This window comes from Cupriavidus sp. TMH.W2 (assembly GCF_050847365.1).
Taxonomy (GTDB): domain Bacteria; phylum Pseudomonadota; class Gammaproteobacteria; order Burkholderiales; family Burkholderiaceae; genus Cupriavidus.
Genome location: NZ_CP193792.1, coordinates 277,768 through 389,462, shown reverse-complemented (window position 1 = coordinate 389,462; position 111,695 = coordinate 277,768). Strand labels below are relative to the sequence as shown.

The 111,695-nt window shown below is 66.2% G+C and carries 104 protein-coding genes, 1 tRNA gene and 1 pseudogene (2 of these 106 only partly in view); 28 read left to right on the top strand and 78 right to left on the bottom strand.

What is annotated here, in order from left to right:
• Positions 1–253 carry the 5' portion of an SURF1 family protein gene (locus tag ACREYQ_RS01840; protein ID WP_432259108.1) on the bottom strand. Its footprint begins 515 nt before the window's first position, so only the first 253 of its 768 coding nucleotides appear in the window; it begins with the start codon at positions 251–253; its stop codon lies off the left edge, out of view.
• Positions 254–331: 78 nt separating this feature from the next.
• Here ACREYQ_RS01840 and ACREYQ_RS01835 point away from each other — a divergent pair, with 78 nt between their 5' ends.
• On the top strand, positions 332–541 hold the full coding sequence (locus ACREYQ_RS01835; protein ID WP_432259107.1) for a twin transmembrane helix small protein: 210 nt from the start codon (positions 332–334) through the stop codon (positions 539–541).
• A gap of 132 nt (positions 542–673) precedes the next feature.
• Here the strand turns inward: ACREYQ_RS01835 and ACREYQ_RS01830 are convergent, their stop codons facing one another.
• The 8 genes from ACREYQ_RS01830 to ACREYQ_RS01795 form a co-directional block, all read right to left on the bottom strand.
• Positions 674–1,534 carry a cytochrome c oxidase subunit 3 gene (locus ACREYQ_RS01830; RefSeq protein ID WP_432259106.1) on the bottom strand — a complete coding sequence of 287 codons (861 nt, stop codon included), beginning with the start codon at positions 1,532–1,534 and terminating at the stop codon, positions 674–676.
• Positions 1,535–1,679: 145 nt separating this feature from the next.
• Positions 1,680–1,904, bottom strand: coding sequence for a DUF2970 domain-containing protein (locus ACREYQ_RS01825; RefSeq protein WP_432259105.1), 225 nt, complete (start codon positions 1,902–1,904; stop codon positions 1,680–1,682).
• Between the two features lie 40 nt (positions 1,905–1,944).
• Positions 1,945–2,565, bottom strand: coding sequence for a cytochrome c oxidase assembly protein (locus ACREYQ_RS01820; protein ID WP_432259104.1), 621 nt, complete (start codon positions 2,563–2,565; stop codon positions 1,945–1,947).
• Positions 2,566–2,582: 17 nt separating this feature from the next.
• Entirely contained in the window at positions 2,583–2,717 is a 135-nt protein-coding gene (locus tag ACREYQ_RS01815) for a cytochrome oxidase small assembly protein (RefSeq protein WP_432260341.1), read from the bottom strand.
• Positions 2,718–2,796: 79 nt separating this feature from the next.
• Positions 2,797–4,404, bottom strand: a complete 1,608-nt coding sequence (gene ctaD / locus ACREYQ_RS01810; protein WP_432259103.1) for a cytochrome c oxidase subunit I — start codon at positions 4,402–4,404, stop codon at positions 2,797–2,799.
• A 38-nt stretch (positions 4,405–4,442) separates the two neighbouring features.
• Positions 4,443–5,708: a cytochrome c oxidase subunit II gene (gene coxB, locus ACREYQ_RS01805; RefSeq protein ID WP_432259102.1), complete on the bottom strand. Its 1,266-nt coding sequence runs from the start codon at positions 5,706–5,708 to the stop codon at positions 4,443–4,445.
• Between the two features lie 58 nt (positions 5,709–5,766).
• Positions 5,767–6,276, bottom strand: a complete 510-nt coding sequence (locus ACREYQ_RS01800) for a DUF2244 domain-containing protein (RefSeq protein ID WP_432260340.1) — start codon at positions 6,274–6,276, stop codon at positions 5,767–5,769.
• A gap of 269 nt (positions 6,277–6,545) precedes the next feature.
• The gene (locus ACREYQ_RS01795) at positions 6,546–7,508 is read right to left on the bottom strand and encodes a methyltransferase domain-containing protein (RefSeq protein ID WP_432259101.1); all 963 of its coding nucleotides are present in this window, start codon (positions 7,506–7,508) and stop codon (positions 6,546–6,548) included.
• Between ACREYQ_RS01795 and ACREYQ_RS01790 the strand changes: the two genes are divergently transcribed.
• Complete coding sequence (locus ACREYQ_RS01790; RefSeq protein ID WP_432259100.1) at positions 7,497–8,354, top strand: ComF family protein; 858 nt, start codon at positions 7,497–7,499, stop codon at positions 8,352–8,354. The two genes, ACREYQ_RS01795 and ACREYQ_RS01790, sit on opposite strands and share 12 nt — an antisense overlap.
• Positions 8,355–8,439: 85 nt before the next feature.
• A complete protein-coding gene (gene trmL / locus ACREYQ_RS01785) occupies positions 8,440–8,910 on the top strand; it encodes a tRNA (uridine(34)/cytosine(34)/5-carboxymethylaminomethyluridine(34)-2'-O)-methyltransferase TrmL (RefSeq protein WP_432260339.1) in 471 nt (156 codons plus the stop codon).
• A 3-nt stretch (positions 8,911–8,913) separates the two neighbouring features.
• On the opposite strand, the gene ACREYQ_RS01780 is transcribed toward trmL, so the two are convergent.
• The 5 genes from ACREYQ_RS01780 to ACREYQ_RS01760 all read right to left on the bottom strand — a co-directional run bounded on the left by ACREYQ_RS01780 (position 8,914) and on the right by ACREYQ_RS01760 (position 12,512).
• Positions 8,914–9,891: a Bug family tripartite tricarboxylate transporter substrate binding protein gene (locus tag ACREYQ_RS01780; RefSeq protein ID WP_432259099.1), complete on the bottom strand. Its 978-nt coding sequence runs from the start codon at positions 9,889–9,891 to the stop codon at positions 8,914–8,916.
• A gap of 37 nt (positions 9,892–9,928) precedes the next feature.
• The gene (locus tag ACREYQ_RS01775; protein ID WP_432259098.1) at positions 9,929–10,945 is read right to left on the bottom strand and encodes an NAD(P)H-dependent glycerol-3-phosphate dehydrogenase; all 1,017 of its coding nucleotides are present in this window, start codon (positions 10,943–10,945) and stop codon (positions 9,929–9,931) included.
• 104 nt (positions 10,946–11,049) lie between these two features.
• Positions 11,050–11,568 carry a protein-export chaperone SecB gene (secB, locus tag ACREYQ_RS01770; protein WP_432259097.1) on the bottom strand — a complete coding sequence of 173 codons (519 nt, stop codon included), beginning with the start codon at positions 11,566–11,568 and terminating at the stop codon, positions 11,050–11,052.
• 191 nt (positions 11,569–11,759) lie between these two features.
• Positions 11,760–12,017 (bottom strand): glutaredoxin 3, encoded by a 258-nt coding sequence (gene grxC, locus ACREYQ_RS01765; RefSeq protein WP_432259096.1) that lies wholly within the window; start codon positions 12,015–12,017, stop codon positions 11,760–11,762.
• An 81-nt stretch (positions 12,018–12,098) separates the two neighbouring features.
• On the bottom strand, positions 12,099–12,512 hold the full coding sequence (locus ACREYQ_RS01760; RefSeq protein WP_078195149.1) for a rhodanese-like domain-containing protein: 414 nt from the start codon (positions 12,510–12,512) through the stop codon (positions 12,099–12,101).
• Positions 12,513–12,700: 188 nt separating this feature from the next.
• On the opposite strand from ACREYQ_RS01760, the gene gpmA reads away from it, so the two are divergent.
• The 3 genes from gpmA (at position 12,701) to ACREYQ_RS01745 (ending at position 16,271) form a co-directional block, all read left to right on the top strand.
• Entirely contained in the window at positions 12,701–13,447 is a 747-nt protein-coding gene (gene gpmA / locus ACREYQ_RS01755; RefSeq protein WP_432259095.1) for a 2,3-diphosphoglycerate-dependent phosphoglycerate mutase, read from the top strand.
• 194 nt (positions 13,448–13,641) lie between these two features.
• On the top strand, positions 13,642–15,243 hold the full coding sequence (locus ACREYQ_RS01750; RefSeq protein ID WP_432259094.1) for a S41 family peptidase: 1,602 nt from the start codon (positions 13,642–13,644) through the stop codon (positions 15,241–15,243).
• 263 nt (positions 15,244–15,506) lie between these two features.
• Complete coding sequence (locus tag ACREYQ_RS01745) at positions 15,507–16,271, top strand: HesA/MoeB/ThiF family protein (protein WP_432259093.1); 765 nt, start codon at positions 15,507–15,509, stop codon at positions 16,269–16,271.
• A 9-nt stretch (positions 16,272–16,280) separates the two neighbouring features.
• Here the strand turns inward: ACREYQ_RS01745 and mnmH are convergent, their stop codons facing one another.
• The 11 genes from mnmH to ACREYQ_RS01690 all read right to left on the bottom strand — a co-directional run bounded on the left by mnmH (position 16,281) and on the right by ACREYQ_RS01690 (position 26,979).
• On the bottom strand, positions 16,281–17,381 hold the full coding sequence (mnmH, locus tag ACREYQ_RS01740) for a tRNA 2-selenouridine(34) synthase MnmH (protein ID WP_432259092.1): 1,101 nt from the start codon (positions 17,379–17,381) through the stop codon (positions 16,281–16,283).
• Between the two features lie 288 nt (positions 17,382–17,669).
• Positions 17,670–18,149 carry a bacterioferritin gene (gene bfr / locus ACREYQ_RS01735; protein WP_115686677.1) on the bottom strand — a complete coding sequence of 160 codons (480 nt, stop codon included), beginning with the start codon at positions 18,147–18,149 and terminating at the stop codon, positions 17,670–17,672.
• Between the two features lie 126 nt (positions 18,150–18,275).
• On the bottom strand, positions 18,276–18,581 hold the full coding sequence (locus ACREYQ_RS01730; RefSeq protein ID WP_432259091.1) for a (2Fe-2S)-binding protein: 306 nt from the start codon (positions 18,579–18,581) through the stop codon (positions 18,276–18,278).
• A gap of 214 nt (positions 18,582–18,795) precedes the next feature.
• Positions 18,796–20,568 (bottom strand): phosphoenolpyruvate--protein phosphotransferase, encoded by a 1,773-nt coding sequence (gene ptsP, locus ACREYQ_RS01725; protein ID WP_432259090.1) that lies wholly within the window; start codon positions 20,566–20,568, stop codon positions 18,796–18,798.
• A gap of 50 nt (positions 20,569–20,618) precedes the next feature.
• On the bottom strand, positions 20,619–20,888 hold the full coding sequence (locus ACREYQ_RS01720) for an HPr family phosphocarrier protein (RefSeq protein WP_078195140.1): 270 nt from the start codon (positions 20,886–20,888) through the stop codon (positions 20,619–20,621).
• The gene (locus tag ACREYQ_RS01715; protein WP_432259089.1) at positions 20,857–21,312 is read right to left on the bottom strand and encodes a PTS sugar transporter subunit IIA; all 456 of its coding nucleotides are present in this window, start codon (positions 21,310–21,312) and stop codon (positions 20,857–20,859) included. Before ACREYQ_RS01715 ends, ACREYQ_RS01720 begins: the two co-directional genes overlap by 32 nt.
• A gap of 76 nt (positions 21,313–21,388) precedes the next feature.
• Positions 21,389–22,357, bottom strand: coding sequence for a glutathione synthase (gene gshB / locus ACREYQ_RS01710; protein ID WP_432259088.1), 969 nt, complete (start codon positions 22,355–22,357; stop codon positions 21,389–21,391).
• Positions 22,358–22,363: 6 nt separating this feature from the next.
• Positions 22,364–23,659, bottom strand: coding sequence for a glutamate--cysteine ligase (gshA, locus tag ACREYQ_RS01705; RefSeq protein ID WP_432259087.1), 1,296 nt, complete (start codon positions 23,657–23,659; stop codon positions 22,364–22,366).
• 558 nt (positions 23,660–24,217) lie between these two features.
• Entirely contained in the window at positions 24,218–25,753 is a 1,536-nt protein-coding gene (locus tag ACREYQ_RS01700; RefSeq protein WP_432259086.1) for an ammonium transporter, read from the bottom strand.
• Positions 25,754–25,785: 32 nt separating this feature from the next.
• Complete coding sequence (locus ACREYQ_RS01695) at positions 25,786–26,124, bottom strand: P-II family nitrogen regulator (protein WP_010814843.1); 339 nt, start codon at positions 26,122–26,124, stop codon at positions 25,786–25,788.
• Positions 26,125–26,175: 51 nt separating this feature from the next.
• Positions 26,176–26,979, bottom strand: a complete 804-nt coding sequence (locus tag ACREYQ_RS01690; protein ID WP_432259085.1) for a TorF family putative porin — start codon at positions 26,977–26,979, stop codon at positions 26,176–26,178.
• Positions 26,980–27,364: 385 nt separating this feature from the next.
• Here ACREYQ_RS01690 and ACREYQ_RS01685 point away from each other — a divergent pair, with 385 nt between their 5' ends.
• Positions 27,365–27,643: an accessory factor UbiK family protein gene (locus ACREYQ_RS01685; RefSeq protein ID WP_432259084.1), complete on the top strand. Its 279-nt coding sequence runs from the start codon at positions 27,365–27,367 to the stop codon at positions 27,641–27,643.
• An 81-nt stretch (positions 27,644–27,724) separates the two neighbouring features.
• Positions 27,725–29,269 carry a YifB family Mg chelatase-like AAA ATPase gene (locus tag ACREYQ_RS01680; RefSeq protein WP_432259083.1) on the top strand — a complete coding sequence of 515 codons (1,545 nt, stop codon included), beginning with the start codon at positions 27,725–27,727 and terminating at the stop codon, positions 29,267–29,269.
• Between the two features lie 10 nt (positions 29,270–29,279).
• On the opposite strand, the gene pgi is transcribed toward ACREYQ_RS01680, so the two are convergent.
• The 7 genes from pgi to ptsP (ACREYQ_RS01645) all read right to left on the bottom strand — a co-directional run bounded on the left by pgi (position 29,280) and on the right by ptsP (ACREYQ_RS01645) (position 40,135).
• Positions 29,280–30,914 (bottom strand): glucose-6-phosphate isomerase, encoded by a 1,635-nt coding sequence (gene pgi / locus ACREYQ_RS01675; protein ID WP_432259082.1) that lies wholly within the window; start codon positions 30,912–30,914, stop codon positions 29,280–29,282.
• On the bottom strand, positions 30,911–32,398 hold the full coding sequence (zwf, locus tag ACREYQ_RS01670; RefSeq protein WP_432259081.1) for a glucose-6-phosphate dehydrogenase: 1,488 nt from the start codon (positions 32,396–32,398) through the stop codon (positions 30,911–30,913). Before zwf ends, pgi begins: the two co-directional genes overlap by 4 nt.
• A gap of 60 nt (positions 32,399–32,458) precedes the next feature.
• On the bottom strand, positions 32,459–33,490 hold the full coding sequence (locus ACREYQ_RS01665; protein WP_432260338.1) for an SIS domain-containing protein: 1,032 nt from the start codon (positions 33,488–33,490) through the stop codon (positions 32,459–32,461).
• Positions 33,483–34,586 (bottom strand): N-acetylglucosamine-6-phosphate deacetylase, encoded by a 1,104-nt coding sequence (nagA, locus tag ACREYQ_RS01660; protein WP_432259080.1) that lies wholly within the window; start codon positions 34,584–34,586, stop codon positions 33,483–33,485. Before nagA ends, ACREYQ_RS01665 begins: the two co-directional genes overlap by 8 nt.
• A gap of 42 nt (positions 34,587–34,628) precedes the next feature.
• The gene (locus ACREYQ_RS01655) at positions 34,629–35,693 is read right to left on the bottom strand and encodes a porin (protein ID WP_432259079.1); all 1,065 of its coding nucleotides are present in this window, start codon (positions 35,691–35,693) and stop codon (positions 34,629–34,631) included.
• Between the two features lie 120 nt (positions 35,694–35,813).
• Positions 35,814–37,520, bottom strand: coding sequence for an N-acetylglucosamine-specific PTS transporter subunit IIBC (gene nagE / locus ACREYQ_RS01650; protein ID WP_432260337.1), 1,707 nt, complete (start codon positions 37,518–37,520; stop codon positions 35,814–35,816).
• 62 nt (positions 37,521–37,582) lie between these two features.
• On the bottom strand, positions 37,583–40,135 hold the full coding sequence (ptsP, locus tag ACREYQ_RS01645) for a phosphoenolpyruvate--protein phosphotransferase (RefSeq protein WP_432259078.1): 2,553 nt from the start codon (positions 40,133–40,135) through the stop codon (positions 37,583–37,585).
• A gap of 394 nt (positions 40,136–40,529) precedes the next feature.
• Between ptsP (ACREYQ_RS01645) and ACREYQ_RS01640 the strand changes: the two genes are divergently transcribed.
• Entirely contained in the window at positions 40,530–41,252 is a 723-nt protein-coding gene (locus ACREYQ_RS01640; RefSeq protein WP_432259077.1) for a GntR family transcriptional regulator, read from the top strand.
• Here the strand turns inward: ACREYQ_RS01640 and ACREYQ_RS01635 are convergent.
• From ACREYQ_RS01635 to ACREYQ_RS01625, 3 genes are all read right to left on the bottom strand, one after another.
• The gene (locus ACREYQ_RS01635; protein ID WP_432259076.1) at positions 41,234–41,422 is read right to left on the bottom strand and encodes a hypothetical protein; all 189 of its coding nucleotides are present in this window, start codon (positions 41,420–41,422) and stop codon (positions 41,234–41,236) included. The two genes, ACREYQ_RS01640 and ACREYQ_RS01635, sit on opposite strands and share 19 nt — an antisense overlap.
• A 77-nt stretch (positions 41,423–41,499) precedes the next feature.
• Positions 41,500–42,147, bottom strand: a complete 648-nt coding sequence (locus tag ACREYQ_RS01630) for a LysE family transporter (protein WP_432259075.1) — start codon at positions 42,145–42,147, stop codon at positions 41,500–41,502.
• Positions 42,148–42,235: 88 nt separating this feature from the next.
• Positions 42,236–42,838 carry a hypothetical protein gene (locus ACREYQ_RS01625; RefSeq protein ID WP_432259074.1) on the bottom strand — a complete coding sequence of 201 codons (603 nt, stop codon included), beginning with the start codon at positions 42,836–42,838 and terminating at the stop codon, positions 42,236–42,238.
• 134 nt (positions 42,839–42,972) lie between these two features.
• On the opposite strand from ACREYQ_RS01625, the gene ACREYQ_RS01620 reads away from it, so the two are divergent.
• The 3 genes from ACREYQ_RS01620 to ACREYQ_RS01610 all read left to right on the top strand — a co-directional run bounded on the left by ACREYQ_RS01620 (position 42,973) and on the right by ACREYQ_RS01610 (position 46,363).
• A complete protein-coding gene (locus ACREYQ_RS01620; protein WP_432259073.1) occupies positions 42,973–43,473 on the top strand; it encodes a SoxW family protein in 501 nt (166 codons plus the stop codon).
• 111 nt (positions 43,474–43,584) lie between these two features.
• On the top strand, positions 43,585–44,121 hold the full coding sequence (locus tag ACREYQ_RS01615; protein WP_432259072.1) for a TlpA disulfide reductase family protein: 537 nt from the start codon (positions 43,585–43,587) through the stop codon (positions 44,119–44,121).
• Positions 44,122–44,263: 142 nt separating this feature from the next.
• A complete protein-coding gene (locus ACREYQ_RS01610) occupies positions 44,264–46,363 on the top strand; it encodes an ATP-dependent helicase (RefSeq protein WP_432259071.1) in 2,100 nt (699 codons plus the stop codon).
• Positions 46,364–46,382: 19 nt separating this feature from the next.
• Here ACREYQ_RS01610 and ACREYQ_RS01605 read toward each other — a convergent pair whose 3' ends face one another.
• The 6 genes from ACREYQ_RS01605 to ACREYQ_RS01580 form a co-directional block, all read right to left on the bottom strand.
• Entirely contained in the window at positions 46,383–47,579 is a 1,197-nt protein-coding gene (locus tag ACREYQ_RS01605; protein ID WP_432259070.1) for a class I SAM-dependent rRNA methyltransferase, read from the bottom strand.
• Between the two features lie 202 nt (positions 47,580–47,781).
• The gene (locus tag ACREYQ_RS01600) at positions 47,782–49,170 is read right to left on the bottom strand and encodes an IS4 family transposase (protein WP_432257562.1); all 1,389 of its coding nucleotides are present in this window, start codon (positions 49,168–49,170) and stop codon (positions 47,782–47,784) included.
• Between the two features lie 138 nt (positions 49,171–49,308).
• Positions 49,309–49,617 (bottom strand): HP0495 family protein, encoded by a 309-nt coding sequence (locus ACREYQ_RS01595; protein WP_078195082.1) that lies wholly within the window; start codon positions 49,615–49,617, stop codon positions 49,309–49,311.
• 61 nt (positions 49,618–49,678) lie between these two features.
• Entirely contained in the window at positions 49,679–50,875 is a 1,197-nt protein-coding gene (locus tag ACREYQ_RS01590) for a D-alanyl-D-alanine carboxypeptidase family protein (protein ID WP_432259069.1), read from the bottom strand.
• Positions 50,876–50,938: 63 nt separating this feature from the next.
• Complete coding sequence (locus ACREYQ_RS01585; RefSeq protein ID WP_432259068.1) at positions 50,939–51,580, bottom strand: alpha/beta hydrolase; 642 nt, start codon at positions 51,578–51,580, stop codon at positions 50,939–50,941.
• A gap of 149 nt (positions 51,581–51,729) precedes the next feature.
• Positions 51,730–52,050 (bottom strand): (2Fe-2S) ferredoxin domain-containing protein, encoded by a 321-nt coding sequence (locus tag ACREYQ_RS01580; RefSeq protein WP_432259067.1) that lies wholly within the window; start codon positions 52,048–52,050, stop codon positions 51,730–51,732.
• 390 nt (positions 52,051–52,440) lie between these two features.
• On the opposite strand from ACREYQ_RS01580, the gene ACREYQ_RS01575 reads away from it, so the two are divergent.
• The 4 genes from ACREYQ_RS01575 (at position 52,441) to ACREYQ_RS01560 (ending at position 58,464) form a co-directional block, all read left to right on the top strand.
• Positions 52,441–53,736, top strand: a complete 1,296-nt coding sequence (locus ACREYQ_RS01575) for a dicarboxylate/amino acid:cation symporter (protein ID WP_432259066.1) — start codon at positions 52,441–52,443, stop codon at positions 53,734–53,736.
• Between the two features lie 70 nt (positions 53,737–53,806).
• The gene (locus ACREYQ_RS01570; protein ID WP_432259065.1) at positions 53,807–55,792 is read left to right on the top strand and encodes a sensor histidine kinase; all 1,986 of its coding nucleotides are present in this window, start codon (positions 53,807–53,809) and stop codon (positions 55,790–55,792) included.
• Positions 55,793–55,800: 8 nt separating this feature from the next.
• Positions 55,801–57,126 carry a sigma-54-dependent transcriptional regulator gene (locus ACREYQ_RS01565; RefSeq protein WP_432259064.1) on the top strand — a complete coding sequence of 442 codons (1,326 nt, stop codon included), beginning with the start codon at positions 55,801–55,803 and terminating at the stop codon, positions 57,124–57,126.
• 360 nt (positions 57,127–57,486) lie between these two features.
• Entirely contained in the window at positions 57,487–58,464 is a 978-nt protein-coding gene (locus ACREYQ_RS01560; protein ID WP_432259063.1) for an NAD(P)H-dependent flavin oxidoreductase, read from the top strand.
• Between the two features lie 141 nt (positions 58,465–58,605).
• Here ACREYQ_RS01560 and ACREYQ_RS01555 read toward each other — a convergent pair whose 3' ends face one another.
• From ACREYQ_RS01555 to ACREYQ_RS01525, 7 genes are all read right to left on the bottom strand, one after another.
• Positions 58,606–59,856, bottom strand: a complete 1,251-nt coding sequence (locus ACREYQ_RS01555) for a phenylacetate--CoA ligase family protein (protein WP_432259062.1) — start codon at positions 59,854–59,856, stop codon at positions 58,606–58,608.
• A gap of 85 nt (positions 59,857–59,941) precedes the next feature.
• A complete protein-coding gene (locus ACREYQ_RS01550; RefSeq protein WP_018003769.1) occupies positions 59,942–60,757 on the bottom strand; it encodes an ABC transporter ATP-binding protein in 816 nt (271 codons plus the stop codon).
• A 192-nt stretch (positions 60,758–60,949) separates the two neighbouring features.
• The gene (locus tag ACREYQ_RS01545; protein ID WP_432259061.1) at positions 60,950–62,287 is read right to left on the bottom strand and encodes an ABC transporter substrate-binding protein; all 1,338 of its coding nucleotides are present in this window, start codon (positions 62,285–62,287) and stop codon (positions 60,950–60,952) included.
• 92 nt (positions 62,288–62,379) lie between these two features.
• The gene (locus tag ACREYQ_RS01540) at positions 62,380–63,456 is read right to left on the bottom strand and encodes a branched-chain amino acid ABC transporter permease (protein WP_432259060.1); all 1,077 of its coding nucleotides are present in this window, start codon (positions 63,454–63,456) and stop codon (positions 62,380–62,382) included.
• A 166-nt stretch (positions 63,457–63,622) separates the two neighbouring features.
• Positions 63,623–64,537 (bottom strand): branched-chain amino acid ABC transporter permease, encoded by a 915-nt coding sequence (locus ACREYQ_RS01535; RefSeq protein WP_013955386.1) that lies wholly within the window; start codon positions 64,535–64,537, stop codon positions 63,623–63,625.
• A gap of 11 nt (positions 64,538–64,548) precedes the next feature.
• A complete protein-coding gene (locus ACREYQ_RS01530; protein WP_432259059.1) occupies positions 64,549–65,511 on the bottom strand; it encodes an ABC transporter ATP-binding protein in 963 nt (320 codons plus the stop codon).
• Between the two features lie 14 nt (positions 65,512–65,525).
• Positions 65,526–67,484, bottom strand: coding sequence for an AMP-dependent synthetase/ligase (locus ACREYQ_RS01525; RefSeq protein WP_432259058.1), 1,959 nt, complete (start codon positions 67,482–67,484; stop codon positions 65,526–65,528).
• Positions 67,485–67,762: 278 nt separating this feature from the next.
• On the opposite strand from ACREYQ_RS01525, the gene ACREYQ_RS01520 reads away from it, so the two are divergent.
• Positions 67,763–68,431, top strand: coding sequence for a Crp/Fnr family transcriptional regulator (locus ACREYQ_RS01520; protein ID WP_432259057.1), 669 nt, complete (start codon positions 67,763–67,765; stop codon positions 68,429–68,431).
• Between the two features lies 1 nt (position 68,432).
• On the top strand, positions 68,433–68,855 hold the full coding sequence (locus tag ACREYQ_RS01515) for a DUF3293 domain-containing protein (RefSeq protein ID WP_432259056.1): 423 nt from the start codon (positions 68,433–68,435) through the stop codon (positions 68,853–68,855).
• Positions 68,856–68,885: 30 nt separating this feature from the next.
• On the opposite strand, the gene ACREYQ_RS01510 is transcribed toward ACREYQ_RS01515, so the two are convergent.
• The 7 genes from ACREYQ_RS01510 to ACREYQ_RS01480 all read right to left on the bottom strand — a co-directional run bounded on the left by ACREYQ_RS01510 (position 68,886) and on the right by ACREYQ_RS01480 (position 77,737).
• On the bottom strand, positions 68,886–69,194 hold the full coding sequence (locus tag ACREYQ_RS01510; protein ID WP_432260336.1) for a hypothetical protein: 309 nt from the start codon (positions 69,192–69,194) through the stop codon (positions 68,886–68,888).
• Positions 69,195–69,330: 136 nt separating this feature from the next.
• The gene (locus tag ACREYQ_RS01505; protein WP_432259055.1) at positions 69,331–70,062 is read right to left on the bottom strand and encodes a M48 family metallopeptidase; all 732 of its coding nucleotides are present in this window, start codon (positions 70,060–70,062) and stop codon (positions 69,331–69,333) included.
• 14 nt (positions 70,063–70,076) lie between these two features.
• On the bottom strand, positions 70,077–73,283 hold the full coding sequence (locus ACREYQ_RS01500; protein ID WP_432259054.1) for a type I restriction endonuclease subunit R: 3,207 nt from the start codon (positions 73,281–73,283) through the stop codon (positions 70,077–70,079).
• A complete protein-coding gene (locus ACREYQ_RS01495) occupies positions 73,283–74,455 on the bottom strand; it encodes a restriction endonuclease subunit S (protein ID WP_432259053.1) in 1,173 nt (390 codons plus the stop codon). Before ACREYQ_RS01495 ends, ACREYQ_RS01500 begins: the two co-directional genes overlap by 1 nt.
• Positions 74,452–75,519 (bottom strand): virulence RhuM family protein, encoded by a 1,068-nt coding sequence (locus ACREYQ_RS01490; RefSeq protein ID WP_432259052.1) that lies wholly within the window; start codon positions 75,517–75,519, stop codon positions 74,452–74,454. The genes ACREYQ_RS01495 and ACREYQ_RS01490 overlap by 4 nt, the downstream gene beginning before the upstream one ends.
• On the bottom strand, positions 75,516–77,084 hold the full coding sequence (locus ACREYQ_RS01485; protein ID WP_432259051.1) for a type I restriction-modification system subunit M: 1,569 nt from the start codon (positions 77,082–77,084) through the stop codon (positions 75,516–75,518). Before ACREYQ_RS01485 ends, ACREYQ_RS01490 begins: the two co-directional genes overlap by 4 nt.
• Positions 77,085–77,137: 53 nt before the next feature.
• A complete protein-coding gene (locus ACREYQ_RS01480) occupies positions 77,138–77,737 on the bottom strand; it encodes a restriction endonuclease subunit S (protein WP_432259050.1) in 600 nt (199 codons plus the stop codon).
• Between the two features lie 152 nt (positions 77,738–77,889).
• Here ACREYQ_RS01480 and ACREYQ_RS01475 point away from each other — a divergent pair, with 152 nt between their 5' ends.
• On the top strand, positions 77,890–78,105 hold the full coding sequence (locus ACREYQ_RS01475; protein ID WP_432259049.1) for a DUF1484 family protein: 216 nt from the start codon (positions 77,890–77,892) through the stop codon (positions 78,103–78,105).
• Between the two features lie 99 nt (positions 78,106–78,204).
• Here the strand turns inward: ACREYQ_RS01475 and ACREYQ_RS01470 are convergent, their stop codons facing one another.
• The 4 genes from ACREYQ_RS01470 to ACREYQ_RS01455 form a co-directional block, all read right to left on the bottom strand.
• Positions 78,205–79,059 (bottom strand): 3-hydroxybutyryl-CoA dehydrogenase, encoded by an 855-nt coding sequence (locus ACREYQ_RS01470; protein ID WP_432259048.1) that lies wholly within the window; start codon positions 79,057–79,059, stop codon positions 78,205–78,207.
• Between the two features lie 62 nt (positions 79,060–79,121).
• On the bottom strand, positions 79,122–79,559 hold the full coding sequence (locus ACREYQ_RS01465) for an HIT family protein (RefSeq protein ID WP_432259047.1): 438 nt from the start codon (positions 79,557–79,559) through the stop codon (positions 79,122–79,124).
• 143 nt (positions 79,560–79,702) lie between these two features.
• Positions 79,703–82,993 carry a fused isobutyryl-CoA mutase/GTPase IcmF gene (icmF, locus tag ACREYQ_RS01460; RefSeq protein WP_432259046.1) on the bottom strand — a complete coding sequence of 1,097 codons (3,291 nt, stop codon included), beginning with the start codon at positions 82,991–82,993 and terminating at the stop codon, positions 79,703–79,705.
• Between the two features lie 387 nt (positions 82,994–83,380).
• On the bottom strand, positions 83,381–83,719 hold the full coding sequence (locus ACREYQ_RS01455) for a DUF2917 domain-containing protein (RefSeq protein ID WP_432259045.1): 339 nt from the start codon (positions 83,717–83,719) through the stop codon (positions 83,381–83,383).
• 211 nt (positions 83,720–83,930) lie between these two features.
• Between ACREYQ_RS01455 and ACREYQ_RS01450 the strand changes: the two genes are divergently transcribed.
• The gene (locus ACREYQ_RS01450; protein ID WP_432259044.1) at positions 83,931–85,337 is read left to right on the top strand and encodes a PLP-dependent aminotransferase family protein; all 1,407 of its coding nucleotides are present in this window, start codon (positions 83,931–83,933) and stop codon (positions 85,335–85,337) included.
• Positions 85,338–85,355: 18 nt separating this feature from the next.
• On the opposite strand, the pseudogene ACREYQ_RS01445 reads toward ACREYQ_RS01450, so the two are convergent.
• Positions 85,356–85,703 (bottom strand): annotated as a pseudogene (locus tag ACREYQ_RS01445) (amino acid permease C-terminal domain-containing protein); the annotation flags it as partial.
• Positions 85,704–86,003: 300 nt separating this feature from the next.
• Between ACREYQ_RS01445 and ACREYQ_RS01440 the strand changes: the two are divergent.
• Both ACREYQ_RS01440 and ACREYQ_RS01435 read left to right on the top strand, forming a co-directional pair.
• Positions 86,004–86,330 carry a hypothetical protein gene (locus ACREYQ_RS01440; RefSeq protein WP_432259043.1) on the top strand — a complete coding sequence of 109 codons (327 nt, stop codon included), beginning with the start codon at positions 86,004–86,006 and terminating at the stop codon, positions 86,328–86,330.
• A gap of 86 nt (positions 86,331–86,416) precedes the next feature.
• Entirely contained in the window at positions 86,417–88,528 is a 2,112-nt protein-coding gene (locus ACREYQ_RS01435) for a phosphocholine-specific phospholipase C (protein ID WP_432259042.1), read from the top strand.
• 208 nt (positions 88,529–88,736) lie between these two features.
• Here ACREYQ_RS01435 and ACREYQ_RS01430 read toward each other — a convergent pair whose 3' ends face one another.
• Together ACREYQ_RS01430 and ACREYQ_RS01425 are read right to left on the bottom strand one after the other, a co-directional pair.
• Positions 88,737–90,254, bottom strand: coding sequence for a CoA-acylating methylmalonate-semialdehyde dehydrogenase (locus ACREYQ_RS01430; RefSeq protein WP_432259041.1), 1,518 nt, complete (start codon positions 90,252–90,254; stop codon positions 88,737–88,739).
• Between the two features lie 107 nt (positions 90,255–90,361).
• Entirely contained in the window at positions 90,362–91,693 is a 1,332-nt protein-coding gene (locus tag ACREYQ_RS01425) for an aspartate aminotransferase family protein (protein WP_432259040.1), read from the bottom strand.
• A gap of 327 nt (positions 91,694–92,020) precedes the next feature.
• On the opposite strand from ACREYQ_RS01425, the gene ACREYQ_RS01420 reads away from it, so the two are divergent.
• Together ACREYQ_RS01420 and dmeF are read left to right on the top strand one after the other, a co-directional pair.
• Positions 92,021–93,469, top strand: coding sequence for a PLP-dependent aminotransferase family protein (locus tag ACREYQ_RS01420; RefSeq protein WP_432259039.1), 1,449 nt, complete (start codon positions 92,021–92,023; stop codon positions 93,467–93,469).
• Between the two features lie 418 nt (positions 93,470–93,887).
• Positions 93,888–94,850 (top strand): CDF family Co(II)/Ni(II) efflux transporter DmeF, encoded by a 963-nt coding sequence (gene dmeF / locus ACREYQ_RS01415; protein WP_432259038.1) that lies wholly within the window; start codon positions 93,888–93,890, stop codon positions 94,848–94,850.
• Between the two features lie 59 nt (positions 94,851–94,909).
• Here dmeF and ACREYQ_RS01410 read toward each other — a convergent pair whose 3' ends face one another.
• From ACREYQ_RS01410 to ACREYQ_RS01395, 4 genes are all read right to left on the bottom strand, one after another.
• Complete coding sequence (locus tag ACREYQ_RS01410; RefSeq protein ID WP_432259037.1) at positions 94,910–95,353, bottom strand: GNAT family N-acetyltransferase; 444 nt, start codon at positions 95,351–95,353, stop codon at positions 94,910–94,912.
• Positions 95,354–95,671: 318 nt separating this feature from the next.
• A tRNA-Cys gene (locus ACREYQ_RS01405) sits at positions 95,672–95,746 on the bottom strand.
• Between the two features lie 84 nt (positions 95,747–95,830).
• On the bottom strand, positions 95,831–96,307 hold the full coding sequence (gene bfr / locus ACREYQ_RS01400; protein WP_432259036.1) for a bacterioferritin: 477 nt from the start codon (positions 96,305–96,307) through the stop codon (positions 95,831–95,833).
• Between the two features lie 287 nt (positions 96,308–96,594).
• Complete coding sequence (locus ACREYQ_RS01395; RefSeq protein WP_432259035.1) at positions 96,595–97,905, bottom strand: MFS transporter; 1,311 nt, start codon at positions 97,903–97,905, stop codon at positions 96,595–96,597.
• A 186-nt stretch (positions 97,906–98,091) separates the two neighbouring features.
• On the opposite strand from ACREYQ_RS01395, the gene ACREYQ_RS01390 reads away from it, so the two are divergent.
• Positions 98,092–98,727: a TetR/AcrR family transcriptional regulator gene (locus ACREYQ_RS01390; RefSeq protein WP_432259034.1), complete on the top strand. Its 636-nt coding sequence runs from the start codon at positions 98,092–98,094 to the stop codon at positions 98,725–98,727.
• 48 nt (positions 98,728–98,775) lie between these two features.
• Here ACREYQ_RS01390 and ACREYQ_RS01385 read toward each other — a convergent pair whose 3' ends face one another.
• Entirely contained in the window at positions 98,776–99,186 is a 411-nt protein-coding gene (locus ACREYQ_RS01385) for a MerR family transcriptional regulator (RefSeq protein ID WP_432259033.1), read from the bottom strand.
• Between the two features lie 102 nt (positions 99,187–99,288).
• Between ACREYQ_RS01385 and ACREYQ_RS01380 the strand changes: the two genes are divergently transcribed.
• The gene (locus ACREYQ_RS01380; protein ID WP_432259032.1) at positions 99,289–99,525 is read left to right on the top strand and encodes a GDCCVxC domain-containing (seleno)protein; all 237 of its coding nucleotides are present in this window, start codon (positions 99,289–99,291) and stop codon (positions 99,523–99,525) included.
• Entirely contained in the window at positions 99,422–99,751 is a 330-nt protein-coding gene (locus tag ACREYQ_RS01375; protein ID WP_432259031.1) for a YgiT-type zinc finger protein, read from the top strand. Before ACREYQ_RS01380 ends, ACREYQ_RS01375 begins: the two co-directional genes overlap by 104 nt.
• A 126-nt stretch (positions 99,752–99,877) precedes the next feature.
• On the opposite strand, the gene ACREYQ_RS01370 is transcribed toward ACREYQ_RS01375, so the two are convergent.
• From ACREYQ_RS01370 to glmU, 9 genes are all read right to left on the bottom strand, one after another.
• Entirely contained in the window at positions 99,878–100,255 is a 378-nt protein-coding gene (locus ACREYQ_RS01370) for a hypothetical protein (RefSeq protein ID WP_432259030.1), read from the bottom strand.
• Positions 100,256–100,507: 252 nt separating this feature from the next.
• On the bottom strand, positions 100,508–100,780 hold the full coding sequence (locus ACREYQ_RS01365) for a pentapeptide MXKDX repeat protein (RefSeq protein WP_432259029.1): 273 nt from the start codon (positions 100,778–100,780) through the stop codon (positions 100,508–100,510).
• Between the two features lie 62 nt (positions 100,781–100,842).
• Entirely contained in the window at positions 100,843–101,616 is a 774-nt protein-coding gene (locus ACREYQ_RS01360) for a molybdopterin-dependent oxidoreductase (RefSeq protein ID WP_432259028.1), read from the bottom strand.
• Positions 101,617–101,637: 21 nt separating this feature from the next.
• On the bottom strand, positions 101,638–102,267 hold the full coding sequence (locus ACREYQ_RS01355; RefSeq protein ID WP_432260335.1) for a cytochrome b/b6 domain-containing protein: 630 nt from the start codon (positions 102,265–102,267) through the stop codon (positions 101,638–101,640).
• A 299-nt stretch (positions 102,268–102,566) separates the two neighbouring features.
• A complete protein-coding gene (locus ACREYQ_RS01350) occupies positions 102,567–103,028 on the bottom strand; it encodes a cupredoxin domain-containing protein (RefSeq protein ID WP_432260334.1) in 462 nt (153 codons plus the stop codon).
• Positions 103,029–103,049: 21 nt separating this feature from the next.
• Positions 103,050–103,793: an acetoacetyl-CoA reductase gene (gene phbB / locus ACREYQ_RS01345; protein WP_432259027.1), complete on the bottom strand. Its 744-nt coding sequence runs from the start codon at positions 103,791–103,793 to the stop codon at positions 103,050–103,052.
• Between the two features lie 132 nt (positions 103,794–103,925).
• The gene (locus ACREYQ_RS01340; protein WP_432259026.1) at positions 103,926–104,492 is read right to left on the bottom strand and encodes a phasin family protein; all 567 of its coding nucleotides are present in this window, start codon (positions 104,490–104,492) and stop codon (positions 103,926–103,928) included.
• Between the two features lie 1,211 nt (positions 104,493–105,703).
• A complete protein-coding gene (glmS, locus tag ACREYQ_RS01335; protein WP_432259025.1) occupies positions 105,704–107,542 on the bottom strand; it encodes a glutamine--fructose-6-phosphate transaminase (isomerizing) in 1,839 nt (612 codons plus the stop codon).
• 117 nt (positions 107,543–107,659) lie between these two features.
• Positions 107,660–109,024 (bottom strand): bifunctional UDP-N-acetylglucosamine diphosphorylase/glucosamine-1-phosphate N-acetyltransferase GlmU, encoded by a 1,365-nt coding sequence (gene glmU / locus ACREYQ_RS01330; protein ID WP_432259024.1) that lies wholly within the window; start codon positions 109,022–109,024, stop codon positions 107,660–107,662.
• Between the two features lie 290 nt (positions 109,025–109,314).
• Between glmU and ACREYQ_RS01325 the strand changes: the two genes are divergently transcribed.
• The gene (locus ACREYQ_RS01325) at positions 109,315–110,142 is read left to right on the top strand and encodes a DUF6279 family lipoprotein (RefSeq protein WP_432259023.1); all 828 of its coding nucleotides are present in this window, start codon (positions 109,315–109,317) and stop codon (positions 110,140–110,142) included.
• Positions 110,143–110,358: 216 nt separating this feature from the next.
• Here ACREYQ_RS01325 and ttcA read toward each other — a convergent pair whose 3' ends face one another.
• Entirely contained in the window at positions 110,359–111,303 is a 945-nt protein-coding gene (gene ttcA / locus ACREYQ_RS01320) for a tRNA 2-thiocytidine(32) synthetase TtcA (protein WP_432259022.1), read from the bottom strand.
• A 108-nt stretch (positions 111,304–111,411) separates the two neighbouring features.
• On the bottom strand, positions 111,412–111,695 hold the 3' portion of the coding sequence (locus ACREYQ_RS01315; RefSeq protein WP_011614433.1) for a dihydroneopterin aldolase. The gene runs 118 nt beyond the window's last position; the window shows 284 of its 402 coding nt (coding positions 119–402); its start codon lies beyond the right edge, outside the window; its stop codon occupies positions 111,412–111,414.

Sequence of the window (111,695 nt, the reverse complement as noted above, 5' to 3'; positions counted from 1 at the left end):
GATTATCCAGCAATACCGTGCGGGCCGTGTCGAAACGCCCGGTCACGCGGACGGTGCGGTCGGTCACAACTTGTGACAGCGGCGCCGTGCCCAGCACCACCGGCGGCAGCGCCGACAGCGCCTGCAGCCGCGCGGCCCGGGCTTCCTTCTCGTGCGCACGGTTGAGCTGCCAGTTGCCCAGCGCGCAGGTCACGGCGATCACCACCAGCGCGGCGGCCAGCGGCAGCGGGCTGAAGAAGCGGCGCAAGGTCATCGTCCCACCGGCACTGCGAATTTCGGCCCGGTGCGATAATGCCTTTTTCCGCCGCGCTTTCCGCCAACCCGCCCCGCCATGCGCATTGTCATCATCATTGCCTTCATCCTGATCATCGCCAGCCTGGCCTCGGCCTTGTTCTTCATGATGCGCGACCGCGGCAAGACGCCCAACATGATGCGCTCGCTGATGCTGCGCGTGGGCTTCTCGGTGGCGCTGTTCCTGTTCATCCTGTTCTCGAACTGGATGGGCTGGATCCACAGCACGGGTATCCGCGTGGCGCCCTGAGTTCCCGGCCGCGCCGGGCTCGCAAAAGACAAACGCCGCAGGCTGGACAACCTCTGCGGCGTTTCTCTTTTGCGCTGGCGCCGGCGGCCCGGGTCTGTCCCCTGGGCCCGCCGGCGGGTACGGCAGCCTGATTTACAGCCAGTACACCACGACGTAGAGGAACAGCCACACCACGTCAACGAAGTGCCAGTACCAGGCGGCGCCTTCGAACGCAAAGTGATGATCGGGCGTGAAGTGGCCCTTCAGCACGCGGATCAGCACCACCGTCAGCATGATCGCGCCCATGGTCACGTGGAAGCCGTGGAAGCCGGTCAGCAGGAAGAAGGTCGAACCATAAATGCCCGAGGTCAGCTTCAGGTTCAGTTCCGAATAGGCGTGCATGTACTCGTACGCCTGGAAGCACATGAAGATCGCGCCCAGCAGGATGGTCAGCACCAGGCCCTGGATCAGCTGGCTGCGCTTGCCGGCCAGCAGCGCGTGGTGCGCCCAGGTCAGCGTCAGGCCGGACATCAGCAGCAGCGCGGTGTTGATGGTCGGGATCGGCCACGGGCCCATGGTCTGGAAGGTTTCCACCACGCCGGCCGGGCCGTTGTTGGGCCACACGGCGGCAAAGTCGGGCCACAGGATCTTGTTGTTCAGGTCGCCCAGCCACGGCATGGCGATGGTGCGGGCATAGAACAGCGCGCCAAAGAAGGCCGCGAAGAACATCACTTCGGAAAAGATGAACCAGCCCATCGACCAGCGGAACGACAGGTCGATGTTCTTGCCGTACTGGCCCCCTTCCGATTCGCCAATGGCGTCGCCGAACCAGCTCTTGAGCACAAACAGGAACCACAGCAGGCCGAAGCCGCACAGGTACGGCGCCCAGCCTTGCCCGTTCACCCAGCCGGCTGCGCCGGCGCCGGTCATCAGCAGGCCGAAGGCTGCCGTGATCGGGTGACGCGACGGGCCCGGTACGAAGTAGTACGGAGCGTTTGCGCGGTTCGCACTCATTCTTTTATCTCCAGCTCAGAGTCTTTGATTCAGTAATCGTTGTCCCCGCCTTGGCACTGCAGGCCACCCGCCTCCTGTGGGCCGGCCCCGCCGCCGCGGTTGCTTTGTTCTGCGACTGCTTTTGTTGTCTACCCTTCCTGCCCTGCTACGCTGCCGCCTGGCTCACCACCACGCGCACGATCACCACCAGGATCGCGATGAAGACCGCCGCCGCGATCAGGCCGGCGATCACCACGTGCACCGGGTTCAGCCGCGCCATGTCGCGCTCGTGCTCCGCGCCCTTGCGCAGGCCGATGAACGACCACAGCACCGCGCGCATGGTCTGCGCAAACGACATCTTGCGCCTGACCGCGTCCTTCATCTCGTCCATCGCCCGTCCTCCGCATTGCCGGCCTGGCCGGCGGCCCGCTTCAGATGCCCTTGCCCGCCGGTGCCGGCTGCGGTGCCAGCTGGCCTTCGGGCGCCTGCGCCACCGGCGCGCCCACCTCGAAGAAGGTGTACGACAGCGTAATGCTCTTCACATCCTTGGGCAGCGCGGGATCGATCACGAACACCACCGGCATCTCGCGCGCCTCTTTCGCCTTGAGCGTCTGCTGCTTGAAGCAGAAGCACTCCAGCTTCTTGAAGTACTCGGTCGCCTGCTTGGGCGCGTAGCTCGGGATTGCCTGCGCGGAGATATCGCGCGACTGCCCGTTGGCCACCTCGTAGACGATCGTCGTCATCTCGCCCGGGTGCACTTCCATGCTGTTCTTCACCGGCCGGAAGGCAAAAGGCCCGCGCGCGTTCGAGTCGAACTCCACCGTAACGGTGCGGCTCTTGTCGACCTGCGTGTTCTTCAGCGAGCCGCCGTACAGGTCCCGCGTCGTCACCACGTTCAGGCCGGTAATGTCGCAGATCTTCTTGTACAGCGGCACCAGCGCGTAGCCGAAGCCGAACATCAGCGTCACGATCACGATCAGCCGCAGCATCATGCCGCGGTTGAAACGCTGCTCGGCTTCCCGGCTTGCCTGGTCCTGCTGGTCGACGCTCATCTCACTACCCTGCAGCTTCAGCCAAGGAACACCATCTTGGCGAAGAACCCCAAAAAGAAAACCACCACGATGGAAAACAGGATCAGGCCAAGGCGCCGGTTGGCGGCTTTCTGGTCCGGTCGGGATGGGTTTTTGTCTGGAGCCTGCGTCATTGCTGCTACTGCCTTCATCTGCCGGCTCGGGAGGCGGACCGGCGGTCCGCCTCCGAAACCTTGTTGCGTGGCGCGCCGTTTAACGGACTTGCGGCGGCACTTCAAAGGTATGGAACGGTGCCGGCGACGGCACGGTCCACTCCAGGCCCTCGGCGCCATCCCAGGGCTTGTCCGCGGCCTTCTCGCCACCGCGGTACGACGGCAGCACCACGAAGAAGAAGAAATACACTTGCATCAGGCCGAAGCCCAGCGCGCCGATCGACGCGATCGCGTTGAAGTCCGCGAACTGGGTCGGGTAGTCGGCATAGCGGCGCGGCATGCCGGCCAGGCCCAGGAAGTGCATCGGGAAGAAGGTCACGTTGAAGAAGATCAGCGAACCCCAGAAGTGGATCTGGCCGCGGGTTTCGTTGTACATGAAACCGCTCCACTTCGGACCCCAGTAGTAGAAGCCCGCGAACAGCGCAAACAGCGAGCCGGCCACCAGCACATAGTGGAAGTGCGCCACGATGAAGTAGGTGTCCTGCAGCTGGATGTCGATCGGGGCCACGGCCGGCATCAGGCCGGTGAAGCCGCCGATGGTGAACACGAAGATAAAGCCGATCGCGAACAGCATCGGGGTCTCGAAGGTCATCGAGCCGCGCCACATGGTGGCGATCCAGTTGAAGATCTTCACGGCGGTCGGCACCGCGATCAGCATGGTCGCGTACATGAAGAACAGCTGGCCGGTCACCGGCATGCCGGTCGTGAACATGTGGTGGGCCCACACGATGAACGACAGGATGGCGATCGAGGCGGTGGCGTACACCATCGAGCTGTAGCCGAACAGGCGCTTGCGGGCGAACGCCGGCACCACGTGCGAGATGATCCCGAACGCCGGCAAGATCATGATGTAGACCTCGGGGTGGCCGAAGAACCAGAAGATATGCTGGTACATGACCGGGTCGCCGCCGCCGGCAGCCGAGAAGAAGCTCGTGCCGAAGTGGCGGTCGGTCAGCACCATGGTGATGGCGCCGGCCAGCACGGGCATCACGGCGATCAGCAGGTAGGCGGTGATCAGCCAGGTCCAGCAGAACATCGGCATCTTCATCAGCGTCATGCCCGGGGCGCGCATGTTGAGGATGGTCACGATGATGTTGATCGAGCCCATGATCGACGACGCGCCCATGATGTGCATCGCGAAGATGGCCATGTCCATGCCCGGGCCCATCTGCACCGACAGCGGCGCGTACAGGGTCCAGCCGGCGGCGGTGGCGCCGCCCGGGGCGAAGAACGAACCGGCCAGCAGCAGCGCGGCCGGCGGCATCAGCCAGAAGCTGAAGTTGTTCATGCGCGCGAACGCCATGTCGGACGCGCCGATCTGCAGCGGGATCATCCAGTTGGCGAAGCCGACGAAGGCCGGCATGATCGCGCCGAACACCATCACCAGGCCGTGCATGGTGGTGAACTGGTTGAACAGCTCGGGGCGGAAGAACTGCAGGCCCGGCTCGAACAGCTCCAGGCGGATCAGCAGCGCCAGTACGCCGCCCGACAGCAGCATGGTGAACGAGAACAGCAGGTACAGCGTACCGATGTCCTTGTGGTTGGTGGCAAACAGCCAGCGGCGCCAGCCATGCGGATGATCGTGGGCGTGATCATCATGCGCGTGGTCGTGCGGATGGGCGATCGCGTCCGGGGTAGCAGTACTCATCGCAAATGCTCCTCTAATCCTGTTCTTTCTTCAGCGAGTCAGCCTGCGGCGCGGTTGCCCGCGAGGCTGGCCTGCTTGTCCGTTGCCTTGTCTGCGGGCTTGGCGTCTGCCTTCGGGGCAGCATCGCCGCCAGCGCCGCCGCCTTCCGGGAACTTGCCCGCGCGGGCATTGACGAAATCGCTAGGCTGGATCACTTCGCCGGTCTTGTTACCCCAGCTGTTGCGGGTGTAGGTCATGACCGATGCGAGTTCCGTGTCCGACAGATGCTTCCAGATCGGCATCGCGTTCTTGCCTTCCAGCAGGATGTGCATCTGGCCGGCCTTCGGGCCGTTCACGATCTTGGAGCCGTCCAGCGCCGGGAATGCGCCGCCGCCCTTGCCGTTCGGCTGGTGGCAGACCGCGCAGTTGGCGGCGTAGACCTTCTCGCCGCGGACCTTCATTTCGTCCAGGGTCCAGGTCTTGTTGGGATCGTCGGCCTTGGCCGCCAGCTCCTTCTTCTTGCCGTCGACCCACTTGGCGTAGTCGGCGTCGGAAACCACGCGCACCACGATCGGCATGAAGGCGTGTTCCTTGCCGCACAGCTCGGCGCACTGGCCGCGGTACACGCCGGTCTTCTCGGCCTTGAACCAGGTGTCGCGCACAAAGCCGGGGATCGCATCCTGCTTGACACCGAAGGCCGGGATCATCCAGGCGTGGATCACGTCGTTGGCGGTGGTGACGATGCGGATCTTCTTGTTGACGGGCACCACCAGTTCGTTGTCCACCTCCATCAGGTAGGTGTTCGACTTGGGCTGCTCGTTGTTGATCTGCTCGCGCGGCGTGGTCAGGGTCGACACGAAGGAAATGCCTTCGCCTTCGCCCTTCAGGTAGTCATACCCCCACTTCCACTGGTAGCCGGTGGCCTTGATGGTGATGTCGGAATTGGTGGTGTCCTTCATGGCCACCACGGTCTTGGTGGCCGGCAGGGCCATGGCGATCACGATGATGAACGGGACGATGGTCCAGATCACTTCGACCGTGATGCTTTCGTGGAAGGAAGCAGGCTTGGCACCCTTGGCCTTGCGGTGCTTGAAGATGGAATAGAACATCACGCCGAACACCGCGACGAAGATCACGGTGCACATGATCAGCATCATCCAGTTCAGCCAGTGAATCTGTTCGGCGATCTTGGTGACCGGCTCGGTCAGGTTGAGCTGGCGCACGGCGGGGCCGCCCGGCATGTCGCTGACCGCGGACGCCGCCTGGCTGGCAAGCAGGGACGCCCCGGCCAGACAAACTGCGGATGCCTTCTTCCACATTTTCATTTGTTATCTACCCAATTTACAGATTCAAATCTGTCCCCGCCGCCGCTCCCGCCGCCTCTCAGAGGCAGCGCAAGGCCGCTGCGAGCTCCTGCGCGAACTTGCGTCGCCGGTACGGGTCCACGTAACACCCCACCTGTACCGCACGCACGCCCGAGCGCAGCGTCACCAGCGCTCGGAACGATTCACCCAGTTCGATCCGCACCCAGCACGGATTGAATTCCTGGCGCGTCACCCGTCCGGCGCTGGCTGTCTCCACGACCAGCGTGCCGTCGGTGATGCTGACGCGCTCATAGTCTGTCGCATGGCGCGCATACACAAGCAGGGCGATCCCCAGTCCGATCAGCTCGATGCTGGCAAACGGCAGCACGAGCCACGACCCTTGCCACGCAAAAAACAACGCGATGGCAAGCGAAACCGTGAGGATCGAGAGGTAAAACCAGCCGACCTGGCGTGGACTCAGCGAGCAATTCCGCTTCATCAGCCAGTCGTGGGGCGAGGAGGGAGGTCCGTCGAGATTTCCGCCGGAGTCACCACCTGCCGTCTGGAATGCGATACCCAAGTCTTGCATCGCCAACCACTCTGCATCGGATGCACACCCGGGACGATGGCGTCCGGACCGCACAGTGCGTGCAAACCAGGACGTTCTTGTGCCAGGGGACCACTGCGACAAACTGGCGCATTATAGGGCGCTTCCCATACACGGACAAGGGCGCGCCTTGACCGCAAGGCTTGCGCGCCGCTCGATTCTGTGCATTGGCAAGAGCCCGACCATCGCCCTGCCCGCCGCGCCGGCGCTATGTTTGCGGCAATCCCGCTCCGGCGCAAGTTAACTCTGTTTTAACTCGCGCGGCGCGGTCTTGCACGCCCGATCTGGTCCAGCGGCACCACCGCGCGGCCCTGGTCGTCGACTGCCTGGCCGCCGCGCGGCGCCAGCTTCCATGCGTGGCCATAGACGATCTCGAAGGTCAGCGGGATCACGCCGTCGGGGTTGCGCCGCCGCTCCAGCGCCCGGCTCAGCGCCTGATACCAGCCGCGGCCGCGCAGGCCCTGCGGCAGCGCCCCGGCCGGCCCGCGCAGGCCGCCGAAGGCCTGCACCTCGCGCAGCAGCGTGGCAGGCGACTCGTAGGTCACGGTCACGGCCTCCATGTCCATCACCGGGGTGGACCAGCCGCTGTGCACCAGCATGTCGCCGATGTCGTGCATGTCGACAAAGCGCAACGTATGGGGCAGATCGTCGACCTCGGCAAAGGCCGCGCGCAGCTCCTTCAGGGTATCCGGGCCGAACAGCGAGAACAGCACCAGCCCTTCGTCGCGCGCCACGCGGTGCCACTCCGGGAACACGCGGTGCGGCTCCGGATGCCAGTGCAGCGCCAGGTTGGACCACAGCAGGTCGAAGCTCGCGGGCGCAAAAGGCAATGTGGCAAGATCGCCCTGGACCAGGTCGAACAGCGGCCGCTTGCCCAGCATGCGGCCGATCCAGCCGGGCCGGCGCTGCGGGTCGCGCTGGCCGGCCTCGGCCAGCATCGCGCCGGAGATGTCCAGGCCGGCAATCTGCGCATCCGGAAAGCGGGCGCGCAGCCCGGCCAGGCCCTGGCCGTGGCCGCAGCCGATATCCAGCGCGCGCTGCGGCGCCAGGCGGATCACTTCCATGCGCTCCTGCATGCGGCGGCCGATCTCGCCCAGCAGGAACTCCAGCTGGCCGAAGCCGCGGCTGCGCCGGTCGAAGGCGAGCCGGGTCAGGCGCGCGGGCGGCAGGAAGGCATCAGGGCCAGTGGAGGAATCGGCGGCATGCAGGGACACAGGCAGACAGGGCAGCAAGAAGACCAGGAAGCGGCGCGGGGACAGATACACGATCAGGCCCCGGCGCCGGACGAACGCGGCCGCCGCGCCCGATGGGCCGCGGCCGGACGGCAAGTATACGCGCGCGCCGCGCTGGCTGCCGGCGCCGCCGGCCGCGCGCTGGCCGGCGCCAGCGAACTGCTGCTGCCAAGTGCCTGCGCGCTGTGCGGGGCGGTGCAGCGGCAGGTGGTCTGCACAGCCTGCGCCGCCGACCTGCTGCGCCCGGTGCGGCGCTGCCCCGCCTGCGCGCTGGCGCTGGGGCGCCACTTCCACTGCCCGGCCTGCGCCGCGTCGCCGCCAGCCTTCGATCGCGCCTACACGCTGGGCGACTACGCTTCGCCGCAGGACCAGCTGGTGCTGGCGCTCAAGTTCGGCCACGCCCTGCCGCTGGCGGGCTGGCTCGCGGCCAGGCTGGCCGCCGGACTGCCAGGGGCCTGGGCCCGGGAAGGTGCGCCGGACCTGCTCGCGCCGATCCCGCTGTCGCCGCAGCGGCTGGCCGCGCGCGGCTTCAACCAGGCCTGGGAAATCGCGCGGCCGCTGGCGCGCCGCCTGGGCCTGCGCGCCGACCCGGTGCTGCTGCAGCGCCAGCGCGACACCGGCAGCCAGCGCGCGCTGGACCTGGCCGCCCGGCAGGTGAACCTGCGCGGCGCCTTCAGGCTGGCCCGCGCCGAGCGGCTGGACGGCCTGCACGTGGCGCTGGTCGACGATGTGATGACCTCCGGCGCAACCCTGCACGAGGCCGCCAGCGTGCTCAAGGCGCATGGCGCGGCACGGGTCAGCGTGATCGTCGCGCTGCGCACGCCGTAGTGCCCGGATGACAGGGGATGGTGCGCGCGGTAAGCTGCGCACCGTGTTGACGAAGGGCGCCATGCGCCCGCCATCCCCCTGCATCATGTTCAACGTCGTCCTGGTCGAACCGGAAATCCCGCCCAACACCGGCAATGTGATCCGCCTGTGCGCCAACACCGGCGCGCAGCTGCACCTGGTCAAACCCCTGGGTTTTCCGCTGGAAGACGCCCGCATGCGCCGCGCGGGACTGGATTACCACGAATACGCCACCATGCGCGTGCATGAAAGCTGGGACGCGCTGATGGCCAGCGAACAGCCCGACCCGACGCGCATGTTCGCGCTGACCACGCGCGGGTCGACGCCGTTCGGCCAGGTGGCGTTCCGGCCCGGCGACTGGTTCGTGTTCGGCTCCGAAACGCGCGGGCTGTCGCCGGAACGGCGCGAGTGGTTCCCGCCCGCGCAGCGCATCCGCCTGCCGATGCGCCCGGACAACCGCAGCCTGAACCTGTCGAACACCGTCGCCGTGGTGGTGTTCGAGGCGTGGCGCCAGAACGGGTTCGAGGGCGGCAACTGACGTCTACTCCGGCTGCACGCCGGCCGCGCGGATCACCTTGTCCCAGCGCGCTTTCTCGCTCACCATGGTCTGGCGCAGCGATGCCGGCGCGGTGCCGGCCGGCACAAAATATTGCGCGCGCATCTTGTCGCGCACGTCGGCGCTGCCGATGATCGCCACCAGTTCGCGGTAGAGCCGGTTGATCACCGCCTGCGGCGTACCAGCCGGCGCCAGCACCGCCTGCCAGGAAATCGCCTCGAAGCCCGGATAGCCGGACTCCGCCACTGTCGGCACCGACGGCAGCACGGCGGTGCGCCCCGTGGTGGTCACGGCCAGCATGCGCAGCTTGCCCGCGTTGACCTGCGGCATCGCGATCGCCGGCACCATGAAACCCGCCTGCACCTGCCCGCCCACCATCGCCGTGGTGATCTGCGGGAAGCCGGGATACGGCACGTGCTGCAGGTCGATGCCCGCCGCCGCCTTCAGTTGCTCCATCGCCAGGTGCGAGGCGCTGCCGTTGCCGGGGGAGCCATAGTTCAGTTCACCCGGCCTGGACCGTGCCAGCGCGACGAATTCGCGCAGGTTGTGCACCGGCAGCCGCGCATCCACCACCAGCACGTTGGGCGAAGTCGCGACCAGCGTAACCGGCGCCAGCTGGCGGAAGGGGTCGTAGTTCAGGTTGCGCGACAGCGTCGGCGCGGTCACCAGCGGGCCGTTGATGGTGAACAGCAGCGTATAGCCGTCGGGCGCGGCGCGCGCCACCATGCCGGTGCCGATATTGCCGCCGGCGCCCGGGCGATTCTCCACCAGCACCGGCTGGCCCAGCGCGGTGGCCAGCTTCTCGGTCACGATGCGCGCGATCAGGTCGGGCGAAGAGCCCGGCGGAAACGGCACCACCATGCGGATCGGCCGCGCGGGCCAGGGTTGGGCGAAGACACTGCCGGAAGTCCCGGCGGTGCAGGCGGCAGCCAGCGCGATCAGCGCTTGTCGTCGTGTGGGCATGCGGTGCGGAGGATCAGGTAGATAGGGGCGCGGGCGGTCATTCGTCGCGTGCGTCGCGCTGCAGCAGCTGCGCCACTGCATCGGCGGCGCTCAGCCCGTCGAACAGCACGGCGCAGACCGCGCGGGCGATCGGCATCTCGACGCCGTGGGTGGCGGCCAGCTCGGCCACCGCCTGGGCGCAGCGCACGCCCTCGGCGACATGCCCCAGACCGGCCAGGACCTGTTCCAGGCTCTGCCCCGCCGCCAGCTGCTGGCCGACCTTGCGGTTGCGCGACAGGTCGCCGGTGGCGGTCAGGATCAGGTCGCCCACGCCGGCCAGGCCCATGAAGGTCTCGACCCGGCCGCCCAGCGCCAGCCCCAGGCGCGTCATCTCGGCCAGCCCGCGGGTCACCAGCGCGGCGCGCGCGTTCAGGCCCAGGCCCAGCCCGTCGCTGGCGCCGGTGGCGATGGCCAGCACGTTCTTGACCGCCCCGCCGACCTCCACGCCGGTCAGGTCGTCGCTGCCGTAGATGCGCATCGCATGATGGTGGAATGCCGCCTGCACGCGATCGGCCAGCGACGGCTCATTGCCCGCCACGGTCAGCGCGCACGGCAGCCCCAGGGCCACCTCGCGCGCGAAGCTGGGGCCGGTCAGCACACCGTAGGCGAAGCCCTCGGTGCGCCCGGCGGCATCGAGCTCGGCCCGCACCATCTGGTGCGGCAGCAGGTGAGTGCCGGACTCGAAGCCCTTGCACAGCCACAGCATCGACACCGGCCTGCCGCCGCGCGTGGCCAGCCGGCGCGTCATCTCGCGCAGCCCCGCCACCGGCGTGGCCACCACCACGATGCCGTCCGGGTCGTCGGCGGCGTGCGCCACGGCCCGCTCGAAATCCGCCTGCACCGCCAGCCGTTCGGACAGCGTCACGCCGGGCAGGTAGGCGGCGTTCTCGCGCGTGGCCGCGATCGCGGCGAGCTGCGCGGGGTCGCGCCCCCACAGCACCACGTCGTTGGTGGCCGCCGCATGGCTGGCGAGGGCGGTGCCCCAGGCACCGGCGCCGAGGAAGGTCAGTTTCATGGCAGCTCGAACAGAAGATGGCGCAGAGGTTGACGCCACCCATGGTAGTCCAAAGTCAAAACGGGGCCGCAGCCCCGTTTCGATGATGGTTCAGTACGCCGGAATCAGTGGCGGGCCTGGCTGCCGTCGGGCATCACGATGCCGCTGTTGCCGCCTTGGGCACCCTGGGCTTCTTCCATGGCGGCCTGCAGGCGTTGCTCGTACAGCGCCTGGAAGTTGATTTCCGACAGGTGGATGGCCTGGAAGCCGGCGCGCGTGATCACGTCGGCGATATTGCCGCGCAGGTACGGGTACAGGATGGTCGGGCAGGCGATGCCCAGCAGCGGGTCCAGCTGCTCCGCCGGCACGTTGCGGATATCGAAGATGCCGGCCTGGTGCGCTTCCACCAGGAAGGCAACCTTGTCCTGCACCTTGGTCGTCACGGTGCCGGTCACCACCACTTCGAAGATCCCTTCCTGCAGCTGCGAAGCGCCGACGTTGACCTGTACTTCCACCGACGGGGCTTCCGATTCCAGGAAGATGCCGGGCGAGTTGGGCTGCTCCAGCGACATGTCTTTCAGGTAGACGCGCTGGATATTGAAGAACGGTTGATCGTCCTGCTGGGTGTTTTGCTGGTCGCTCATGAAAGGCTTCCGGGAGGATGGGCGTTGGGCGCTTCGGCTGCAGCCAGCAAGGCCGGCCGGTGCCCGGTTGGAAAACGCATATGGTACATGACGCGGGTGGTGAATTCACCCGAGCCGGGGGTGCGCCGGGGCCGGGCCGGCCCGGAATCAGACAATTCCCAGCAAAAGCCGGCGCAAGCGCAAGATCTGGCTCAGGCGGCCAGCAGCGGCACCAGGCCGCCCTGGCGGTCCAGCGCCGACAGGTCGTCGAAGCCGCCCACATGGGTCTCGTCGATGTAGATCTGCGGCACGGTGCGGCGCCCGGTACGGCTCATCATCTCCTCGCGCTTGCCGGGTTCGCGGTCGATCAGGACCTTCTCGATCGTTTCCACGCCCTTCGACTTGAGCAGGCGTTCAGCCATCTGGCAATACGGGCACACCACGGTGCTGTACATGACGACACGGGCCATGCGGGTTCTCCTTGAATGCAATGCGCGCGCCCCGCATGTGCGGGCCGCGCGCTGTGACGGATACGGCAGCGTTGCCGGTGCTTACTTCACCAGCGGCAGGCCTGCCTGCTGCCAGGCGGCGATGCCGCCCTCGAGCGCGTAGATCTCACTGTAACCGGCTTCTTTCAACGCTGCCTGGGCCTTGCCCGAGCGCTGGCCGTTCTGGCACACCACGATGATTGGGGCGGCCTTGTCCTTTGCAAGGCCGGCCGCGCGCGCGGGCAGGTCGGCAAGCGGCGCGCTCTTGGCTTGCGGCAGGTGACCCTTGGCATACTCGGCGGGCTCGCGGATGTCGACCACGACTGCGCCGCGCTTGTTGATCAGCTGGGTCGCGGCGGCCGTATTGACGGACTTGCCGCGGGTGCTGCGCGAGATCGCGGGCCAGGCCAGCAGGCCGCCCGAGACCACGGCAAGGGCGATCAGAGCGAGGTTGTTGTAGTCGGCGAAGAAATTCACGTTGGCATTCCGGTAGGTTGGGTCGGCGGCATTATAAAATACGCGGTTTGGCGTCCAGGCCCTGCCGTCGCATGGCCAGCCACCATTGTCGCCTGTCTGAGACATGAGATGTCCACAAAGGGCCCCTCGGCCCCCTCCAGGTGACGGCGCGGACGCATGCAGGTTACCTACTCTCTGGAAGCAGCAGCATGTACAAGCTTGTCCTCATCCGCCACGGCGAATCCACGTGGAACCTTGAAAACCGCTTTACCGGCTGGGTCGACGTCGACCTGACCGAGACCGGCGCCGGCCAGGCGCGCCAGGCCGGCAAGCTGCTCAAGGAGGCCGGCCTGGGCTTCGACGTGGCCTATACCTCGGTGCTCAAGCGCGCCATCCGCACGCTGTGGCACGTGCAGGATGAAATGGACCTGATGTGGATCCCGGTGCGCAACGAATGGCGCCTGAACGAGCGCCACTACGGCGCCCTCGCCGGCCTGAACAAGGCAGAAACGGCCGCCAGGTTTGGCGACGAGCAGGTGCTGGTGTGGCGCCGCAGCTATGACACGCCGCCGCCGGCGCTGGAGCCGGCCGATCCGCGTGCCTCGTACGACGATCCGCGCTACGCCAATGTGCCGCGCAACGAGATCCCGCTGACCGAATGCCTGAAGGACACGGTGGCCCGCGTGATGCCGCTGTGGAACGAATCCATCGTCCCCGACATCCAATCCGGCAAGCGCGTGGTCATTGCCGCCCATGGCAACAGCATCCGCGCGCTGGTGAAGTACCTGGACCAGATTTCGGATGACGATATCGTCGGACTCAATATCCCCAACGGCACCCCGCTCGTCTATGAGCTGGACGCCGAACTGCGCCCCCTGCGCCACTACTACCTGGGTGACCAGGACGCCATCGCCGCCTCGCTGGCGGCCGTGGCCAGCCAGGGCAAGGCACGCTGAAAGCCGCCGGGGTGGCCGCCCGCAGATGTGCGGCCGCCCACCCTGAGCCGGGACGGGACAGGCCCGTTTCTCCACTCGCACTTATACTGTCGGACAAACCGCTGTCGGACAAACCGCCCGGCGCCGGGCGGCCGCAGCCGGCATAATCCCCATACCGTACACCAGTACTTCCAGTACACGTTCAGGCAGCCCTCATGCGCAAGACGCTCAAGAACATCAGCCTAGTTTCTGTCGGCCTCGTCGCCGGCGTGCTCGCCACGCTGCAGATCTCGGCGACCGCCCAGAATTCATCGGGGCCCCTGCCGCTGGACCAGCTGCGGCTGATGGCCGATATCTTCGGGCAGATCAAGCGCGAGTACGTGGAGCCCGTCGATGACAAAAAGCTGCTGACCGAAGCCATCAAGGGCATGGTCGCCAGCCTCGACCCGCACTCGGCCTACCTCGACGAAAAAGACTTCAAGGAACTGCAGGAAGGCACGCGCGGGCGCTTTGCCGGCCTGGGCATCGAGATCTCGCAGGAAGAAGGCCTGGTCAAGGTGATCAACCCGATCGAGGACACCCCTGCCTTCCGCGCCGGCATCCAGCCGGGCGACCTGATCACCCGCATCGACGACAAGCCCGTGCGCGGCCTGCCGCTGGAGCAGGCGGTCAAGCGCATGCGCGGCGAGCCCGGCACCAAGGTCACGCTGACCATCTACCGCAAGAGCGAGGAACGCACCTTCCCGGTCTCGATCACGCGCGCCGAGATCCGCGTGCAGTCGGTCAAGGCCAAGATGCTGGACAACAATATCGGCTGGGTGCGCCTGACCAGCTTCCAGGAGCGCACCGTCTCCGACCTGGCCCGCAAGCTGGCCGAGCTGGCGCAGAAGAGCCCCAACATGAAGGGCCTGGTGCTGGACCTGCGCAATAACGGCGGCGGCGTGCTGCAGGGCGCGGTCGGCGTGGCCGCGGCGTTCCTGCCGGACGACGCCACCGTGGTGTCCACCAACGGCCAGGTGCCCGATGCCAAGCGCGTCTACAAGGCGTCGTTCAACAACTACCGCCTGTCGTCGCTGGAAGAGGATCCGCTCAAGGACCTGCCCGCGCTCTACAAGAAGATCCCGATGGTGGTGCTGACCAACGCCTACTCGGCCTCGGCCTCGGAGATCGTGGCCGGCGCGCTGCAGGACCACCACCGCGCGCTGCTCATGGGCAAGACCACCTTCGGCAAGGGCTCGGTGCAGACCGTGCGCCCGCTGACCAACGATACCGGCATCAAGCTGACCATCGCGTACTACTACACGCCGAGCGGCAAGTCGATCCAGGCCAAGGGCATCCGCCCGGATATCCCGGTCGACCAGAACCCCGAAGGCGATCCGGACGACGCGCTGATCACGCGCGAGATCGACACCGAGCGCCACCTGCACAACAAGCAGGAATCGGAAGAGCCGGAAATGACCGAGCGCGAGCAGCGCCGGGTGGAAGAACTGCGCCGCCTGGAAGAAGAGAACGCAAAGAAGACGCCGGAAGAGCGCGAGAAGGACCGCCGCAAGAAGCCGGTGGAGTTCGGCACTGCCGACGACTTCATGCTGCAGCAGGCCATCGCCCAGCTCAACGGGCAACCGGTCAAGCGCTCCAAGTCGAAGCTGGAGACCAACCCGCCGGCCGACAACGGCAAGGCGGCGAAGCCGTCCGCCAAGAGCGGTGCCAAGGGCGCCAGCGCACCGGCGGCCAAGCCGGCGGCCCCGGCCAAGCAGCCGCCGGCCAGCGCGCCGATCGGCGAGCCGCTGGGCACGCCGACGGGCAAGGCACCCTGAAGGCCTGAGTCCTGAATCAGGCTGCCGGTTTGCTCCCCTCTCCCGCTTGCGGGAGAGGGGCAGGGGGTGAGGGCAGAGGCGTCAATGGCTGAGGCCTGTGGGTTAAAACCGTTGGCCCCGCTTGATGTGGCTCCTGGCTAAACCACCCCTCACCCCGGCCCTCTCCCCATGAGGGAGAGGGAGAACACCTTGCTTGGGCTAGCTCGGGCGGCTTTGGAGCCTCCGACACCGCCCTCCTCTTCGCGCTCGCAGAAGGATCGACCATGAGTGACGACGGCCTCAACGACGAACAACTGCTGCGCTACTCGCGCCACATCCTGCTCGACGAGCTCGGCATCGAGGGCCAGCGGCGCCTGCTGGCCGGGCATGCGCTGGTGATCGGCGCCGGCGGCCTGGGCGCGGCCGCGCTGCCCTTCCTGGCCTCGGCCGGCGTGGGCCGCATCACCATTGTCGACAACGATGAGGTCGACCTGACCAACCTGCAGCGCCAGATCATCCACACCACCGCCAACGTGGGCCGGCCCAAGGTGGATTCGGCGCGCGAAGGCATGCTGCGCATCAACCCCGGGCTGGAGATCGTCACGGTGCCCGCGCGCGTGGGCGATGCGGAGCTGGACCAGCTCGTCGCCACGGCTGACGTGGTGCTGGACTGCTGCGACAACTTCGCCACGCGCCAGGCGGTCAACCGCGCCTGCGTGCGCCACAAGGTGCCGCTGGTGTCGGGTGCGGCGCTGCGCTTCGACGGGCAGATCAGCGTGTTCGACCGGCGCCGGCCGGACGCGCCCTGCTACGCCTGCCTGTTCCCGCCGGCCGAACCCGCGCCGGAAGTGGCCTGCGCCACCATGGGCGTGTTCGCGCCGCTGGTCGGCATGGTCGGCACGGTGCAGGCGGCCGAGGCGCTCAAGCTGCTCGCCGGCGTCGGCGACAGCCTGGCGGGCCGGCTGCTGATGGTCAATGCGCTGTCGATGGAATGGACCACGATGCGGCTGGCGCGCACACCGGATTGCCCGGTCTGCGGCAGCCACTGAGCCGGCCGGCTAGGCCTGCGCCGTGTGTGTCCGCAGCCAGTCGGTGACGGCGGCGCGGTCGCCGCGGAAAACGATGCGCGCCTCGCGCTTCTCGCGCTGGAAGGCATACATCGGATCGTAGTACTCGCGCAGCAGCACCTCGATCCAGCCGCGATGCAGCGCCAGCTCGCCGTGCTCCGCCTGCCGCGCCAGCGCCTGGTCCAGCAGCGCTGACAGCTTGCCGTAGCGGGCGCCGCCCAGGCGCGGCGCAATCGCGGCCATGGCGTCGCGCAGGCGCGCGGCATAGGCTTCGAAACCTTCGGCACTGCCCGTCTCGGCGATGAACTCGGCCGCCAGCCCCTCCACGTAGTCCCGCAGCACGCGCTCCACGCGTTGCTCGAAGGACGCTTCCAGCCAAACCAGCGGGCTGGCCTGCATGCGCTGCGACAGCACCTGCGGCACGTCGCGGCTGCCGATGAAGCGGCCCTCGTCCTCCACCACCAGCGCGCGCCAGCCTGCGTCAATATGCCGCAGCATGTCGATCGCCAGTGCGTTCTCGAAGCCGATCTGCGGCGGCTGTGCCAGCGCGCGCCGGCCGAAGGCCGAGCCGCGGTGCCGCGCATGGCCTTCCAGGTCGATCGCGGCAGGCACGTCGGCCAGCACATCGGTCTTGCCGGTGCCGGTCAGGCCGCCGAGCACGAACCACTGCTGCTGTGCCGCCGATGTATCGATGGTCTCGATCAGGAAGCCGCGCATGGCCTTGTAGCCGCCGGTCACGCGCGGATAGTCGATACCCGCCGCATGCAGCCACTGTTGCACCAGCTGCGAGCGCAGCCCGCCGCGGAAGCAATACAGGTAGCCGTCCGGATGCGCGCGCGCAAACTCGGCCCAGGCTGCGATCCGCGCCGCCTTGCGCAGCCCCGACACCAGCTGGTGGCCCAGCTCGATCGCCGCCTGCTGGCCCTTCTGCGCATAGCACAGGCCCACCTCATGGCGCTCGGCATCATCCATCAGCGGCAGGTTGACCGCGCCGGGGAACGCCCCGTGCGCGAACTCCAGCGGCGCGCGCACGTCCAGCATGGCCACGCCGCTGAGGAACAGGGTGCGGAAATCCGAGGTGTCAGGACGCATCACTGGATCTCTACGGCCAGGATCATGTGGAGCACGTTCGGGAAAATCTTGCAGCCGCAGCCTGTGCCATGGCTGTACTGCGTCAGGCGGATGGGACCGGTCATGTCATGGGTTCCGCGCGGCGCCCTGGCGGGTCAGGAGCCATTGCCCCGCCAGCGACGCCTGGATGAAGACAGGAATTGGAATGAGAAGGGTTACTGCAAATCGTCAAACGTTGTGGCAGCGCAGGATAGCGCCGCGCGCTGGGGCGGACCGCCCGTCACGGGCGGCCACGCCGGAGACGGCGGCTTATTGCTCGCCGGGCTCCATCTGCGACTGCAGGTAGTTCTGCAGCCCGACCTTGTCGATCAGGTCCAGCTGCGTTTCCAGGTATTCGATATGTTCCTCGGTATCAGTGAGGATATCGACCAGGATTTCGCGGCTCACGTAATCGCCGACCGATTCGCAGTAGGCAATGCCTTCCTTGACGGTCGTGTGCGCGGTCTGTTCCAGCTTCAGGTCGCACTTGAGCATCTCGGGCGTGTCTTCGCCGAGCAGCAGCTTGTGCAGGTCCTGCAGGTTGGGCAGGCCGTCCAGCATCAGGATGCGTTCGATCAGGCGGTCGGCGTGCTTCATCTCGCCGATCGATTCCTTGTACTCCACCTCGCCGAGCTTCTTCAGGCCCCAGTGGCGATACATGCGGGCGTGCAGGAAATACTGGTTGATCGCGGTCAGCTCGTTCTTGAGCTGGGCGTTCAGATGCTGGATGACCTTCTTGTCACCTTTCATTGGCGGCTCCTGTTGCATCGGGCCCGCGCAAAAACACGAAACGGCGCCAAAGGCGCCGTGCAGTCAGTGAAAAAGTGAAAAGCGCAAAAGCGCGCCGTGAACCGGATCTTCAGTTCATGGGCGCGTTCAGGCCACCAGCGCCTTGCGCTGGTCGTTCGCGACTGCCGGGTCCCGAGTGTCCATTATGGTACATGGGCCCGCAGCCGAACAGGAAGAAATCTCCACAACCTGGATATTGGCGAGCGTCGCCACAGTGACGTTACGCACCGCTGCCACGCCTTCCTGCAACACCTGCTGCGCACACTCGCGGCAGCGGCCACAGCACGTGCCGACGCCGAGCGTTTCAGCCAGTTCGTCGAGGGTTTCGACGCCCAGGTGCGCGGCACCGTGAATCTCACGATCGGTGATCTGGTTGCAGATGCAGACGTACACAAGTCCCTCCGTTGGGGCGCGGGACACCGGCATGTCCTCGCGAATGAACGTCAGAATATCAGAGATCAATAATGATAACAATTCCCATTAAGGCACATGGGGCAAGGTCGGGTGAACGTCACAGGACACAAAAAGAAGGCGGCTGGCGCAGCACTTCTCAACCGCAAGAAGTGCCGCGTCAGCCGCCTGCCAGGCTCAGAAAACCCTGATGTCATCAGGGTCGTGCGATCTGCCGCAGGGCTGCGGCCTGCTCCTCGGGATCGTAGGCCTGCAGGACCTGGTCGACCAGCGGCTCGAGCTGCTCGCAGTGGGCGTGCAGGATCTCCTGCTTGACCCGCAGCAGCTGCGCCGGGTGCATCGAGAACTCGCGCAGCCCCATGCCCAGCAACAGCCGGGTCATCGACGGGTCGCCCGCCATCTCGCCGCACACCGCCACCGGCACGCCGGCGCGGTTGGCGTCACGGATGGTGCGCGCCACCAGCTGCAGCACCGCCGGGTGCAGCGGGTCAAACAGGTGCGCCACCGCGTTGTCGGCGCGGTCGATGGCCAGCGTGTACTGGATCAGGTCATTGGTGCCGATGGACAGGAAGTCCATCTTGCGCAGGAACAGCGGCAGCAGCAGCACCGCCGCCGGGATCTCGATCATCGCGCCGACCTTCATGCCGGGGTCGTACGGCTCGCCGCGCTCGTCGAGCTGGCGCTTGGCCTTGGCGATCAGCGCCAGGGTCTGGTCGATCTCGCTGGCATGCGCCAGCATCGGCACCAGCAGCCGCACCGGGCCGAAGGCCGAGGCGCGCAGCAGCGCGCGCAGCTGGGTCAGGAACATGCCCGGCTCGGACAGCGACCAGCGGATCGCGCGCAGGCCCAGCGCCGGGTTCAGCGCGGTCTCGAAATCATCGCCGCGGCCGTCGCCGCGCGCGTCGAGCGGCTTGTCGGCGCCGATATCGATGGTGCGGATGGTGACCGGCAGCCCGTGCATGGCATCGACCGCGCCGCGGTAGGCCAGGAACTGCTCGTCCTCGCCCGGCAGCTCATCGCGCCGGTTCATGAACAGGAACTCCGAGCGGAACAGGCCCACGCCGACCGCGCCGGCGGCCAGCGCCGCGCCGGCGTCCTCGGACATCTCGATATTGGCCAGCAGTTCGATCTCGATCCCGTCCAGCGTCACCGCCGGGGTATGCCGCAAGCGCTGCAGGCGCTTCTTCTCGAGCACGCGCTCGCTCTGCCGGTGACGGTATTCCTCGAGGATGATGGCGGTCGGGTCGACGATCACCAGCCCGGCATCGCCGTCGATGATGATCCAGTCGTCCTGGCGGATCAGCTCGCTCGCGCTCTGGACCCCGACCGCGGCCGGGATGTCCAGGCTGCGCGCGACGATGGCGGTATGCGAGGTGCGCCCGCCCATGTCGGTGACAAAGCCGTGGAAGACCGTGTGGCGGAACTGCAGCATGTCGGCGGGGGCGATGTCGTGGGCCACCACGATCACGCCGGGCGCGGCCTCGCCGTCGGCGGCCAGCGCCGGCACCGGCGCGGGCACCAGCACCGGGGCGCCGGCCAGCGCCTTCAGGATGCGCTCCACCACCTGCCGGATATCGGCCTTGCGCTCGCGCAGGTATTCGTCCTCGATTTCGTCGAACTGGCGCATCAGTTCTTCGAGGCGCGTGGTCAGTGCCCACTCGGCGTTGTAGCGCCGGCCCCGGATCAGGGCCTCGGGCTCGCGCGCGAGCGCCTCGTCGTCGAGGATCATCGCGTGCACGTCCAGGAAGGCGCCCATCTCTTCGGGCGCCTCGCGCGGCAGGTCGCGCTTGAGCGCGGCCAGTTCCGCGCGCACCGCGGCGCGCGCGGCGCGCAGCCGTTCGACCTCGGCGTCGAGCTGGTCTTCATCGACCAGGTAGTGCGACACGTCCAGCGCCGCGGGCGCAAGCAGGTGCGCGCGCCCGATGGCGACGCCGCGCGAGACCGGGATGCCGTGCAGGGCGAAAGGCATGTACCGCTCCGTCAGGAACGTTTAAAAAATTCGGGTCGAGGCCGCCGGCCTCACTCTCCCTCACCAAAGCGATTGGCGATCAGCGCCAGCAGCGCATCCATCGCTTCCTGCTCGTCTGGACCTTCGGTCTCCAGGGTTACGGTCGAGCCGATCCCGGCGGCCAGCATCATCACGCCCATGATGCTCTTGGCATCGACCTGGCGTCCGTTGCGGGACATTTTGACCTGGCTGACGAAGCTGCCGGCGAGCTGGGTCAACTTGGCGGACGCGCGTGCATGCAGTCCGAGTTTATTGATGATGGTGGTGTCCCTCTGCAGCATATTTGTCGGGATGATTGGCGGTTTGGTTCTGGACGGTGGTGGTGCCGACCTGCAGCACGCCCTGCGAGCCGCCGGCCAGTGCCTTGGTGGCAAGCTGGTCCAGCTTTTCGGCCCGGTAGCAGATGGCGCGCACAAGCATGGGAAGGTTGACGCCGGCCAGCACGCGCACGCGGCCCGGCTCAGCCAGGCGCGCGGCGATATTGGCGGGGGTGGCGCCGAAAATGTCGGTGAGGACCAGCGCGCCGTTGTCTTCGCAGATGGCCGCCAGGCGCCGCCTGGCCTCGGCCAGCACGACAGCTGGGTCCGCGTCGGGAAGGACGTCAATGGCTTCCAGCCGCTGCGGCGGGCCGCAGTAGACGTGGGCGGCGCAATCGCGCAAGGCCGAAGCCAGCGGGGTGTGCGCGATGATCAGAATGCCTGCCATGATGGTGAATCCGTTGGATTGCCCCGATTGTAGCAGGCGCCCCCCGTGCTCCCGCTGCCGACCGGGGCCGTCAGGCTCAGCGCCCGGCCGCGTCCACGGCGTGCTCCAGCGCGTCGATGAACATCGCCGCGACATGGAAGCCGGTCTGCTGGGTGATCTCCTGGAAACAGGTCGGACTCGTCACATTGACCTCGGTCAGGTAGTCGCCGATGACATCCAGGCCCACCAGCAGCAGGCCCTGCTCCCACAAGCCCGGCGCCAGCGCCTCGGCGATCTCGCGGTCGCGCGCGCTCAGTTCCTGCGCGCGGCCGGTGCCGCCGGCAGCCAGGTTGCCGCGCACTTCACCGGCCATCGGCACGCGCGCCAGCGCATATGGCACCGGCACGCCGCCGATCAGCAGGATGCGCTTGTCGCCGTCCTTGATCGCCGGGATATAGCGCTGCACCATCAGCGTTCGGGCGCCGTCCTGGCCCAGCGTCTCGACGATCGCGGCCAGGTTCATGCCATCAGCGCCGACGCGGAACACGCCCATGCCGCCCATGCCGTCCAGCGGCTTGACGATGATGTCGCGATGCTCGGCGTGGAAGTCGCGGATGCGCGCCAGGTCGCGCGTGACCAGCGTCGGCGTGATGTATTCCGGATACTGCGCAATCGCCAGCTTCTCGGAATGGTCGCGGATCGCGCGCGGCTTGTTGAACACGCGCGCGCCCTGCGACTCGGCCAGCTCCAGCAGCCAGGTGCTGGTGACGTACTCCATGTCGAAGGGCGGGTCCTTGCGCATCAGCACGGCGTCGAAGGCCGACAGCGGCTCCAGCGCGCTGTTGCCCTCGCGGTACCAGGCGCCGTGGTCGCCATCGCCGGTCTCGCCGGTGAGGTGCAGGCGCGTGGCCACGGTTTCAACCGTGCGCCCGGACAGGGCCAGTTGCGGCTGCAGGCACCAGTACAGCTCGTGGCCGCGCGCCGCGGCCTCGGTCATCATGGCGTAGGTGGAGTCCTTGTAGGTCTTGAAGGTCTCCAGCGGATCGGTGATGAAGAGGATGCGCATGGGGGCTCAGATAATCGGGTTCGGGTCGGTCTTCTCGAGTTCCAGCGACGCCGCCAGCAAGGCCAGCCGGGCCACCACGCCATACATGTAGAAGCGGTTCGGCACCGCCGCGCCAGGCTTGGCGTGGCTGTCCGGAATACCGTTGGGCGCGAACGCCAGCGGCACGAAATGCATGCCCGGGGCGTTCAGGTTCTCGTCGTTGCCGCGGCCGGTGTGCACGCGGTAGAAGCCGCCGACCACGTAGCGGTCGATCATGTACACCACCGGCTCGGCCACCGCTTCGTTGACCTTTTCGAAGGTGTGCACGCCTTCCTGGATGATGACGTCGCTGACCTCCAGGCCTTCCTTGACGACGCTCATCTTGTTGCGCTCCTTCCGGTTCAGGCCCTTGACCTCGGACGGATCGCGCACGGTCATGATGCCCATGCCGTAGGTGCCGGCATCGGCCTTGACCACCACGTACGGGGTTTCCTTGATGCCGTACTCGCGGTACTTCTTGGCCACCTTCTTGAGCACGCCCTCGACCGCATCGGCCAGCTCTTCCTCGCCCACGCGCTCGTGGAAGTCCACGCCGGTGCACCGGGCGAAGTACGGGTTGACCATCCACGGGTCGATGTCGATCAGCTTGGCGAACTTCTTGGCCACCTCGTCGTAGGCGGCAAAGTGGCTGCTCTTGCGGCGCGTGGACCAGCCGGCGTGCAGCGGCGGCAGCAGGTACTGCTCGTTGATGTTTTCCAGGATCGGCGGGATGCCGGCCGAGAGGTCGTTGTTGAGCAGGATCGAACAGGGATCGAAGTCCTTCAGGCCCAGCCGGCGGCCCTTGGTGCCCAGGCGCGCCAGCGGTTCGACCACCAGGGTCTGGCCGTCCGGCAGCTCGATCGGGGTCGGGTCGGTGATTTCCTCCGAGAGCGAGCCCAGGCGCACGTTCAGGCCCGCCTGGCGCATGATCAGCGACAGCCGCGCCACGTTCTGCAGGTAGAACATGTTGCGCGTGTGACGCTCGGGGATCAGCAGGAGGTTCTTGGCGTCGGGACAGATCTTCTCGATCGCCGCCATCGCCGCCTGCACCGCCAGCGGCAGCATTTCCGGGGCCAGGTTGTTGAAGCCGCCCGGGAACAGGTTGGTATCGACCGGCGCCAGCTTGAAGCCGGCGTTGCGCAGGTCCACCGAGCAATAGAACGGCGGCGTATGCTCCTGCCATTCCAGCCTGAACCAGCGCTCGATGGACGGGGTGGCATCCAGGATCTTCTTTTCCAGTTCGAGCAGCGGACCGTTCAGCGCGGTGATGAGATGCGGGACCATATCCATCCTATAGATCGTCTTAATCGTTCGCCCAGATTGTAGAGGAACGGCCAACCAGGCGCTGGCACACCCTTTATAAGGATATGCAGTGCCTGGCATAAGGGATAACGATATGGGGACGGGCGGCGCGAAATAAAGAGCCGTGCAGAGACTCGGGCAGCAGGCAAAAAAGAAGCGCGGCGATGCCGCGCTATCAAATGGCCTGACAGATACGGGGAGCGTTCTGCAGGTGGAGGAAACTGCCTCACTGGCAATGTATGTGCCCCGCACATTAAAGACAACTGAAGCTTTTTAAGATCGGAGTTAAGCACTTTGCGAAAAAACCCGCGCCCGCCGCGGGGTGATCGCCGGCCTGCCCTTGCCGGGACTCGGTTGGCGGGTTTTGCATGGCGCCACCTATGTCCTGCCCAAGGGTTCGCCGCACGCGTGGCCGGCCGCGGGGCGGCATCCCATGTCTGCAATCGCATGCAATGCCGGTATTAAAAAGCCCGGCACGCGGCCGGGCAAAACTCCTGAGAGAAGATTCCCAATCAGCTCTCCAGCACAACACTTTTACGGTCAGACTTCATAGGCGGTCTCGCCGTGCGAGGTGATATCCAGGCCCTCGCGCTCTTCGTCTTCCGGCACCCGCAGGCCGATCAGCATGTCCACCAGCTTGTAGGCCACGAAGGCCACCACGCCGGACCACACCACGGTGGTCAGCACGCCTTCGAACTGGATCCACAGCTGGCCGGCGATCGAGTAGTCGTCCGCCACCTTGTTGGCCACGTAGTCGTAGATGCCCGTGCCGCCCAGGCTGGGCGCGGCGAAGACGCCGGTCAGCAGCGCCCCCAGGATGCCGCCCACACCGTGCACGCCGAACACGTCCAGCGAGTCGTCCATGCCCAGCATCCGCTTCAGGCCCGTCACGCCCCACAGGCACAGCAGGCCGGCGATCAGGCCCATCGCGATCGAGCCCATCGGGCCGACGAAGCCGGCTGCGGGGGTGATCGCCACCAGGCCGGCCACCGCGCCCGAGGCGCCGCCCAGCATCGACGGCTTGCCCTTGCCGATCCACTCGCCGAAGGTCCACGCCAGCACTGCGGCGCAGGTGGCCAGCAGTGTGTTGACGAAGGCCAGGGCGGCCGAGCCGTTGGCTTCCAGCGCCGAGCCGGCGTTGAAGCCGAACCAGCCGAACCACAGCAGCGAGGCGCCCACCATGGTGAAGGTCAGGCTGTGCGGACGGATCGCCTCGCGGCCGAAGCCAATGCGCTTGCCGAACATGAAGGCACCCACCAGGCCGGCCACGGCCGCGTTGATGTGCACCACCGTGCCGCCGGCGAAGTCGAGCGCGCCCTTCTGGAACAGCCAGCCCGCCTTGGCCGTCGCGGCCGCGCCGGCGGCGGCGTCGGTATAGCCGTCAGGACCCGGCCAGAACCAGACCATGTGCGCCATCGGAATGTAGGCGAAGGTGAACCACAGCACCACGAATACCAGCACCGCCGAGAAGCGCGCGCGCTCGGCAAAGGCGCCGATGATCAGGCTGCAGGTAATGCAGGCGAAGGCGCACTGGAAGGCGAAGTAGCCCAGCTCCGGCACCACCACGCCCTTGCTGAAGGTGGCCGCCACAGCGTCTACCGTCAGCCCCTTCATGAAGAGCCGGTCGGTGCCGCCAAAGAAGGCGTTGCCCTCGGTGAAGGCGAAGCTGTAGCCGTAGATCGCCCACAGCAGCGCCACCACCGAGAAGATCATCAGGCACTGCATCAGCACCGACAGCATGTTCTTCGAACGCACCAGGCCGCCGTAGAACAGCGCCAGGCCCGGCAGCGTCATGAGGATGACGAAGGCCGTCGAGACCAGCAGCCAGGCGGTGTCGCCCTTGTTGGGAACCGGCGCCGCCGGAGCGGCGGCCGCCTCTGCGGGCGCGGCGGCGGCGGGAGCTGCGGCGGCGGCCGCAGCCGGGGCTGCCGCCGGGGCCGCGGCAGCGGCCGGGGCCGAGGCCTCTGCCGCCGGCTTGTCCTGCGCGGCGGCCGGGGTGGACAGGCCCATGCCGGCCGTGCCGATGGCCAGCGCCATCGCGCCGGCCGTCAGGAATCGCTTGATCCAGGTTTTCATGTGATTAACCTCTGTCTCTATGCTGTCTTGGGTCACAGGGCATCGCCGCCGGTCTCGCCGGTGCGGATGCGGATGACCTGCTCGATCGGTGCCACGAAGATCTTGCCGTCGCCGATCTTGCCGGTGCGGGCCGATTTCTCGACCGCCTCGATGGCGCGCTCGACCACGTCGTCGGGCACCGCCACCTCGATCTTCACCTTGGGCAGGAAGTCGACGATGTATTCGGCACCGCGGTACAGCTCGGTGTGACCCTTCTGGCGTCCAAAGCCCTTGACTTCGGTCACGGTAATGCCCGAGACACCAACGTCGGAAAGCGCTTCACGCACCTCGTCGAGCTTGAACGGTTTGATGACTGCGATGATCAGTTTCATCGGATTCTCCTGTGGGCAGGCCCACTGCGGCCCACCCGCGCTAACGCTCAGTTAGAAAGTCTTGGTGAGGGAAGCCCACGCCGTGTTATTGCCGACGTTATGGTTGTAACTGTTCGTATAGAACGAGTCCTTGGCGTTGGTGCCAATATAGGCCAGTGCCAGCGAGAAGCCCTTGCCCAGGTCCTTGGTCAGGCCGAGCTTCCAGTCCAGGTACGAAGCGCCGCTGACGTGTTGCACGGTCTGGTAGCCGACATGCGCGTTCAGGGTCAGGTCCCAGATGTTCAGCGGCCAGTTGACGCTCAGGTCGACGTAGTTGCTGTACTTGCTCTGCGGGATGCCGAACAGGTTGGTCAACGCCTGCGAGTACTTCAGGAACACCGGGCCGTAGCCGATGCCGGCATACAGTTCGGTGGTGTACGGGCGCGTGCTGGTGTAGCCACCCGGATAGAAGTACTGCAGCGCGCCGACGTCGTAGTTGAACTCAAGCTCGTTCACCTTGAAGGTGTTCTTGTAGCCGCCATAGAAATCCATTTCGATCGGCGCCGACACCGACTTGTCGGCATCCGAGATCCAGCTGATGCTGGAGTTCCAGTTGCCGATGTAGAAGCCGCTTTCGTGCGCGTAGTCGAAGCCGCCCTGAATGGCAGGACGGCGGTTTCCCTGGCTCAGACCGCGATAGCGGTAGTCCGAGACCACCGACACGTTGGCCGTGAACGTATGCGGCGATGCCGGCTCGGCGGCTGGGGCTGCAGCTGGTGCGGCCGCGGGCGCCGCCGGGTCCGTGCTCTGCGCCAGGGCGCCGCCGGCGGCGCTGGCCAGGACAACCGCACTGACTGCTAGGGCCAACTTCTTCATGGATTTATTCTCCTTTTCTTGGCTCGGATTTCGTTTGTTGGATTTCGGTGATTCTTTGAGGCAGTTCGGCATCACTACTGCAACTGCCGTGCCAACCCCTCGGAAAACGGCGATCCATGCGGGGGCCGTGGCCAGGCCGTGACCAAAGTCAGGCTTGAATCTGTGCTGCAGCGCAGCCAAATCAGGTTAAAAGGTGTGAACGCGGGGGCGCCGGAGCTTTCGCCCACGTGGCTCTGGGGCGATAATCGAGTCCTGACGGTGGTTGCATAGCGCCAACGCAGAGGTGGTTCGCCCGCATTCAGGGCGCCCAATTCCTGTGCGAAAGCGTGCTATACGCCAGATGCCCACCCGGATTGGCACCAGTTAGGTGCGCAAAGGAGAAACCATGAAACCGACCGATCTCTTCAACGACCTGCAGAACAAGGTCAGCGAGGCGCTGCGCAACTCGCCGGCAAGGGACATCGAAAAGAACGTGCGCAGCATGATGACCCAGGGCTTTGCCAGGCTCGACCTGGTCACGCGCGAGGAATTCGACGTGCAGTCGCAGGTGCTGGCCCGCACCCGCGCCCGCCTGGAGGACCTGGAGGGCCGCGTGGCGGAGCTTGAGCGCCGCGCCGGCATCCCGCCCGGGGCCGGCTCGGTGGACTCGACCGGGGGCGCGTGAGCACGCCGGTCCGGCACCATTCCCCCAGCCTGTCTGAAGGCCGCCAGTCCTGGCGGCCTTTTTCGTTAACAGTTCGATGACATGAGCCTTGCCGTCCTCCGCAGCCGGGCACTGACCGGCATCGCCGCCCCGCCGGTGCGGGTCGAGACCCACCTTGCCAACGGCCTGCCGGCCTTCACCATCGTCGGCCTGGCCGACACCGGCGTGCGCGAAAGCCGCGAGCGCGTGCGCGCCGCCATCCTCAACAGCGGCTACGAGTTCCCCAACCGCCGCATCACGGTCAACCTGGCCCCGGCCGACCTGCCCAAGGAGTCCGGCCGCTTCGACCTGGCCATCGCGCTGGGCATCCTGGCCGCCAGCGGCCAGATCCCGTCCGAGGCGCTGGACGCGCATGAATTCGCCGCCGAGCTGTCCCTGTCCGGCGAGCTGCGCCCGGTGCGCGGCGCGCTGGCCATGGCGATGGGGCTGGCGCGCGACAACGCCGCCCGTGCGGCCGCCGGCGATGCGCCACGCGCCTTTCTGGTGGCCGAGGGCAACGGCGCCGAAGCCGCGCTGATCGAAGACCTGGCCGTGCACGCCGCCGCCACACTGCGCCAGGCCTGCGACCACCTCTGCCCCCTGCCCGACGCGCGCCTGCCCCGTGCCATGCCGCCCTTGCTGCCCGCCACCCTGGAGCGCGGCCCCGACATGCGTGACGTGCGCGGCCAGGCCCAGGCGCGCCGGGCCATGGAAGTCGCCGCAGCCGGCCAGCATTCGGCGTTGCTGGTGGGCCCGCCGGGCACCGGCAAGTCGATGCTGGCGCAGCGTCTGCCCGGGCTGCTGCCGCCAATGTCGCTGCAGGAAGCCCTGGAAACCGCCGCCATCATGAGCCTGACACCGGGCGGCTTCCGCACCGCGCTATGGGGCCAGCGCCCCTGCCGCTCGCCGCACCACACTGCCTCGGGCCCGGCCATGGTCGGCGGCGGCGGCAACCCCCGCCCGGGCGAGATCTCGCTGGCGCACCACGGCGTCCTGTTCCTGGACGAGCTGCCCGAGTTCGACCGCCGGGTGCTGGAAGTCCTGCGCGAGCCGCTGGAATCCGGCCGCATCACCATCGCCCGCGCCGCGGGCCACGCCGACTTCCCCGCCTGCTTCCAGTTCGTGGCCGCGATGAACCCCTGCCCGTGCGGCTACCTCGGCCATCCCGACCGCCCCTGCCGCTGCACGCCCGACCAGGTGCGGCGCTACCAGTCCCGCATCTCCGGCCCCATGCTCGACCGCATCGACCTGCAGGTGGAAGTCCCCGCGCAGGACCAGGGAGAGATGCTCGATGGCCCGCCCGGCGAACCCAGCGCCACGGTGCGCGAGCGCGTGCTGGCCGCGCGCGAACGGCAACTGGCCCGGCAGGGCAAGCCCAACAATGAACTGAGCGGACGGGAGATCGAGCAGCACTGCGCGATGGAACCGCAGGCGCAGGCATTGCTGCGCGGCGCGATGACGCGGCTGGCGTGGTCGGCGCGCTCCTATTACCGCGTGCTGAAGGTGGCCCGCACCATCGCGGACCTGGAAGGCGCGGAAGTCTTGACCGCCGCGCATGTGGGCGAGGCGATCCAGTACCGGCGGGCGTTGCGGATGGCGGGCGGGTGAAGGCCTCGCCCTAACCCACCAGCGACGCCAGCGTCGCCGCCGCCACCGGATCCATCTCCTTCGGCACCTCGCGCCGCGCCAGGCATGCCTGCATGTCCGAGGCAATGGTCTTGCCCAGCTCCACGCCCCACTGGTCATACGCGTGGATGCCCCAGATCGCGGCCTGCACGAAGACCTTGTGCTCGTACAGCGCGATCAGCGCGCCCAGTGATGCGGCGTCGAGCGTGACGAGCCAGAGCAGGCTGACCGGCACGTTGCCGGGGAAGGTGCGATGCGGCGCCAGCCGCGCGGCCTCATGCGGCGGCAGGCCGGAGGCCAACAGCGCGGCCAGGGTTTCGTCGTGCGTGCGCCCGCTGGACAGGGCGCTGGCTTGCGCCAGCAGGTTGGCCATCACCAGCTGGTGATGGGTCCGGGCCTGCGGCAGCGGCACGTCGCAGTGGCGGGTGCCGATCAGGTCGGCGGGCACGAGGTGGGTGCCCTGGTGCAGCAGCTGGAAGTAGGCATGCTGGCCGTCCAGGCCCAGGCCACCCCAGACGATGGGGCCGGTGGCATGGTCCACTACCTTGCCGCTCGCGTCCACGCGCTTGCCGCACGATTCCATGTCCTGCTGCTGCAGGTAGGCGGGCAGCCTGGTCAGCGGGGCCGCATAGGGGGCGACCAGTTGCGTGGGAGCGCCCAGGAAATTGCGGTTCCAGATGCCGCACAGTGCCATCGCCACCGGCAGGTTCCGCGCCAGCGGGGCGCTGCGGAAGTGCGTGTCCATGGCGTGCGCGCCGTCCAGCAGTGCGCGGAACTGGCGCGGGCCGGCGGCGATCATCACCGGCAGTCCGATTGCCGACCACAGCGAATAGCGCCCGCCGACCCAGTCCCAGAAGCGGAACACCTGCTGCGGCAGGTAGCCCTCGGCGACGGCACGCGCGGCGTTGGCGGTGATCGCGGCGAACTGTGCCGGCACTTGCTGCGCCGGGCAGCCGTGGTCCAGCAGCCATTGCCGCGCCGAGGCGGCATTGATCAGCGTGTCGTGCGTGGTGAAGGTCTTGGACGAGACCAGGAACAGCGTGGCGGCGGGCTCGGCCTGGCGCAGCACGGCGTATAGCTGCGCCGGGTCCGGGTTGGAGACGAAGTGCAGTTGCACGGCGTCGCTGGCCTGCGCGGCCAGCGCCTCGCAGGCCATGCGCGGCCCCAGGTCGGAGCCGCCGATGCCGAGGCTGACCACATGCCGGATCGGCGCGCCGCCGAAGCCGCGCACGCGGCCTGCGCGCACGGCATCGGCAAAATCACAGGCGCGCGCCAGTTCGGCGTCGATTGCCGCCGCGAGCTGGCCGCCCCAGGGGGGATGCGCGTCGGCGCCACCGCGCAGCGCGACGTGCAGCACCGCACGGCCTTCGGTGGCGTTGACGCGCTCGCCGGCGAACATCGCGTCGCGCTGCGCTTCGATGCCGGCGTCTTGCGCCAGCGCCAGCAGCGCCTGATAAACGGCTCGGTTGATCCGTTGCCGCGTGAAGTCCAGTTCGATGCCGGCTGCCGACAAGCGCGCGTAGTCGCCGCGGCCCGGCTCGTGCACCAGTTCACGCAGATGCGGCAGCGGCTGCGCCGCCAGCGCGGCGAGAGCCAGCCATGCAGGGCGTTCGGTCAGCCGCATCATGCCTCCTCCGACCACTGCACGCCCTCGCGCGCCATGAACGCCGACGATGCCGCCGGGCCCCAGGTGCCGGCGGTATAGGGGCGCGGGCCTTCATCCTGCTGGCGCCACGCTTCCAGGATCGGGTCGACCCAGGTCCAGGCGGCCTGCAGCTCGTCGCGCCGCACGAACAGCGCCAGCCGCCCGCGGATCACGTCGAGCAGCAAGCGTTCGTACGCTTCGGCGCGCCGGGTGGTGAAGGCCGAGTCCAGATTCAGTGCAAGGCTCAGCGGCTTCAACTTCATGCCCTCGCCCGGCTGCTTCACCATCAGCGTCAGCCGCACCGACTCTTCCGGCTGCAGCCGGATCACCATGCGGTTGGGCTGCAGCGTGCTGCCGGCATCGAAGATCGAATGCGGCACCTCGGCGAAGTTGATCACCACCTCGGTCACGCGCTCCTGCATGCGCTTGCCGGTGCGCAGGTAGAACGGCACCTTGTTCCAGCGCCACGTGCCCAGCTCGGCGCGCATGGCGACGAAGGTCTCGGTGCGGCTGTCGGGCGGAATGCCTTCTTCCTGCAGGTAGCCGCGCACCAGTTCGCCGGCGATGGCGCCCGCGGTGTACTGGCCGCGCACGGTATTGCGGCGCACGTCTTCGGGCGACATCGGCCGCAGCGAGCGCAGCACCTTGAGCTTTTCATCGCGCACCGCGTCGGAGGTGAGCGATGCCGGCGGCTCCATCGCCAGGATGCTGACCAGCTGCAGCAGGTGGTTCTGCACCATGTCGCGCATGGCGCCGGCTTCGTCGTAGAAGCCGCCGCGCGTGCCCACCCCCACGGTCTCGGCCACGGTGATCTGCACGCTGCGCACGAACGGCGTGCGCCACAGCGGCTCGAAGATCGAATTGCCGAAGCGCAGCGCCATCAGGTTCTGCACCGTTTCCTTGCCCAGATAGTGGTCGATCCGGTAGGTGCGGTCCTCGCTGAAGTAGCGGCTCACCACTTCGCCGATGCCGATGGCCGAGGCCAGGTCCACGCCCAGCGGTTTTTCCAGCACCAGGCGCGTGTCGTTGGCAATCAGGCCGTGGCTGGCAAGGTTGTCGCAGGTGGCCGCGAACAATCCGGGCGGCATCGCCATGTAATAGATGCGCAGCGCGTCCTGGCGCAGCTGCCCGGCCAGCGCCGGATAATCGCCGGACTGCGCGGCGTCAAGGTGCACGAATTCCAGCCGCTGCAGGAAGGTCTGCCATTTGGCGGGCTCCAGATAACGGGCATCGACAAACGGTTGCGCGCTCTCGTCGGCAAAACTGACAAAGGCCTCGCGGTCCCAGCGGTGCCGGCCCACACCGATGATGCGGGTGCCGTCGGGCAGGTTGCCGTCGCGGTGGCACATATAGAGCGATGGCAGCAGCTTGCGCGCCGACAGGTCGCCGGCGCCGCCGAAGATGACGAGGTCCAGCGGCCGCGCGTCGGCGGCGGCGGAGGAAGAGGCGGTTCGGGTGGTTTGCATGACGGACTCCTTGCTTGCCGAGGGGCGGCGTGGGGCGGTATTGGGGCAGGATGGGCCGGTTCAGCGCGTCTCTGTCACCTTGCGCAGGTACTGAGGCTGGTCGGGATTGCGTCCACGCGCCAGCGCCAGCGCCTGGGCGGCGACATAGAAGCTCTGGATGGCGCAGACCGGATCGAGCAACGGATGGCCGGCCGGCGTAAGCGGCAACTCCAGTGGCTGCCCCGCATCAACCGTGCCAGGGGGCGCCGCCAGCAGCACGCGCGCACCCCGTGCGCGCATCTCGGCGGCCAGCGCCAGCAGCCCGGCCTGCTCCGGTCCGCGCGGCGCGAACACCAGCAGCGGGTAGCCGTCGCCGATGATTTCCATCGGACCGTGCCGCACTTCGGCACCGGAGAAGGCCTCGGCCTGGATGCCGGAGGTCTCCTTGAGCTTGAGCGCCGCTTCCTGCGCGATCGCCAGGCCCGCGCCGCGGCCCAGCACGATCATGCGCTCGGCGCCGCGCAGCGCGGGCGCCAGCGCCGACCAGTCCTGCGCGGCCGCTTCCGTCAGGGCCGCCGGCAAGCCGTTGCAGGCGTCGAGCAGCTCGCGCTCGCCGCTGCGCGCGGCTTCGAGATGCCCCACCAGCAGCGCCGACATCGACAGCATGGCGATATAACTCTTGGTCGCGGCCACGCTCTGCTCGGGGCCGGCGAGCAAGGGCAATTCATGCGCGCACGCCTGCGCCAGCGGCGAATCCGGGGCGTTGACCAGCGCCACGGTAGCGGCGCCGCCATCGCGCAGCGCCTGCATGGTCTCGACCAGGTCCGGGCTGCGGCCCGACTGCGAGAACGCCACCGCCAGCTGCCCGGCCACGCGCAGCGCGCTGTCGTGCAGCGTCACCGTCGACATCGGCAATGAGGCCACCGGCACGCCCAGCCGGCGCGTGACCAGCGTAGCGAAGTAGCTGGCGGCGTGGTCCGAGCTGCCGCGCGCCACAGTCAGCGCCGCGGGCCAGGCCTGCGCCGCGAGTTGCGCGGCCAGCGCTGCCACGCGCGGCGCATTCGCCAGCTGCGCTGACACCACGGCCGGCGCGCTCAGCGCTTCTTCAAGCATTCTCGACACAGCATTCTCCTTCGACATAAACGGTGCGCACCGACAGCGCGCGGTCCAGCACGACCACGTCGGCCCAGCAGCCCTGCGCCAGCATGCCGCGGTCGGCCATGCCCAGGTATTGGGCCGGATACAGCGACACGCGGCGCGACGCATCGGCCAGGTCCAGGCCGATCGAGACAAAGTTGCGCAGCGCCTGGTCCATGGTCAGCACGCTGCCGGCCAGCGTGCCGTCGGCCAGGCGCACGCTGCCGTTGGCCTTGTAGACGGTCTGGCTGCCGAGGTGGTACACGCCGTCCGGCATGCCGGCGGCGGCGGTGGCGTCGGTCACCGCGTACAGCCGCGGGATCGCGCGCAGCGCGGCACGGATGGCGCCGGGGTGCACGTGCAGCAGGTCGGGGATCAGCTCGGCGAACTCGGCATGCGCCAGCGCCGCCGCCACCACGCCGGGCGCGCGGTGCTGCAGCGGCGTCATCGCGTTGAACAGGTGGGTGAAGCCGCTGGCGCCGGCGTCCAGCGCCGCCACCGCGTCCTCATAGGTGCCCAGCGTGTGGCCCAGTTGCACGCGCACACCGCGCGCGGCCAGCATGCGGATGATGTCGAGGTGCCCAGGCAGTTCGGGCGCCAGCGTCACCACCTTCAGCGGCGCCGCGCCCAGGTACTGCTCCAGTTCTTCCCGCGTGGCGATGACCGAGGTGTCCGGCTGCGCGCCGAGCTTGCCGGGGTTGATATACGGCCCTTCCAGGTGCACGCCAAGCATCCGCGCCGCGCCGGCCGGGCGCTGCGCGCAGGCCCGGTCCAGCGCCTGCAGTGCGGGCAGCAGCACGTCGTGCGGCGAGGTCATGGTGCTGCCCAGCAGGCTGGTGGTGCCGAAGCGCACATGCGCGCGCAGGATCACCGGCACCGCAGCCTCGCCATCCATGAAGTCCTTGCCGCTGCCGCCGTGGTTGAGCAGGTCGACAAACCCCGGCAGCACGTACGGGGCATCGTTGCCCGCGGGCGTGACCGGCACGCCCTCGATGCGCGCGATGCGCCCGTCCGGGCCGGCATGGATCTCTCCGAAGATCCAGCCGGCTGGCGTCAGGATGTTTCCTTTCATTGCAATGCTCTCCCATTCATCTGCTTCACCGGCCAGCCACCGTCAGAACAGGTGAATGATGCCGGCATAGGCGCCCTGCTGGTTCGCCCCGGCGCGCGGCATGGTGTCCGGCGACGCCTCCACCGAGAAGGTGGCATTGCGCGAGTTGAACACCGATGCCACCGTGCCATACAGCGAGGTGCGCTTCGACAAGTCATACTTTGCGCCCAGTGTGACAAGCGTGCCATGCCCGCCGCTTTTGTTCAGGGTGGCGTAGTAGACGCCGGACAGCAGCGTCAGCGCCGGCAGCACGCGGTAATTGGCGCCAACCCACGCCATCTGGCTGCGCGTGGCGGCGTAGGGGTTCTCCGGCGTGGCCACGGTATCGCCCGACGACACCGTCAGGTTGTAGCCGGCGAACAGGCGCAGGTTGTTCAGCGCGTAACTGCCGCCCAGCGTGTACTGGCGCGAGTTGACGTACAGGTTGTCCATGCGGCCCTGCGCGTCGCGCAGTTCTTCATAGATGCCGGTCAGGCTCAGGTTGCCCTGCGCGTACTTGATGGCCGCGCTCAGCTGCTTGCCGCTGTTGAAGCTGCCGGGGACGCCGTCGCTGCCGGCCTGCGCGCGCACGCTCAGGCCGCCCCACACCGGCGAGTTGTAGGTCACGGCATTGGGCCGCGAGCCCCAGTTGCGGCCATAGACCAGGGTCGCGACGGAGCTGGCCTGCAGGCCCATCGGGTCGATCGCGCCGCTCTCGTCGTCGGTCAGGCTCATGGCCCGGCCCAGCAGCAGCGTGCCCCAGTCGTTGCTGGCCAGGCCCACTTGCGCGCGGCGGTTGAACAGCGGATCGGAGCGCCCGGTGCCGGAGGTGATCATGCCCTCCAGGTTGAACACCCCGCGCAGGCCGCCGCCCAGGTCTTCGGCGCCGCGCATGCCCCAAAAGCTGACGCCGTACTGGTTGCTGCCGAAGCGGAAGGTATCGACGTCGCCGCCCGGGCGGGCGATGCCGTTGACATAGTCAAGGCCGGCCACGGCGCGGCCGTACAGGGTGATGCCGGTACCGGCGGACTGGGCGCAGGCGCCCCCGGCCGACGCTGCGAGCAGCGCCGTCATTGCAATGCGTTTCACGATCAATGGCTCCTGGATAGGCAAACGGTATCCACCGGCGCGGCTGTCGTCGCGGCCGCCGTGGTGTTCTGGCCGGTGGCTGAGTTCGACCGCAGCCGCGCGCGGCTGCGGCGGCGGGGGTCAGGTGGGCATGGCTTGCAGGGCGCGCTCGAAGGCGGCCGCGTGTCCGTCTGCCGCATGGCCGAAGGCGATATGTGCGGTGTCCTCGCCGATCCACATCAGCTGGCTGCCGGCAAGGTGGTCGGCACGCACCTGGCCGCGCTCGCGCACCACCACGCGCAGCCGCGTCAGTGCCACCACGCCGACCGAGGCGATATTGGCGGCGCCGCCGAGCGCGTCGATCCACCAGGCGGGATCGAAAGCGCCGGCAGCCGGGGCCCGTGCCGCAGCCGCGGGCGCGGCACTTGCGGCAGCGGCGACAGCCGTACCCTGCGGCGCCTGCTGCAGCACCGCGCGGATGTCGCCGGCAATCTGCTCGGCCTGCGGCCCGATCACCACCTGCACCACATTGGGCGGGCGCCTGAGCACGCCGCGCACGCCCAGCGCCTTGAGCTGCGGTTCGGACACGGCGCCGATATCGGCCACGTTCAGCCGCAGCCGCGTGGTGCAGGCATCGACCACGACCAGGTTGGCGGCGCCGCCCAGCGCCTCGACATAGCGTTGCGCGACGCTGCCTGCGGCCGGCTGCGCGGCGCCGCCGGCAGGCGCCACGGGCACGGCTTCGTCGCGGCCGGGGGTCAGCAGGTTGAAGCGGCGGATGAAGAAGCGGAACAGTCCGTAATAGACCAGCGCATAGGCCAGCCCCAGCGGAATCGCCAGCCAGCCGCGGCTGGACAGCCCATAGCCCAGCACGTAGTCGATGGCGCCGGCCGAGAAGGTGAAGCCCAGCCGGATATCGAGCGCATGGCACAGGGCCATCGACAGGCCGGTCATCAGCGCGTGCAGGCCGTACAGCACCGGCGCCAGGAACATGAAGCTGAACTCGATCGGCTCGGTGATGCCGGTCAGGAACGAGGTCAGCGCCATCGAGAACAGCATGCCGCCCACCAGCGCGCGCCGCGCCGGCGGCGTCTCGTGGTACATCGCCAGGCAGGCGGCGGGCAAGCCGAACATCATCACCGGGAAGAAGCCGGTCATGAACAGGCCCGCGCCGGGGTCGCCGGCAAAGTAGCGGTGCAGGTCGCCCGATACCGCAGCGCCGGTGGCCGGGTCGGCATAGCTGCCGAACACGAACCACGCCAGCGTATTGATCAGGTGGTGCAGCCCGGTTACCAGCAGCAGCCGGTTCAGCAGCCCGAACACAAAGGCGCCGGCCGAGCCCGCCGTGGTCAGCCACGTGCCGGCCGCGTTGATGCCGGTCTGCACCGGCGCCCATGCGTAGGCCAGCACGATGCCCAGCAGCAGGCAGCACAGTGCGGTGACGATGGGCACAAAGCGCTTGCCGGCAAAGAAGCCCAGGTAGGAAGGCAGATTGACATTGCGGTAGCGGTTATAGAGCCCACCCGCCACCGCGCCGGCGACGATGCCGGCCAGCACGCCCATGTCGAGCGACTTGTCGATGGTCTTCATCACGGTGGTCAGCACCAGGTAGCCGATGGTGCCGGCCAGCGCCGCGGCGCCGTTGTTATCGCGTGCGAACCCCACCGCCACGCCGATGGCGAACAGCAGCGCCAGGTTGGCAAAGACCGCGTTGCCGGCCTCGGCCATCAGCCTGATATCGAACACATCGGGCTGGCCCAGGCGCAGCAGCAGGCCGGCCACGGGCAGCACCGCAATCGGCAGCATCAGCGTGGCGCCCAGGCGCTGCACCCTGGGTAACAGGTCCATCTTCATTGGCGTTCTCCGAATCTGTGCGCTTGTAGCGCGTATTGGCTTGGGTGGACCGGCGCTCAGGCCGGCCAGTAGCCGCGGCAAGCATCGCGTACCGCGGCAGCCGATGGCAGCCGCAGCAGTTCGCCAGCGCGCTGGCGGCAGTCCTCGTGTGAAAGCGTGCGCACCCGCGCCTTGACGCCCGGCACCAGGCCGGCATCGACGGACAGCTCGGTCACGCCCAGCCCGACCAGCACCGGCACGGCCAGCGGGTCGCCGGCCAGCGCGCCGCACACGCCCACCCAGCGCCCGTGGCGCGCGGCGCCCTGGGTGGTGGCGGCGATCATGCGCAGCACGGCGGGATGCAGGCCATCCATGCGTGCCGCCAGTTCCGGCTGGCAACGGTCCATGGCCAGCGTGTACTGGGTCAGGTCATTGGTGCCGATCGAGAAGAAGTCGGCGTGCTCGGCCAGCTGGTCGGCCAGCAGCGCGGCGGAAGGGACTTCGATCATCACGCCGACCTCGATGGCGGGGTCGGCGCCCGCTTCTGCCGCCAGCGCGCGGATGCGTTCGCGCCAGGCCAGCAGTTCGCCGACCTCGCTGACCATGGGCAGCAGGATGCGCAGCGGCGCCTTCGCGCGCACCGCCAGCAGGCCGCGCAGTTGCTCATCCAGCAACTGCGGGCGCACCTGTGCCAGGCGCACGCCGCGCAGGCCCAGGGCAGGGTTGTCTTCAGGGGGCAGGTGCAGCCAGGCGGCGTCCTTGTCGCCGCCGATATCGAGCGTGCGCACAATTGCACTGTGGCCGTCCAGGGCATCGGCGATGGCCTGGCAGCTGGCGGTGTGGTCGGCCGCCGCGGGCGCGGTGTTGCCATGCAGGAACAGCAGCTCGGTGCGCAGCAGGCCGACCGCGTCGGCGCCATGCGCGACCGCATTGCGGGCATCGTCGACGCTGCCGATATTGGCGGCCACTTCAATGCGCACGCCATCGCGCGTGCTGGCCACGGCGTGCGCGGCGCGCAGGTCGGCCTCGCGCTGCTGCGCGCGCAGTTTGACCGCATCGGCGGCGGCAGCCAGCAGGTGCGGATCGGGGCTGGCGTGCAGGCGCGCGTTGTCGCCGTCGGCGATGACCGGCGTGCCGTCCGGCAAGCGCTCCAGCGCGTTGCCCAGCGCCACCAGGCACGGCATGCCGAGCTGGCGCGCGATGATGGCGGCGTGCGAGGTCGGACCGCCGCGCACCATCGCCAGCGCGGCCACGCCGCTGCGGTCCAGTCCGGTCAGGTCGGAGGGCGTGAATTCTTCGGCGGCCAGCACGACGGGTTGGCCGTCGGCGGCTGCGGGAAGTTTGGCGGGAGCATTGCCCGCCGGGGCCAGCGCGCGCAGCACGCGCTTCTGCAAGTCGAGCAGGTCACCGGCGCGTTCGGCCATGCGGCGGTCGGCCATTGCCGACAGCATCGCGGCCTCGGCACGGGTGGCTTCGCGCCACGCAAAGCCCGCGCTCTTGCCGGCGTCGATCATGGTGCCGGCGGCGGCGTGCAGCGCCGGGTCGTCCAGCAGCGCGCGGTGCATGGCGAGGATGCCGGCCTCGGCGCCGGCACGCCGCACGCTGGCCGCTTCGCTCTCCTGCGCCAGCCGGGCGTCCACCGCCGCCAGCGCGGCGCGCAGGGCCGTGCGCTCGGCGGCCACGCCCTGCCCGACCTCGTCCGGTTCCGGGGCCGCCTCGCGCCACCAGCGCAGCGGGCCGATGGCGATGCCGGGGGCGGCGGCCACGCCGGCCAGGCATCCCGGCGGCAGGTCAGTGCCAGGGCCGGGCTGTGCCGGCGGCGGGGCCACCGCGGCGGCCTGTTCTTCTTCTCCCACGCCGGCGCGCTGCAGTTCATGCGCGACCGCGTCGAGCGCGGCGCCGGCATCGCGCCCGCTGGCTACCAGCTCGACCGTGGCCCCCTCGCCGGCGGCCAGTCCCATCAGCGCCACCAGGCTGGCCAGGCTGGCCTGGCGCCCGCCGTAGTGCAGCGCCACGGTGGCATCCAGGCCGCGCATGGCTTCTCGCGCCCGTGCGGCGGGCCGGGCGTGGAGGCCGCCGGGGCAGGCCAACGTGACCGAGCGCCGCTGTTGGGCCGCGCCGGTGCCGTCTGCTGGCTGTGCCTGCGCCGCCTCGCCCGCGGCACGCACTTGCAGCACCACAGTGCGGCCCGCCTCGGCCCGGGCCGCCTCGGTGCGGCCGGTGACGGTAAAGGCATCGCCGTTGGCGATCGCCATGACCGTCACCAGGCTGGGCGCCCGCTGCGCCACACGGTCGACATCGAAGCGGATCAGCGCCTCGCCCTGACGCACTGCGTCGCCCTGCGCCACGCAAGGCGCAAAGCCCTCGCCGCGCAGCGATACGGTATCGATGCCGACATGCAGCAGCACCTGCGCCCCGCACGGCGCCTGCAGCGTCAGCGCATGGCCGGTCGCGGCCAGGTGCACGACGGTGCCGTCGCAAGGCGCCACCAGCGTATCGCCCAGCGGGTCGATGGCCAGGCCGTCGCCGAACATGCCTTCGGCAAAGACCGGGTCAGGCACCGCCGCAAGGGGAAGCAGCACTCCGCTCACCGGAGCCCGCAGCAACAGGGTTTCGCTCGTCTCAGCCATCTCGCTTCCAGGAATCGGGGCAGCCGGTGCGGAAATGCGACGGCGCCAGGGTCAGGGGAAAGATAGACGGCCATGGACAATAAAAATACCAGTGAAAACCACTACGCCATATTTGTATCTAAGTGGCATCTTTATTGAGCCAAAACAAAGTGGCCCTTGCACTCCTTGTGAAACTGCCCGAATCGTCACATAAATATCAGATAAAGCTAGGATTTTTCTGACCGATCAAGTCATTTTCCCGTCTCATTAGACGCCAATCCAGTTAGATACCAATTGACGGAAAGCAGGCGCATGGCGAGCTCGAAACACGGCTTACACAATTTTGCCCGGACCGTCGACAGATGTCCTAAAGTGGTATCATCCACAGCAAACTTTGGTACCTACGAGGATTCCCATGGATCAACGGCTGCAGACCCTCAGGCCGGACGAGGCGGACGCAACGCCGATCTACCTGCAAGTGGCGCGCAAGCTGGCCGCGGCCATCCAGGCTGGCCAATGGCGCGTGGGCGATGCGCTGCCGTCCGAGCGCACGCTGGTCGATTCGCTGGGGATTTCGCGCGTCACGGCGCGGCGCGCGCTACAGGTCCTGGCAGAGGAAGGCGCGATCACGCGCAGCCGCGGCGCGGGCACCTTTATCGCGCCGCGCGGCGAGCAGAAGCCGGCGCGGCTGGACAACTTCAGCGAGCTGGCGCGCCGGCGCGGCATGACGCCGGCCAGCGAGCTGGTGGCGTTCGAGCGCCGCCGTGCCACGGCGCAGGAAGCCGCGGCGCTGGTACTGCCGGAAGGCGACGAGATTGTCAGGCTGACCCGCCTGCGCAAGGCTGACGGGCAGATCTACTGGATGGACGTGACCACGCTGGCGCTGGCCGTGTTGCCGGACGCCAGCGCCATCGGCGAATCGCTGTACGCCTACCTGGAACGGATCGGCAAGCCGGTGCTGCGCGTGACCGAGACCTTGCGCGCGATCGTGGCGACCGGGGAACTGGCCGCGCGCCTGGGCATCGAGCCGGGCGAGCCGCTGCTGCAGATCCGGCGCATTGGCTACACCCATGGCGACAAGCCGGTCGAGCTGACCGACGCCTACTGCCTGAACGACTTCTACGAGCTCAAGCAGTAGCGCCCGGCGGGGACGGCCACGGGCGGCTCCACCGGCGGCGGGGTCGGGTCTTCCTCTGGCGGCAACGGCAGGTCCGGCGGGATGCCCGGCGGCCCGGGCTCTTCTACCGGGGGCACGGTATGGCGCGGCTGCAGGCGCGCACCGGCGCGGGGGTTCAGCGAGGCGGGCATGCGGGGTCTCCGTGGCCGGGTTTCCTCCTCATTGAAGCAAACCCGGCCAGCACACGCCAGTTGTTGATGAACGACGGTCAGGCGTGTTGCCGCCGCACGAAGAACAGCGCCGCGCCCACGGCCATCAGCACGCTGCCGAAAAAGCGGTTCTGCCAGCGCACCGCGCGCGCATTGCGGAACAGCCCCTGCATGCGCGAAGCCAGCAGCGCGTAGCCATGCATCACGATCAGGTCCACGCAGCACATGGTGGCGGCCAGGATCGCCAGCTGCTGCGCCAGCGGCCGGTTGGGATCGATGAACTGCGGCAGCACCGCGACCATGAAGATGATGCCCTTGGGGTTGGTCACATTGGTCAGCAGCCCGGTGGCGAAGCGCCGGCGCCGGCTCAACCCGGCCACGCGCGCGGGGGCGGCGCTGCTGCCCTGGTCCGCCCCGCTTTCCATCTTTGCGCGCCATTGCTGAATACCCAGGTAAATCAGGTACAGCGCGCCGACCGTCTTGACCACCATGAAGGCCGGCTCCGAGGCCAGCAGCAGCGCGCCGAGGCCGCCGCCGGCCACCAGCAGCACGATCACCAGCCCGGCCTGCAGGCCGAAGATGGTGGTGGTGGTCCTGCGCAGCCCGTACGAGAGCCCGTGGCTCATCGACAGCACCGCGCCCGACCCCGGCGATACCGCGATCACCCAGCACGCGGCGAAATAGGCCAACCAGACTTCCCAACGCATTCCAACTCTCCTTTGACGACAACCATGCCGGGGCTCGCGAGCGCCGCCCCGGCACCTGTGAATCTTTCCAGTCGCGCGGCGCCGCGCGTCAGAGCGGGTGGAAGCCGCCCAGGAACTGCTCCACCTGCTCGGCCTGGCGCGCATCGCGCGCCGCATCGCCGGACTCCAGCACCACGGCCTGGTAGGCATGCACGCCCACGGCCACCAGCCGCGCGCTCAGCCGGCGCGGCGACTGGTCCTGCGGCGACACGCCGCTGGCCTGCAGTTCCACGCCGGCGAGCGGATGGCCCGGCCGGTCCGAGGTCATGACGGTGACGGGCCGCGTGCGCGGCTCGCCCGACAGCTTGCCGAGGTTGGCCAGCAGGCCGGCCTGCATCGCCGCCAGGGCCTCGCGCCGCAGGGCTTCGTCGTCGGCGGGCAGGGTCACCACGCCCACGGCGAACAGGGTGTCGTCGACGCGCGCGGCCTCCATCGTCATCGGCAGCTTGCGCCCGGCAATGGCCACGTCGCGCGCGGCGCTGGTGGGCTTGCCGGGATAGAGCGCGGCGTAACCGCCCTCGCCCGACTGGATGGTGCGCCAGTCATAGCGCGGCGAGCAGGCACACAGGGCAAGTGCCAGCACTGCCGCGCAGCAGAGCAGCGGACGGCGGACAGCGGCGGGAAAGCTCAGCGGGGGCAGCACGGGACGCATCGGGAAACAGGGCGAAAGGCGATACGGGGGACGGCGCGGGCGGGCGCCATCGCCTGCGGGCGGAAACCGGTATTATCCCGGAAGCGGCGCGCCAGTGCTTGCCGCGCCGCCCCCACTGCCCCAACGTCCCCGCCATGCCTGCAGCCCGTCTCGCCATTCCCGTCGTTGCCTTGACCAGCCTGCGCTGGCTGGCCGCGGGCGTGGTGCTGGCGGCGACTGCTATGGCCGCCGCCAGCCCGGCCCGCTTGCCGCCGGCCACCGACCTCGCCGCCCACGGCACCGAGGCCGCGCGCCGCGGCGAGCCGCTGGTGGTGCTGGTGTCGATGCCGGGCTGCGGTTATTGCGACGCCGTGCGCCGCAACTACCTGGGCCCGCAGGCCGCTGCCGGCGAGATTGCCGTGCGCGAGCTCGACATGACCGCCGACACCCCGCTGCGCGATGCCGACGGCAGCCTGACCACGGCGCGCGACTGGGCCCGGGCGCACCAGGTGCGGGTGGCGCCCACGGTACTGTTCCTGGACCGCCAGGGCCGCGCCGCCGCCAGCCCGCTGCCCGGCATGCAGCCGGATTTCTACGGCGCCTACCTGGAACAGGCGCTGGACCAGGCACGCGCCGCGGTCGCCTCCCGGCACTGAAGTGACTGAAGCGCTTGCGACGGATTGCCGCAGCCGGGCCCCGCGCAGCGCGCGAACGCCCGCGGCATTAGAATGTCCCATTGCTGACCGAACCTGCCTGCCCCGGATGCCATGACCACTGCTGCCCCCGCCACCCAAACCTCCCGCAAGCCCTGGCCCATCGTCGCGGCCGTGGTCGTGCTCGCACTGCTGGGCTGGTTCGGCTATCGCGCGCTGTCGCCGGCCAACGCCGTGCCCCCCGCCACGTTCACGCTGCTGTCGGGCGAGAAGGTCAGCACCGCCGACCTCAAGGGCAAGGTCTACCTGATCAACTTCTGGGCCACCAGTTGCGCCACCTGCGTCAAGGAGATGCCGGACATGGTCCGCACCTACGAGCAGTTCAAGGGCAAGGGGCTGGAGTTCGTCGCCGTGGCGATGAACTACGACCCGCCCATGTATGTGATGAACTATGCCAAGACGCGCGGGCTGCCGTTCAAGGTGGCCATGGATTCCGACGGCGCCGCGGCCAAGGCCTTCGGCAATGTGCAGCTGACGCCGACCACCTTCGTCGTCGACAAGGACGGCCGCATCCTGAAGCGCTATGTGGGCGAGCCCGAGTGGGATGCCCTGCACAAGCTGCTGGACGGCGCGCTGGCAAAGTCGGCGTAACGGTCCTGACAGCAAATGCAGCGAAAAGGTGCTCATCGAGCACCTTTTTTTGTTTTTACGTCCGATCGTCAGCGCGGCAGGTTGCGCGCCAACCCTGTATGGATATACAGTTGGCGCCAGCCTTTTTCCGAGCGTTTCCCCTGTGACCCTGGACCTTGCCCCCGCCGCCGACCTCGCGGCCCCAGAAGCCGACGCGGTCCCCGCCTACCTGTCCCGGCTCAACCCGGAGCAGCGCGCCGCGGTGGAGCACGGCAGCGACGCGCCGCTGCTGATCATCGCCGGCGCCGGCTCGGGCAAGACCAATACGCTGGCGCACCGCGTCGCGCACCTGGTGCTGGGCGGGGCCGACCCGCGCCGCATCCTGCTGCTGACCTTCTCGCGCCGCGCCGCGGCGGAGATGGGACGGCGTGTCGAACGCATCGTCGACCAGGCGCTGGGCACCCAGACCGGCGCGGGGCGCGCGGCGCTGCAGTGGTCCGGCACCTTCCACGCCATCGGCGCGCGCCTGCTGCGCGAATACGCCGAGACCCTGGGCCTGTCGCCCGCCTTCACCATCAGCGACCGCGGCGATGCCGCCGACCTGATGCACGTGGTGCGCCACGACCTGGGGCTGTCCGAGACCGCCAGCCGCTTCCCGAAAAAGGAAACCTGCCTGGCGATTTACTCGCGCGTGGTCAACACCCAGGCGCCGCTGGAAGATGTGCTCAAGCAGCAGTTCCCACGCTACGCGATGTGGGCCGATGCGCTGCGCACGCTGTTCGCCGGCTATGTCGAGGCCAAGCAGAAGCAGCATGTGCTGGACTATGACGACCTGCTGCTGTACTGGGCGCAGGCCATGGCCGAACCCAGCATCGCGCAGGACATGGGCGCGCGCTTCGACCATGTGCTGGTCGACGAATACCAGGACACCAATGCGCTGCAGGCGTCGATCCTGCTGGCCATGCGGCCGGATGGGCGCGGCCTGACCGTGGTGGGCGACGACGCGCAGTCGATCTACGCCTTCCGCGGCGCCACCGTGCGCAATATCCTCGACTTCCCCGCACAGTTCACGCCGGCCGCGCAGCAGGTCACGTTGTCACAGAACTACCGCTCGACGCAGCCGATCCTGCAGGCCGCCAACGCGGTGATCGGGCTCGCGGCCGAGCGCTATACCAAGGACCTGTGGTCCGAGCGCGCCTCGGCCGAGAAGCCCGGCGTGATCGTGGTCAACGATGAGGCCGACCAGGCCCGCTACGTGGTCGAGCAGGTGCTGGCGCGGCGCGAGGCGGGCCTGACGCTGATGGCGCAGGCGGTGCTGTTCCGCGCCGCCGACCACAGCGCGCAGGTCGAGATCGAGCTGGCCCGGCGCAATATCCCGTTCGTGAAGTTCGGCGGGCTGAAATTCCTGGAATCGACCCACGTCAAGGACGTGCTGGCGGTGGTGCGCTGGGTGGAAAACCCGCGCGACCGCATGGCGGGCTTCCGCACGCTGCAACTGCTGCCCGGCATCGGCCCCAAGACCGCGGCGCGCGTGCTGGATGCGCTGGCGCTGGCCACGGAGCCGCTGTTCTCTTTGGAGGAATTTGAGCCGCCCCCGGCCGCCGCGCCGGCCTGGGCCGACCTGCTAGGACTGGCTCGCGCGCTGATGGCGCCGACCTCGCCGTGGCCGTCGGAGTTCGAGCAGGTGCTGGCCTGGTACGCGCCGCACCTGGAACGCCTGCACGACGATGCCGCCGCGCGCCAGGCCGACCTGCAGCAGCTGGAGCGCATCGCCGCCACCTATGGCGCGCGCGAGCGCTTCCTGACCGAGCTGACGCTGGACCCGCCCAGCGCCTCCAGCGACGAATCCGGCGTGCCCTCGCGCGACGAGGACTACCTGATCCTGTCGACCATCCACTCGGCCAAGGGCCAGGAGTGGAAGGCGGTGTACGTGCTCAATGCCGTCGACGGCTGCATGCCGAGCGACCTGGCGACCGGCACCACCGAAGAGATCGAGGAAGAACGGCGCCTGCTCTACGTGGCCATGACGCGGGCGAAAGACCACCTGGACATCGTGGTGCCGCAGCGCTTCTACGTGCACCAGCAGGTGGGCTTCGGCGACCGCCATGTGTATGCGTCACGCACACGCTTTCTGCCCAACCGCGTGATGCCCAACTTCTACAGCCGCTCCTGGCCGCCCCCGCCGATGCCGGGCGAGGGGCCGGCCAGGCCCGCGCTGGCGCCGGTGGACCTGGCCAGCCGGATGCGGAATATGTGGCGCTGACCAGCGCCACCGATCCGTTTTACGCCACCTTCTCCAGCAGCAAACCCTTCAGGTACTCGCCTTCCGGGAACGCCGCCAGCATCGGGTGATCCGTGCCGGCGGACAAGCGCCGCAGGATGCGCGCATCGGCGCGCGCGTCGGTGACCGCGCCCGCCACGATCTTCTGGAACAGCTCCATGCTGATCGCGCCCGAGCACGAATAGGTGAACAGCAGCCCGCCCGGGCGCAACAGCTGCGTACCGACCAGGTTGATTTCCTTGTAGGCGCGCGCGGCGCGGTCGATATGCTGCGCCGACGGGGCGAACTTGGGCGGGTCCAGCACGATCAGGTCGAACTGGCGGCCCTCGGCGCGGAATTCACGCAGGGTCTTGAACACGTCGGCATCGAGCCAGGTGGCGCGTTCCGGCTCGAAGCCATTGAGCGTGACATTGCCCGCGGCGATCTTCAGCGCCTCGCCCGACGAATCGATCGACGTGACCGAGGTGGCGCCGCCGCGCAGCGCCGCCAGCGAGAAGCCGCCGGTATAGCAGAAGCAGTTCAGCACCTCGCGGCCCGCGGCGAGGTCGCCCACCAGCTTGCGGTTGTCGCGCTGGTCGACATAGAAGCCGGTCTTGTGGCCGTTGCGCACGTCGACGTAATAGCGCACGCCGTGCTCGGTGACCGACAGTGCCGGATCCGGCTCGGCGCCGGCCAGCACGCCGGTCACCAGCTCCAGGCCCTCGCGCTGGCGCACGGCCGCGTCGGAACGCTCATAGACGTTGGGGCAGCCGGTCTCCTTGACCAGCGCCTGCACGATCGCGGTCTTCCAGTGCTCCACGCCGGCCGAATTGAACTGGCACACCAGCTGGCCCGTTTCACCATTGCCGTAGTAGTCGACAATCAGGCCAGGCAGCCGGTCGGATTCGCCAAAGATCAACCGCACCGCGTTGCTGTCCTTCACCCATTGGCGCCGGTAGGCAATGGCCGCGGCCACACGGCGCTTGAACAGGGCGTGGTCGACCGGCTCGTTCTCGTCGAAGGTCCACGCGCGCGCGCGGATCTGCGACTCGGGGCTGTAGGCGGCCTTGGCCAGGAAGCGGCCGTCGGCGGCGCGCACGATCACGGTCGCGCCCGGCTCGCAGCGCCCTTCGGTCGTGGCAATGCCGGTGGCGTAGATCCACGGGTGGCGGCGCAGCAGGGATTTTTCCTTGCCGGGTTTCAGGGTGATGGTGTTCATGTTGGTATCGGAAAACAGCGGAGCCCGGCCGTTGAAGCCGCGCATGGGCGTGCCGGAGGGCACCCCTCTCCCGCATGCGAGAGGGGTGGGGGTGAGGGCGGGAGCGTCAACGAAGTCCGGCGCGTCGGTATGCCTGCGCCTGCCCTCACCCCCGGCCCCTCTCCCGCAAGCGGGCTTGCCTTTACCCACAACTTCCGGCGGCTTACTCGTTTTTCTGGAAGATCCGATACATTTCGGTGATTTCGTGCAAAACGAGGAAGCCGCGCCAGAGGACAGTAGCACCGGGGGGATCGTCGTTTTTGCGACCCAGGTAGCCACCGAGCTTGGCGATCCAAAGGACCGTTTCGCTGAGTTTGGGTGCCTGCTCCGGTGGCTTGGTTGTGCCGTGCGTGCGGCAGTACAAGGCCTGCCATTCGAGCGACTGCAATAGCACCGAGCAAGGGATATCGGCTTCAAGCCGGCCGAGCATGGTCGCGTACATGATGCGCCAGCCGATCACGGCGAACAGCGCCGTGGCGCGCAGGAACCGCTCCAGCGTCCCGAACTGCCGAGCCTCGATCTGGCAGCCACTTTTCAGGACACGATGCCAGGATTCAATGGTCCAGCGCCGGGCATACCAGCTCAGCCGTTCCAGCACATCTTCCAGCGTTTGGGTGGGCATCGAACTGAGCAACATCCATTCGAGCGGCTCAACACCTTCGGGCGGATCGATTTCCAGTGCGTGAATGGCAAACACTTCGAGGCTTGGTAGGGCCTCTGCACCGCGGCTGCGCGGCGGTCGCAGTTGGACGGGCACACAGCGCAAAGCCAGTCGGGCGCTACGCGCTTGCCTGGCGCCACTCCTGGGCACGTGCAGGACGGTCTCCCCGAGTACGGGGGCCGCAGCAACCGTCTCCCACAGATACTTCTCTGGGTGATCCACGCCCCGATTCCAGGCGGCCCGCACCAACCAGTCCACCCCCGCTGGGCGCTGCGCCAGGAACACGTCGTACACATCGCCCTCGCGATCGCTGACGGCAACAAGGTGCGTGTCCGGACACTGCATCTTGAGCGGCTCAAGGCATTCCAGCCCCTCCAGCCACTTCACGCTTTCCTTGTCACGAATGGACAGCGCCCGGCGCTGCCTGGCCTTGCCCGATGCTTGCGGCGCACGCACCCACGTCTTCATGCTCAACACGCCCAGTGGCAGGCCCTCAGGCGTCACCGCCAGCACGCTGTGCAACATGAATCCGCGCAAATTGCCGCCCGTGCCGTGACCAAGTCCCTCAGTCGCGGGCAAATTTGCCAGATTGAATTCCGTGGTGTCCTGCACCGCCAATACGACAGGTACCTGCTGCATGCGACCCACGGTTTGAACGACGTGGCTCGCCAGTATTCCGTCCGGGTCGACCGCCTCATTATCAAAGAAGCGATATGCCGCCTTGAGTTGGGCACCACTCAAGGCCTGCGGGAACGAAACATGGGCTTTTTGCGCTAGTCCGCGCGCCAATGCCACAAGGCGCTGCGTGCGACGTGCATCGCCCAACTGAGCGCCACCGAATTCGTCGCTGGCCCAGTCTTCCAGATCTTCCGTATCAGACAAAATTGCCACCACTGATTGTCAACTTCCCCGAAGTTAACACCGTCCAATCCCGTTTACAACCTTTCCTATCGAGATGTGGGTAAAGACAAGCGCAAGCGGGAGAGGGGAGCAAACAGAGCGGGAGAGAAAGTCTTACAGGGTTGCGCCTTACAGCACCACCTTCACCATCGGGTGCGAAGTCAGCGCCCGGTACAAATCGTCGAGCTGCTCGCGGCTGGTGATCCAGGCCGTCACGGTCAGCCCCAGGTACTTGCCGCCGCTCGACGGGCGCATCTCCATCTTGCCGGCGTGGAAGTCCGGGTCGAATTCCTGCACCAGCGTGACGATGGCTTCGGCAAAGCCGTCCTGCATCGTGCCCATCACCTTGATGGGGAAGTGGCACGGGTATTCGATCAGCGACTGTTCCGGCGGGATATCGCCCGGCTTGCCGCCACTGCCTTGGTTATCGGTTGTCATGTCGGATGCTCCGGCACGAAACCGGCGCGCCGCGGGGCGCACCGGCTTGCGCGCATTGAGGTCACTTGCGCTTGAACCACAGGCGGATGGTGTCCCACAGGCGGCCGAAGAAGCCGGCCTCGGGCACTTCTTCCAGCGCCACCACCGGGAACTCCGCCACCTTGGTGGCGCCGTCCATCAGCTTGACCATGCCCACCTGCTGGCCCGCCGAGATCGGCGCGATCAGCAGTTCCTGGCGCTCCAGCACCGGCTTCAGGCGCCCGCCGGTGCCCTTGGGCACGGTGACGAAGGTCTCGTTCTGCACGCCGATCTTGACCGTGCCGCTCTTGCCCTTGTAGATGTCCGGCGTGGCCAGCACCTGGCCCTTGTCGTACAGGCGCAGCGTGTCGAAGAACTGGAAGCCGTAGTTGAGGATCTTCAGGCTTTCCTGGGTGCGCACCTGTTCGGTGGTGGTGCCGATCACGACCGAGATCAGGCGGCGCGAGCCGTCCGGCACGTTGGCCAGCGGCCGCTTGGCCGACGAGATCAGGCAGTAGCCGGCGGACTTGGTGTGGCCGGTCTTGACGCCGTCCACGGTCGGGTCGATGTACAGCAGGCGGTTGCGGTTGGGCTGCCTGATCTTGTTATAGGTGAACTCCTTCTGCGAGTACATGCTGTAGTACTCGGGGAAGTCCTTGATCAGGCGCGTGGTCAGCGTCGCCAGGTCCACCGCGGTGGTGTAGTGGTTCGGGTCGGGGATGCCGTCGGTGTTGGTGAAGTGGGTGTTCTTCAGGCCCATGCGCTGGGCCTCTCGGTTCATCATCGCGACAAAGCCCTCTTCCGAGCCGCCCACGGCCTCGGCCAGCGCCAGCGCGGCGTCGTTGCCCGACTGCACGATCAGGCCCAGCAGCAGGTCACGCACGGTGACCGGCTTGTTGGGCTCGATGAACATGCGCGACTCGTCGCTTTTGACCTTGAGCACCAGGTTGGTCGGCACCACGGCCTGGTCCAGCGTCAGCCGCTTTTCCTTGAGTGCCTCGAACGCCAGGTAGGCGGTCATCAGCTTGGTCAGCGAAGCCGGCTCGATGCGCAGGTCTGCGTTCTGCGACGCCAGGGCCTGGCCGCTGGTCACGTCATACAGCATCCACGACTTGGCTGCGACCTGCGGCACCGGCACGCCCTGCGCCACGACGGCGGCGGGCGCGGCGGCCAGCACGACGGCGGCGATGGCAGCGGGAGCAAAAGCGGACGAAAGGCGTGTCGTGGCTCTATTCAGCATGTTTCTGTGTTCCGACAGTAAGAAGGTGGCGCGGGGGTGTTCCGGCGTGGCGGCGTGCCGGCCTTACCGGTCCCACGCATTGACGACGAGCTGCTTGATCAGGTGCAGCTTGCGGTGAAAGAAATGATCGGCGCCGGGGATCACGATCACCGGCAGCTCCTGCGGGCGGGCCCAGTCGAACACGCTGGCCAGCGGCACGGTGTCGTCCTGCTCGCCATGGATCACGATAGTGTCGGCCGGCACCTCGGCCACCTGCCAGCGGCTGGCGGCGGTGCCCACCAGCACCAGGCGCTGCGCGGGCGTGCCGGCCTCGGCCAGGCGGCGCGCCACGTGGGTGGTGACGAAGCTGCCGAACGAGAACCCGCCCATGGCCAGCGGCAGCGTCGCGGCCTGTGCCGACCACGCGGTCTGCTGGCGCATCCAGGCCACCACGGCCAGCAGGTCGTCCTGCTCGGCGATGCCGTTGTCATGCTCGCCGGCGCTGCCGCCCACGCCGCGGAAGTTCGGGCGCACCGTGGCATAGCCCAGCTGCACGAAGCTGCGCGCCAGGGTCTGCGCGACCTTGTTGTCCTTGGTGCCGCCGAACAGCGGATGCGGATGCGCCACCAGCGCCAGGCCGCGCGGCTCGCCTTGCGGCAGGTCTACCGAGAGATCGATCGCACCGGCGGGACCGGTGATGGAAAGTACCTGGGTATGCGCGTTCATGATGGCGGTCAGGATGGCAGTGAAGCGGGCGCCCGGCGCAATGCCCGGGCAAAAATGAAAAAACCGTCCGGCTGGCGGGCGGCGGGCATGACAGACAAAACGTTGAAACAGGTAAAGCAACAAGCCGGCATGCGCCGGCTTCCGTTCGTTCAGCGGTCCACCATCAGCCGCTCGACCGGCTTGCCCTGCATCAGGTGGCTGTCGATGATCTCGTCGATATCGTGCTCATCGACAAAGGTGTACCAGACGGCCTCGGGGTAGACCACCAGCACCGGGCCGAGTTCACAACGGTTCAGGCAGCCCGCTTTGTTGATGCGCACCCGGCCTTCGCCGCCGGCGATGCCCAGTTCCTTGCAACGCTTCTTGGCGTATTCCTGCATCGCGCGGGCGTTGTGGTCGGCGCAGCAGTTCTCGCCGGCCTCGCGCTGGTTCAGGCAGAAGAAGACGTGGTGCTGGTAGTAGCTGCTCATGCGTACGGTGTGATGGCGGCCCCGGACGGCGGAACGGCCCGGACGGCATTGAACGGAAGCTCGGAATTATACGGCGTCGCGACGGCCCGGCCGTGATAACGCCCACGTTTGCGCCGGTAACGGTTTGCTACAGCCACCAGCGGGGTGGCGCCTTGCGCACCTGCGGCGGGTCGGGCATTCCGAATCCCCGGAGGCGTGCCGTCCGGGATTCCGGAATCCCGGAGCCACGGACCTGGCGCGATGCCGGCCTTTCCTTTTGAATCAACCAGTTAGCGATGCACGTTTGACTGGCACGCAGGTTGCGAATACCCCTCCTGAACGCGCCGCAACCGTGACGGTGCGCGCCCGCGCGACACCTTGCCGGGTACGGTCAATACCGAGGACGACATCATGAGAAAACCCTTCTACAAGATCCTGTACGTGCAGGTCCTGTTCGCCATCTTCGTCGGCATCGTGCTGGGCCATTTCTGGCCGGATACGGCCATCGCCATGAAGCCGCTGGGCGATGGCTTCATCAAGCTGATCAAGATGATCATCGGCCCGATCATCTTCTGTACCGTGGTGACCGGCATTGCCGGCATGAGCGACATGAAGAAAGTCGGCCGTGTCGGCGGCAAGGCGCTGCTGTATTTCGAGGTGGTCTCCACCTTTGCATTGCTGATCGGCCTGGGCGCCGCGCACCTGCTCAAGCCTGGCGTGGGCTTCAATATCGACCCGTCCACGCTGGATACCAAGGCCATCGCCCAGTATGTGTCGAAGGCGCACGGCCAGAGCACGGCCGAGTTCCTGATGCATATCATCCCGGACACGATCTTCAGCGCCTTCGCCAACGGTGACATCCTGCAGATCCTGCTGGTCTCGCTGTTCTTCGGCGCAGCGCTGTCGGTAATGGGCGAGCGCGCGCGCATCGTCTTCCAGCTGGTGGAACAGGTCTCCAAGGTCTTCTTCCACATTGTCCACGTCATCACCAGGGTGGCCCCGATCGGCGCCTTCGGCGCCATGGCGTTCACCATCGGCAAGTACGGCCTGGGCTCGCTGGTGCCGCTGCTCAAGCTGATCGGCACCTTCTACTTCACGGCCATCATCTTCGTGGTGTTCGTGCTGGGCACGGTAGCGCGCCTGACCGGCTTCAACATCCTGCGCTTCATCGCATACATCAAGGAAGAACTGCTGATCGTGCTGGGCACCAGCTCGTCGGAAGCGGCGCTGCCGCAACTGATGGAAAAGCTGGAAAAGCTCGGCTGCTCCAACTCGGTGGTGGGCCTGGTGGTGCCCACCGGCTACTCGTTCAACCTGGACGGCACCAACATCTACATGACGATGGCGGTGATCTTTATCGCCCAGGCGACCGGCATCGAACTGACGCTGATGCAGCAGCTGACCATCCTGGCCGTGGCGATGCTCACGTCCAAGGGCGCCAGCGGCGTGACCGGCTCGGGCTTCATCACGCTGGCGGCGACGCTGGCGGTGGTGCCGACCATCCCGGTGGCGGGCATGGTGCTGATCCTGGGCATCGACCGCTTCATGAGCGAGTGCCGCGCGCTGACCAACATCATCGGCAACGGCGTGGCCACGGTGGTGGTCTCGGCCTGGGAGCGCGAGCTTGACCGCAAGAAGCTCAACAGCGTGCTGCTGCACGGTGGCGAAAATGCGGAAGTCCTTGCCGACGCCGGCCAGAACGTCTGACGGCACGCGGGCGGCGCTCCCTGGCGCCCGCCACGGGGTATCATCGGCGCGACATCCCTCGCGCGCGCCGATGCCCCACTCCGACGATTTTCTCGCCGTACATGACCCCGCCGCAGCCCGGGCGGAGATCCACGAGCCGGGCACCGAGAACGGCCGGTGGCTGGGCTTTGCCGTGGTGCTGGCGGCGGGGCTGCTGGTACTGTGCGCGCTGACCTGGCTGGTCTCGGTCCAGCGCGGCATTTCCACGCTGCAGCAAACCACCGCAACGCGTGCCGACCGCTACGCCGCCACGCTCGAAAGCACCCTCGACCGCTACGAATTCCTGCCCGCGCTGGTGTCGCTGCACCCCTTCGTGCGCGGGCTGCTCGAATCCCCAGCCGATCCGGCCCGCGTGGCCGCCGCCAACCACTACCTGGCCGAAGTCAACCGACGGGCCCATGCCTCGGCCACCTATGTGATCGCCGCCAACGGCATCGCCCTGGCCGCCAGCAATCACGGGCAGCCTGGCAGCTTCGTCGGCACCGACTACCGCTTCCGCCCTTATTTCCAGATTGCCGCGCGTGGCGAACTGGGCCGCTTCTACGCCATCGGCATCACCAGCGACGAGCCCGGCTACTACATCGCACAACCGGTGGAGGCGGGCGGCAAGGTGATCGGCGTGACGGTGGTGAAGCTCAACCTGGAGTGGTTCCAGCGCGCCGGCGGCGGCAGCGCCGAACCGCTGATGGTCAGCGACGACCACGGCGTGATCTTCCTGTCTTCCGTGCCGGAATGGCAGTACCGCACGCTGCGTCCGCTGCCGCCACAGCTGCACGCCCAACTCGGCGAGACCCGGCAGTACCATGATCGCGACGTCTCGCCGCTGCCGCTGGAGCCGCTGACCTCGCCCGTCACGCGCTGGCTGGCCTCCACCACGCTCGATGAAGGCGCGCGCCTGGTGCGCGTGCGCAGCAACGAGCCCGCGCCGGATGGCAGCGAGCGCGCCGACCGCTATCTCGAGCTTGGCCGCAAGGTCGGCCCGGCCGGCTGGACCATGCAGGTGATGGCGCCGCTCGACCCCGTGCTGGCCAACGCGCGCAACGCCACGGTGGCGGCAGCGCTGGCCTATGCCTGTATCTGCCTGCTGCTGGTCAACTGGCGCCAGCGCCGCCAGCGTGCGCGCGACATGCTGTACAGCCGCCGCCTGCTGGAAGCCGCGTACGACGAGCTGGAGCGCCGCGTCGAGGCCCGCACCGCCGACCTGATGGCGATCAACGAAAAGCTGGAAGATGAAGTGGCCGAGCGCACCCGCGCCGAAAGCGAACTGCGCGCGGCCCAGGACGAACTGGTGCAGGCCAGCAAGCTGGCGGCGCTGGGGCAGATGGCGGCCGGCATCACCCATGAGCTGAACCAGCCGCTGGCGGCGCTGCGCACGTTCTCGGACAACACCCGCGTGCTGCTGGAGCGCGGCCAGCTGGCCGCGGCCGAAGGCAACCTGACGGCCATCGCCGACCTGACCGAGCGCATGGGCAAGATCACCGGCCAGCTCAAGCTGTTTGCCGGCAAGGCGCGCCCGCTGCGCCGGCCGGTGGCGCTGCGCGCGGCGGTCGACCATGTGCTGGCGCTGCTGGCGCCGCGGCTGGGCACGGTCACGGTCAGCGTCACGGGCCTGGACGCCCTGCCCGGCCTGGCGGTGCGCGCCGACGAGCTCAAGCTGGAACAGGTGCTGCTGAACCTGACCGGCAATGCGCTGGATGCGATTGCCGCGGCCGCGCCGGCGCAGGGACAGATCGACCTGGACGTGCAGGCAGAGGGCCAGGCGGTCACCATCGGCGTGCGCGACAATGGCACCGGCATCGCGCCGGACGCGCTGCCGCGGCTGTTCGAACCCTTCTTCACCACCAAGGAAACCGGGCAAGGCCTGGGGCTGGGGCTGGCGATCTCATCGTCGATCGTGCGCGAGTTCGGCGGCCAGCTGAGCGTGGCCAACGTGCCGGGCGGCGGCGCGCTGTTCACGCTGGTGCTGGCGCGCGCCCCCGCCATCGACCCCGCGCCCACGGTTTCCGCCTCTCAATGAGTATTGCCATGCAAGACGGTCTGCGTGTCCTGTTTGTCGAAGACGAGCCGCTGGTGCGCCAGGCCACCGCGCAGAGCCTGGAGCTGGCCGGCTTCCGGGTGCTGGCGCTGCCCACCGCCGAGGCCGCGATCCCGCACCTGCACGGCGCCTTTGCCGGCGTGGTGGTGACCGACGTGCGCCTGCCCGGCGCCAGCGGCCTGGACCTGCTGCAGCACTGCCGCAACGCAGCGCCGGGCGTGCCGGTGATCCTGGTGACCGGCCATGGCGACATCACCATGGCCGTGCAGGCCATGCGCGAAGGCGCCTACGACTTTATCGAAAAGCCCTTCGGCGCCGACCGCCTCACCGACACCGTGCGCCGCGCGCTGGAACGCCGCGCGCTGGAGCTGGAAAACCAGGCGCTGCGCCGCGAGCTGGCCGGCCCCGCGGCGGGCACGCGCATCATCGGCCGCTCGCCCGCGATCGAGCAGGTGCGCGCGCTGGTGGCCAATGTTGCGCCCACCGATGTGCCGGTGATGATCAACGGCGAGACCGGCACCGGCAAGGAACTGGTCGCGCGCAGCCTGCATGCGCTGTCCGCGCGCGCCGAGGGCCCCTTTATCGCGCTGAACTGCGGCGCCGTGCCCGAGGCCATCTTCGAGAGCGAGATGTTCGGCCACGAAGCCGGCGCCTTCACCGGCGCGGGCAAGCGCCGCATCGGCAAGCTCGAGCACGCCTCGGGCGGCACGCTCTTCCTCGACGAGATCGAGAGCATGCCGCTGGCGCTGCAGGTCAAGCTGCTGCGCGTGCTGCAGGAAGGCTCGCTGGAGCGTCTGGGCTCGAATGCCTCGGTCGGGATCGACGTGCGCATCGTCGCGGCGGCCAAGGGCGACATGGATGCGCTGGTGGCCCAGGGCACCTTCCGCGAAGACCTGTATTACCGGCTGAACGTGGTCACCATCGCGCTGCCGCCGCTGCGCGAGCGGCGCGAGGACATCGTGCCGCTGTTCGAGCATTTCTCGCTGGTGTCCGCGGTGCGCTACCAGCGCCCGGCGCCGATTCTGTCCGAGGCGCAACGCCAGGCGCTGGCCCAGCGGCCCTGGCCGGGCAATGTGCGCGAGCTGCGCAATGCCGCGGACCGCATGGTGCTGGGCGTGCGCGAAGGCGGCCAGGCGGGTGCGCAGGCCGCGGCCCCCGATGACACCGCGCCGCTGCGCGAGCGCATGGAGCACTTCGAGCGCGCCGTGATCGCGGATGCGCTGGCGCGCACTGGCGGTGCGGTCAGCCAGGCGGCGGACCTGCTGCAGGTCGGCAAGGCGACGCTGTACGACAAGATCAAGCGCTACGGCTTGTGATGTCATGCGGCGTTCATTGCGCTGCCACGTCACCGTCACATTGTCGGCATATTCTTCGGTGGCGGCTGCGGCATTGGCAGGTGCCCGCCGTGTGTATCAAACTTCGTGGTAATTGATGGCCCCGCATATGCGGGGCGTTTTTTTTGGGTTGTTCACACGCGCCCCGGCACTTCACACTCCCAACACATTCCCCTCACACCGCTGACCAGACTGGAGCCCTTCCGGCCGGGTAGTTCCACAAGGTGACCGGACCGGCATAGACTGGGGCTTCTAACGTGACCGCGCCGAAACTCCCTATAATCGAACGACCGTTCATTTAGGGGCATCTGCACTGTGCACACACGTAGTTCAGGAGACATCATGCCCGCCGCCAAGCAACTGCCCCAGGCCCTGCAGAACCTGGCCCTGCCCATCATCGCCTCGCCCATGTTCATCGTCAGCTACCCCGAGCTGGTGCTGGCGCAGTGCAAGGCCGGCATCGTCGGCTCGTTCCCGGCGCTCAATGCGCGCCCGGCTGAGCTGCTCGACGAGTGGCTGACCCAGATCGAGGGCGAGCTGGCCGCCTTCAAGGCCGCCAACCCCGCCGCGCCGGTGGGCCCGGTCGCGGTCAACCAGATCGTGCACACCTCCAACGCGCGGCTCGAGCATGACGTGAAGGTGTGCGTGGAGCATAAGGTGCCGATTTTCATCACCTCGCTGCGCGCGCCGGTCAAGGAAATGATCGACGCGGTGCACAGCTACGGCGGCATCGTGCTGCACGACGTGATCAGCATGCGCCATGCCGAAAAGGCAATCGAAGCCGGCGTCGACGGCCTGATCCTGGTCGCAGCAGGCGCCGGTGGCCATGCGGGCATGCTGTCGCCGTTCGCGCTGGTGGGCGAGGTGCGCAAGATCTTCGACGGCCCGATCGCGCTGTCGGGCTCGATCGCCACCGGCGAGGCGGTGCTGGCCGCGCAGGCCATGGGCGCGGACTTTGCCTACGTGGGCACGCGCTTCATCGCCTCGCAGGAGGCGCATGCGGCGGAAACGTACAAGCAGTCGATCACCAGCTCGGCCGCCGCCGATATCGTCTACACCAACCTGTTCACCGGCGTGCACGGCAACTACATCCGCGAAAGCATCAGCAATGCGGGCCTGGATCCGGACAACCTGCCGGTGGCCGACAAGAGCAAGATGGACTTCTCCAGCGGCAGCTCCAAGGCCAAGGCGTGGAAGGACATCTGGGGCGCCGGCCAGGGCGTGGGCCAGATCCACGACATCCCCAGCGCCGGCGAGATCGTCGCGCGCATGAAGGCGGAGTACGATGACGCCAAGGCGCGGCTGGGTATCGCGCGCTAACGCTGTGTGGATGGTTCGGCCGCCGACGCGGCCGGCTGAGGGGGGTAAGCTCTAAGCCGACGCCGGTTTGCTCCCCTCTCCCACTTCGCGGGAGAGGGGAGCGTCTGCCTGGCGTAGTGGCCTATATCAAGCGCTCATCCTTCAATCGTAGCTGCGCGCATCCTCGATCAGCTTCCCATCCTGCGGCAACGACCCCGCCGCGACAAAGGCCACTTCACCGCGCAGCCGCATCACCTCGCGCAGCGACTCCGCCACCGCGCGCTGCAGCGCCTCATCCTCGCGCGTGGCATCGCAATGCAGGGTCATCACGTCGGCGCCGGGTTCGCCGGTCACCACCAGCCGTGCGGCGCGGATCTCCGGATGGCGCCGCAGCACTTCCGCCACCTGCCCCGGATGCACGAACATCCCCTTGACCTTGGTGGCCTGGTCGGCGCGCCCCAGCCAGCCCTTGAGCCGGATATTGGTGCGCCCGCACGGGCTGGGCCGTTGCGCCGACTCCGCCACGATGGCCGACAAGTCGCCCGTACCGAAGCGGATCAGCGGGTAGTCGCCATTGCCCAGCACCGTCACCACCACCTCGCCGGTCTCGCCCTCGGGCATGGGGCGCGAGCCGCCCGGTTCGACGATTTCCACCAGTACGCCCTCATCCACCACCCAGCCGTCGCCGCCCTCGGTCTCATACGCGATCAGGCCGACATCGGCGGTGCCGTACATCTGCTGCACGCGCACGCCGCGCGCCTGGAACCACGCGCGCAGCGACGGCGGCAGCGCCTCGCCCGAGACCAACGCCTTGGCCAGGCTCGTGCAGGGCGTGCCCAGCTCGTCGCCACGCTCCAGCAGCAGCTTCAGGAACGACGGGGTGCCCGCGTAGGCCGATGGCTGCAGGCTGGCCAGCGCCTGCACCTGTGAATCGGTCTGGCCGACGCCGGCCGGGAACACGCAACAGCCCAGCCGGTGCGCGCCCGTTTCCATCATCATGCCGGCGGGCGTGAAGTGATAGGAGAAGGTGTTGTAGACCAGCTCGCCGGCGCGAAAGCCCGCCGCATGCATGGCGCGCGCCACGCGCCACCAGTCGGCGTCGTGGCCGTCGACTTCGTGGATCGGGCCGGGCGACTGGAACACATGGCGCAGCTTGCCCAGCGGCGTCGCGTTGAGCCCGCCCAGCGGCGGCAGCGCGCGCTGGCGCGCGCTCAGGTCCGACTTGCGCGTGACCGGCAGCGCCGCCAGCGCCGCGCGCGAGGTCAGCAGGCGCGGCTCGACGCCGCTCAGCAACTCGGCAAAGTATGGGGCGTGGTCGCGCGCGTGGGCCACCTGGCGTGCCAGGGCGGCAAGGAGCGCCTGCTCGCGGACTGCCGGCGCGCGGGTTTCGAGCGAATCGAAGTGTTCTGGCATGGTGCTGTGCGTCAGGGATTGGGATGCGGCCCGCCACCGCGCCGCTGGGCGCGTAGTGGCGATGCCGGACGGAATCGGGCGCGCGCTACGCCAGCCAGCGCTTCCTGCGCCGGTAGCTCTTCACGTCGCGGAACGACTTGCGGCCGGGGCCGTCGGCGTCGTTGGCGGCCACGCCCAGGTAGAACTCCTTGACATCCTCGTTGGTGCGCAGCGACTCGGCATCGCCGTCCATCACCACGCGGCCGTTCTCAAGGATGTAGCCGTAGTCGGCATAGCGCAGCGCCACCATGGTGTTCTGCTCGGCCAGCAGGAAGCTGACGTTCTCGCGTGAATTCAGCCCGCGCACGATCTCGAATATCTCCTCGACGATCTGCGGCGCCAGGCCCATCGACGGCTCGTCCAGCAGGATCATCGCAGGCTTGGCCATCATGGCCCGGCCGATCGCGCACATCTGCTGCTCGCCGCCGGAGGTGTAGCCGGCCTGTGACTTGCGGCGCGTCTTCAGCCGCGGGAAGTACTCGTAGATCTTTTCCAGCTCGTCGCGCGTCTGCCCGCGCGACAGGCCGCGCGTGTAGGCGCCGGTGAGCAGGTTCTCTTCGATGGTCAGGTGCGCGAAGCAGTGGCGCCCCTCCATCACCTGGATCACGCCGCGGCGCACCAGGTCGTTGGGCGTGAGCTGGTCGACGCGGTCGCCGCGATATTCGATCGAGCCCTTGGTGACATCGCCGCGCTCGGCCTGCAGCAGATTGGAGATGGCCTTGAGCGTGGTGGTCTTGCCCGCGCCGTTGGCGCCGAGCAGCGCCACGATCTTGCCTTCCGGCACTTCGAGCGAAACGCCCTTGAGCACCAGGATCACGTGATCGTAGATGACTTCGATATTGTTGACGGACAGAAGGCTCATGGTGCGGCTCGTGTTGAGTGTTGCGGTTTCCAGCTTGCCGATTGGGTACTCCCTCTCCCTCTGGGAGAGGGTTGGGGTGAGGGCGGGCGCTGCCACGAAGTGAACGCGCTCGCTATGGCCAGCGCCGGCCCTCACCCCCGCCCCTCTCCCGCAAGCGGGAGAGGGGAGAACCCAATTGGGATTCGGCCGGCATCAGGACTTCATGCAGGCCGGCGTAATCCCCTTCTCCTTCGCGTACTGCGCGGCAGTCGCTTTGAACAGCGGGTGGATCAGGTTCTTGTTGCCCTCGATCCAGTCCGAAATCACCACCCACTTGGTGCCGTCCCACTGCTGGATCTTCACCTTGCCCGAGCCTTCGTGGTTGTCGCAGCTGGTCTTGATCTCGGGCAGCAGGCCCGTGGCGCCCAGTTGCTGCAGGCGCGCGTTGGTCAGGTTCAGGTTCTCGAAGGCCCAGCGCATCTGCTCGCCGGTCATGGGCTTGCCCTTGCCGAACTTCGCCTGCGCCACGCGCACCGCCTCCACCGTCACCACCGCCGCCGACACGCCGCGGTTGTACAGCACCGAGCCCACCTTGTTCTTGTCCTGCATATTGCCCTTGCCGGCTCCATAGACCACCTTGTCGATATCGGCGATCAGCGGCACGCCGCGGCCGGCCACGTTCCAGGTCGCGCTCATGTAGCCCTTGGAGGCATCACCGGCCGGCACGGTGTCTTCTTCCGACCCCGCCCACCACGAGCCGATCATCTTGTCGCGCGGGAAGCCCACCTTCTGCGCGGCCTTCAGCGCGGTCTGGTTCATCACGCCCCAGCCCCAGAAGATCACGTAGTCGGGCTTTTCCTGGCGGATCTTCAGCCACTGGGCGCCCTGCTCATTGCCGGGGTGCGCTACCGGAATCTCGACCAGGTCGAACTTGCCGAGCCTGGCTTCGGCCTGCAGCGCCACGATCGGCTCCTTGCCATAGGCCGAGTCGTGATACAGGTAGACGATCTTCTTGCCGGCCAGCGAGCCGCCGTTCTTCGAGGCCAGGTACTTGACGATGGCCGAGACCTGCATCTGGTAGGTGGTCACCAGCGGGAACGCGTACGGGAACACCGAGCCGTCCACCGCGTCGGTGCGGCCATAGCCCATCATCACCAGCGGCACCTTGTCCGCCGCGGTCTTGTCGACCAGCGCGTACGAGATGCCGGTGGACATGGCGTGGTAGGCCGTGCCCTTGGTGGTGGCGTTCTTGGACTTCAGGCGTTCATAGCACTCCACGCCCTTGGCGTTGTTGTACTCGGTCTCGCACTCTTCCCACGACAGCTTGACGCCGTTGACGCCGCCTTCCTTCAGGTTGACGTAGTTGAGGTAGTCGATGAAGCCGCCATACCACGACTGCCCGTTGGCGCCGTACGGCCCCACGCGGTAGCTCGGCAACGCCACGAACTGCTCGTTGCTCTGCGCCATGGCCGGCGCCGCCGGCGCCAGCAGTGCCGCCGCGGCGCTGACCACCAGGGCGGCGCGTTGCACATTGCGAATCAGCTTGGTCATGACAGTCTCCTTCGCCCTCAGGGGAGCGTTTCGTTATGCGTAAGCTTCAGAACTTCACACAGGAACTGCGGTAACACAGGCACCCCGCCCCGTCAGTGCGGGAAAGGCCACAACCTCAGCTTCTCCTTGGCGATCTGCCACAGCCGGGCCAGCCCGTGCGGCTCCACGATCAGGAAGAAGATGATCAGCCCGCCGAACACCATCAGCTGGATGTGCGAAACGGTGGCATTGGTGAACGGCAGGTGCAGCAGCGCGGCCAGCGGCGGCAGCACGTTGTCCAGGAAGATCGGCAGCAGCAGGATGAAGGCCGCGCCCAGGAACGAGCCCAGGATGCTGCCCACCCCGCCGATGATGATCATGAACAGCACGCGGAACGACAGGTCCAGCGAGAAGCCGTCGGGCTCGACCGAGCCCAGGTAGCAGAACGCGTACAGCGCGCCGGCCACGCCGCAGTAGAACGAGCTGACCGCGAACGCCAGCAGCTTGGTGCGCATCAGCGGGATGCCGATCACCTCGGCCGCCACGTCCATGTCGCGCACCGACATCCAGGCGCGCCCGGTGGCCGAGCGCACCATGTTCTTGGCCGCCAGCGCCAGCACCGTGACGATGGCCAGCACGAACAGGTACTTCTTCACCGGGGTGTCGATGGCGACGCCGAACAGGTCCAGCCGCTGCGCCGTGATCACGCCCGACGAACTGTTGTTGGAGAACCAGGGAAACTTGGTCAGCGCCCACACCACGAAGAACTGCGCCGCCAGCGTCGCCACGGCGAGGTAGAAGCCCTTGATGCGCAGCGACGGCAGGCCGAAGGCCACCCCCACCAGCGCCGCCGACAGCCCGGCCAACAGGAATGACAGCAACACCGGGATGCCTTCGATGCGCAACTGGAAGTTGTAGGCCGCGTAGGCACCCACCGCCATGAAGGCCGCGGTCCCGAGCGACAGCTGGCCGGCATAGCCGGTCAGGATATTCAGCCCCAGCGCCGCCAGCGAAAAAATCAAGAACGGGATCAGGATGGCCGAGAACCAGTATTCCGACCCGACGAACGGGATCGCCAGGAAGGCCACGGCCATCAGCACGGCAAAGCCGATGCGGTCCTGGCGAATGGGGAAGATCTGGCTGTCGGCGACGTAGCTGGTCTTGAACTGGCCGGCTTCACGATAAAACATCTTTGTCTCCTTCCTGCTCGTCGCTCCCGCGAAGGCGGGAGCCCAGCGGCTTTGAAGCGATGGCGGATAAAGTCACTGGATTGCTCGCTGCGCTCACCCTGCGGGCCGTCCTGCGGACGTCCAATGCACTAACGTGCATTGTCCCGCCTGCGCGGGAATGACGGGCTTAGACGCGATCGATATGCTTTTCGCCAAACAGCCCCTCCGGGCGCACCAGCAGGAACAGCAACGCGAACACATACGGGAACCACCCTTCGATGCCGCCGAAGTTGCCGCCGAACATCGACTGGAACACCGGCGGGATATAGATCTCGGCCAGCTTCTCCGAGGCGCCGATGATCAGCCCGCCGACAATGGCGCCGGGCACCGAGGTGAAGCCGCCCAGGATCAGCACCGGCAGCGCCTTGAGCGCGGTCAGCGTGAGCGCGAACTGCACGCCATTGCGCGAGCCCCACAGCATGCCCGCCACCAGCGCGACAAAGCCGGCCACGCCCCATACGATGGCCCAGATGTTCTGCAGCGGGATGCCCAGCGACAGCGCCGCCTGGTGGTCGTCGGCCACCGCGCGCAGCGCGCGCCCGACCTTGGTGTACTGGAAGAACAGCGCCAGCGATCCCACCAGGACGCCGGCGATGGCCGCCGCCGCGATGTCGAACTTGGACAGCACGATATTGAAGTTGGTCAGGATCGACTCGATCGGCTCGTCGACAATGCCCAGGTTGATCGGGCGCACTTCATTGCCGAACAGCAGCGGCCCCAGGCCTTCCAGGAAGAACGACAGCCCGATGGTGGCCATGAACAGCGTGATCGGCGGCTGGTTGACCAGCTTGCGCAGCACGAAGCGCTCGGTGCTCATGCCCACCAGGATCATCACCACGAAGGCGCCGATCACCGCGGCCCACATCGGCAGGCCCTTGTCCATCAGCCCCACCACCGCCAGCGCGGCGAAGTAGACCATCGCGCCCTGTGCAAAGTTGAACACGCCCGAGGCCTTGTAGATCAGCACGAAGCCCAGCGCCACCAGCGAGTACATCAGGCCCGACAGCAGGCCGCCGATCAGGATTTCAAAGAAGAACGTCATGGTTCAGACCCTCAGTGCGAAGTGCCCAGGTACGCCTTGATCACGTCAGGGTTGCCCTTGACCTCTTCCGGCGTGCCGTCGCCGATCTTCTTGCCGTAGTCGAGCACCACCACGCGGTCGGAGATATCCATCACCACGCCCATGTCGTGCTCGATCAGCACGATGGTGGTGCCGAACTGCCGGTTCACGTCCAGGATGAAGCGGCACATGTCCTGCTTCTCTTCCACGTTCATGCCGGCCATGGGCTCGTCCAGCAGCAGCATCGAGGGCTCGGCCGCGAGCGCGCGCGCCAGTTCCACGCGCTTTTGCAGGCCGTACGGCAGGCGTCCCACCGGGGTCTTGCGGATCGATTGGATCTCCAGGAAGTCGATCACTTCCTCGACCTTCTGGCGATGCCGCATCTCTTCGTTGCGGGCCGGCCCCCACCACAGCGCGTGCGCGAACAGCCCGGTGCGGAACTGCGTGTTGCGCCCGGTCATGATGTTGTCCAGCACCGTCATGCCCTTGAACAGCGCGATGTTCTGGAAGGTGCGCGCGATGCCCTGGCGCGCCGCGGCGGTCGGGTGCATCTGCTTGCGCTCTTCGCCGCGGAACACGATGCGTCCCTGCTGCGGGTGGTAGACGCCGTTGATCACATTGAGCATGGAACTCTTGCCGGCGCCGTTGGGGCCGATGATGGCGCGCACCTCGTGCTCGCAGACATCGAACGAGATATCGGTCAGCGCCTTGACCCCGCCGAACGACAGCGAGATATGCTGCAGGTCCAGGATCACCTCGCCGCCGGTGCGCGCCTGCTCGCCGGTGCGCTGCGCGCGCTGCGTGCCGGGATGCGCGCCGCTGTCATCGGCCAGCCCCGCCGGAGACATCGGCCCCGCCGGGGCGATCGCGCCGCCGCCGCCGGCACCGCTGGCATCCGTGCGTGCCGTCCCCGCCCATTCGCGCTGCCCCGCGCCTTGCCAGGCTACTTGCGTCATCTTGCTGCCCTCGCTCATGCCGCGCGCGCCGCCACCGGCAGGCGCTTCGCATTGACCAGCTTCAGCGTGGCCGACACGCTGCCCTCGCGCCCGTCTTCAAACTTGACGCGCGTCTCGATGAACTGCTCGGACTTGCCCGCATAGAGCGCCTCGACCAGCACGCCGTATTTCTCGGCGATAAAGCCGCGGCGCACCTTGCGCGTGCGGGTGAGCTCGTCGTCGTCCGGGTCCAGTTCCTTGTGCAGGACCAGGAAGCGCGCCACCTGCGAACCGGCCAGCATCGGGTCGTTGGCCAGGTCGGCATTCACCTGGTTCACGCACTCGCCGATCATCTCCAGCACGTCGGGCTGCGCGGCCAGGTCGACATAGCCTGCGTACGGCAGGTGCCTGCGCTCGGCCCAGTTGCCCACCGCCTCGAAGTCGATATTGATAAAGGCGCAGACCTGGTCGCGGCCGTTGCCGAAGGCCACCGCTTCCTTGATGTACGGGAAGAACTTGAGCTTGTTCTCGATGTACTTGGGCGCGAACATCGAGCCATCGGCCAGCTTGCCCACGTCCTTGGCGCGGTCGATGATCTTCAGGTGGCCGTCGGCGTCGATCACGCCGGCGTCGCCGGTCATGAAGTAGCCCTCGTCGTTGATGGCCTCGCGCGTGGCGTCGTCGCGCTTGTAGTAGGACTTGAGCAGTCCCACGCCGCGCACCAGCACCTCACCGTTGTCGGCAATGCGGATCTCCATGCCGGGCGCGGCCGGGCCCACGGAATCGAACTTGACCTTGCCGTCGGGCTGCAGGCACACATAGGCGCAGGTCTCGGTCTGGCCGTAGAACTGCTTCAGGTTCACGCCGATCGAGCGATAGAAGCGGAACAGGTCCGGGCCGATCGCCTCGCCCGCGGTATAGCCCACGCGGATGCGGCTCATGCCCAGCACATTACGCAGCGGACCGTAGACCAGGACCTCGCCCAGCGCATAGCGCATGCGGTTCGCCAGCGACACGGGCTGGCCGTCGAGGATATCGGTGCCGCAGCGGCGCGCTACGTCCATGGCCCAGTTGAACAGCTTGCGCTTGATCCAGCCGGCGTCGTCCATGCGGATCATCACCTGCGTCAGCAGCCCTTCATAGATGCGCGGCGGCGCAAAGTAATAGGTGGGGCCGATCTCGCGCAGGTCGGTCATCACCGTTTCGCGCGATTCCGGGCAGTTCACCGTGAAGCCCGCCACCATCGCCTGCGCGTATGAGAACAGGTTGTCGCCGACCCATGCCATCGGCAGGTAGGACAGCACGTCATCGTCCGCGCTGAGCTTGTCGAAGGCGCAGCCGTTGCGCGCCGCGCCGATCAGGCCGTAGTGCGAATGGCAAACGCCCTTGGGCTTGCCCGTGGTGCCGGAGGTATAGAGGATGATCGCGGTGTCGTCGGGCTGGCCGGCGGCGATGGCCTCGTCATAGAAGCCGGGATGGGCCTGGTCGAATTCGCGGCCCAGTTCCTGCAGCTGCTCGTAAGACATCAGCGACGGGTGGTCATAGTCCATCAGGCCGCGCGGGTCTTCAAAGATGATGTGGCGCACGGCGCGGCCGGACCCGGCCAGCTGCGCTTCCACCTCAAGCAGCTTGTCGACCTGCTCCTGGTCCTCGACGATGGCGAACTCGATCTCGGCATCGTTGAGCACGTAGACCATCTCGTTGGCAATGGCGTCCTGGTACAGCGGCACCGGCACGCCGCCCAGCGCCTGCGCCGCGGTCATGGCCCAGTACAGCCGCGGACGGTTGTCGCCCACCACCGCCAGGTTCATGCCGCGCCTGAAACCGAGCGCGGCCAGCCCGCAAGCCAGCGCCCTCACCTGCTGCGCCGCCTGGGCCCAGCTGTATGTCTGCCAGATGCCGAGATCCTTCTCGCGATACGCCGGATGATCCGGCCGCTGCTGGGCGTGCGCCAGCAGCCATCGCGGGAAGGTCGTCGCCGACGATTCCTGCATCGCTGTCTCCTGTCCCTCCGGCGTGGGGGTCCACGCCCGGTGTCAAGCGCCGGTCCGGTCGTTATACTTGGCTTGCTTTGCCCGGCGGCACCTGCCGCATCGCATCAAGCCCGTTCGTGCCTGTTTTCAGCGCGCCGGGACAGCGTCTCCGCCTTCCCCGGCGTGCCGCTGGTGGCACCCGCGGTTCCGTTGTGATCGTACGATAGCCCATGCCAACCACCCCGGTTGTCACGCCGGTGACAATTCCGGGTTAATCCCTACCGGAGCTTCCGCAGGCCATGCTGAACGATTTTGTCGACCGCTGCGTGTGGGCAGCAGACCTGAGCCCCGAGCAGCGGGAGCGCGTGCGCCGCGCCATGTTCGTGCACGAGTACAGCCAGGGCGACTACGTCTGCCACAAGGGTGATATCGCCGAGCACTGGATGGGCGTGCTCGAAGGCATCGTCAAGATCACCACGGTGTCGCCCTCGGGCAAGTCGGTCACCTTCACCGGCGTGCCCACCGGCGGCTGGTTCGGCGAAGGCGCGGTGCTCAAGTCGGAGATCCGCAAGTACGACGTGATGGCGCTGCGCCGCTCCACCATCGCCTTCCTGCCGCGCGACACTTTTCAGTGGTTGCTGGATACCAGCCTGCCGTTCACGCGCTTCCTGCTGACGCAGTTCAACGAGCGCCTGGGGCAGTTCATTGCCGCGGTGGAATACGAGCGGCTGCTCGATATCGATTCGCGCGTGGCGCGCGCGGTGTCGTCGCTGTTCAATGAGCACCTGTACCCGGGGATCGGCAAGACGCTGGAGATCTCGCAGGAAGAAATCGGCCTGCTCGCGGGCATCTCGCGCCAGCGTGCCAACCAGGCGCTCAAGGTGCTGGAGCAGCAGGGTCTGGTGCGGGTGGACTATGGCGTGATCGAGGTGCTGGACCTGGATGGGTTGCGGCAGTACGGGGAATGACGTGGCCAGCGCCATCGATGCGGCCACCTTGCAGGCTTATCGCGAAACCCGTTACCGCGTGCTTGGCGAGGTGCCGATGACTTTGCGCATCGACGCTCCCAGTACGCGGCTGGCGGCGCTGCACAGCGCGTTGGGGGTCGCGTGCAGCGCCTTCATTACCGCCGCCAACCCGTTCAGCCAGCGCTGCGATGACAGCGCCAACGCCACGCGCCAGCAGGCGCTGGCGCAGGACCTGGCGCGGCTGGGACTGGGGACGATTGGCGGCGCTGGCGAGCATCCGTCCAACGGCTGGCCGGCGGAGCCGAGCTACCTGGTGCCCGGGCTGTCGCTGGAAGATGCGCGCGCGCTGGGCGAGAAGTACGGGCAGAACGCGGTGGTGTGGTGCGGCGCGGATGCGGTGCCCAGGCTGGTACTGCTGCGCTGAGCAAACCGTCGGCGCATTCGCGCATCCGCATCAGTGACGATGACCGTGGCCATGCCCATGATGGTGATCGCCACGGTACTCGCGATACCCGCGCCGATAGCGCCACGCATCTCGCCCATACCAGCGGCGGCCATCCCAGTAGCGGTCGCCACGCCAGCCGTGGTAACGCGGCGCGTACACCACCGGCGGCGGCGGCGCCACATACACCGGAGCCGGGGCCACATAAACCGGGGCGGGCGTACCGACCTGGACACCGACATCGACATGAGCCATCGCCGAGCGGGCGGCAAGCAGGGACATCGCACCCGCAAGCAGGGCAGCAACGAGAACCGGAGGCAACATTGGAGTTCTTCTTTGTCGTACTCAGGAGGTGTGCACTCTACCGCGCATTCCTGTTACCGGATGCGGCGGAGTGTTTCGGCATATAACGCGGTGTAAGCGGGATTGAAGCGGCCTTGGGCGGGCACAGCCCGTTTCAAAGCAGCGCCTCTTCGAGTCGCGCCTTCCATTTCTGCCAGTCCGGCATACGTTCAGTCAGAAGCGCGAAGAAGCCATTGCTGTGATCCCGATGCACCAGGTGGCAAAGCTCATGCATGACGACGTACTCGATGCAGCGGCGGGGCGCCTGGATCAAGCGGGAATTCAAAGTCATCTGCCCGCCGGGCGAGAGACTCCCCCAACGGCCTCGCATTTCGCGGATGACTATATTCGGACAGGTCAAGCCACGCGTGCCAAAGGCGCAAAATGCCTCACTCACCACTTTGATATACAAATCGCGCGCATGGTCCAGATACCAGCGATGCAGAAGCACGCGCACGCGCTCCGGCGTAAGCGCTGTCGGGCTTGCCACGACTATTTCCCCGCGCGTGAGCTTCACCAATTCCTGAATGGCGACCGGGTCATTCGCCAGCACCCGCAGGCGATACTGCCGCCCCAGATATCGATGCGACTCCCCACTCAGGAACTGCCGCGGGACCCGGGGCGCCGTATAGCGTTCATAGCGCGCGAACATTGCAAGCTGTCGACTGATCCAACTGGCACGCAGGTTGAGCTTTTCCTGGACGGTTGCGTCATCGCAGTCCCGGGGGACCAGTACCCGCACGCTGCCGTCCGGATGCACCTCAATGCCGAGGGTCCGGCGCGCTGGCCGCTCTTCCACGACAAAGGCGATGGCTTCGCTTCCATATGTCAATACGCCGGTCGTCATGCCAATTCCCTGCATCAACCCACCATCCGATGTCTGGCGAGTTGCATCGCGTCGTCCATGATCGCGTCCATCTCATCCGTAGACAGGGGCAGCGCCTTTTCGCCTTTCACGACGTCATACAGGTAGTCATCAAATTCGTTCTGCGTGCGACGTTGCGCATCGTCGTCGGCCCAATACCCCACCTTCCAGTTCCTCTGGAGGATGGACCACATGTCGATGGCGGTCTCGGCTGCGATGGCCGCAGCTCGCTCAGTCTCGGCAATATGGGCTGCGACATACGGCTTGAGCACCCCGTATAAAGCGGTGGCATGCTCATTGCCGGACAGTTGCGCAGGGGCGTCGTCCGAACGGCGGTGGACCACCGCGTCCTTGAGCTCCAAGACCCGGTTCAGGTATTCCAGGTCGGAAATCCGCTGCGCGCGAAAATCGTCGATGGTCTGTTGAATCAGCTTCGAGAACTTCTCATAGAAGGCCGGATCCTGTTCCAGCCGCTCTGAGATCGCCTTCTTGGTGGCATGCGCAATCATGTCTGCCTTGGCGGCAGAGGACTTCGCCTGCCCCTGCTCTGCAAGGGTCTGATTGAACGCCTGTTCGTCAAAGATGTTCACCGGCTCATTCAGCCTGAGCACATCACTGGCTGCGATATGGGTATCAAGCAGCTTCCGGATCTTGGCCTCGAAATCGCGATAGTCGATGGCCTCGGCGTAGCGCAACTTCACCGCGGTCCGCAGATTGGCAAAGCGCCTGAGGTCGTTCTTGTACGCAGCGAGCTTGTTGTCCGGCGTGGAAAGCACGAACCGCTCCGACGACATGGCTATCGATAGCGTCTTGGCGTAGGCATGCAGGCGCTCATAGAACATGTGCCGCAACTTCTCGTCACCCAGCAGCAGCTCGTAACTCTCTTCGTCATTCCGATTGGCAATCGTCTTGAACAAGTCCAACAGATCGGCATGCCGCTGGGGCAGCCTCGCCACTTCCTCGTTGATGCTGCTGAGCGCGCCATTCAGGTCGGCCTCATCGAATTCGGCCAGCGCGTTATAGGTGGTCAGCGCGTGATCCAGTTCGCCCAGCACGCCGGCGTAGTCGACGATGTGACCGAAATCCTTGGGCCGGGCACCGTCTTCATCGTCAAACAGGCGATTCACGCGGGCAATGGCCTGCAGCAGCGTGTGCTCGCGCAGCTTGCGGGTCAGGTAGAGCACGGTATTGCGCGGCGCATCAAAGCCGGTCAGCAGCTTGTCCACCACGATCAGGATCTCCGGCGCCTCGCTGTGCTTGAACTGGTTGATGACCTGCTTGTTGTACTCCTCTTCCGAGCCGTAGCGCTTGATCATCTTTTCCCAGAACGCCACCACCGCATCGGTCGGCGCTTCGTCCGTTTCCTCGTTGCCCTCGCGAATATCCGGCGGCGAGATAATGACCTCGGATGTGACGTGCCCCAGTTCGTTCAGCACCGCCTGATAGGCCAGCGCGGCCGCCTTGCCGGGCGCTACCAGTTGCGCCTTAAAGCCGGTCCCCTGCCAGTTCTGCCGGAAGTCTTCGCTGATATCGAAGGCACGCATGTAAATCACTTGCTCGGCCTTGTTCAGCGTCTCGGCGCGGCTGTACTTGCGTTTCAGGTCCGCCTTTTGCGCGTCGTTCAGGCCTTGGGTGTGCCGCTCAAACCATGTGTCGATGGCCTTGCTATTGGGCTCCATCTCGACGTGCCTGGCCTCATATAGCAGCGGCACCACCGCACCATCCTGTACCGCCTGGCTGATGGTGTACGCATCGATCAAACCGCCGAACTTGCTGAAGTTGTTCTTCTCCTTCTTCAGCAGCGGCGTGCCGGTGAAGCCCAGGTAGCAGGCCATCGGGAACATCTGCCGCATGCGCGCCGCAAAGCTGCCAAAGTTTGTCCGGTGGCTCTCATCCACCAGCACAAAGATATTGGCGGAATCCTCCACGTGCTTCTTGACCGCCAAGGCCTTGTCAAACTTGTGGATCAGCGTGGTCACGATATGCGCCTTGCTCTCCGACACCAGTTCAAGCAGATGCCGGCCGCTGTCCGCCCTGTCAGGGGACAGCCCGCAGGCAGCAAAGGTGTTGCCGAGTTGCTTGTCCAGGTCCACACGATCGGTCACAAGCACGATGCGCGGGTTGCGGATCTCCGGATCCATTGCCAGTGCACGCGCCAGCATCACCATGGTCAGCGACTTGCCGGAGCCCTGCGTATGCCAGACAATGCCGCCCTGACGGCGGCCCAGCTCGTCACGGTGCTTGACCCGCTGAAGAATGCGCTGGATGGCAAAGAACTGCTGGTAGCGGGCAATCTTGCGAATGCCGCCGTCGAACACTGTGAACTGCAGGGCGAGGGCAAGCAAGCGTTCCGGGCGGCACAGGCTGTACAGGGCCCGGTCCTGCGCCGTGATGGCACGTTCCTTTCGGTACGGTGCCCGCTCCTGGCTCACGCCCAATCCTTCAGCCACGAAATCATAGAGTCCGGACTTGGTTTCCGTGCTCAGCGGCTCATCCATGACGGCGCGCAGTTCCGCCTGCGCAATATCCTCTTTCCATACCGCCCAGAATTTCTTCGGGGTGCCGGTGGTGGCATACCGGACTTCATTCTTGTTGGTGGCAACCGTCAACTGCACATAGCTGAACAGCTTTGGGATGTACTCGTCGCGCTGATTGCGAATGCACTGCGAGACTGCCTGCTCCACACCCACCTGCGGCGCCTTGCATTCGATCACTGCGAACGGAATGCCGTTGACGAACAGCACCAGGTCCGGGCGGCAGGCCTCAGTGCTGCGGTTGCGCTCCACCGGGAATTCGGCGCAGATGTGATAGGCATTGGCCGTCCAGTCCCGCCAGTCAATGTAGTTGAGCGTAAAGCTTTTGCTGTCGCCCTCTACCGATTGTTCGAGCGCTACGCCCAACGTCAGCAAGTCGTAGACCGCCTCATTGGTCTTTAGCAGGCCGTCGTACCTGATGTTCTTCAGCCGCTGGATGGCGGTCTGGATGTTTTCCTCCGAGAAGCGGAACGTCTGGCCCTTGTGCTGGATGCGGTTGTTCTGCTTCAGCCGCTCTCGCAGGATGTCTTCCAGCAGCAGGTTGCCGGACTTGCCGCCGCGTGCCGCGGCGGCCTGCTTGGGAGACAGATAGGTGAAGCCCAGGTTGATCAGCAGTTGCAGCGCAGGAAGCTGCGACAGGTATTCCTCGGTGGACTTGTAGCCTTCCATCAGGCGGCCTCCGCTGTTTGTGCTGGCACGCGCCATTTGCCGGTGAGAAGTTTTTGCATGAGGCCGCGCTTTTGCTTCCTGAGCAGATCTGCATAGCGACATAGCATCGTGATCTCGAGAACTGCTGCGTCCAGAATCTCGACAATTCGTCGCTGCTCGCCGATAGGCGGAAGGTCGAAGGCAAACGCCGCGAGATCACCATAGTAAATACGTACTCGTACGCTTCCGCTACCTGCGGCGCCAAAATGGCTAATCCAGTGGTTGGTAAATCGCAGATGGTTAAGATATTGCGGAAGCAATCTCGCCTCGTCGCACTTGAAGACCACGTAGTCTGGGCTTACTAGCACATCATGCTCAAACTCTGACATCGCAATGGAGCCGATATTCAGCCTCATTGGGTTATATGCAAAGGCGTTCGGAGGCACGAGCTTGTAACGCTCAATATTGGCGGCAATGGTTTCTTCGCGCATAGGTCGCATGCCGCTTTCCTTAGTCACGGCCATAATGAGGCTTCGGCTGAAACGGCCGCGATTTCGTTCAGTTGACTCGCGTGTAACTGCGCGCAACTTTTCCCGCATTGTGTTCGTACCATCTCGAAGCAACCGCTCGCGCAATTGCGAAGTTTGCTCGCGGTGTACCTCAATCAGCCGCTCGGCCTTAGCGATGGCGACATCCCATTCAAGAAGGACATCGCGAATGCTGACCTGCTCCTCCAACGATGGAAGTGGAATGTGAAAGTGGTTCTTGAACGTCGTAGGATTGATGTTCGCCTGGCTAACTGCCCGCGTGGCCAGTTGCCTAATATTGCGCTGCCCCCCTTCACTGGCAAGAATTTGGACCAAGTAGTCGGGATCGACCTTATCTCGATCCAATTCCAGACGTACAAGGTAGGAGGCAAAGACCGCCTTCTGCCTCCCGCGATAGATGCCAGTCTTTCCGACCAGATCTGGGCTATTTGTGCGATTTAGGAGAATGTCGCCATCGTTGAGCAGGTAGTCCTTTGCATCCTCGTCAGTGATGCTGACCCTAACGTCAGGGTCGACTCGAACCCGGCCGCTCTGAATATCCTTCATGCCAACGATCGGCGTGCCTTCGGCAGCTCCAGCCGGAAGCGACAACCCGTATTGCGAGGCGCGGATAACGGCTCCGACTGGCACAGTTTTCCAGATCATTTCTTCCTCCGCTCCTTGCCCACCACCCCCTGCATCTTTTTCACCGCCCGATCAAAGTCCGACTCAATCCTCTGCGTCCGGTTGAACTCGGCGTACTCTGCCAGCGCCTTCTTGTCTGCCTGGATCTTGCTGATTGCACCCTTGCCCATCAGCACCTTGTACTCGTTGAAGGTCAGGAATTTGTCGACGCTGGCTGCCATATCCGCCATGCCCATCTGCACCCGGTTCTCAATCACGTTCTCGATGTAGTCGAAGAATCCGGAGATGGTTCGCTCCAGCCGCTTGATCTCCGGCTCGGCAAGATAGTTCTTGGCAACCGTAACGTCCGAAGCCAGCACGCGGCCATGCGGACCATTTTTCCAGCTCAGCAAACCCATGCCTGGGGCACTATGGTCAGCCTTGTCGTGGATGATCTCGGCGGCCGTCTTCCCCGTAATGGCATAGTGGAACTTGTTCTGCACCATGGCATAGAAGCTCTGCGTGATTTCCGACTTCGGGTCGTAATCCACACTGCATTCGGCGAAGATGTCGGTGATCTGCTGATAGATGCGGCGCTCGCTGGTGCGGATGGAGCGAATCCGCTCCAGCAACTCCCGAAAGTAGTCTTCGCCGAAGGCCTGCTTGCCTTGCTTGAGACGATCGTCGTCCAGTACAAAGCCCTTCTTGATGAACTCCGTCAGGACTTGCGTGGCCCAGATGCGGAACTGGGTGGCGCGCCGGGAACTGACGCGGTAGCCCACGGCAATGACGGCGTCCAGGTTGTAGTGCTTGATTGTGCGCCGTACGCCACGTCCGCCCTCATTTTGAACTACCGAGAAATCCTCGGTAGTTGCCACCTCGGTCAATTCCTCGTCGGCATAGATGTTTTTCAGGTGTTGGCTGACATTGTCCGCCGAGGTTTGGAACAACTCCGCCATCTGGCGCTGAGGCAGCCAGAGGGTCTCGGCATGAATCAGCACGCGAACATGCACCCGCTCGTCGTCGGCGGCGTATAGCAGGAAGGAAGATTCCGCTGAGGCCGGCGGCAAGACTGCAGTGGACGGGACATTGGTCTCCTTGTTCATACGCCCTCCAAGCCCAGAAGTTTCAAGTGTTGGCGCATCTTCGCCCGGACTTCCACCAGCTCCGCCTCCAGCTGCTCGATGTCCTTCTGCAGCGCGGCGATATCAATCTCTTCCTCTTCCTCGAACGTATCCACATAGCGCGGAATGTTGAGGTTGAAGTCGTTCCCGGCCAGTTCTTTCGGGGTAGCCACATGGGCATACTTGTCCCGGCGCTTGCGGGCCTGGAAGGTGGCAACGATTTTGTCGAAGTGCGCGTCGGAAAGGGTGTTCTGATTCTTGCCGGGCACAAAATCTGCACTGGCATCGATGATCAATACGTTGCGCACCCCCTCGCGCACGCCGCCTTTCTCCCGCGCGCGGTCAAAGACCAGAATGGCGACCGGAATGGAGGTAGTGGGAAACAGGTTGCCGGGCAGGCCGATGACGGCATCCAGCAGATTGTCTTCAATCAGCTTCTGCCGGATGCGGCCCTCGGCGCCACCCCGGAACAGCACGCCGTGCGGCACCACGACGGCCACACGCCCTTCTTGCGGCAGCGCACGTTCGATCATGTTGGTGATGAACGCCCAGTCGCCCTTGGACTTGGGCGGCACGCCGCGCCAGAAGCGGTTGTACGGGTCGCGCTCGGCATTGTCGAAGCCCCATTTGTCCAGGCTGAACGGGGGATTGGCCACCACCACATTGAACTTCATTAGCCGGTCGGCCTCGATCAGTGCCGGGCTGTTAAGGGTGTCACACCACTCGATACGGGCGGCATCCTTGCTGTGGACGAACATGTTCATCCGCGCCAGGGCCCAGGTAGAGCCGTTGACCTCTTCCCCGAACAGCGCGTAATTGTGGCTGTCTTGGGCCTCCACAACCTGCGCGGCCTCGATCAGGAGGCTCCCCGATCCGCAGGACGGGTCGCAGATGCGGTCGCCCGGCTTGGGCGCCGCCAGCGTCGACAACAGGCGCGACACCATCCGGGGCGTGTAGAACTCGCCCGCCTTCTTGCCGGCATCGGAACCAAAGCGCTCGATCAGGTAGATGTAGGTGTTGCCGATGACATCCTCTGCAACGCGGCTCGGGCGCAGGTCCAGCTTGACGAAGTCTTCCAGCAGATGCTTCAACCGGCGGTTGCGGTCCTTGGCCTTGCCGAGATTGACTTCGCTGTTGAAGTCAATGTTGCGGAACACTCCTTCAAGCTTGGTCTTGTTGGCCTCTTCGATCTGGTCAAGCACGATATTGATCAGCTCGCCAATATTGCTTTCTCCGCGCCGCTCATATAGCGCGGAGAAGTCCGCCAGGAAGCGATCCTGCACCTTGCCGGCCTTGATGTCCTTCAACTCCACCATCGGCAACACAAAGCGCTCGCGGTCCAGCTTGCGGCGGATGCGCTCGTCATTGTTCCCATATTGCTTCTGGTACGCGGCGTAGTGATCGCCCCACAGGTCGCTGATGTACTTGAGGAACAGCATCACCAGAATGTAGTCCTTGTACTGGGCGGGGTCGATCGTGCCGCGGAAGGTATCGCAGGCCGCCCAGGCGGTGGCGTTGATTTCTTGCTGAGTCACCTTGTCGGTCATGCCTTGTTCCTCTTGTGTCATGCGTGGTCGTGGCGGTTGCACACGACCCGGGTTCAGTTAGTGCTGGCGCGGTGGCCGGCGCCTTGCGCGGTTTGCATCAGCAGCTTGTCAGTCAGCGCTTTGCGCCGATCGAGCAGCATGCCGGCTAGTCTGGCTTCAGCTGCCGCAAGGCGCCCGATCTCTACGATCTTTTGCTGGACTGCCAGCGGCGGCACCGCAACTGCGAGTTCTTCCAGCACCGCCTTGCCGATCATCTTCACGGCTGTGCCAGCCGCCTGCGAGGCCAGCACGCTTTGCGTCGCCGGCAGGTTGATGAACCACTGCAGGTAAGCCGGCATGATGCCCGGCGAATAGGGACGGATCAGCATCATGGGGGCGGCAAGAACGGTCCGCCCGAGCGGCGCAGCCACCAGCGCCGCCGAGTTGGAGCCGCCACGCGACCGGAACAACAGGTCGCCTTCCATGACGAAGTGCCGCTCCCTCAGTTCAGGCATTGCAATGCGCGCGAGCCCCTCCGGGTGGAAGAGGTCGGCATCATCAATGTCCTTCATCTGGATGACAGACACGTCCCCAGCGAGCAGTGGCTCCAGCCGACTTCGAAAGGAGTAGCCCATTCTCACTTCCGCGAGATCCGCCAGTTTCTTGATTGGCATGCAGAAAATCGATTCCTGTATTTCACAAAGCCGTGACGTGAATGGATCATATGCGATGTGATCCCCACAGTCAAACGCTGTAAAGTGATTTCTGGATTCAATGATCCAACCGGGAGTTCACCCGGACAACCCTTTGCCGAAGGAGAACCACTGTGGCAGCACAATTCACGAAGCTAACTGAAGAAGTCGCCGAAACTGTTATGGAAGGTTGCGACGCGCTATTGCGCGTCAGCGCCGGGATGCAGTCGATCCTGACCTTGCTCGATCTTGAAGAGGAGTCTGCCGATGCCTTGGGACTGCATTGCCTGCTGGCACCGCTGAAGGCGCGGCTGGACCAGGCGATCAACCTGATTCAGAAATCGTTTTGAGGAGCGCTGCAAACGGAAAAGGCCGGCGCCGGACCCATGTCCAGTCGCCGGCCTCTCACCGACAAACCCTCCCAGCAGAGGGTCAGGTCAACGCACGAATCACTTGCTATACACGTACACGCCACGACCAGTCTTGCGGCCCAGGTAGCCCGCGGCCACCATTTCGCGCATCAGCATCGCAGGCCGGTACTTCGGATCGGCGAACTCGGTGTACAGCACTTCCATCACGGCCAGCATGGTGTCCAGGCCGATCATGTCGGCCAGCGCCAGCGGCCCGATCGGGTGGTTGCAGCCCAGCTTCATGCCTTCGTCGATCTCTTCCGGCGAGGCCAGGCCTTCGCCCAGCACGCAGAAGGCTTCATTGATCATCGGGCACAGGATGCGGTTGACGACGAAGCCCGGGCTGTTCTTGACCGTGATCGGGTACTTGCCGAGCTGCTTGGACAGGCCCTCGACGGCGGCGTGCGTGGCGTCGCTGGTCTGCAGGCCGCGGATCAGTTCCACCAGCGCCATCACCGGCACCGGGTTGAAGAAGTGCATGCCGATAAAGCGGTCGGCGCGCGAGGTCACGGCGGCCAGCTTGGTGATCGAGATCGACGACGTGTTCGACGCGATGATCACGTTCTCGCCGACGATGCCGTCGATCTGCTTGAGGATCTTGACCTTCAGGTCGTAGTTCTCGGTGGCGGCCTCGATCACGATATCGGTGGCCTTGAGATCGTCATACGCCGTGCTGCCCTTGATGCGCGCCAGCGCGGCGGCCTTTTCGGCCTCGGTCAGCTTCTCTTTCTTGATCAGCCGGTCCAGGCTGCCCGCCACGGTGGCGACGCCCTTCTGCACGGCGGCGTCGCTGATGTCGACCATCACCACGTCGAGGCCTGCCACTGCGCAGGCCTGGGCGATGCCATTGCCCATGGTGCCGGCACCGACGATGCCCACTGTCCTGATGCTCATCTTGTCTTCCTCTGCTTGGTTGGATCGTTGATTAATCGGTTCAGGCGCGGTTCAGGCGCGGTTCAGGCGCCCTGCTCGCGCAGCGCGGCGATGATGCGCTCGGCGTGGCCCTTGAGCAGTTCCGGGTCCTGCATCTCGCGCGCGTGGCCGCGCAGCGCGCTGTCGGCATAGCGCGGCACGATATGGAAATGCACGTGCGGCACGGTCTGGCCCGCGGCCGCGCCGTTGAACTGGCCGATGGAGATGCCGTCGGGCGCAAACGCCGCGCGCACCGCGCGCGCCACCCGCTGCGTGGCGACGATGGCGGCCTGCGCGCCGTGCTCGGACAGGTCGAACAGGTTGACCGCGGCTTCCTTGGGCACCACCAGCGTATGGCCGTCGGCCTGCGGCATGATGTCCATGAAGGCGATGGTGTCGTCGTCCTCGTACACCTTGAGGCACGGCATCTCGCCGCGCAGGATCTTCGCGAAGATATTGTTCGGGTTGTACTGGGTGTCCATGATCTCTGGCTTGCTGTGGTCTCGAATGCGATGTGCCGTGGCGCGGCCGCCGGCGCAGCCTTTGAGTGTAACGCAGGGCGGCCCTTCACTGCGGCCGCCCTGCGCGGTAATCGGGCACGGCTTGATGCGCGGTGCCGCCGGGTCTACATATTGCGCCGGTACTGCCCGCCCACCTCGAACAGCGCATGCGTGATCTGCCCCAGCGAGCAGACCCGCACCGCTTCCATCAGCACCGCGAACACGTTCTGGTTGTCGATCACCGCTTGCCGCAGCCGCTGCAGCATGGCCGGCGCCTCGGCCGCATGGGCCTGCTGGAAGGCCTGCAGGCGGTCAAGCTGGCTCTGCTTCTCGGCCTCGCTGGAGCGCGCCAGTTCCAGCTTCTGCGGGATCGGGTCGCCGTTAGGGTTGCGGAAGGTGTTCACGCCGATGATGGGCAGCGTGCCGTCGTGCTTGAGCTGCTCGTAGTAGAGCGACTCTTCCTGGATCTTGCCGCGCTGGTAGCCGGTCTCCATCGCGCCCAGCACGCCGCCGCGCTCGGCAATGCGCTCGAACTCCTGCAGCACCGCCTCTTCCACCAGGTCGGTCAGTTCCTCGATCAGGAAGCTGCCCTGGTTGGGGTTCTCGCACCTGGCCACGCCCCATTCCCGGTTGATGATCAGCTGGATCGCCAGCGCGCGCCGCACCGACTCGCCGGTGGGCGTGGTGATGGCCTCGTCGTAGGCGTTGGTGTGCAGCGAGTTGCAGTTGTCGTAGATCGCGATCAGGGCCTGCAGCGTGGTGCGGATATCGTTGAAGTCGATCTCCTGCGCATGCAGCGAGCGGCCCGAGGTCTGGATGTGGTACTTCAGCTTCTGGCTGCGTTCGTTGGCGCCGTACTTGTCGCGCATGGTCACCGCCCAGATGCGGCGCGCCACGCGGCCCAGCACGCTGTACTCGGGGTCCATGCCGTTGGAGAAGAAGAACGACAGGTTGGGCGCGAAGTCGTCGATATGCATGCCGCGCGCCAGGTACGCCTCCACATAGGTGAAGCCGTTGGACAGCGTGAACGCCAGCTGCGAGATCGGATTCGCCCCGGCCTCGGCGATGTGGTAGCCCGAGATCGACACCGAGTAGAAGTTGCGCACCTGGTGGTGGACAAAGTACTCCTGGATATCGCCCATCACCTTGAGCGAGAACTCGGTGGAGAAGATGCAGGTGTTCTGGCCCTGGTCTTCCTTGAGGATGTCGGCCTGCACCGTGCCGCGCACGTTCTGCAGCACCCAGGCGCGGATCTTGGCTTCCTCGTCGGCGCTGGGCTCGCGCTGGTTGTCGGAGCGGAACCTGTCGAGCTGCTGATCGATGGCGGTGTTCATGAACATCGCCAGGATGGTAGGCGCCGGTCCGTTGATGGTCATCGACACCGAGGTGCTGGGGCTGGTCAGGTCGAAGCCGTCGTACAGCACCTTCATGTCGTCGAGCGTGGCGATCGACACGCCCGAGTTGCCGACCTTGCCGTAGATGTCGGGGCGCACATGCGGGTCTTCGCCGTACAGCGTGACCGAGTCGAACGCGGTCGACAGGCGCTTGGCATCCATCCCTTCGGAAACCAGCTTGAAGCGCCGGTTGGTGCGGAAGGCATCGCCCTCGCCGGCGAACATGCGCGTGGGGTCTTCGTTCTCGCGCTTGAAGGCGAATACGCCGGCGGTGTACGGGAAGCTGCCGGGCACGTTCTCGCGCATCAGCCACTTGAGCACCTCGCCGTCGTCCTCGAAGCGCGGCAGCACCACCTTGCGCACCTTGGTGCCCGACAGCGTGGTGGTGACCAGCCCGGTGCGGATTTCCTTGTCGCGGATCTTCACCACGTATTCATCGCCGCTGTAGGCCTCGCGCATCCGCGGCCACATCGCCAGCAGCTTGCGCTCGACATGGCCCAGCGCGCTGTCGCGTTCGGCGGCCAGCGCGTCCAGCGCGGCGCCGTCGCCTTGCGCGGCCTGCAGCATGCGGCTGGATTCGCGCAATTGCTGGCGCTCGCGCGCGATGCGGCTTTGATCCATCACGCGGCGATGGTAGGCGCGCACGGTATCGGCCAGCTCGGCGAGGTAGCGGCTGCGCGCCGGCGGCACGATCACGTTCTGGCCGGTGGAGATGCGGCCCTGCTGCACAGGCAACACGCCCGGCTTCAGCTTCAGGCCACGCGCGGCCAATGCCTCGCGCAGGCCCTGGTAGAGCATTGTTACGCCATCGTCATTGAAGCGCGACGCCTGCGTGCCGTAGACCGGCATGTCCTCGGCCTTGCCGTGCCACTGCTCGCGGTTGCGCAGCACCTGCTTGGCCACGTCGCGCCAGGCATCCTGCGCGCCCTTGCGGTCGAACTTGTTGATGGCGACAAAGTCGGCAAAGTCCAGCATGTCGATCTTCTCGAGCTGGCTGGCCGCGCCGAACTCAGGCGTCATCACATACAGCGACAGGTCCGCGTGCGGCACGATGGCCGCATCGCCCTGCCCGATCCCTGAGGTCTCGACGATCACCAGGTCGAAGCCCGCCACCTTGCACGCGGCGATCACGTCGGGCAGCGCCTGCGAGATCTCGGAGCCCGCCTCGCGCGTGGCCAGCGAGCGCATGAAGATGTTCGGGTGGTTGATCGCATTCATGCGGATGCGGTCGCCCAGCAGCGCCCCGCCCGACTTGCGCCGCGACGGGTCGATCGAAATCACCGCGATGGAGAGCGCATCCTGCTGGTCCAGCCGGAAGCGGCGGATCAGTTCATCGGTCAGCGACGACTTGCCGGCACCGCCGGTGCCGGTGATGCCGAGCACGGGGATGGTTGCGCTGGCAGCCTGCGCATGCATGGCCTGCACCAGCGCCGGGTCGGCCTTGCCGTTCTCCAGCGCTGTGATCAGCTGCGCCAGCGCGCGGCGGTCACCTGCGGCAACCGGGTCCAGGCTGGCGGGCGCATAGCGCGACAGGTCGATGTCGCAGCGCTGCACCATGTCGGCAATCATGCCGGCCAGGCCCATGCGCTGGCCGTCCTCCGGGCTGTAGATGCGCGCCACGCCATAGGCCTGCAGCTCGCGGATCTCGTCCGGCACGATCACGCCGCCGCCGCCGCCAAACACCTGCACATGCTCGCCGCCCTTTTCGCGCAGCAGGTCGACCATGTACTTGAAGAACTCGACATGGCCGCCCTGGTAGCTGGAAATCGCAATGCCCTGCGCGTCTTCCTGCAGCGCCGCCGTCACCACTTCCTCGACGGAGCGGTTATGCCCCAGGTGGACCACCTCGCAGCCGTGCGACTGCAGGATGCGGCGCATGATGTTGATCGAGGCGTCATGGCCGTCGAACAGCGACGCCGCCGTGACAAAGCGCACCTTGTTGACCGGACCGCGGCCCTGCGCGGCGGGCTTGGGCTGGGGCGCCCCGCGGCGCACATCCTGCACATCGGAAAGGTCGGTCATGGTCTCCACCGTCTCTGGTGTTGGCTGCCACCGCGGCGTGCGCCGCCGGCTTGGCTGCGCGCGCGGGCGGGGCGCCGCGGTTGGGGCCGATCGATTATATGGCGTTGACGTTAACGTCAATCAATGGGGCGGAACCCCGAGGCCGGACGGGTCCTGCCCCTATAGAGTAGGCGCCCCTGAAAGGCAAAAGGCCACCCGCAGGTGTAATGCCGTTCAGTTAAGGTATCAAACGCTACCGTCATTCCCGCGCAGGCGGGAATTCAGCGTCTTTCACGTCCCCTTCGGGGATGAAGTCACTGGGTTCCCGCCTGCGCGGGAACGACAGTGGTTAACTGAACGGCATTACACCCGCAGGTGGCCTTTTCCGGCAAAAAAGTGAGCGGTCGCTCAGGCCCAGATCCTCGGGCACTCGCCGAACGCATCCGTGCTGTGCTCCTCTGCCCGGTGCCGCATCACCCGCAGCCACGCCGCCAGCCGGCGCAGCGACCATGGCGCCGGCACCTGCGCCAGCGTGAAGCGCGCCCCCGCGCCATCGCCCGACAGCCACACCCGGTAGCCCTCCGGCAGTGCAAGCTCGGCACCCGGCGTCAGCCAGATGTCGTTCGGGTTGCCTTCGACCGTCACCCACAGCCTGCCCGCCACCGCGCAGACGGTCTGCCCGTAACCGGCGCGCCAGCTTACCGGGTGCCCAGGCTTGTCCAGTTCGAAAGTCCGTAGTTCGCGCATGTCCTGCTCCTCGTCAGCCCGGCGGTCGCGTCGGGCGCCGGCCCGTGGATGCCATGTCGTCACGGTCGCCGGCGCCCTCCTCCGCCATGCTTCCATTATTCGCATCTGTTACTACAATCCCATGTACAGTTGTGAACAGTTTTCGATGAACTGTTCAGTAGTTTTTCCTGACAGTTGTGTCCCCCGCCAACCCTCCCCCACGAGCCCGCTCATGAAACTCATCCTGGATGCTTCCACCGGCATTCCACTGACCGAGCAGATCGTCGAAGGCGTGAAGTCGTGGATCGGCAACCGCGAGGCCCGCCCCGGCGCGCGGCTGCCGTCGATCCGGCAACTGGCCGCGGAAAACGGCATCAGCCGCTTCCCTGTCATCGAGGCCTACGACCGGCTGGTGTCGCAGGGGCTGCTGGATTCGCGCCAGGGGTCGGGCTTCTATGTGGCGGACAGTCCGCTGGCGGGACGCTCGGCACGCGGCTGGTCAGACCCAAGCCTGGCCGAGGACCTGTCCGACCACATCATTGAGCAGTTCAACCACCCCAGCGGCACGCTCAAGCTGGCCGGCGGCTTCGTTCCCGAGTCCTGGCGCGACGTGGAGGGGCTGACACAGGCTATCCGCGCGATCTCGCGCAACGAGATCGACAGCGTGATCCACTACGCCACGCCGATGGGCCATCCGGAGTTGCGCCGCCAGGTGCTGCTGCGCGTGCGCCAGCTGGGCATCGCCGCCGAACTGCCGCAAGTGCTGATCACCACCGGCGCCAGCCAGGCGCTGGACCTGGTGGTGCGCCACCTGCTCAAGCCCGGCGACACCGTGTTCGTGGAAGACCCCGGCTACTACAACCTGTTCGGCCTGCTGCGGCTGCACGGGGTGCAGCTGGTGGGCGTGCCGCACACGCCCGACGGCCCCGACCCGGACGCCACCGAGGCGCTGCTGCGCCAGCACAAGCCCAAGCTGTTCTTCACCAACAGCGTGCTGCAGAACCCGACCGGATCGACGCTGGCGCCGCCGGTGGCGTTCCGGCTGCTGGAGCTGGCGCGCCGGCATGGCTTCCGCTTTGTCGAGGACGACATCTTCTCGGACTTCCAGACCCACTTCACCGACCGGCTGGCCACGCTGGACCAGCTTGAGCACGTGATCTACATCGGCGGCTTTTCCAAGACGGTGTCGGCCTCGCTGCGCATCGGCTATCTGGTGGCCGACAAGGCGCTGATCAAGGACCTGGTCGATGTGAAGGTGCTGACCAGCGTGGCCGGCTCGCACTTTGCGGAAGCGGTGACAGCGGCGCTGCTGGAGCGCGGCGGCTACCGCAAGTTTGTGGAGCGGCTGCGCCTGCGCGTGCGCGAGGCCTCGGCCAATGCGGTGCGGCAGCTCGCCGGCAACGGCTGGGAGGTGTTCTGCCAGCCCTCGGGCGGCAACTTCCTGTGGGCGCGGCCGCCCGGCATCGCGGATTCGCGCGAGCTGGTGAAGCTGGGCGAGGAATACGGCGTGACGCTGGCGCCGGGCAACTACTTCCGCCCGGGCGGCGAGACCTCGGCATGGATCCGGATCAACGCCGCCTATGCCAACGAGCCGCGCGCGGTGGCCTTCATGAAGGCCGCGGCCGAGCGCGGCAGCTGAGGGCGGCACTGAGGCGGTTCAGCCGCCGTGGTTATGCAGCACGGCGTTGCGCCGCGCGTAGGCAAAGTAGATCACCAGCCCCACCGTCAGCCACACCAGGAAGGCAATCCAGGTCAGCGCCTGCAGGTGCGCCATCAGAAACAGGCAGAAGCCGATCGAGAGCAGCGGCACCACCGGCACGCCCGGGCAGCGGAACGCGCGCGGCAGCTCGGGCAGCAGGCCGTCGCGCGACATCGCAAAGATCACGCGGGTCTGGCCATAGGTCATCACCAGGATCACCGTGGTCATGCCCAGGATCGCGCCCAGGTCGACGAAGCCCGCCACCCAGTTCTGCCCCGCGAACTGCAGCGCCAGCGAGACCGGATGGGCCAGGCGCCAGCGTCACTTGCACCGGGGCACTGCGTCAACGCGTTGCAAGCTGATTGCCATAGCACGATGCCCGTATGAAATGTCGATTGTTTCAGGCGAGTCGTGATACCCAGCAATCCTCCGCAGCCCGCACAGGAATCTGGCTCCAGCCGTATTGAGCGCAGTTTGATCGCGCTCTTTGCCCGCTGGGTCATACCCCACCACTGTCGGGTTCACAAAACAGTCATCCTGCCACTCTAGAGTGGCCACGCCCGAACGCGTCCCCGCACGGGCGCTCGCACCGCCAGGAGATGGATTTTGTCTGTCAGCTACCAAGGAAGCCGCAAGCCGCAATGCCAATGCTGCACAGTGTTCCGGCATGGGCTGCTCGCTGCGTTCGTCGCTCTGGGCTGTGTGGTCGCCAGCGCGTGCAGCGACCGCGAAGCCGCGCCCGCTGCAGCATCTGCGGGAACCGTGCAGGATGCGCGCCTTAGCCCGACCCAAGCGGAACTCGCGGCGCGCGCATCAGCCGATGCGCAGTCCGCGGGCCAAACGCTGCCCTCCGCGATGAACGCGCCGCTTGCCACGCCGGCCGCGCCTGCCTCGGGGGATCTTGTGCCGCCCGTGATGCACGCTGTCGACTGACGCATTATGCGTTTTCCGGGACGCACGCCAGCCACCAACGGGTGCGCGCCCTTCCTCCCCCCAATCTCTTTGCCGACAGAGGGACCATGACCTCCAACAGCCGACGTGACTTTCTGCGCTCCGCCGCCCAGGCGGCCGGAGCCGCCGCAGCGATGGGCGCACTGCCCGAGGGCATTCGCAATGCGCTTGCCATCCCTGCGCACAATGCGACCCGTAGCCTCGAGGACGTAAAGCATATTGTGATCCTGATGCAGGAGAACCGCTCCTTCGACCACTACTTCGGCACGCTCAGGGGCGTGCGCGGATTTGGCGACAAGCAGGCCATCGCATTGCCGGATGGCAAGCCGGTGTGGTACCAGCCGATCGCCGCGGGCGCAGGCCATGTCCTGCCGTTCCGGCCCAGCGCGCCGGACCTCGGCATGCAGTTCCTGCAGGATCTGCCGCACGACTGGAACACCACCCACGCGGCATGGAATGGTGGCCGCTACGACCAATGGGTGCCGAGCAAGGGTACGACGACAATGGCCTACCTGACGCGCCAGGACATTCCGTTCCACTACCGGCTCGCCGATGCCTTCACAGTCTGCGACGCCTACTACTGCTCCGGAATGACACCGACGGATCCGAACCGCTACTACATGTGGACTGGCGGCCTTGGCAATGACGGCACCGGCGGTGGCCCCGTGATTGACAACGCAGAGGCCGGCTATGGCTGGTCGACCTATCCCGAGGTGCTGGAGCGCGCAGGCATCTCCTGGAAGATCTACCAGGACATCGGCACCGGCCTGGATGCCAACGGCTCGTGGGGCTGGACGCAGAACGCCTACATTGGCAACTACGGCGACAACGCGCTGCTCTATTTCAATCAGTACCGCAATGCGCAGCCGGGCAGCCCGCTGTACGAAAAAGCCCGCACCGGCACCAACGTGTCGGCGGGCGGCAGCTATTTCGACATCCTGAAGCGCGACGTGCAGAACAATACGTTGCCGCAGGTGTCGTGGATCGTGGCACCGGAAGCCTACAGCGAGCATCCGAACTGGCCCGCCAACTATGGGGCGTGGTACATCGACCAGGTGCTGCAGGTGCTGACGTCGAATCCCGAGGTGTGGAGCAAGACCGCCCTCATCATTACCTACGACGAGAATGACGGCTTCTTCGACCATGTGGTGCCGCCGTTTGCCCCGGCGTCGAGCGCGAATGGCTTGTCGACCGTGGACACGACCGGCGAGATCTATCCTGGCGATGCGAAGAACGTGGCCGGCCCTTTTGGGCTCGGACCGCGTGTGCCGATGATCGTCGTTTCGCCATGGTCGAAGGGTGGCTGGGTGTGCTCGGAGGTCTTCGACCACACCTCGATCATCCGCTTCATCGAACAGCGGTTCGGGCGGCAGCATAGCCTGGCCGAGTCGAATATCACGCGCTGGCGCCGCGCCATCTGCGGCGATCTCACGGCCGCGTTCGATTTCGCCAGTCCGAACGACGCGTTCCCGGCCTTGCCGGGCACAGGCGCCTATGTGCCGCCTGACCAGAAGCGCCACCCCGACTACGTGCCGTTGCCGCCGGCCGTCCAGGCCGTGCCGAAGCAGGAGCCCGGCACGCGGCCGGCGCGTGCGCTCCCCTATGAGCTCTTCGTTCGCGGGCGGGTGGACGTGTCCCTTGGCAAGTTCCGGGTTGAGTTCATCAATGCCGGCCGCGCCGGCGCGGCGTTCCAGGTTTACGCGGCAAACAGCCTAGAAGCGCCCCGCACCTATACCGTCGAAGCGGGCAAGCGTCTTGCTGACAGCCTGCTGCCCGGCCCCGGCGGCGGCTTCAACTACACCGTGCACGGACCTAACGGATTCGTGCGTCAGTTTGCCGGCCTGCTGCCCCTTGCGAGCGCGCTCACGGGAGGCGAGCTCGCCCTGCCGGAGGTCACGGAGGCCTACGACGTAGCCAACGGCAATATCCAGCTGCGCCTGAAGAATCCCGGCCGCGTGCGTTGCGAGTTCACCGTTGTCAATGCGTATGATCCGCAGAACGTCATCAAGCAGACAGTGCCTGCAGGCGAAAGCGTCGACCTGTACATCGATCTGCGGCGCTTCTATGGCTGGTACGACCTCGCGGTAACGGTCAGTTCCGATGCAGCGTTCCGGCGTCGGCTGGCCGGACATGTGGAAACGGGCCGGGCCAGCATGAGCGACCCGGCGCTGGGAGCCTGACGGCAAGTCGCGCATGGGCTGCCCTTCCCGGCGTCGTTGCGGGGAAGGGCAGCAGGTCCAAAGCCCGTCGCCGCGTCGGTGGCAGCGAGCAGGGATTTTTTTCGATCGCGATTTCCCACGAGCCATGCAGAAGCCAGGAGGTGTAGTGGAGTATCAATCGATGGTGATATTCCATTAAGCTCCCCCGACGCCGCCCGGGCTCCTGTCGTTACTTCGCCACCGGCATGGTGAACTCGGCGCCCTTGGCAATCGAATCCGGCCAGCGCTGCATCACGCTCTTGTAGCGCGTGTAGAAACGCACGCCCTCTTCGCCATAGGCATGGTGGTCGCCGAACAGCGAGCGCTTCCAGCCGCCGAACGAATGCCACGCCATCGGCACCGGGATCGGCACGTTGATGCCGACCATGCCCACCTGGATCTGTCGCGCGAACGCGCGCGCGATGCCGCCGTCGCTGGTGTAGCACGACACGCCGTTGCCGTACTCGTGCGCGTTGATCAGCGACACTGCCTCGGCAAAGTCATGCACGCGCACCACCGACAGCACCGGACCGAAGATCTCTTCCTTGTAGATCGTCATGTCGGGCTTGACGTTGTCGAACAGCGTGCCGCCCACGTAGAAGCCGTTCTCATGGCCTTCGACCTTGTGGCCGCGGCCATCCGTGACCAGCGTTGCCCCCTCTTGCACGCCCTTGGCGATATAGCCTTCGACCTTGGCCTTGTGCGCACCGGTTACCAGCGGGCCCATCTCGGCATCGGACTCCATGCCGTTGCGGATCTTCAGCGAACGCGCGCGCTCGGCCAGTCGCGGCACCAGCTTGTCGGCGACATCGCCCACTGCCACTGCGACCGAGATCGCCATGCAGCGCTCACCAGCGGAACCATACGCGGCACCGATCAGCGCATCCACGGCCTGTTCGAGATCCGCATCGGGCATCACCACCAGGTGGTTCTTGGCGCCGCCCAGTGCCTGCACGCGCTTGCCGTGCCTGGTGCCTTCCGTGTAGATGTATTCGGCAATCGGCGTCGAGCCGACGAAGGACAGCGCCTGCACGTCCGGATGCGCGAGCAGCGCGTCCACCGCTTCCTTGTCGCCCTGCACGACGTTGAACACGCCGTCAGGCAGGCCCGCTTGCCGCAGCAGGTCGGCGATCAGCAGGCTCGGCGACGGATCGCGCTCCGACGGCTTCAGCACGAAGGTATTGCCGCACGCCAGCGCCACCGGGAACATCCACATCGGCACCATCACCGGGAAGTTGAACGGCGTGATGCCGGCCACCACGCCCAGCGGCTGGCGCAGGTTCCAGTTGTCGATGCCGCCGCCGATGTTGTCGGTGAAATCGGTCTTGAGCAGGTTGGGAATGCCGCAGGCAAACTCGACCACTTCGATGCCGCGCGTGACTTCGCCCCTGGCATCCGAGAACACCTTGCCGTGCTCGCGCGTGATCAGCGCGGCGAGGTCGTCGTGGTGCTGGTCGAGCAGTTCCTTGAACTTGAACAGGATGCGCGCGCGGCGCAGCGGCGGGGTGTCGGCCCAGGCCTGGAAGGCAGCCTTGGCGGCGGCGACGGCGTCGGCCACGTCCTGCGTGGTGCCCATGGCCACGCGCGCGGCAACTTCGCCGGTGGCGGGGTTGAACACTTCCGCCAGGCGCTGACCGCCGGCGCGGCGCACGGCGCCGCCGATGAAATGGTGGATTTCGGCCAGTTGCCGGTTTTCTGCGATGCTCACTTGGGAATTCCTTCGGTTGCCGCGGCGCGCACGTCAGCGCGCCGCGGCCTGTGACCAGGGAAGCCGGACCCGCGGGTCCGGCGGCAATGCGATGCGGCGCGTGCCGCTTACTTGATGTCCTGCAGCGCCTTCTTCACGGTATCGAACATTTCGCCGATCTGCGCTTCGGAGATGATCAGCGGCGGCGAGAACGCCAGGATGTCGCCGGTGTAGCGCACCAGCACGCCCAGCTCCAGGCACTTCAGGAAGGCCTCATAGGCGCGTGCGCCAGGCTGACCGGGACGCGGCTCCAGCTCGATGCCGGCGACCAGCCCGTAGTTGCGGATGTCCTTCACGTGCGGCGCGCTGCGTACGCCGTGGACCGCGGCCTCGAATACCGGTGCCAGCTCGGCGGCGCGTCCGAACAAGTTTTCGCGCTGGTACAGGTCCAGCGTGGCGATGGCGGCGGCGGCGGCCAGCGGGTGGCCGGAGTAGGTGTAGCCATGCAGCAGCTCGATCGCGCCCGGCGCAGCCGAATTGACCACGGTGTCATGCACTTCGCGGCGCACGGCGACGGCGCCCATCGGCACCGCGGCGTTGTTGATCGCCTTGGCCATGGTGATCAGGTCCGGCGTCACGTTGAAGCGCTCTGCCGCGGTGGCGGCGCCCAGGCGGCCGAAGGCGGTGATCACCTCGTCGAAGATCAGCAGGATGCCGTGCTTGCTGGTGATCTCGCGCAACTTTTCCAGATAGCCGACCGGCGGCACCAGCACGCCGGCGGAGCCGGCCAGCGGCTCGACGATCACTGCGGCGACGTTGGACGGGTCGTGCAGCGCCAGGATGCGCTCCAGCTCGTCGGCCAGGTGCGCGCCCCATTGCGGCTGGCCCTTGGAGAAGGCCGCTTCGGCAATATTCAGCGTGGCCGGCAGGTGGTCGGTGCCCGGCATCAGGTTGGCCGAGAATGCCTTGCGGTTGGGACCGATGCCGCCCACCGCCATGCCGCCGAAGCCCACGCCGTGGTAGCCGCGCTCGCGGCCGATAAAGCGCGTGCGCTGGCCTTCGCCGCGCGCGCGGTGGTAGGCCAGCGCGATCTTCAGCGCGGTGTCGACCGACTCCGAGCCCGAGTTGGTGAAGAAGATGCGGTCCAGCCCCTGCGGCATGACCGCGGCGACCTTGGTGGCGGCCTCGAACGACAGCGGATGGCCCATCTGGAACGGCGGCGCATAGTCCAGCGTGGCGGCCTGGCGCGCCACCGCATCGGCAATTTCCTTGCGGCAGTGGCCGGCGGCCACGCACCACAGGCCGGCGCAACCGTCCAGGATCTGGCGCCCGTCGTGGGTGGTGTAGTACATGCCGCTGGCCGACGCCAGCAGGCGCGGCGCCGCCTTGTACTGGCGGTTGGCGGTAAAGGGCATCCACAGGGCATCGAGATCGGGAATCACGGTCTTGGCGGCGTCCATATGTCCTCCTTGGGGGGAAATCGGGTCGGATTGGCGGGCGCGCTGCCGGGCAGCGCGATAGCAATGACGGCCACTCTACCGGCGGCTTCTGGCCGACAAAATATACAGTCAGGACAACCCTGCCTTGCCGTACAGTTTGATCACGCCAAAGCGTACAGGCAAGTATCGCTGCGGCGCCCGCTTCATGCACCCTGCCACGACTCGCATCGGCGTGCGGTGCGCCACGCCACGCTGCACTGCGGCAAATTTCACGCTGTGGAATACCGGCACGCGCGCGCTCGCCGGCAGCCGCTAAACTGTACAGGTTCATGCCTGCCCGAGCGCCTGATGCTGACCCTTAGCCTGACCCGCAGCCGCCGTGACGGCGACACCCTGACCGAACAGATCGTCGCCGGCATCGCCGCGCTGGTGGAGCAGCGCGCGCTGCGCGCCGGCACCGCGCTGCCCTCGGTGCGCCGCTTTGCGCAGCACCACCACGTCAGCACCTTCACCGTGGCCGAGGCCTACGGCCGGCTGACCGCGCTGGGCTACCTGGCGGCGCGCCCGGGCTCGGGCTATACCGTGGCCCACCGCCATGCCCCGTCCGGACACGCGCGCGCGCCGCAATGGGAAGCGCCGGGGCTGAATGCGGCATGGCTGCTGTCGGACGTGTTTGCCGACCATTCGGTGCCGATCAAGGCAGGCGCGGGTTGGCTGCCCGGCGACTGGCTCAACGAGGAGGGGCTGCACCAGGCCATGCGTGCCTCGGCGCGCGTGCCGGCGGCGCAGCTGTCGGGCTACGGCCATCCCTACGGCTTTGCGCCGCTGCGCGAGCATATCGCCGCGGGCCTGGGCCAGTATGGCATCCCGCTGCAGGCACAGCAGGTCGTGCTGACGCAGGGCGCGACGCAGGCGCTGGACCTGGTCGTGCGCACGCTGCTGCGCGCCGGCGATACGGTGCTGGTGGAATCGCCCTGCTACTGCAACCTGCTGCAGATCCTGCGGCTGGCGGGACTGCGGGTGGTGGGCGTGCCACGCTCCGCTGCGGGGCTGGACACCGATGCCCTGGACGATGCGATCCGCGCCCACGCCCCGCGCGCGCTGTTTATCAACACCGTGCTGCAGAACCCGACCGGCGCCAGCCTGAGCAGCATGAACGCCTTCCGCGTGCTGCAGCTGGCCGAGCAGCACCGGCTGCTGGTGGTCGAGGACGATATCTACCGCGAACTGGCGCCGGCCAGCTCGCCGATGCTGGCGGCCATGGACGGCCTGTCGCAGGTGGTCTATATCAACGGCTTTTCCAAGACCATCACGCCCTCGCTGCGCGTCGGCTATCTGGCGGCCAGCCCTGACCTGGCCAAGGCCTTCGCGCGCACCAAGATGGCGGTCGGCCTCACTTCATCGGAGGTGACGGAGCGGCTGGTCTATTCCGTGCTGACCAGCGGCCACTACGGCCGCCACGTGGCGGCGCTGGCCGAGCGGCTGCGCGCGCAGCAGGATCGCGTGACGGAGAAGATGGAAGCCCACGGGCTGGAGGTGCTGCTGCGTCCGGAGGGCGGGATGTTCGCGTGGGCACGCCTGAACGAGGCCGTGCTGGCAGCCCGTCGCGGCGTTCCGCTGCACGGCAACCGCCTGGCCACCCTGGCGCTGGAGCATGGCATCTGGCTGGCGCCGGGATCGTACTTCGAGCCGGATGAAACCGACTCGCCGTGGATCCGCTTCAACGTTGCCACCGGCGATGCGCCGCAACTGTGGCAGTTCTTCGACAGCCTGGCGCAGGCGCAGCGCGCGGCTTGATGTGGATGGATTCGGGCCCCGGGGAGGCTGACCGGAAGGTCAGCTCCAGAGGCGCTCGACGAGCCAGCCGGCGGTGGCGCAAACGCCCACCCAGACGGCAAGACAGGTAGCAATAAAGCGATAACTCATCTCGGAATCAGCAACAACGATGCGATGGAAATGTGAATTCTTCGTCGAATCATACATCCATTCATGAATGTATGTAAAGATTAAGTGAAGTCTACGCATGAATTACGGGATTTTTTGCAAAATTTAAAGCACTTTTATCGCTGTCCGGGGGGCGGCGGGCGCAGCAGGCTTGCGCCCCTGCCGCCATCAGGGTCGCCACCGGCGCGCGGCTGGAGCTCTGCTACCCTTGCGCGTGCCGGCCTGATACCAGGCCACCCGCGCGACTTCCGGCGCACCGAAGGATCCAACGATGCATACCCACGATCTGTCCGCCTGGACCCACAGCCACGCCTTCGACGCCGGCAACCGTGCCGCCGAGCGCGGCACGCGCCTGGTCATGGTGATCACCGCCATCACCATGGTGGTGGAGATCGCCGCCGGACTTTGGTTCAACTCGATGGCGCTGCTGGCCGATGGCTGGCACATGAGCTCGCACGCGCTGGCCATCGGCCTGTCCGCCTTTGCCTATGGCGCCGCGCGGCGCTATGCCGGCGACCGTCGCTTTGCCTTCGGCGCCTGGAAGATCGAAGTGCTGGCCGGCTTTGCCAGCGCGGTGTTCCTGCTGGGCATCGCCGCGCTGATGGCGGCGGGCTCGGTCGAGCGGCTGTTCACGCCGCAGGCCATTCACTATCGCGAAGCCATGGCAGTGACCGCGCTCGGCCTGCTGGTCAACCTGGGCTGCGCGCTGATCCTGGGCGGCCATGCGCATGGGCACGACCACGCGCACGAGCATGGCCAACATCACGGCCATGACCACGGCCACCACCACGACATCAACCTGCGCGCCGCCTATGTGCATGTGCTGGCCGATGCCGCGACCTCAGTGCTGGCGATCGTCGCGCTGGCCGGCGGCTGGTGGCTGGGCTGGGCGTGGCTGGATCCGTCGATGGGCCTGGTGGGCGCGGTGCTGGTCGGCAGATGGGCCATCGGCCTGCTGCGCCAGAGCGGCACGGTGCTGCTGGACCGCGAGATGGATCACCCGGTGGTGGAAGAAGTGCGCGAGGTGCTGGCGGGCCTGGACCACGGCGACGAAAGCAGCCGCGTGTCAGACCTGCATGTGTGGCGCGTGGGCCGGCAGCAGTTTGCCTGCATCGTCTGCCTGGTCACGCACGACGCCGCGCTGACGCCTCGGCGCGTGCGCGAAGCGCTGTCCGTGCATGAGGAACTGGTGCACATGACGGTGGAGATCAGCCGCTGCGAGGGGGCGCACTGAGACGGTCAGTGCGCGGTCACTGCGGCGCGCCCCGAGGCGCGCCGTCGGCTTCGCCGGGTTCAGCTCAGCTCGCACCACATGCACAGCGGCGGCGTGTCCGCGCGGCGGTGGAATTCGCTCGATGACATGACTTCTGGCGGCAGCTTAGAGGCCGGCACCAGCGTAAAGCCGTAGCGCGCAAAATAGCTTGGACAGCTCGACGCCAGCAGCACCGCGCGCCGCGCGCCGTTGGCGCGTGCGCGCATCAGCGCGGCGCGCACCACGTGTGTGGCCACGCCCTGGTCACGGTGCTCGGGCAACACCGCGACGGACCGGATCACCACGGTCTCGCCACAGTTCTCGCCGGCGGCGCAGCCAATGATCTGCGCCCCAAGGACAGCCACGTGGAAATGATCCAGCAGGCGTGGCACGTCGTCCACCGGCAGCCCGCATCGTTCCAGCAGCTCTCCCACGGCTGGCCCGTCCGCGGGCATGGCCGCCCGGATCCGCAAGTCTTTGATCATCTGGAGCCTCTCCTTTTTCACCCTACCTCGCAACGGGAACGCCATGGAAGCCCGGACATGGCTTTGCCGCCATCTGGCGGCACGGGTTGCTCGCAGGCCGGCAGGCCTGTCAGGCAACATTACCCGATTCGGTGTCGTTGATCTATTGGGGAAGTAACGGTAAATGCGTGTCCGGAATTGCCTGCGGCGTACCGGTCAGGGCGCGCGCAGCACAGGCCGGCCGCCGGCACGGCGAAGGCCAATGGCAGGCACATGAATATCAGGGCAATTGCACAGACGCGCTGGCACGCCCGGCACCATGAGCCGGGCAAGGAAGTCTGGAGGCGGGGATCCGGAATCGAACCGTCGTACACGGCTTTGCAGGCCGTTGCATAACCACTCTGCCACCCCGCCGCTGACGCCGCGTCTGAGCGACGCTACGTGCTGCGGGCCGCAGTGTAACGGGAAACTGAAATCCTTGCAGGAGACCGCGCCGGGCTAGCCGACGCCGCCCATGGCGGACTGGATGTAATTCTGCAGCCCGACCTTGCCCACCAGTTCCAGCTGCGCTTCCAGCCAGTCGATATGTTCTTCGGTGTCTGCAAGGATATCGACCACCAGCTGGCGCGAAACATAATCGCCAGCCGACTCGAAATATTTGATCGCATCCTTGCAGCTGGCCTGCGACACCTGCTCAAGCTTCAGGTCGCAACCAAGCATTTCCTCGGTGTTCTCACCCACGAGCAGCTTGTCCAGGTCTTGCAGGTTGGGCAAGCCATCGAGCAGCAGGATGCGCTCGATCAGCTTGTCGGCGTGCTTCATTTCCTCGATCGATTCCTCGTATTCATGCTTGCCCAGGGCGGTCAGCCCCCAGTGCCGGTACATGCGGGCATGCAGGAAATACTGGTTGATCGCGGTCAGCTCGTGCCGGAGCTGAGCATTGAGCAACTGGATCACCTTCTTGTCGTTTTTCATGACTGCCCCCAACCACCCTCAAAGCGATTGAACCCACTCTCGTTTTCGAAAACGCGAAAACGCGTAGTGATTATCCCACCGCGATTTTCATGGTAGTCCCGCAAGGGCGGACATCAAGCAAATTCGGCCTCGCTGTCGCATTTTGCCGGGGTTTTCACGTGCCATTGAGGATGCGAATGGCAATGGTTTCCATTCGGTTTTCAAAAGCGCTCGGCACGGCATTATGGAAATATAAAAACGGGCGCACACGGCAATTGCCGTGCTGTCGCGGAGCCTATGCGCCGCACTCAGCCAGCGGCTGCCGCAGGCTGCCCCGCTTCCGCACGCGACGGCAGGTGCCCGGCCAGCCGGCGGCGCGAACGCTCAGGGCTGACCACGTAGAGTCCGGCCAGCGCCGCCACCACCATGATCGCGCCGCAGAGGGCCAGGCCCAGTTCAAAGCCGCGCGCGCCCGGCACGTTCTGCACCAGCACGCCCGTCACCAGCGGCGCCAGCACGCCGGCCAGCGACGACACCGAGGCATCGATGGCCAGCACCGCGCCGCGCTGTCCCGCGGGCACTACCTCGGCCAGGATCGCCGGCCCAAGCGAATAGATCGCCGGCGCGCAGACACAGGCCAACACCAGCAGACCCACCCGCATGGCCGGCGTGGTGCCCGGCCACAGCAACAACAGGAAGAAGCCGCCGGCCAGCAGCAGCATGCCGGCAGACACCCGTCCGCGCGCCGTCCGCGACGATACGCCGCGCGCCAGCAGGCGCTCGGAGAACCACGCGATGGCCAGCGTCAGCGGCAGGTTGGTGCCGATGATCAGTGCGAACAGCTTGCCGCTGACGGCGTGATCAAAGCCCAGCCCGCTCTGCAGGTAGGCCGGGATCCAGGTCAGGCACAGCGCCAGGCCCCAGTATGCCGCCAGCCGCAGCGCGAAGCAGCCAAGCACCGTGGGATCGCTCAGCAGCACGCGGTACGGCAGGCGCTGCGGCGCGCCGCCGGCCGGGACGCCATGCGCGGCCGGAGGTTCGTCAAGTGTCCCTTCGCGCCCGAACGCCAGCCATACCAGCGCCCACACCACGCCCAGCACCGCCAGCAGGTAGAAGTTGCTGCGCCAGCCCCAGTGCGCGGCCACTGCCGGGATCAGCAGGCCCGCCAGCACGATGCCGATGCCAGCGCCCTGCGTCAGCACCGCCACGGGCAGGTTGCGCCGGCTGTTCGGAAACCATTTGTAGCAGGCGTGGATCGCCACCGGCGTGGCCGGCCCTTCCATGAAGCCGAGCAGGATGCGCGAGACGATCAGCACCGCCAGGCTGGACGACAGCGCCAGCGGGATCTGGCACAGCGACCATGCCAGCGCCATCAGGACCAGCAACCGCGAGGTAGGTGAGCGGTTGGCCAGGAAGCCGCCCAGCACGCCGGAGACGGCGAACAGCCAGAAGAAGCAGCTGCCGACCAGGCCGAACTGCGCCGGCGTCAGACCCAGCTCATCCATCATCGGCGCGGCCAGCAGGCCCACCACCATCTTGTCCATGGCGTTGACCACCAGGAAGAAGAACAACAGTACTGCGGTCAGCCACGCGCGGCGCGGCTGGTAGGACGTGGTCATGCGCGGTCTCCCGAAGGGCGCTCATCGGTATCCGGGCGGCACCTGATAGGCAGGGCGCCGCCCAATTCATAATATGGATTACGTTTTCGGGCCAGTATGTTGGCCCGATACCGTTCACAACATCCGTAGAAACACCGACAAGACGGAACGGGCCCGGAGCCACGCCCGCTGGGAGAAAAGGTCGTCATGGAAGACAAGCTGACCGGGCTGGAAGGCCACCCGGGCTATGCCGCGCCGCGCTATTCACGTGGCCTGCGCACCACCGTGGCGCTGTTGGAAGCCGGCCGCCGGCTGCTGCGCGAGCGCACGCTGGAACAGGTCTCGATCCAGGAGATCTGCGCGCACGCCGGCGTCACGACTGGCGCGTTCTACAGCCGCTTCGAGGGCAAGGAGAGCTATTTCAAGGCCCTGCAGGCCCTGGCGCTGGAGATGCTGAGCAAGGGCATGGCGGAGCGACTCGCGCAACTCGACGCACGCCGGCCGCCGCTGGAAGACGCCGTCCACACGCTGGCGCGCGACAGCCGCATCTGGACATATCGCAATGCAGGAGTGCTGCGCGCGTCGCTGGTGGCCCGCGCCACCACAGGCGAGGACCCCGTCCGGCAGCTCAACCGCCAGTACATGGCCGACCTGGCTGCGCGGCTGGCACGGCTGCATCCGGCGGGCGCCTCGCCCGACCTGGAACAGCGCATCCGCTTTGCGCACCAGGCGCTGGCCGGCACGCTGCTGTATGCGCTGATCAACCGCGAGAGCACTTTTTCCCTGTCGGACCGGCGGCTGGACAGGGAGATGGCGCGGGCGTTCCTGTTGTACGTGGCATAACGGCGGACCCTTGCCATGGAGCACGACGCACAAGGGCCTGAGCCGCCACTACTTTGGCCTATCGGCCTCACACAGGTTTGCAATCAACGGGCACGTGACCTCGTCGCGATTGTCGCGGCATTGCCCCACAAGACTTCTCAACTCGGTCCGCAGCATCCGCAAATCGCGCAGCCGTTCCTCGACGACCTGCAGCTTTTGTTCGGCCAGCGCGCGCGCAGTGCCGCATTGGCGGCCGTCGTTCCGTTGCAGCAGCGTACGAACCTCGTCCAGGGTGAACCCAAGTGCCTGGGCCCGGCGAATGAAATGAAGCCGCTGCAAGCTGTCATCGGAATACTGACGAATGGTGCCTTGCGCGCGTTCGGGTATCGGCAGCAATCCGCATCGCTGGTAATAACGAACCGTTTCCACGCCAACGTTGGCCGCCTTGGCCAACTGTCCAATTGTCAGGGTCGACGCCATCACTTGACTCCGTACTCAGGTACGGACCTAGACTACGTGCAAACAGGTCAAAATGGAAGTTCGATGACAGGCCGATGGCGACTGTCTCAGGCAGCGGAAGCAATGAGCACCGTCAAGTTGAAGTCAACCATTACCTGTCCCCGTTGCGGCCACCGCAAGGTTGAGACGATGCCGACCGATGCCTGCCAGTGGTTCTACGAGTGCGAGGGCTGCGCAACGGTGCTTCGGCCCAGGGATGGCGACTGCTGCGTGTTCTGCTCGTACGGCACCAACAAGTGCCCTCCTATGCAACAACAGGGTTCATGCTGCTCGCCGGCCAGCGCGTCCACCGCAAACTGACTCGCCACAACTCCACTGCGCCATCATGCTATGCCCCGCGTGTGACAAGGCTGACTTGACCGCCATCACCCTGAAGTTAGAAGCGCCTGAGCCAGGCAAGACGATTGTGCTGAGGGCGATGCAGTGCCCTGCATGCGGCGAAGGAATCATCGAAGACCACGAACTCCGCCATGCAGTCGGCGAGCCCCGACCTCATGAATTGGCAGGGGAAATTCCCCAGGCATGACAAGCGCGGAGAGAACAGGCTGGCATTCCGGCTAACCTGCGCTCTCCGCAAAGCTCCTGCACTCAGGCTTCATCGCCACGGCCTTCGCCCTGGCAACGGCCCCTCGGTTCGCCCGATGGGAGCAGCTTACTGGTTCTTCGTCTTGTCCATGCTGGTCGCGGCCTTCGCGGCGTCGGGCTTCGCCATGCCGGCCTCGGCATGGGCGGCCTTCGCCTTGCTCGCCTTGTGATGGGTGCCCTTGGCGGCTGACTTGCCGGCATCGGCCTTGACGTCAGCCTTCTCCTTGGTGGCGCTGGCCTGGGCCTTTGCTTCATTGCCCTGCGCGGCCGCGCTCTTCTTGTTCTTGTCGGCCTTTGCCGGCGCGGGGCTCATCTCCTTGGCGACCTTTGCCTGGTCTTTCGCGGCCCCGCCCTGCGGCTGGGTCGCGGAAGCTGGCACAGCAGTCTGCGCGAAAACGGTGCCGACGAGGGCGGCGGAGGCAACTGCAGCGAATAGCTTCTTCATGACGTGGACTCCTGGGAAAGGTTCTGCAGCTCGGCAATGCGCCTTGCTTACCGGAAAAAACGGTACAGTCGGCGCCCGAGTTGACCCACAAGTCGTGACAATCCGTAAGTTCTGCAACCAGCAAACATGAATCACGAGGCCATCAATCTCCACGGGCGATCTGCCGGATGGAAGCCTCAGCCGCTGTCGTCCGACATAAGTTGAGGCTTCCTTTGCCTGATCGCCCAGGGGATGGAACGTGCGTACGACCTACTATTGTTTCGTGGCGTCCTTGCTCATCGCATCCTTCCCCATCGAATCCTTGCTCATGCCTTCCTTCTTTTCGTGGGGTTTCTTGGCGTGACTCTTGCTCATTTTGTCTTTTTTCATGTCCATGTCGTCCTTCGCCATGGAGTCCTTCGCCATGCTGCCGCTGGCACCCATGGCGCCCTTGCCCATGTCGTCCTTCTTCATTGCATCTTGTGCCCATGCATGGCTGGCAAGCAACACTGCGGAGGAAAGCAGCAAAACCAGGCGTTTGTTCATGTTGTGCTCCTTGATTGGATTGATAGGGAGAGGCCGGCAGACTTGCCGCTCAGGTTTCGAGGTCAGGATCCCCCAAACCAGTTGTATCCCTGGTCCTCCCAATAACCGCCGGGATACTTGTTTGTGACGTAGATCGCGACAATGTGCTTCGGGTTCTTGTACCCAAGCTTGGTGGGCATGCGCAGCTTCATCGGGAACCCATACTTGGGCGGCAGGCGCTCGCCGTCGTAGGTGAAGGTGAGCAAGGTCTGTGGATGCAGCGCCGTGGGCATGTCGATGCTGGTGTAGTAGTCATCGGCGCAGACAAAGCCCACGTATTTTGCACTGGTATCGGCACCAACGCGCTTGAGAAAATCAGAGAAGCGCGTGCCACCCCACTTGCCGATGGCACTCCACCCCTCCACACAGATATGGCGGGTCACCTGCGACGTCTGCGGCAACGCGTAGAGTTCTTCCAGGGTCCATGCCGCCTTGCGCGAGACCAGGCCACCGACTTCCAGTTGAAACTCACTGGCATCCACCTCTGGCACGTCAGCAAGGCCGTAGTAGGCATTGAAAGGAAACGGCCGCGTCAGCATTGACTCAGGATAGGCCGGCGCCAGCCGGTCAGGGTTGAACAGCCAGCCCTGCACGCGGTCATTGAAGCGCGAAACCGCCATCAGAAAGGACTCAACCGACGGTTCGTCGGTGATGCTGCAGCCGGTCAGCAGCAGCAAGCCACCAAGCGTCATGGCACGCTTTCCGAACAGCCGGCGCGATGGCATGCCCAGCCCGCGCGTCGCATCGTGCAATATCAGCTTGCGGTCAAGCTTGACGATTCGCTCGGCATTGCTCATGACCATTCTCCCTATCGAGAACTAGCGTCCGCGCAGCATGATGATGAGTGTGCGCGGCACCAGCAACACCATCACCACATGGACGACAAGGAATAGCGCAATCGCGCTCATGCCGATGAAGTGAACCCAACGCGCAGCGTCGTAGCCTCCCATCAACACACGCAGCGTGGGAAATTGAACTGACTTCCAGATTGCCAGGCCAGACAGCACCGTCAGCACGATCACCACCACCACGCCCGCGTAGAAGAGCTTCTGGGCAGCGTTGTATTCGGCCAGATCGGGGTGTGTGAGCTTGCCTCGCACGGCCGCCGCAATGTCACGCAGCGCCGCCGGGACGGAAAGCGGGAAGAAGCGCCGCCGGAAACGGCCCGTGGCGATATTCATCACCAGATAGAACATGCCGTTGGCGACAAGCAGCCACATCGCCGCAAAATGCCACTGCAGGCCCCCGGCAAGCCAGCCGCCCAGGGTGACGGCATTGGGAAAATGGAAGCCGAACAGCGGCGATGCGTTGTAGATGCGCCAGCCGCTAAGCATCATGATGAATACAGCAACGACGTTCAGCCAGTGCGTGATGCGGACCCATGCAGGCTGGATGGGCTGGCCGTGTGGCGCCAGCTTGTGGGGCGGCACCTGGTGGGCATTTTTCACTTGCTTTCTCCGACGCCAGGCGGCACACCGGTGACCGCCTTCTTCACCACGTTCGTCGTCCCAGAGGCCCGGACCTGACAGGGTCATTGCAATCTTGCCCTGTCGTCCTCGTTTCGCCGCTGATGAGTGCGGCAAACGACACTTTATAGTTCAGAAAATCCACACCGTTTCGGTTTTTAAGAAAAGAGCGACGCGCGCATTCACGATAGAAGCAAATTCCGGAAGAGGCAAAGCAGGCCTTCGCTCGCCGGTTGGCCCTGAATGCGATGTATAAACCGTGGACGCGATGCAGGGCGGCCTCAAATCTGAAGTGCAACACCGCCGCGGCTTCGGCCGGCGCGTGGCGCAGGAGCGAGCTTGATGTCTGGGTGCAGCGTGCAGACAAAGGGAAAGTCGCCAGCCGTGTGCGCGGCATATTGCCACTGGCCGCCGGCCGGAATGCTGCGCGAATCGAAGCCGCCAGAAGCGGTGACCGTGTGTGGGTAAGGGTCATGGTTGACCCACACAATGGTTTCGCCTCGATTGACCTCGATGGTGTCGGGCTCGAATTTAGCGCCTTGGATTTGCACCATGTGTCTTGTCGACTTCCCGGCCAGGGTTGAGCCGGGAAGCACAAACGCAAAAGCTAGCGCAGCGGAAAGTGCGACCACGAGTCGATGTCTTCGCTTGCGACTATCATGCCGGGCGCGCTGCGGCAGGCAAGAAGCGGAAAGATGGACGTTACGCCAGCATCGGCCGCCTGGATTACTCAGCCTCCGCATGGAACTGAGCAAGGCCTCGGTTCATTGCAGATGTTGTCCACCGTTGATAGCGATATTTGCGCCAGTCACGAAGGCGGCCTCATTCGAGCAGAGGTACGCAACCAGCGCCGCCACCTCTTCCGGCTGTCCCAATCTGCCCACAGGGATTTGCGGGATGATTTTGGTTTCGAGTATCTCTCGCGGGACGGCGGTCACCATTCTGGTGGCAATGAAGCCAGGCGAAACAGTGTTGACTGTCACACCGCTCTTTGCAACCTCGAGAGCCAAAGACTTCGTGAAGCCATGCATGCCGGCTTTGGCTGCAGCATAGTTGGTTTGGCCGAAGCCGCCCTTGGAGCCGATGACGGATGATATGTTGATGATGCGGCCCCAGCCTCGCTTCACCATGTCCTCGCACGCTGGCTTTGTCATGTTGAATACTGAGTCGAGGTTCGTGCGGATGACCGCATCCCAGTTGACCTTGTCCAGCTTCTTGAAGCTTGCATCCCGTGTGACCCCAGCATTGTTCACCAGAATGTCTATGGCGCCCAGGTCTTCCCGAATGTCTCCCACGGATTGCTGACACGACTCGTAGTCGGCGACGTCAACGGGATATGCGTAGAACTTGCGCCCGCTTTCTTCCATTTTTTTGAGCCAGTTCGCGACGCGGGTATTCTCAGGGGAATAGGTAACGGCCACCGTATGACCGGCGTCTTGAAGCCGGATGCTGATTTCTTCGCCTATCCCGCCCATCCCACCGGTGACCACTGCAAGTTTCCTGGTCATGTCTTCACTCTCCTCAGAAATGGTGTGAGCGCGTGCATGGCGCGCTGCCTGCGAGCCCTTTTGCCAATCCCGCTATGCAAAGTTGCTCGGTCCTCGATACCGCGAAAACGGTAACGAGAAGCGAGTGTCGAACTATTTGGCAGCCGCCTGGGAGACCTTTTCCGCACGGCGCCGCACGCCTTTGGAGGCGGTCTCCGCAGCCGAATCAAAGCTGCTCTCGGCCACCTGCACCGCCTGCTTTGCGGTCGTTTGCATCGACTCGTAAAGCGTAGTGGCCGCTTTGACCGCCTCACGCCAAGCAGTCAAGGGCGCCGGCGGGCCTGCTGGCACACTATTCGTGAAGGTTTCCAGGAAGCTCTGCATTTGCTCCTTGCCTGCCGTGTACTGGGCTTCGGCAACCTTGTCGAAATCAGCGCGTGTGCCGGCCAAGATTTCATACAGTTGCCGGCGATACGCTAATGCCCTTTCGGTTGCGGGCTGAAGCAATTCGACTTGCAAGTCGACAAGCTCTTGCGGGTCCCTGGCCGATAAGACCTTTTCTGCGCCTTCCCGTGCCTCCGACAAGGTCGCTCTCACAGTTCGTAGATTCAATTCCAGCAGCCTTTCATAGGCATCAAATGCCTTGCCGGCTAGTCCGACCAGGGTTTCCACGCCTGCCATCTGCACCTTACTGATTTGCTCCTGCGACCATTGAGTCATCTTGCATCTCCGAAGGGCGACCCGCCACCCAGGCAATCCGAGAAAAGCCCAACATGGCGGAAATCAAGTGAACAACGATTACGGCATCAGACCCCGGCGGGTCCACGCCGGCAGTCAGGCCCGGGGAGCGCGAACGTCAGCAGGCTCTACGGGTTAAAGCAATGCGCTCATTGCAAAGCCGGGCGTGACCAACGATCGCTTGTGCGAACACGGCCGACGGCCTGGAGGAAGGCGTAGCCTTCGCTGGTGACGCGAGGTCGGGAGTGGGTAGGCCCACAACTCTCAAGCCTGACCAACTGATGCGCGAGCAGCGCGTCCACATCTGCGCAATCCAGTTCCGTTGGGTCAGAGTTGTCGTTGACGAGCACAAGCGTGGCAAACTCATGGTGACTCAGCACAGTCGTCTCCTAAGCTTTAGGTCTATTTTGGCTACGGGACTTCACTGCCGTCCGAGACAGCTGGTCTGCCGCAATCAGACCGCTTCTTTCATCTCGGACGTTCTGGCTGGTAAGCGCTTGTACTCGCGCTCCGAAAGAACATCCTAGCTACTTGGCACTGACAGTTCAATACGGCTAGCGGCTGTGTTCGGGATAGTCCCTATTCGGCATTTCCTCGACCAACCGGACGGTTTGAGTTAGGGAATGGACAGGGATTCGCAAGTCGTACTCGGGCGAGAGATGACTGACTGCTGCTGAACGAGAAAGAAGACCGATGCTCTGAGCCCGGCACGCGGAGGGTATGGGCAGCCAACTTCGTGAGGAACCAGCGTAAGCAACCATCAAGGATGGGCAAATCCTGGTGTATGACAAGCAGGGTCAGGGGGCTATGTGCCCTCAACTCACTGACCGCGGCCGAAGCCTGCCCCAGGCAATGGGCCGTTACCACTGAGTCTTGTGAACTATTGTGGCCGCGAGTATCCCATCGTACGGGCTTAATGATACTGACCGAGTCGTGCGGGCTTACCGGCCAGGCGACAAGTCGTCCGCGCAATGTTGGCGGCGATTCGGCGGACTCGCCTTCTTGCTGCCGACATCTGCGCGTCCCTGACCGTTCGTGACCCTGGGGCGCCCCCGCATTTATCCCTTGTGACTCACTTTCGGTAAGCGAGAGCACAGAGAGCAGCCGCAGTACATCTCCACGTAAGGTCGACCCCGATTTTTGCCATAGGCGAATCTGTTTGTAGAGGACAAACTGACAGTTGCGGCCGTGCCTTACTCCACCGTCACGGACTTCGCCAGGTTACGCGGCTTGTCGACGTCCGTGCCACGCGCGCAGGCCGTGTGATAGGCCAGCAGCTGCAACGGCACCACATGCAGGATCGGCGACAGGTCGCCGTAGTGCTCGGGCAGGCGGATCACCTGGATGCCGTCGGACGACTGGATCTGCGTGTCGCTGTCGGCAAACACGTACAGGCGTCCACCGCGGGCGCGCACTTCCTGGATGTTGGACTTGAGCTTTTCCAGCAGCGCGTCGTTGGGCGCGACGGTGACCACCGGCATGGCTTCGGTGACCAGTGCCAGCGGACCGTGCTTGAGCTCGCCGGCCGGATAGGCCTCGGCGTGGATATACGAGATTTCCTTGAGCTTGAGCGCGCCTTCCAGTGCGATCGGGTAATGCAGGCCACGGCCGAGGAACAGGGCGTTCTCGCGGCGGGCGAAGTCTTCCGACCAGGCGATGATCTGCGGTTCCAGCGCCAGCACGCCATGCAGCGCGGCGGGCAGGTGGCGCAGGTTGGTCAGGGCCTTGGCCTCGGCGTCTTCGGTCAGCAGGCCGCGCACCTTGGCCAGCGCCAGGGTCAGCATGTAGAGCGCCGCCAGCTGCGTGGTGAAGGCCTTGGTCGAGGCCACGCCGATTTCGGTGCCTGCGCGGGTCAGGAAGCGCAGTTCGGTCTCGCGCACCATGGCGCTGGTCGCCACATTGCAGACCGCCAGGGTGTGCACGTGGCCCAGCGCGCGCGCATGGCGCAGCGCGGCCATGGTGTCGGCGGTCTCGCCCGACTGCGAGATCACCACCACCAGCGCGCGCGGGTTGGGCACGGTCTCGCGGTAGCGGTATTCGCTGGCGACCTCGACCTGGGTCGGGATCTTCGCAATGCTTTCCAGCCAGTACTTGGCGGTGCAGCCGGAGTAGTAGCTGGTGCCGCAGGCCAGGATCAGCACGCTGTCGATGCCGGCAAAGACCTCGGCGGCGCCGCTGCCGAACAGCGCCGGCGAAATGCTTTCGATGCCTTCCAGCGTGTCGCCCAGCGCGCGCGGCTGCTCGAAAATCTCCTTCTGCATGAAGTGGCGGTACGGGCCCAGTTCGACTGATGCGGCATGGGCTTCGACCACGCGCGCTTCGCGCTCGACCGGATGGTCGTCGGCGTCGTGGATGGTCACGCCGTCCAGCGTGATCTCGACCACATCGCCCTCTTCCAGGTAGATGATGCGGTTGGCGGTGCCGGCCACGGCCAGCGCGTCGGAGGCCAGGAAGGCCTCGTTCTCGCCCAGTGCCACCACCAGCGGCGAGCCGGCGCGCGCGCCGACCACGCGGCCAGGCTGGTCCTTGGCGAACACGGCGATGGCGTAGGCGCCGTGCAGGCGCTTGGTCACCGCGCGCACCGAGGCGAACAGGTCGCCGCGGGTGGCGCTGCTGGGGTAGGTGTAGGCCTGGTGGATCAGGTGGGCAACGACCTCGGTGTCGGTCTGCGATTCAAAGCCGTAGCCGACCGCGCGCAGTTCTTCGCGCAGCGGCTCGTAGTTCTCGATGATGCCGTTATGCACCAGCGCGATGGTCTCGCCCGACAGGTGCGGGTGGGCGTTGACGGTATCGGGCTTGCCATGCGTGGCCCAGCGCGTATGCGCCACGCCGGTGAAGCCGGACAGGCCGGACGCCTGCGTCTGCGCGTCCAGATCAGCCACGCGCGACACGGTGCGCGCGCGCTCGACCACATCGTCGCGCACGACCGCGACGCCGCACGAGTCATAGCCGCGATACTCCAGGCGGCGCAGCCCTTCGATCAGGACCGGAACGATATTGCGCGTGGAAACCGCGCCGACGATGCCACACATGCTGAACCCCCGTTTGCTGGCGCCTGCCCGTGGACCTGTGGCGCCGGTATGAATCCTGTGGCGCCGCCTCGCCGAGGCGGCGCATGCCCTGGCCGCCCCGCGGGCGGCCCCTGACGCTTACTGCTTCGGCTGCTTGACCGGACGCTGCCAGGCGTCGATGGTCATCTGCCTGGCCCGCGACAGCGTCAGCTTGTCCGCGGGTGCTTCCTTGGTCAGCGTGGTGCCGGCGCCGAGCGTGGCGCCGCGTCGCACCGTCACCGGCGCCACCAGCTGCGTGTCGGAGCCGATAAAGACATCGTCCTCGATCACGGTGCGGTGCTTGTTCACCCCGTCATAGTTGCAGGTGATGGTACCCGCGCCAATATTGACGCGCGACCCCACCGTGGCATCGCCCACATAGGCCAGGTGGTTGGCCTTGCTATGTGCCGCCACCTGTGCGTTCTTGATCTCGACAAAGTTGCCGATATGCACATCCTCGCCCAGCTCGGTGCCCGGGCGCAGGCGCGCGTACGGACCGATGCGGCCGGCCGGACCTACCCTGGCCTCATCGATGTGGCAGAACGGGTGCACCTGCGCGCCGGCGCCGATGGTGCTGTTGCGGATCACGCAATGGGCGCCGATGCGCGCGCCGTCCTCCAGGTGCACGCGGCCTTCGAACACGCAGCCGACATCGATGGTGACATCGCGCCCGCAACTCAGCTCGCCGCGCACGTCGATGCGCGCCGGGTCCAGCAGGGTCACGCCAGCCTCAAGCAAGCGCCGGGCCTGGTTGCCCTGGTGGATGCGCTCGACCTCGGCCAGCTGCAGCTTGCTGTTGATGCCAAGCGTCTCCCAGATCGCGGCCGGCTGAGCCGAGACGGTCTCCACGCCGTCGGCGACGGCGCGCTCGACGGTATCGGTCAGGTAGTACTCGCCCTGGGCGTTGTCGTTGCGCAGCGTCGACAGCCACTTGCGCAGGTGGCCGGTGGGGCACACGATAATGCCGGTGTTGATTTCGCGGATGGCCTTCTCGGCCTCGGTGGCATCCTTTTGCTCGACGATGCGGACGATGCTGCCCGCGGCGTCGCGCACGATGCGGCCATAGCCGGTCGGGTCAGGCATTTCCACGGTCAGCACGCCAAAGCGCCGGGGGCCGGCTTCGGCCACCAGTGCCTGGAGCGTCGCAACGCTGGTGAGCGGCACGTCACCGTACAGAACCAACGTGGGCTGGCTGTCGTCCAACATGGGAAGTGCCTGCATCACCGCATGGCCCGTGCCCAGTTGCTGGGCCTGTTCGGCAAAGGCGACATCGTCGGCGGCGACGGCCTCGCGCACGCGCGCGGCGCCATGGCCGACCACGACCACCAGCCGCGACGGCGACAGGGCGCGTGCCGTATCCAGGACGTGCGCGAGCATGGGCTGCCCGGCTACCGGGTGCAGCACCTTGGGCAAATCGGAATACATCCGCTTGCCCATGCCCGCGGCGAGAATGACGATATTCACAAGGAGACCCCTAAGTGAGTGTGTCCGAAAATATTCTGGAAAGCGCCGGCCGGGCGTTTGGCCGGCTGCGCGACCGGGCTTGGCGGAACGCTGCCGCCAAGCCTGCGCATAATCCCGCAAACCCTTGCCAGGACTTGGCTGGCGGTCATCAGGGCGGCCCGGTCGCAATGCGCGCCGATTTTAACATGGCGGTTTCTGCGCAACGGATTGCGGTTTCGGATTTTCACAATTCCCGGGCCCGGCGGATTTTCGCGGTTCTGGCCGCGGCGGCATTGTGCGCCTGCAGCGCGATGAAGCTGGGATACCAGCAGGGTGACCGGCTGGCGTACTGGTGGATCGACAATTATGTCGACGTCACCGCGGCCCAGGAGCCTCTGACGCGCGAAGCGATCACCCGCTTCTTCGCCTGGCACCGCAAGTCCCAGCTGCCCGAAATCGCCAGCCTGCTGCTGCAGGCCAAGGCGGAGGTGCGCCAGCCGGTCACGCCGGCCATGGTCGAGCACTTCCAGGACGCCTCGCAGGCGCTGGCACGCCGGTCGTTCGAACAGGCCATGCCCGATACGGCCGACCTGTTGCTGACGCTCACGCCCGACCAGATCGCGCGCATGGAAACGAAGTTTGCCGAGGGCAACGCCAAGTACCGCAAGACATTCCTGAAGGCCGACCCGGCCGAGCGCGAGCACGCGCGCTTTGACAAGGTGATGGAGTACGCTCGCCTGATCTACGGCAGCTTCTCCAGCGAGCAGGAACAGGCTATCCGCGCCAGGGTGGGACCATTGGTGCAGAATGCCGAGGCGCGCTACGCCGAGCGCGTGGCCCGCCAGCAGGAATGGCTCAGGATGGTGCGTTACGTGCAGGCCACCCAGCCGCCCAGGGCGCAGGTGATCGACCTGCTGCGCCGCTTCCGCGAATACTGGCAGAACCCGCCCGCCAGGCAAGCCGCCAGCCACGGAGCCAGCAAGAATGCCGGCATCGCGCTGACCGTGGCGATCGCCAACATGACCACGCCTCAGCAGAAGGCGCACGCGCAGGACCGCTTCCAGAAGTGGATCGACGATACCCATGCGCTGATGCGCGAGAAGGCGAACGGCCCGGTGCAGTCGGCGGCGGCAAACTGAAGCCCGTCCCAAACGAAAAACGCCCGCGCAAGCGGTAATGCCGTTCAGTTAAGGTCTCAAGCCCTACCGTCATTCCCGCGCAGGCGGGGATCCAGCGTCTTTCACGTCCCCTTCGGGGATGAAGTCACTGGGTTCCCGCCTGCGCGGGAACGACAGTCGCCAACTGAACGGCATTACCGCGCAAGCGGGCGTCTTGCCCTCCAGCCCGCGCTGGCGTTACTGCGCGCCGGCCTGCTGCGCAGCCGGCACAGCGGCGGCCGCGGGCGAGCGCTCGAAACGCACGAACTCCATCCGGTTCTCTTCCACGCTGCCGGCGAATGTCAGCGGCTGCTGCTGGAAGGTGGTCTCGCCGAACAGTGATGCCTCATCCACCTTGGCCAGGCCAGTGGCCAGCCCGGTGAACGGGAACAGGTCGGTATCGGCCAGGTGCGACGGCACCACGTTGCGCAGCGCCGCGAAGATATTGTCGATACGGCCCGGGTTCTGGCGCTCCCAGTCCTGCAGCATCTCGCTGACCTTCTTGCGCTGCAGGTTTTCCTGCGAGCCGCACAGGTTGCACGGGATGATCGGGAACTCCATCGCACGCGCATAAGAGGCGATGTCTTTCTCCGAGCAATACGCCAGCGGCCGGATCACGATGTGCTGGCCGTCGTCGGTCGACAGCTTGGGCGGCATCGCCTTCATCTTGCCGCCGAAGAACATGTTCAGGAAGAAAGTCTGGACGATGTCGTCGCGGTGGTGGCCCAGCGCGATCTTGTTGGCGCCCAGTTCCTTGGCGGTGCGGTAGATCACGCCGCGGCGCAGGCGCGAGCACAGCGAGCAGGTGGTCTTGCCCTCGGGCACCTTCTCTTTGACGATCGAGTAGGTATCCGCCTCGACGATCACATATTCCACGCCGACCGACTTCAGGTACTCGGGCAGGATGTGTTCCGGGAAGCCGGGCTGCTTCTGGTCCAGATTCATCGCGATCAGCTTGAACCGGATCGGGGCGCGCTTCTGCAGCGCCATCAGGACCGACAGCATGGTGTACGAGTCCTTGCCGCCACTCATGCAGACCAGCACGGTGTCGCCGTCCTCGATCATGCCGAAGTCGCCGATGGCCTTGCCGGTTTGCGATTGCAGCCTCGTCTCGAGGCGGTAGAAGTTGTTCGAGTGGCTCATGGAGCATCCTGTTGCGTGGCGCCCGCCGGATGGAATGGCCGGCGCGGCGCGAAGGGGCAACATTTTACTTTAGGCGCCCGCAAGCTGCAGGGGCGCGGGCAGGACCGCTCAGGCCTGCTTGATATGGAATACCTCGACGCCGACCGAATCGCAATCCGGGTACACGTCGGGCTTCTCGGTCGACACGCGCACGGCGCGCACCTTGGGGTGCTTGAGCATGGCGCGCGCCACGTCGTCGCACAGCGTTTCCTGCAGGTGCACGTGGCCCTGCGCCATGCGCTCGGCCACGGTATTGCGCATGAAGTCGTAGTCGACCACTTCGTCGAGCTTGTCGGCCTGCGGGGTGCTCTGCGCCAGCGGCACGAACAGGTCGATATTGATCAGCACCCGCT

What these genes read in the sequence shown, in the direction of transcription:
- ACREYQ_RS01835 (WP_432259107.1), top strand. Translation starts at nt 332, where the DNA reads ATGCGCATTGTCATCATCATTGCCTTCATCCTGATCATCGCCAGCCTG.
- ACREYQ_RS01830 (WP_432259106.1), bottom strand. Translation starts at nt 1,534, where the DNA reads ATGAGTGCGAACCGCGCAAACGCTCCGTACTACTTCGTACCGGGCCCG.
- ACREYQ_RS01825 (WP_432259105.1), bottom strand. Translation starts at nt 1,904, where the DNA reads ATGGACGAGATGAAGGACGCGGTCAGGCGCAAGATGTCGTTTGCGCAG.
- ACREYQ_RS01820 (WP_432259104.1), bottom strand. Translation starts at nt 2,565, where the DNA reads ATGAGCGTCGACCAGCAGGACCAGGCAAGCCGGGAAGCCGAGCAGCGT.
- ACREYQ_RS01815 (WP_432260341.1), bottom strand. Translation starts at nt 2,717, where the DNA reads ATGACGCAGGCTCCAGACAAAAACCCATCCCGACCGGACCAGAAAGCC.
- ctaD (WP_432259103.1), bottom strand. Translation starts at nt 4,404, where the DNA reads ATGAGTACTGCTACCCCGGACGCGATCGCCCATCCGCACGACCACGCG.
- coxB (WP_432259102.1), bottom strand. Translation starts at nt 5,708, where the DNA reads ATGAAAATGTGGAAGAAGGCATCCGCAGTTTGTCTGGCCGGGGCGTCC.
- ACREYQ_RS01800 (WP_432260340.1), bottom strand. Translation starts at nt 6,276, where the DNA reads ATGCAAGACTTGGGTATCGCATTCCAGACGGCAGGTGGTGACTCCGGC.
- ACREYQ_RS01790 (WP_432259100.1), top strand. Translation starts at nt 7,497, where the DNA reads ATGCAGGGACACAGGCAGACAGGGCAGCAAGAAGACCAGGAAGCGGCG.
- trmL (WP_432260339.1), top strand. Translation starts at nt 8,440, where the DNA reads ATGTTCAACGTCGTCCTGGTCGAACCGGAAATCCCGCCCAACACCGGC.
- ACREYQ_RS01780 (WP_432259099.1), bottom strand. Translation starts at nt 9,891, where the DNA reads ATGCCCACACGACGACAAGCGCTGATCGCGCTGGCTGCCGCCTGCACC.
- ACREYQ_RS01775 (WP_432259098.1), bottom strand. Translation starts at nt 10,945, where the DNA reads ATGAAACTGACCTTCCTCGGCGCCGGTGCCTGGGGCACCGCCCTCGCC.
- secB (WP_432259097.1), bottom strand. Translation starts at nt 11,568, where the DNA reads ATGAGCGACCAGCAAAACACCCAGCAGGACGATCAACCGTTCTTCAAT.
- grxC (WP_432259096.1), bottom strand. Translation starts at nt 12,017, where the DNA reads ATGGCCCGTGTCGTCATGTACAGCACCGTGGTGTGCCCGTATTGCCAG.
- gpmA (WP_432259095.1), top strand. Translation starts at nt 12,701, where the DNA reads ATGTACAAGCTTGTCCTCATCCGCCACGGCGAATCCACGTGGAACCTT.
- ACREYQ_RS01750 (WP_432259094.1), top strand. Translation starts at nt 13,642, where the DNA reads ATGCGCAAGACGCTCAAGAACATCAGCCTAGTTTCTGTCGGCCTCGTC.
- ACREYQ_RS01745 (WP_432259093.1), top strand. Translation starts at nt 15,507, where the DNA reads ATGAGTGACGACGGCCTCAACGACGAACAACTGCTGCGCTACTCGCGC.
- mnmH (WP_432259092.1), bottom strand. Translation starts at nt 17,381, where the DNA reads ATGCGTCCTGACACCTCGGATTTCCGCACCCTGTTCCTCAGCGGCGTG.
- bfr (WP_115686677.1), bottom strand. Translation starts at nt 18,149, where the DNA reads ATGAAAGGTGACAAGAAGGTCATCCAGCATCTGAACGCCCAGCTCAAG.
- ptsP (WP_432259090.1), bottom strand. Translation starts at nt 20,568, where the DNA reads ATGCCTTTCGCCCTGCACGGCATCCCGGTCTCGCGCGGCGTCGCCATC.
- ACREYQ_RS01720 (WP_078195140.1), bottom strand. Translation starts at nt 20,888, where the DNA reads ATGCTGCAGAGGGACACCACCATCATCAATAAACTCGGACTGCATGCA.
- ACREYQ_RS01715 (WP_432259089.1), bottom strand. Translation starts at nt 21,312, where the DNA reads ATGGCAGGCATTCTGATCATCGCGCACACCCCGCTGGCTTCGGCCTTG.
- gshB (WP_432259088.1), bottom strand. Translation starts at nt 22,357, where the DNA reads ATGCGCATCCTCTTCATCACCGATCCGCTGGAGACCTTCAAGACCTAC.
- gshA (WP_432259087.1), bottom strand. Translation starts at nt 23,659, where the DNA reads ATGGTCCCGCATCTCATCACCGCGCTGAACGGTCCGCTGCTCGAACTG.
- ACREYQ_RS01700 (WP_432259086.1), bottom strand. Translation starts at nt 25,753, where the DNA reads ATGAAAACCTGGATCAAGCGATTCCTGACGGCCGGCGCGATGGCGCTG.
- ACREYQ_RS01695 (WP_010814843.1), bottom strand. Translation starts at nt 26,124, where the DNA reads ATGAAACTGATCATCGCAGTCATCAAACCGTTCAAGCTCGACGAGGTG.
- ACREYQ_RS01690 (WP_432259085.1), bottom strand. Translation starts at nt 26,979, where the DNA reads ATGAAGAAGTTGGCCCTAGCAGTCAGTGCGGTTGTCCTGGCCAGCGCC.
- ACREYQ_RS01685 (WP_432259084.1), top strand. Translation starts at nt 27,365, where the DNA reads ATGAAACCGACCGATCTCTTCAACGACCTGCAGAACAAGGTCAGCGAG.
- ACREYQ_RS01680 (WP_432259083.1), top strand. Translation starts at nt 27,725, where the DNA reads ATGAGCCTTGCCGTCCTCCGCAGCCGGGCACTGACCGGCATCGCCGCC.
- pgi (WP_432259082.1), bottom strand. Translation starts at nt 30,914, where the DNA reads ATGATGCGGCTGACCGAACGCCCTGCATGGCTGGCTCTCGCCGCGCTG.
- zwf (WP_432259081.1), bottom strand. Translation starts at nt 32,398, where the DNA reads ATGCAAACCACCCGAACCGCCTCTTCCTCCGCCGCCGCCGACGCGCGG.
- ACREYQ_RS01665 (WP_432260338.1), bottom strand. Translation starts at nt 33,490, where the DNA reads ATGCTTGAAGAAGCGCTGAGCGCGCCGGCCGTGGTGTCAGCGCAGCTG.
- nagA (WP_432259080.1), bottom strand. Translation starts at nt 34,586, where the DNA reads ATGAAAGGAAACATCCTGACGCCAGCCGGCTGGATCTTCGGAGAGATC.
- nagE (WP_432260337.1), bottom strand. Translation starts at nt 37,520, where the DNA reads ATGGACCTGTTACCCAGGGTGCAGCGCCTGGGCGCCACGCTGATGCTG.
- ptsP (WP_432259078.1), bottom strand. Translation starts at nt 40,135, where the DNA reads ATGGCTGAGACGAGCGAAACCCTGTTGCTGCGGGCTCCGGTGAGCGGA.
- ACREYQ_RS01640 (WP_432259077.1), top strand. Translation starts at nt 40,530, where the DNA reads ATGGATCAACGGCTGCAGACCCTCAGGCCGGACGAGGCGGACGCAACG.
- ACREYQ_RS01635 (WP_432259076.1), bottom strand. Translation starts at nt 41,422, where the DNA reads ATGCCCGCCTCGCTGAACCCCCGCGCCGGTGCGCGCCTGCAGCCGCGC.
- ACREYQ_RS01630 (WP_432259075.1), bottom strand. Translation starts at nt 42,147, where the DNA reads ATGCGTTGGGAAGTCTGGTTGGCCTATTTCGCCGCGTGCTGGGTGATC.
- ACREYQ_RS01625 (WP_432259074.1), bottom strand. Translation starts at nt 42,838, where the DNA reads ATGCGTCCCGTGCTGCCCCCGCTGAGCTTTCCCGCCGCTGTCCGCCGT.
- ACREYQ_RS01620 (WP_432259073.1), top strand. Translation starts at nt 42,973, where the DNA reads ATGCCTGCAGCCCGTCTCGCCATTCCCGTCGTTGCCTTGACCAGCCTG.
- ACREYQ_RS01615 (WP_432259072.1), top strand. Translation starts at nt 43,585, where the DNA reads ATGACCACTGCTGCCCCCGCCACCCAAACCTCCCGCAAGCCCTGGCCC.
- ACREYQ_RS01605 (WP_432259070.1), bottom strand. Translation starts at nt 47,579, where the DNA reads ATGAACACCATCACCCTGAAACCCGGCAAGGAAAAATCCCTGCTGCGC.
- ACREYQ_RS01595 (WP_078195082.1), bottom strand. Translation starts at nt 49,617, where the DNA reads ATGACAACCGATAACCAAGGCAGTGGCGGCAAGCCGGGCGATATCCCG.
- ACREYQ_RS01590 (WP_432259069.1), bottom strand. Translation starts at nt 50,875, where the DNA reads ATGCTGAATAGAGCCACGACACGCCTTTCGTCCGCTTTTGCTCCCGCT.
- ACREYQ_RS01585 (WP_432259068.1), bottom strand. Translation starts at nt 51,580, where the DNA reads ATGAACGCGCATACCCAGGTACTTTCCATCACCGGTCCCGCCGGTGCG.
- ACREYQ_RS01580 (WP_432259067.1), bottom strand. Translation starts at nt 52,050, where the DNA reads ATGAGCAGCTACTACCAGCACCACGTCTTCTTCTGCCTGAACCAGCGC.
- ACREYQ_RS01575 (WP_432259066.1), top strand. Translation starts at nt 52,441, where the DNA reads ATGAGAAAACCCTTCTACAAGATCCTGTACGTGCAGGTCCTGTTCGCC.
- ACREYQ_RS01570 (WP_432259065.1), top strand. Translation starts at nt 53,807, where the DNA reads ATGCCCCACTCCGACGATTTTCTCGCCGTACATGACCCCGCCGCAGCC.
- ACREYQ_RS01565 (WP_432259064.1), top strand. Translation starts at nt 55,801, where the DNA reads ATGCAAGACGGTCTGCGTGTCCTGTTTGTCGAAGACGAGCCGCTGGTG.
- ACREYQ_RS01560 (WP_432259063.1), top strand. Translation starts at nt 57,487, where the DNA reads ATGCCCGCCGCCAAGCAACTGCCCCAGGCCCTGCAGAACCTGGCCCTG.
- ACREYQ_RS01555 (WP_432259062.1), bottom strand. Translation starts at nt 59,856, where the DNA reads ATGCCAGAACACTTCGATTCGCTCGAAACCCGCGCGCCGGCAGTCCGC.
- ACREYQ_RS01550 (WP_018003769.1), bottom strand. Translation starts at nt 60,757, where the DNA reads ATGAGCCTTCTGTCCGTCAACAATATCGAAGTCATCTACGATCACGTG.
- ACREYQ_RS01545 (WP_432259061.1), bottom strand. Translation starts at nt 62,287, where the DNA reads ATGACCAAGCTGATTCGCAATGTGCAACGCGCCGCCCTGGTGGTCAGC.
- ACREYQ_RS01540 (WP_432259060.1), bottom strand. Translation starts at nt 63,456, where the DNA reads ATGTTTTATCGTGAAGCCGGCCAGTTCAAGACCAGCTACGTCGCCGAC.
- ACREYQ_RS01535 (WP_013955386.1), bottom strand. Translation starts at nt 64,537, where the DNA reads ATGACGTTCTTCTTTGAAATCCTGATCGGCGGCCTGCTGTCGGGCCTG.
- ACREYQ_RS01530 (WP_432259059.1), bottom strand. Translation starts at nt 65,511, where the DNA reads ATGACGCAAGTAGCCTGGCAAGGCGCGGGGCAGCGCGAATGGGCGGGG.
- ACREYQ_RS01525 (WP_432259058.1), bottom strand. Translation starts at nt 67,484, where the DNA reads ATGCAGGAATCGTCGGCGACGACCTTCCCGCGATGGCTGCTGGCGCAC.
- ACREYQ_RS01520 (WP_432259057.1), top strand. Translation starts at nt 67,763, where the DNA reads ATGCTGAACGATTTTGTCGACCGCTGCGTGTGGGCAGCAGACCTGAGC.
- ACREYQ_RS01505 (WP_432259055.1), bottom strand. Translation starts at nt 70,062, where the DNA reads ATGACGACCGGCGTATTGACATATGGAAGCGAAGCCATCGCCTTTGTC.
- ACREYQ_RS01500 (WP_432259054.1), bottom strand. Translation starts at nt 73,283, where the DNA reads ATGGAAGGCTACAAGTCCACCGAGGAATACCTGTCGCAGCTTCCTGCG.
- ACREYQ_RS01495 (WP_432259053.1), bottom strand. Translation starts at nt 74,455, where the DNA reads ATGATCTGGAAAACTGTGCCAGTCGGAGCCGTTATCCGCGCCTCGCAA.
- ACREYQ_RS01490 (WP_432259052.1), bottom strand. Translation starts at nt 75,519, where the DNA reads ATGAACAAGGAGACCAATGTCCCGTCCACTGCAGTCTTGCCGCCGGCC.
- ACREYQ_RS01485 (WP_432259051.1), bottom strand. Translation starts at nt 77,084, where the DNA reads ATGACCGACAAGGTGACTCAGCAAGAAATCAACGCCACCGCCTGGGCG.
- ACREYQ_RS01480 (WP_432259050.1), bottom strand. Translation starts at nt 77,737, where the DNA reads ATGCCAATCAAGAAACTGGCGGATCTCGCGGAAGTGAGAATGGGCTAC.
- ACREYQ_RS01470 (WP_432259048.1), bottom strand. Translation starts at nt 79,059, where the DNA reads ATGAGCATCAGGACAGTGGGCATCGTCGGTGCCGGCACCATGGGCAAT.
- ACREYQ_RS01465 (WP_432259047.1), bottom strand. Translation starts at nt 79,559, where the DNA reads ATGGACACCCAGTACAACCCGAACAATATCTTCGCGAAGATCCTGCGC.
- icmF (WP_432259046.1), bottom strand. Translation starts at nt 82,993, where the DNA reads ATGACCGACCTTTCCGATGTGCAGGATGTGCGCCGCGGGGCGCCCCAG.
- ACREYQ_RS01455 (WP_432259045.1), bottom strand. Translation starts at nt 83,719, where the DNA reads ATGCGCGAACTACGGACTTTCGAACTGGACAAGCCTGGGCACCCGGTA.
- ACREYQ_RS01450 (WP_432259044.1), top strand. Translation starts at nt 83,931, where the DNA reads ATGAAACTCATCCTGGATGCTTCCACCGGCATTCCACTGACCGAGCAG.
- ACREYQ_RS01435 (WP_432259042.1), top strand. Translation starts at nt 86,417, where the DNA reads ATGACCTCCAACAGCCGACGTGACTTTCTGCGCTCCGCCGCCCAGGCG.
- ACREYQ_RS01425 (WP_432259040.1), bottom strand. Translation starts at nt 91,693, where the DNA reads ATGGACGCCGCCAAGACCGTGATTCCCGATCTCGATGCCCTGTGGATG.
- ACREYQ_RS01420 (WP_432259039.1), top strand. Translation starts at nt 92,021, where the DNA reads ATGCTGACCCTTAGCCTGACCCGCAGCCGCCGTGACGGCGACACCCTG.
- dmeF (WP_432259038.1), top strand. Translation starts at nt 93,888, where the DNA reads ATGCATACCCACGATCTGTCCGCCTGGACCCACAGCCACGCCTTCGAC.
- ACREYQ_RS01410 (WP_432259037.1), bottom strand. Translation starts at nt 95,353, where the DNA reads ATGATCAAAGACTTGCGGATCCGGGCGGCCATGCCCGCGGACGGGCCA.
- bfr (WP_432259036.1), bottom strand. Translation starts at nt 96,307, where the DNA reads ATGAAAAACGACAAGAAGGTGATCCAGTTGCTCAATGCTCAGCTCCGG.
- ACREYQ_RS01395 (WP_432259035.1), bottom strand. Translation starts at nt 97,905, where the DNA reads ATGACCACGTCCTACCAGCCGCGCCGCGCGTGGCTGACCGCAGTACTG.
- ACREYQ_RS01390 (WP_432259034.1), top strand. Translation starts at nt 98,092, where the DNA reads ATGGAAGACAAGCTGACCGGGCTGGAAGGCCACCCGGGCTATGCCGCG.
- ACREYQ_RS01385 (WP_432259033.1), bottom strand. Translation starts at nt 99,186, where the DNA reads ATGGCGTCGACCCTGACAATTGGACAGTTGGCCAAGGCGGCCAACGTT.
- ACREYQ_RS01380 (WP_432259032.1), top strand. Translation starts at nt 99,289, where the DNA reads ATGAGCACCGTCAAGTTGAAGTCAACCATTACCTGTCCCCGTTGCGGC.
- ACREYQ_RS01375 (WP_432259031.1), top strand. Translation starts at nt 99,422, where the DNA reads ATGGCGACTGCTGCGTGTTCTGCTCGTACGGCACCAACAAGTGCCCTC.
- ACREYQ_RS01370 (WP_432259030.1), bottom strand. Translation starts at nt 100,255, where the DNA reads ATGAAGAAGCTATTCGCTGCAGTTGCCTCCGCCGCCCTCGTCGGCACC.
- ACREYQ_RS01365 (WP_432259029.1), bottom strand. Translation starts at nt 100,780, where the DNA reads ATGAACAAACGCCTGGTTTTGCTGCTTTCCTCCGCAGTGTTGCTTGCC.
- ACREYQ_RS01360 (WP_432259028.1), bottom strand. Translation starts at nt 101,616, where the DNA reads ATGAGCAATGCCGAGCGAATCGTCAAGCTTGACCGCAAGCTGATATTG.
- ACREYQ_RS01350 (WP_432260334.1), bottom strand. Translation starts at nt 103,028, where the DNA reads ATGCGGAGGCTGAGTAATCCAGGCGGCCGATGCTGGCGTAACGTCCAT.
- phbB (WP_432259027.1), bottom strand. Translation starts at nt 103,793, where the DNA reads ATGACCAGGAAACTTGCAGTGGTCACCGGTGGGATGGGCGGGATAGGC.
- ACREYQ_RS01340 (WP_432259026.1), bottom strand. Translation starts at nt 104,492, where the DNA reads ATGACTCAATGGTCGCAGGAGCAAATCAGTAAGGTGCAGATGGCAGGC.
- glmS (WP_432259025.1), bottom strand. Translation starts at nt 107,542, where the DNA reads ATGTGTGGCATCGTCGGCGCGGTTTCCACGCGCAATATCGTTCCGGTC.
- ACREYQ_RS01325 (WP_432259023.1), top strand. Translation starts at nt 109,315, where the DNA reads ATGAAGCTGGGATACCAGCAGGGTGACCGGCTGGCGTACTGGTGGATC.
- ttcA (WP_432259022.1), bottom strand. Translation starts at nt 111,303, where the DNA reads ATGAGCCACTCGAACAACTTCTACCGCCTCGAGACGAGGCTGCAATCG.